We start from the raw sequence: 80749 nt of genomic DNA on the forward strand, positions 1-80749 counted from the left end.
CCCGGCCCCGGGGGGCGCGGAGGGGCTCAAGCACCGGCTGGTGGCCGCCGGCCGCTGGCGTACGTTCAGCGCCCTGCGCACCGCCTACCTGGCGCGGGACACCGCCCGGCGTACCGCCCGGACGACGAGGCGGCGGGTCGCGCCCCGGGCCCGGCGGGCCGCCCGGCTGGCCCGGGACACGCTGCTGCGCGAGTACTACCGGGCCGAGCTGCGCCGACCCGTCGACCCGACGCTGGCCGTGTACGCGGCATACTGGTACCGCGGCTACGCGGACAACCCGGCCGCGGTCCACGAGGCGGCGCGACGGCTGGCGCCGCAGGTCCGGGGGGTGTGGATCGTCCGGCGGGACCGGGTGCACACCATGCCCGAGGGCGTCGAGTACGTGGTGGCCGGCACCCCCGCGTACTACCGGGCGCTGGCGCGGGCGCGCTGGCTGGTCAACAACGTGAACTTCCCGGACTACGTCCGCAAGCGGCCCGGGTCGGTGCACGTGCAGACCCACCACGGCACGCCGGTGAAGGTGATGGGGCTCGACCAGCAGCGGTACCCGATCGGCGCGGTGGGGATGGACTTCGCCGGGCTGCTGCGCCGGGTGGACCGGTGGGACTTCAGCATCAGCGCGAACAGCTTCTCCACCCAGATGTGGGAGCGGGCCTATCCGGCGGAGTACACCACCCTGGAGGTGGGCTACCCGCGCAACGACCGGCTGGTCAACGCCACCGCCGAGGAGGTGCTCCGGCTGCGCGCGGCGTTCGGCCTCGGCCTCGGCGAGCGGGTCGTCCTGTACGCCCCGACGCACCGGGAACACCTGCCCGGCTACCGGCCGCCGTTCGACCCGGGGCGGCTGCTCGACGTGCTCGGCCCGGCCGGCCGGCTGCTGATGCGCAGCCACTACTTCCACGACCGGGAGCGCCGGGCCCGGCGCCCGGTGGACCGGGACCGGGTGCGCGACGTCAGCGGCCACCCGCGCGTCGAGGACCTCTACCTCGTGGCGGACGTGCTGGTCACGGACTACTCGTCGGCGATGTTCGACTACGCCGTGCTGGACCGGCCGATCGTGGTCTACGCCCCGGACTGGGAGGCGTACCGGCTGGCCCGCGGCGTCTACTTCGACCTGCTCGCGGAGCCGCCCGGCGCGGTGGCCACCAGCTTCGCCGACCTGCTCGACCTGTTCCGCGCCGGCGGGGTCGACTCGGCGGAGGCGACGAGGGTCCGGCAGCGGTTCCGGGCCCGGTTCTGCGCGCTCGAGGACGGCCACGCCGCCGAACGGGTGGTCCGCCGGGTCTTCCTCGGCGAGCAGCCGCAGCCCCGCTGCCGCTGACCACGCCCGTCCGCGCCCCCGGGGTCGCCCGCCGTCCCACCCGTGGGCGCAACAGGAACGTCACGAGTCGAACATGGGACGTTTACCCGATATCCGGATCGAATGATCCTCGTCACAGTCATTCGGGGTTCGGTCGACGAGCTGTGGGGAGGTGACGGTGACCACCGTCGCGCTCAAGGATGTCACGAAGGTGTTCAGGGACGGCACCCTCGCCGTCGACAGCGTCAACCTGGACGTCAACGACGGCGAGTTCATGGTGCTGCTCGGCCCGTCGGGCTGCGGGAAGTCCACGGTGCTGCGGATGGTCGCCGGGCTGGAGGACCCGACGTCGGGCGCGGTGCTGCTCGACGGCGAGCTGGTCAACGACCTGCCGCCGCGGGAGCGGAAGATCGCCATGGTCTTCCAGGACTTCGCGCTCTACCCACACATGACGGTCGGCGACAACATCGCCTTCCCGCTCCGGCTGGCCGGCATGGATCCGGAGCCGCGCGGCGAGCGGGTCACCGACGTGGCCAGCGCGCTCGGCATCGGCGACGTGCTCGGCCGCAGGCCCAACCAGCTCTCCGGCGGGCAGCGCCAGCGGGTCGCGATGGGGCGGGCGATCGTCCGCCGCCCCGGCCTGTTCCTGATGGACGAGCCGCTGTCCAACCTCGACAGCGGGCTCCGGGCCGAGCTGCGCGCCGAGATCTCCGGGCTCACCCGCGAGCTGGGCGTCACCACCATCTACGTCACCCACGACCAGGCCGAGGCGCTGACCATGGCCGACCGGGTCGCCATCATGCGCAGGGGCGTCCTCCAGGACGTGGGGACCCCGACCCAGGTCTACGGCCGTCCCGCCACGCTCTACGTGGCCGCGTTCCTCGGCAGCCCGCGGATGAACCTGCTGGAGGCGTCGGTCTACGTCCACCTGGACCGCTACGTCACCCTCACCCTCGGCGAGCAGGCGCTGCGCCTGCCCTGGGACGACATCCGCAGCCGGGCGGTCGCGCACTACCACGGCGAGCGGATCGTGGTCGGGATGCGGGCCGAGGCGCTCACCCCGGTCGCCCCGGACACGCCGGGCGACGTGCTCCGCGGCCGGATCCGCTACCTGGAGCACCACGGTCACGAGTCGCTCGCGTTCCTCGACATCGGGGCCACCGCGATCGTGGTGGACGAGATGGGCACCCCCGTCGACGCCCCGGTCGACCAGCGCGGTCTGCGCCGCTTCGGCCAGATGATGCAGCGGCTGACCGGGCGCGCGGCGGAGGACGAGCCCGCCCCGAGCCCCAGCGCCCGGACCAGCGTGCTGAGCGACCCGGGCCGGCACCACCGCCGCCCGGCCGAGCTGGCGGTCCGGCTCGCGCCGTACCCCGCGGTCTCCGCCGGTCACCCCCTGGCCGTCTCCGTACGCATGGACGCGCTGCACTTCTTCGATGAGCGGGGTGACCGCATCGACGTCGGCTGGCGCTGACCGGGTGGCCCTTGCCGGCGAAGTTACCGACTAGTAACGTCGGGGCATGACCATCGACTCGCGCCAGGTGGCGGCCGGCATGCTGGAGGCCGTGCCGTTCGCGCGTACGCTCGGCCTCGAATTCGTCGAGGTGGCCCCCGAGGCGGAGGGCGGGGTGCGGGCGGTCGTCCGCCTGCCCGACTCGCCGGCCACCCACAACCACGTCGGCGGGCCGCACGCCGGGGCCATGTTCACCCTCGGCGAGACCGCCTCCGGCGCGGTCGTGCTGGCCGCGTTCGCGCCGCTGCTCGACCGGGCCACGCCGCTGGCGGTGCGGGCCGAGATCGCGTACCGGAAGCTCGCCATGGGCCCGGTGCTGGCGACGGCGCGGCTCGGCCGGCCCCCCGCCGAGGTGGTCGCCGAGCTGGAGGCCGGCCGGCGGCCGGAGTTCCCGGTGCAGGTGGAGATCGCCACCGAGGAGGGGAAGGCCACCGGCGCGATGACGGTCGTCTGGACGCTGCGCCCGCACTGAGCCGTCCCGGGCAACCGGGCCGAAACCGGTTTGCCGGCGCGGAGGTCTGGATAGATTCGTAACCGTGCTGGGCCTGCCTGCTCACGTGACCGCCTGTCTCTTCGATCTGGACGGGGTGCTGACGCAGACCGCCCGGGTGCACAACGCCGCGTGGACCGAGACGTTCGACGGCTTCCTGCGGCAGCGTGCCGCCGCCACCGGCGAGGCGTTCCGCCCGTTCGACCCGGGGCCGGACTACAACCGGTACGTCGACGGCCGGCCCCGCGCCGACGGGGTGCGCACCTTCCTCGCCTCGCGCGGGATCGTGCTGCCCGAGGGAGCGCCCGACGACCCCCCGGACGCCGACACGGTCAACGGGGTCGGCAACCGGAAGAACGTGCTGCTGCTGGAACGGCTGCGCACCCGCGGCGTGGACGTCTATCCCGGCTCGGTCGCCTACCTGAAGGCCGCGGCCGCCGCCGGCCTGCGCCGCGCGGTCGTCACGGCCAGCGCGAACGGCCGGGAGGTGGTCGCCGCCGCCGGCCTGGAACCGCTGCTGGAGGCGCGGGTCGACGGGCTGCTCGCCCGCGCCGAGGGGCTGCGCGGCAAGCCGCACCCGGACACCTTCCTGGCCGGGGCCGGGCTGCTCGGGGTCGACCCGGCCCATGCCGCCGTCTTCGAGGACGCGCTGGCCGGGGTGGCCGCCGGCCGGGCCGGCGGGTTCGGCTACGTGGTCGGGGTCGACCGGGTCGGCCAGGCGGCCGAGCTGCGCGCCCACGGCGCCGACGTCGTGGTCACCGACCTCGCCGACCTGCTCGACACCGGGCGGCCCGCGTGATCAGGGAACGGGCATATCCCGTCGAGCCGTGGCACATCCGGGAGATCCGGCTGGACATGGACGTCCTGGCCCAGTCCGAGTCGGTGTTCGCGCTCTCCAACGGGCACGTCGGGCTGCGCGGCAACCTGGACGAGGGCGAGCCGCACGGCCTGCCCGGCACGTACCTCAACTCCTTCTACGAGCTGCGCCCGCTGCCGTACGCGGAGGCCGGGTTCGGGTTCCCGGAATCCGGCCAGACCATCGTCAACGTCACCAACGGCAAGCTGATCCGGCTGCTGGTCGACGACGAGCCGCTCGACGTCCGGTACGGCGAACTCCTCTCCCACGAGCGGGTCCTCGACCTGCGCGCCGGCACCCTGCACCGCGAGCTGCACTGGCGGTCGCCGGCCGGCCGCGAGGTCAAGGTCCGCAGCACCCGGCTGGTCTCCTTCACCCAGCGCTCCGTCGCGGCGATCAACTACGAGGTGGAGGCGGTCGACGGCCCGCTGCGGCTGATCATCCAGTCGGAACTCGTCGCGAACGAGACGCTGCCCGCGCAGAGCCGAGACCCCCGGGTCGCGGCCGTGCTGGAGTCGCCGTTGCAGGCCGAGGAGGAACTCACCACCGACGACGGCGGGCTGCTGATCCACCGGACCAAGCTCTCCGGACTGCGGGTCGCCGCCGCGATGGAGCACGAGGTGTACGCCCCGGCGCGCAAGACCATCGAGTCCGAGGGGTACGAGGACTGGGTGCGTACCACGATCGGGTGCGTGCTCAAGCCGGGCGAGACGCTGCGGGTGGTCAAGTACCTCACCTACGGCTGGTCGAGCCGCCGTTCGCTGCCGGCCCTGCGGGACCAGGTCGGCGCGGCACTGGCCGGGGCGCGGCTGGACGGCTGGGACGGGCTCCACCGGGAACAGCGGGAATACCTCGACGAGTTCTGGGAGGCCGCCGACGTGGTGGTGGAGGGCGACCCGGAGGTCCAGCAGGCCGTCCGGTTCGGCCTGTTCCACGTCCTCCAGGCGGGTACCCGGGCGGAGCAGCGGCCGATCGCCGCGAAGGGCCTGACCGGCCCCGGGTACGACGGGCACGCGTTCTGGGACACCGAGATGTTCGTCCTGCCGGTGCTCACCTACACCCACCCGGCCGCCGTGCGGGACGCGCTGCACTGGCGGCACCGCACGCTGGCCGCCGCGCACGAGCGGGCCCGGATGCTCAACCTGGAGGGCGCGGCGTTCCCCTGGCGCACCATCGAGGGACCGGAGTCGTCGGCGTACTGGCCGGCGGGCACCGCTGCCTTTCACATCGCGGCCGACGTCGCCGACGCGCTGCGGCGCTACGTGCAGGTCACCGAGGACACCGAGCTGGAGCGCGAGATCGGGCTGGAGCTGCTGGTGGAGACCGCCCGGCTGTGGCGGTCGCTGGGCCACCACGACCGGCACGGCCAGTTCCACATCGACGGCGTGACCGGCCCCGACGAGTACACGGCGGTGAAGAACGACAACATCTACACCAACCTGATGGCGCAGCGGAACCTGATCACCGCCGCCGACGCGGTGATGCGCTACCGGGACGAGGCATTCCACCTCGGCGTGACCGACGAGGAGGCAGCCGCCTGGCGGGACGCGGCGGCCTCCATGCACATCCCGTACGACGAGGAGGTCGACGTCCACGAGCAGGTGGAGGGCTTCACCCGGCTCCAGGAGTGGGACTTCGGGCACACGCCGCCGGAGAAGTACCCGCTGCTGCTGCACTACCCGTACTTCGACCTCTACCGGAAGCAGGTGGTCAAGCAGGCGGACCTGGTCCTCGCCATGCACTGGCGGGGCGACGCGTTCACCCCGGAGGAAAAACTGCGCAACTTCCTCTACTACGAGCGCCGGACGGTGCGGGACTCGTCGCTGTCGGCGTGCACCCAGGCGGTACTGGCGGCCGAGGTGGGCCACCCGGAGCTGGCGCACACCTACCTGCGCGAGGCCGCGCTGATGGACCTGCACGACCTCAACGAGAACACCCGCGACGGCGTGCACATGGCGTCGCTCGCGGGGGCGTGGATCGCGTTGGTGGCCGGGTTCGGCGGGCTGCGCGACCACGACGGCACGCTGTCGTTCGCGCCACGCCTGTCCAGCCGGCTCGGGCGGCTGGAGTTCTCGCTCCAGTGGCGCGGGATGCGGCTGCGGGTGGACGTCCGGCCGCACGAGACCACGTACGCGCTGCGCCACGGTGACCCGGAGGACGTGCTGGAGTTGCGGCACCACGGCGAGACGGTCCGGGTCACCTGCGACGAGCCCGTCACCGTGCCGATCCCGCCGCTGGAGGTCTCCGGACCGGCCCCGGAGCAGGCACCGGGCCGCGCCCCCCTGCTCCGCCTGCCCGAGAACGAGCCGTGACCCGCCGCCGGCCCGCGCTCGGCGGGCCGGCGGCGTCGGTCAGAGCGGCCTGCCCTGCGAGGGGCGGCCGGCCGCGTCGCGGGGCGTCATCGCCCGCGGGTCGTCGGCCGTGCGTGCCTGGGCCGCGTCGTCCGCCCAGTCCCGGCCGCGTTCGGCGTCCTGTTCGCGCCGTTCCCGGTCGGCGGTCTGCTGGCGGGACTCTCGCTGCTGCGCCATGGCGATCCTCGCGATCCGTCGGGGGCGCGGTCTTGCGCCGGTACGGTCTGCGGTCACCCGCCGCCTACCCGACGCCCCCGGTGGCAAACACCGGGGCGGCCGGCCCGCTTGCCGGCCGTGCGGGCGGGTATGCGAGCCGCCGGGGAGGAGGGGCCGTGGTCCGGTGAGTCGGACGACCGGTCCTGGCCGACGACGTACGGAACGGAGGCGGAGATGGACGTGCGCAGCAGCGAGGTGAAGATCCCGGCGGGGGACGCCGAACTCATGGCCGACCTGCTGGTCCCGGCCGAACCTGCCGGTGTCGTGCTCTTCGCCCACGGCAGCGGCAGCTCCCGGCACAGCCCGCGCAACACCGCCGTGGCGCACGTGCTCAACCGCGACGCCTTCGGCACCGTGCAGGTCGACCTGCTGACCCCCGCCGAGGACCGGGTGGACGTCCGGACCGCCGAGCTGCGCTTCGACATCCCACTGCTCGCCAACCGGCTCGCGGCGGTCGTGGACTGGCTGGCGGCGGAGCGGCCCTTCGGTCGGGTGCCGATCGGCCTCTTCGGGGCCAGCACCGGGGCCGCCGCCGCGTTGGTGGCGGCGGCCGAGAGACCGGAACTCGTCGGCGCGGTGGTCTCGCGGGGCGGCCGGCCCGACCTGGCCGGCCCGGCCCTCGGGCAGGTGCGCGCGCCCACGCTGCTGCTGGTCGGCGGCCTGGACGAGCAGGTGATCGCCCTCAACGAGCAGGCGCAGGAGGCGCTGCCGGAGACCGCCGAGCTGACGGTGATCCCCGGCGCCACGCACCTCTTCGAGGAGCCCGGCAAGCTGGAGCAGGTCGCCCACTGCGCCGCCGACTGGTTCGCCGCCCACCTCGCCGTGCCCCGCCCGGCCTGAGCGCCGGCCCGGTGGACGGCCGGTTCGTGCGGGTGCCGGGCTCGTGGACGGCTCGCCCGGCGGGCACCGCCCTCCTGCCAGGCCCCGCTCAGGCGGGGCCGGCGGCGTGGCAGGCCCGTTCAGGCGGGGCCGGCGGCTGGCAGGCCCCGTTCAGGCGGGGGCCGGCGGCGTGGCCCTGGCGGCCGGGGTGGGCCGCTCGCGGTGCTGCTGGACGGTGTCGATGACGCGCCAGACGACGGCGGTGATCGGCACCGAGACGAAGGCGCCGGCGATGCCGGCGATCAGGGTGCCGGCGGTGACCGCCACCAGGATCACCGCCGGGTGCAGCCGCACCTGGCGCTTCATGATGAGCGGCTCCAGCAGGTTGCCCTCGATCTGCTGCACGGCGATCACGGCGGCCAGGGCCAGCAGCGCGGTGACCGGCCCCTTCGCCGCGAGCGCGACGAGCACCGCGACCGCGCCGGCCACGGTCGCGCCGATGATCGGGACGAAGCCGCCGAAGAACGTGATCAGCGCCAGCGGAAAGGCCAGCGGCACCCGGAGCAGCACCAGGGCCAGGCCGATGCCGATCGCGTCGATCGCGGCGATCATCATCGTGCCCCGGCTGTACGCGCCCAGCGTCCGCCAGCCCACCCGGCCCGCCTCGACGGTCACCGACCGGTTCGGGCCGGTCATCCGGGCCAGCACCCAGTGCCACATCGACCGGCCGTCCTTGAGCAGGAAGAACAGCAGCACGAGCGCGAGCAGCGCCGAGCCGAGCACCTCGGCGGCCGTCCGAGCCCCCGACACCGGGTCGACCGAGCCCTGCCCGAGACCCTGCCGGGCCTGGTCGAGCAGCCGGTCGAGCTGCTGGTCGCTGACCGGCAGCGTGGAGGTCACGAACTCCCGGGTCCGTTGCAGGCCCTGGCTCAGCTCCTGGCTCAGCTCGCTGAACTGGCTGGCGGTCAGGTTCCACACCAGCGCGCCGACCCCGAACAGCACGCCGAGCAGCAGCAGCACGGTGAGCAGGGCGGCCAGCGACGCGGGCAGCCGGAGGCGGCGTAGCGCGAGCTGCACCGGGTCGAGCAGCGCCGTGAGGAAGACGGTGGCGGCCAGCGCGATGGCCAGCGGCGCGAGCAGCACCGCGATCTTCCCCAGCAGGTACAGCCCGGCGACGACCACCACCAGGCAGGCGCTCCACACCACGGCCGAGCGGACCGGCCAGGGCAGCGCCGCCCACGCCTGCCGGGGCACCGCGGCCCGGTCCGTCGTCCCCTCGGGCGTCCGCCCGGCACCGTCTGCGACCACGTCGGCCCTCCTCGATCTCCCGCGAGTCGGTACCCGGCCGGCGTCCTCCCGACACCCGTGGCCCCTTTCAACCTGGATGCCGCACCCGGCGCGGGAGGGCGAGTCGGCTGCCCGAGCGCCGTCCCGTGGCGTTCCCGCCGGCCTGTCCGCTCCACGGCCCTCTGTGGCGCTCCGGGGCGGCCCGTCCGGTCGGTGCGGGCCTGCCCGGTCGCGTTTGTGCCCGGGGCCCCTGGGAAGGCAGAGATCGAATCCCGACCCGAGGAGGACCCGATGAGCGACTTCATGGACAAGGCCAAGGACTTCGCCGACAAGCACGACAAGCAGGTCGACCAGGGCATGGAGAAGGGCGGCGACATGGCCGACCAGCGCACCGGCGGGAAGTACGACGACCAGATCGACAAGGGCGTCGACCAGGCCCAGGCCCGTACGGGCGAGGGCGACCAGGTCCGCTGAGCTCCTCGGTCCGCTCCCGGGTCGCCGCGCGGTCGGTGGCCCGGAGCGTCGTTTCCGGCGGATCGACGGTCACCGCTAGCCAAGCATCGACCACCCTCGCTACTATCCGCAGTCGGAGCATGACTCACCGTCGAGTCGCCCCCGGCCGGACCGGCGTCCCCTGCGGACGCCGCGACGAGAGGAGGTCAGCCGGTGACCGAGGCGCCCGAGACGACCATCCCCCAGCGCTATCCGTTCAGCGACCCCGACCGGCTCAACCTCGACCCGCGCTATGCCCGGCTGCGCCGGGACGAACCGCTCACCCGGATCCGGATGCCCTTCGGGGAGCCGGCCTGGCTGGCCACCCGGCACGCCGACGTGCGTACGGTGCTGGGCGACCCCCGGTTCAGCCGGGCCGCCTCGGTGGGCCGGGACGAGCCCCGCAACTCGCCACGGCAGCAGGACACCGGGATCCTGGCCATGGACCCGCCGGAGCACACCCGGCTGCGTCGGTTGGTGGCGAAGGCGTTCACCGCCCGCCGGGTCGAGGAGCTGCGCCCCCGCACCAGGAGGGTCGCCGACGAACTGGTCGACGGCATGCTCGCCGCCGGCCCCCCGGCCGACCTGGTGGAGCACCTGGCCACCCCGCTGCCGATCCGGGTCATCTGCGACCTGCTCGGCGTGCCCGTGGCCGACCAGGACCGCTTCCACACCTGGTCCGAGGCGATCGTGTCGACCACCTCGCTGAGCCCGGAACAGGCCCAGCAGTACATCGACAACCTGTTCGCGTACATGGGTGAGCTGATCGCGCGCCGGCACCGCGAACCCACCGACGACCTGCTCGGCGCGATGGTCCGGGCCCGGGACGCCGACGACCGGCTCGCGGCGGACGAGGTCGTGCGGCTGGCCGCCGGGCTGCTCGCCGCCGGGCACGAGACGACCGTGACCCAGATTCCCAACTTCGTGTACGTGCTGCTCACCCACCCGGCCGAGTGGGCGCGGCTGCGGGCCGAGCCGGCGCTGGTGCCGGGCGCCGTGGAGGAGCTGATGCGCTTCGTCCCGCTCGGCGCGTCGTCGGCCTTCGCCCGCTACGCCCTGGAGGACGTCGAGCTCGGCGGCGTGCTGGTGCGTGCCGGCGAGCCGGTCGTCGTGTCGATCCCGTCGGCCAACCGGGACGAGACGGTCTTCGCCGAGCCCGACCGGCTCGACCTGGCCCGGCAGACCAACCCCCACCTCGGCTTCGGGCACGGGGTGCACCACTGCGTCGGCGCGCAGCTCGCCCGGATGGAGCTCCAGGTCGTCCTGGAGACCCTGATCGCCCGCACCCCCGGCCTGCGCCTGGCGGTGCCCGAGTCGGAGCTGACCTGGAAGAGCGGCCTGCTGGTGCGGGGCCTGGTGGCCATGCCGGTGAGCTGGTGACGCGGTGAGCGGGCCGGACGAGCAGTGGCGCGTGCACGTGGACCGGACCCGGTGCATCGGGTCGGGGATCTGCGCGGGCACCGCGCCGGGGCACTTCGTGCTGGTGGACGGGCTGTCGCGCCCGCTGGCCGAGCGGGTGGCGCCCGACGACGCGCTGGTGGACGCCGCGGACTCGTGCCCCATGGAGGCGGTCATCGTGTCCGAGGTGGACAGCCTGCGCCGGATCGCACCGGAGCCGTGAGCCACATGCGCGTGCCGGAGCCGTGAACCCGGCGGGCGTGCCGGCGGGACGAGCCGCCGGCACGCCCGCGGTCAGTAGCCGGGGTGGCGGACCCCGTTGATGTTGACGCGCAGCGCGTAGAGCGAACTGGACGCGCAGACGAAGAGGTGGTTGCGCTTCGGCCCGCCGAACGTGAAGTTGGCGACCACCTCGGGCAGGCGCAGCTTGCCCAGCAGCGTGCCGTCCGGGTCGAAGCAGTGCAGCCCGTCGTACGCGGCAGCCCAGATCCGGCCGGCCGCGTCGATGCGTACCCCGTCGAAGGTGCCCGCGTCGCACTCGGCGAAGACCTCACCCCCGTGCAGGCTGCCGTCCGCGCCGACGCCGAAGCGTCGCAGGTGCCGGTGCCGGGTGTCCGCCACGTAGAGCGTCGACTCGTCGGCGTCGAACGCGAGCCCGTTCGGCTGGCCGAAGTCGTCGGCGACCAGGCGCACCTCGCCGTCGTGCGGGTCGACCCGGTAGACGTGGTTGCCGCCGATCTCGCTCTCGGCCCGGTGGCCCTCGTAGTCGCTGTCGATGCCGAAGCTCGGGTCCGTGAACCAGATCGAGCCGTCGGAGTGCTCGACCACGTCGTTGGGGCTGTTCAGCCGCTGCCCCCGATAGCGTTCCGCGAGGACGGTGTCGGTGCCGTCCGCCTCCGTCCGGGTGACGCGCCGGTTGCCCTGCTCGCAGCTCACCAGCCGCCCGCGCCGGTCGACGGTGTGCCCGTTGGCGTAGCCCGCCGGCTGCCGGAACACGCCGACCGCCCCGGTGGTCTCGTCCCAGCGCAGCAGCCGGTCGTTGGGGATGTCGCTGAACACCAGGTAGCGCCCGGCAGGGAAGTACGCCGGCCCCTCCAGCCAACGGCCCCCGGTGTGGAGCCGCTCGACCCACTCGTCGCCGTTGACCCGGCGGAACCGTTCGTCGAGGACCTCGAAGTGAGCTTTCACCCGGTCGACCATGAGACACCCTCCTGATTCCTGTTCGGCTGTACGCTAACACCACCGAACGACAGTCGGGGAATGGCGTTAATCGCCGAACGAGCATCGGAGGAGCGTGTGGACGACATCGACCGGAGGCTGCTGGCGGAGCTGCAACGGGACGCGGCCCAGCCGTATTCGGCCCTCGCCGCCGCCGTCGGACTGTCGACCGGGGCCGTCCACGAGCGGGTGCGGAAGTTGCGCGAGCAGGGGGTGATCCGACGCACCACAGTGGACGTCGATCCCGTCTCCGTGGGTCGCGGCGTGCTCGCCTTCGTGATGATCGAGGCGAACGCCTGGATGGGGGACCGACCCACCCATGAGGCGCTCGCCGCGCTGCCGGAGGTCGAGGAGGCCCACGTGGTGGCCGGCCCGGCCTCGCTGCTGGTGAAGATCAGGGCGGGGTCACCGGAACAGCTCCAGGCCAGCCTGCGGCGACTGTTCCAGATCGAGGGCGTCACCGGCACGCAGACCATCGTGGTGCTGGAGACGTTCTTCGACCGCCCGCCGGATCCGGTCGGCCGCTGAGCGCGCCCCGCAGCCGGTCCACCAACCCCGCGTCCCGGGCCGCTCCCACGCCTCAGTCGAGGACCGCGTCCAGGGTGCGGCGGGCGGTGTCGGCCATCACCGGGTTGGTGTCGACGTAGTAGGGGAGGGCGCCGACGGCCTGGACGATCGCCCAGCCCCGCCCGCGCGCCCAGGTGGCGTCGTCGGTCCCCAGCGCCCGGCGGTAGGTCTCCCGGGCGCCGGGCGGCAACAGGTTCCACGCCGGCATGAGGTCGACCGCCGGGTCGCCGACGCAGACCGCCCCGAGGTCGATGACCGCGGCGAGCCGGCCGTCGCGGACCAGCAGGTTGCCCGGCATCAGGTCGGCGTGGATCCACACGTCCGGCCCGTCGTGTGCGGGCGCGTCGCGGCACTCCGCCCAGACCCGGGCGACCCGGGCGGTGTCGGTCAGGTGGGCGCTCTCGGCCAGGCAGCTACGGACGTACTCGTCCCGGGCGGGCAGCGGGCCGCCCCGGGTGCGTCCGTTCCACGCCCGGCCGCCGGTGTCCACCTCGTGCAGCGCACGGACGAACCCGGCGAGGTCGCGGGCGAACTCGACCGGATCGCCGATGCTCCGGTCACCGGCGGTCTCCCCGGGGATCCAGCGGTACGCCGTCCACGGTCCCGGGTAGCCCTCGCCCGGCTCGCCGAGGGCCACCGGCTCGGGAACCGGCAGCGGTACGTGCGGGGCGAGGCGGCGCGCGTCCTCCTGCTCGCGCCGCAGGTCCTCGCGGAGCTCCGGGCCGACGCCGGGTTGCAGCGGGAAGCGCAGCACGATGTCCTCACCGAGGCGGAACAGCGCGTTCACGGTGCCGTACGAGGTGACCGGGCGCACCGGAAGCCCGCGCCAGCGGGGGAACTGATCGGCGACGAGGGCGGTGACGACGTCCGCGGTGACGTCGACCTGGTCGGCATGCATCCTCACCGGGCCGATCCTGCCGCCGGCCCCGGGGACAGGGCGACCGGTTTTCACCGGGCGGGCCAGGGGCCGGCACCCGGGTGCCCACCGGACCGGGCGTGGGCCCGGCGCGAGGCACCGCAGGAACGCGCGCAAACGCCGGTGGGGACGGGCAAGGGTCGGGTGGTACGCGCGAGGGCCGGTCCCCCCGTGCGGGGAGACCGGCCCTCGCCGGTGCGTCGGATCAGGACGAGTAACCGCGCTCGGCGATCCAGTTGGCGACCTTCTCCAGGGTCATCCAGTACTCGCCCTCCGGAGAGGCCGGGTCGGCGATCCGGATCAGGTCACCGCCGTCCTGGTAGCCCACCAGGGTCAGGTAGTGCCCGCCCTCGTACGACTGCGGGTGGCCGTCGGTGTCGACCGCGGTGCCCTTGACGTTGGCCACCACCGGCCGGCCCTCGTCCAGGGCGGCGACCACGTCGGACCGCAGCTTGTCGACCTGCTCCGGCTTGGCCACCGGGCCCGAGATCTCCGTGGTCCGGTACCGGCCGCCGGTCAGCTCGTTGAGCACCCGCGTGGTGTCCAGGGCCGAGTCGGTCCCGGCCTCCGTGGTGCCCAGCAGCTTCGCGACCTCGTCCTGCGAGAGGATCTTGCCCTGCGCGGACAGGGCCATCCGCGTCGCGGCCGGGCCGCAGTAGTAGAAGTTGGGCTGGGCCTGGTACTCGATGCCCACGGTGCGCTCGGCCCGCTTGTCGGGGCGGCCGTTCTTGTCGGCCTTGTCGGCCCGCCCGCCCTTGTCGGTGTGCACCGAGGCGACCGGGGTGGTGGCCACCGGCGTGGCCTGGGCGGCCATCGCGGGTCCGGCGATGCAACCGCCCGCCACCAGCAGGCCGGCGACGGAGAGACCGCTCTTGTGGATGATCGGCTTCATGGTCGGGCTCCAATCGGGGGTTGACGCCTCCGGGAGCCGGAGGCGCAAGCACCGGGACAGGCGCTCGCCTGGAGGGATTCGACGGCCCGGAGCGCGTCCGTGGCCGGGCGTACCAGGGATCCAACGGCCCTGCTCCACAGGGCATTCCGGGGCAGGGCCGGGGGTCCGGCGGCACGATGGGATGCAACGGCACCAGGGGCAGCAGGATTCCGGCGTACGGATGCGGCTCGTCACACCCGCGACGTGCGACGGGCTCCTCGGGCTCGTGCCGGCGGTGCCCCGGACAGCGGTGGTCGGCTGTCTACCGCAGCCGACACCGGCAGGCCGGGCGAACCGGCGACGAACCGGTCAGACCGTCACAGACTTCCCAGCAGGCGCGTCACGGTGATCTCGATGACGACCCGGTCGGGATTGGGGCGCGGTGTCCGGTACCGCTCGGCGTACCGGCGCTCGGCCTCGGCCACGGCGGCCTGGTCGGAGCGGACGACCGCCCGCCCCTCGATGGTGAGCCACCGTCGCCCGTCGACGTGGCAGACGGCCACCGGGGCGCCCACGGGGCCGGCGGCGGCGACGTGTCGGGCCTTGCGGGACGTGCCGCTGGTGATCACCCGGGCCAGGCCCGCCGCGGCGTCGACAGTGACGCCCACCGGCACGACGTGCGGGGTGCCGTCGGCCCGCAGGGTGGTCAACGTCGCCAGGTGCCGTTCCCGGCAGAACGCGGCGACCCGCTCGTCCTGCGGCGTCAACCGGTGGTCGGGCATGTCCGTCCCCTGTCTCGCGGTGGGCGTGCCGGGTCAGGGGACGCGGCGGCGGTGCCGGTCCGGTTCCGGCCCGGTGACCGGTCGGCCGGGCAGCGGAGGACTGCCGGCGCGTCGGTGCCGGACCAGCCGACCGAGGTAGATCAGCGCGCCGGTCAGCACGGCCATGTCGTCGAGGTAGATCGGGTCGGGCAGCACGTCGATCGGGAGCACGGTGTAGAGCAGCGCCCCGTAGAAGGCGACCTTGCCCTTCACCCCGAGCGTGCCGAGCAGCCGGCGGGTGCGGATCACGCGAACGGCCAGCAGCACCGCGCCGACCAGCGTGACGACCGCCACGACACCGACGAGGACCCACGCCTCCCTGGACATACGGCCACGCTAGCCCAGCCGGGCCAACTCCGCCCGGATCCGTCGGCCGGCCGGTCGGTACGCGGCCACGGCCACTGGTCGTACGGTCAGGAGGCGACGACGGCCACCCCGATCGCGCCGATCAGTACGCGGCGACGGCCGCCCGACCCCGGGCCACCGGCGGAACCTCCCGGCCGGAGACCGCCGGAAGTTCCCGGGTCTGCTCCATTGGCCCCTCGATCAGCGGCAGCAGCGACGGCGACTCCTCGGGCTGGCGGTTGACCGCGACGAACGCCTCGTCCCGCAGGCTGCGTGCCGACTCGACGGCGAGTTCGGCGGCGCGCCAGGCGGCCTGCTCCCGCTCCCGGGCGGCCTGCTGCCGGGCGAACAGGTTGTCCCGTACCGCCCGGCGCAGCACCAGCTCCTGCTCGACCGGGTGCAGCCGCGGGTCCCACCCGTTGCGGTGCGCGAAGACGTCGCTGAGCTGCTCCACCGACAGCTCCTTGCGCCAGTACGCGTCCAGCGCGGCCCGGTGCAGGAAGCGCTCGCGCTCGGCGTACTCGGCGGGGGTCCGGCCGGTACGCGGCAGGGGCATCGCCTCGGCGCTCGCCAGCCGTCGGACGTCCGCCTCGGCGGCCTCGTACGCCTGCCAGGCCGTCTCGACCGCCTCCTGCGCGGTCAGCCACTCGGCCCGTAGGCGGGCGGCGGTGGCGGCGGCCCGCTCCGCGGCCACCGCGACCTCCTCCGCGTACCGGGACCGTTCGCGCTGCTCCTCGGCCCGTTCCAGCTCGCTCGGCATCGCCGCGCGGCGGATCAGGCCCCCCGCGTCGAAGCGGAGCCGGCCCGGCCGCAGCAACAGGCCGGCGACGGTGACGGCGACGACGCCGAGCAGGCTCAGCCAGATCACGGCGGCCCGCGGCACATCGAGCAGGACGGAGGAGAGCACGGTCTGCATGGTCAGCACCTCGCGGTCGATCGAGCGAAATCGACGTGTGGTCGTGCCCGTCGGACGGGCAATCGGGCATCGTGGACGCTTGGGCGTACGTCGGCGGCGGTCGTTCCGGCAGGAGTGCGGGAACGGTCGGACGGGCCGGTACCGAGGCGGGGCGGCCGGAAGCGGCGTGCCGGTCCACGCGGTGGCGGTCCGGGCGCCGAGGCGGCCGGGATGTCGGGAGGCGGCCCGGCCGGACGGGCCTCGCGCGGCGCGCGGGCGGTCCGTGGTGGGCCGATGCCTCGGAGAGGCCCGGTGGCCGACGGGTCAGGCGGTGGGTGGACCGCGCCGGGCGGGCACCCCCCGGCCGGGGTCGCGGGCCGGAACGTCCCGGCGGACGATCGCCTCGACGCTGGTCTCGGCCGGGACGACGGCCCGGCGGACGGCCGGCGGGGTGGCCGCGTCGACCACGCGCTCGGCGGCCGGGGCGCGGCCCGGAAGCGGCTGCTCGACCGGGACACCGACGGCGGCGGGGGCGCCCGCGGCGGCCGGGCCGAGAGCGGGGGCGGGGGGTGCCGGTGCGGCGGTCACGCCGCCGAGGCCGACGGCGAGCACCAGCGCGGCGACCGCCAGCCGGGTCAGCTCGCGCAGGGAGCGCAGCGTGACCGACCAGAACGGGTCGGCGGGCGCTACGAACGGCACCGTTCCAACCTATCCCCCGCGAGCGGCCGGCGCAGCGCGGCGGCCACGCCGGTTCGGTGACCGACGCCACGCCGTCCCCTGTGGAGGTGCTGGTCGAACCCGGGGCGCAGTCCGGGCCGGGGTGGGCAGGCGCCGGCCGCCGGACGTGCGACGGCCCACCCGGGGAAGCCTCCCGCCGGATGGGCCGTCGTCGTGCTGTCAGCCGTCGGTGCCGAGCACCGGCGGGGCGGCGTCCGCGCCGTCCCGCCAAACCATGTCGTCCTCGGTCAGCCAGGTCAGCCGGCCGTCGGCGGCGTCGTCGTCGTGCTGGCCCTGGCGGGCACCCAGGATGCCGGGCCGGTTCGCGGCCCGGCCCGCGCCCGGCCGTCCCGCCCCGGTGGCCGCCTGGTTGCCGGCACCGGCCGTGCCCTGACGCGCGGCGTCGAAGCGCCGCCCCATCCCGGTGGCCGCTCGGTTTTCCGCCACGGGGGTGCCGCCCGCGGGCCGGGCCGCCGTGCTCGGCGCGGTGCCCGACCCGGCGAGGGCGCCGGTGCCGACCAGACCGCCGGCCGGCGTGCCGCCCTGGGGGCCGAAGTTCAGGCCAGGGTTGGCCGAGGCCGTCGCGGTGCCGCCCGGCCCGGTCAGGCCGGTCGTGCCGGCCGTCGCGCCGGTCAGCAGCGCGGCCCCGGCGAGGGAGGTGCCGGCACCGACGCCGCCCGGCACGCCGCCGGTCGTGCCGGTGCCCGGCTGCCCGCTGCCGCCCGGCGCCGGGGAGCCCTGGCCGGAGCCGGTCTCCGGCCCGGAGGACGGCCGGTCGGGGGCCGCGATGGTGGCGCCGCCCGGTTGCCCCGCGAGACCACTGCTGGTCGGCGCGGCCGTCGGCGTGGTGGATCCCGGGCCGAGGCGCGGCACCGTGACGGAGTTGTTCTGGGTGGTGCCGGGGATGTCCGGGTCCGGCGGCGGCGGCGGGACCAGGCGACCGTACGCCGACAGGTCGTAGCCGGCGGCCAGCTCGGCCACCACCTTGACCATGCGCTGGTGCGCCTTCTCCTGCTCGGCCTTGTCCTGCTGGTGGCCGAGCAGCCCGCCGACCAGGACGCCCGGCACGCCGAAGACGGCGCCCTTGGCCGCGCCGGAGAGCGCCTTGTCGTGGTCGTCGGTCTCGGCCGGGCTCTCCGCCTGCTCGCGGGCGGTGCGCAGGTCGGCGGCCATCAGCGTCAGCCCCCGGCTGACGTCGGCCATGCCCTCGCCGAGCTTGCCGGCGTAGTCGCTGACCAGGGCGAGCCGGCGCTGGAACTCCTGCGAGGCCGAACCCGTCCACGTGTTGGCCAGCTTGTCGAGGTCGCCGTCGAGCTCCTTGACGAGCCCGTCGAGGATGCCCTTGAGGGACGTCCACTGGGCGGCGATGCCGTCGATCTGGCCCGGCTGGCCGGCCATCACGCCGTCGTAGAGCTGCTGGTGGCTGACGTGCTGGTAGCGCTGGGTGTACTCAGACACGCGGCTCCCCCTCCCGCTTCAGCGCGTCGTCGACCCCGGCCAGCGCGGCCTCGATGTCGGCGGCGTTGGCCGCGTTGCGCTCCTCGGTGGTGCGGTAGTTGGACAGGATCGTCGCGGTCGCGCTCTGGGACGCCTTCACCGCCTCGCGCAGCCGATCGACCTGGTCCACATAGGACTGGTAGATCTCGGAATAGCGACGGGCGTTCTCGGTCGCGTCGGCGAACGAGCCCAGCGCCGGCGGCCGGCACTGCATCTCGGTGCGCAGCTTCCGCAACGCCTTCTCCGCTTCGGTCAGCCGGTCGGCCAACTTCTGCTGGAAGTCCTCCAGGGACATCAGGTCGACTGTCGTGCGCCCCGTCATGGCAGCATCCCCGTACGTCATCGTCGATAAACCGTTGGCACGCACAGGTTAGTCGACCGGCGCGAGTCGGGCGACCCGCCGGGTGTACCGATCCGTCGCGTCCGGGCTCAGTCGCCCGCGCCCGGCGAGGAGGCGGCCGGGTCGGGCGAGGCCGACGCCCCCGACGACGGCCCGCCGGACGGCTCGGTGGACCCGCCCGACGACGGCCTCCCGGACGACTCCGCCGACCCGCCAGACGGGCTCGACGTCGGACTGCCCGACGACTTCGCCGCCCCGCCCGAGGAGGCCGCCGGCCTGGCCGACGGCGGGGTGCCGGGCGAGAAGTGGGCGAGCGCCTCGTCCCGCGACAGGGTCGGCCCGGTGGGCACGAGGGCCAACAGCGACGCGGGTACGGCCAGCGGCTTGGACCCCTCGTAGCCGAGCGCGCTCATGGCGCCGATGCCGAGCGGGTAGCGGACCCCCTGGGCGCTGATCAGGTAGACGGTGGCCCCGGCGGCGGCCGTGCCGCTCTCGCCGGACCCCGGAGTGGCCTGCACGAGCACGCCCTTGCCGCCGGGCAGCAGCACGGCCTCGGCGGTACGCACGCCGTCGCGCCCGGTCTGCCGCACCGGAACGGCCGCGACCAGTTCCTGCGGTGCGCGGTCGAAGACCTCCAGCGTGGTGGTGGGCGGACCGCCGTTGACCCCGTCCCGGTAGGTCGCGCAGATCGCCGTCCGGCCCAGACTGACCTGGTGCAGCGCGGGCAGGGCCTGCGGCATCCCCGACTCCTCCACCCGCTGGTCGGTCAGCAGCTTGCCGGCCTGCGCGGGGGTGATGTCGGTGACCTGGCCGCCGTCGCGCAGCAGCAGCAGCGCGCTGAGCTCGCCGATCGCGCTGAGGCCCTCCCGGGTGAGCACGTAGTGCTGCCCCGCCGCCCGGAACACCTGGCCCACCTTGGCCGGGCGCTCGGTCCGGGTGCTGGCCTCGTCCTCGCCCGCGATGGCGGGCTTGCGCAGGATCGGCCCGGCCGGCACGGCGTTGAGCAGTTGCTGGCCCACGGGGAGGCGGGGCGCGTTGGCCATCCGCAGCGCGGCGAGCGCGGAGTCGCCGCCCGTCACCTGCAACCGGGCGTTCCCGGTGAGCAGGTGCCGCTGGCCGTCGACCTCCACCAGCACCGCGCGGTCGCCGAGCGGCACCCCGCCCGGGAGCGGACGGTTGATCACGACCTGGGTGCTGCCGGAGCGGCGGGGGTCGGCCGGGTCGGGCACGTCGCACACGGACCAGGGCAGGCCGGTCAGCGACTTCCGGTCCGGCAGCGCGTCCGGGGCGCCGACGATGCCGACCGTACGGCCGCGGGGCCGCTCGCGGATCGAGGCCTGGGACATCGTGCGCACCTGCGGTGCCGGCTCGTTGATGATCAGACGGGCCGAGGTGTAGTTGAGCGTGGGGTGCAGTTGCCCGTCCACGAACACGTACGTCGCCCCGGTCTCCCGCTCGATCACCAGGGTGTTCGGCTCCAGCGGCGCCGTGTTGCCGGTGAACTGCCCGTACGCGCCGACGCCGCCGAGCACCACCGCGGCGGCGATCACGCTGCCGAAGACCGCCATGCCGAGCCGCCGCATCGGCAGGTTGCTGGTCTCCGGGTCGCCCGACAAAAGCGCCGAGACGATCCGGCGGGTGACGAAGCGGTACGCCTGCACCTGATCGCGGCGGGTCCGCATGACTTACCTCCGGCGGGGGTGGGTCCGCGACGAGCAGGTCCGAGTCGGTGTCGCGGGCTTCCCTACGATAAGGGGCCGTCGACGGGTCACCGGGACCAGCGCCCGACCCGATCCGGCGGACGCTCCGCCGTCCAGAGAGGACTGTCAGCGATGACGCAGGTTCAGGCGCCACCCGGTCGTCCGGCACCACAGCCGTCCGGCGTCGCCCAGCGGCCGGTGATCCCGGCCGACCGGCGCGGCCGCGGTCGCATCGGGCCGGTGGCCGTGGGCCAGCTCGTGCTGCTGGAACTCTGCGCCCTGGCCGTCTGGGCGGCGCTGGGCGGGCCGCCCTGGCTCGCCGGCGCCGTGGCGTTGCTGTCGGTGGTGGTCGTGATCGCGGCCTTCGCCCGCCGGGGTGGCCGCTGGTGGTACGAGGACCTGCTGCTGCGCCGGCGGCTGGGCCGGCGCCGGGAGGCCGCCAGGAGCACGGTCACGGCCGGCCGCGCGGCGGATCCACGGCTGGCGGCGCTGGCCCCCGAGCTGAATGTGATTGAACTCACTGACCGGGGCACCCGGCTCGGCATCGGACAGGACGCGCACGGCTGGTTCGCCGCGGTGGCGGTGCAGGGCCGCGCGGGGGCCCCCGCCGGCTCGGTCGAGGCGGGTGTCGTGGACCGGGCGCTGCGCGTGCTCACCGACTTCACCGGCCCGGTCACCCGGGCCCAGGTGGTCTCGCACACCCTGGTCTGGTACCCGGCGCCGGGGGCGCCGCCGGCGGCCCACCGGACGGTCTGGGTGGCGCTGCGGCTCTCCGTGCGGGACGCCCGCGTCGAGACGGTCACCCGGGGCGGCGGGATGCCCGGGGTGCACCGCACGCTGGCCGCCGGGATCGGGCGGCTGGGCAAGGCGCTGACCGCGGCCGGGCTCGTCCACCGGCCGCTCGGCCGCGACGAGCTGCGCGCGGCGGTCGTCTCGGGAGCCGGGCTGGACCTGGCACCGACCCCGCAGGCGGAGACCTGGACCGGGCTGCGCGGCGGCGGCTGGACGCAACGCTGCCTGGCGCTGCGGCCCCGGGGCGACGCACCGTTCGGCCCGCTGGTGGACGCGGTGACGGCGACGTCCGCCCCGTCGCACACGCTGGCCGCCGTGGTGCTGCCGGGCGGGCGGGTCGCCCCGCCCCTGCTCCGCGTGGCGGCGCTGGACAACCACGTGGAGGCGCTGGTCAAGGCGGTGCGGGAGGTGGCGCGCCGGGCCGGCGCGCCGACCCGCCCGGTGGACGGCCAGCACGGCCCCGGCGTGTACGCCACCGCCCCGGTCGCCACCGTCGTCACCACCCTCGACCCGGCCGCCTGACCCGCCCGGGTGAAGGGTCGGGGCCGACGAGAAGGTTGGTTCCGCGGGTGTCGCAGGTGGGTCAGGGGCGGAGGTTGACGATCCAGCCGTAGAGGCCGACGACCCAGACCGCCAGCGGCACCAGCGCGATGATCAGCAGGATCTCCACGATGTCGAGCAGCCGGCCCCAGACCGGGGAGATCCGCTTGCCGGCCACGGTGAGCCCGTAGATGAGGCTCACCACGGCCGCGAGCACCAGGCCGCCGAGGACCAGGCCGAGGCGTACACCCGTCGAGCCGTTGCCGAACGTGGCCGCTGCGGTCAGGCCGAGGCCCGCGGTGCCGGCGAACAGCACCGGGGTGCGCTGGGCCCGGCCGAGGAACGGCCGCGCGCGCAGCAGCGACAGCAGGGCCAGCACGAGGCAGAGCAGCACCGCGGCGAGCCGGCCGTCGAACGCGAGGATCACCTGGGCGCCGAGCACCAGCAGCGACACCGTCCAGAGCAGGCCGGTGAGGAACTCGTCGGCCCGCTCGCTGAGCTGGAGCACCCGCCGGCCGTCCACCGACTCGGTGTCGGACTTCAGGTCGTCGGGGCCGGTCGGGATGGACGGGACGGGCAGCCGGGCCAGCCGGTAGGCCGCCATCGGCAGGGCCGGCACCGCGCCGAACGCGATCGCCGCGACGACCGCGGCGGCTTCCGGCGCGTCGACCTTCTCGAACACGAGGCTGAGCAGCGCGCCGATGCCCGTGGCGGCGCCGACCCCGACGGCGCCGAAGAACAGCGGGAGCCGGTCGCCGACGGCCAGCGCGGCCACCGCGGCGCAGAGCACCACCGCCGTGGCGGCGAGGAGCACGTGCGGGGCGGCCAGTTCCGTCAACGGGCGGTCGCCGGCGAGCAGCAGCAGGCCGCCGACGCCCGCGTACGCCAGGCCGACGACCCCGAGCACCGACCCGGTGGCGCTGTCGGCGGCGGCCCGGGACAGCACGGCGGCGGTGACCACCAGGGCGACCGCGACGACCAGCGCGGCCAGCGCGCCCGGGAGGTGCGGCGGCCCGGTGAAGAGCGCCGCCACCGCGCCGGCGCCGAGCGCCGCCGCGGCGAACAGCACCGCGAAGGACCGGGTGGTGCCGACCTGCCACGCGCCCGGGCGCTGGTTGGTGGCGGTGGCCACCGCGTCGACGACGTCGTCGAAGACGATCTCCGGTGCGGAGGCGGACCGCGGGTTGAAGTAGAGCACCTCGCCGTCGCGGATGCCGAGCTGGGCCGGGGTGCGACCGCCGTCCAGCGGCTGCCCGCCGAGCCGGGCCAGACTCCAGCCGCCGTGCCGGACGCCCTCGTCGGCCAGGTCCTCACCCGCGTAGCGCAGCAGGGTGGGCAGCAGGTCGGCGAGCGGTACGTCCGACGGTAGCGCGAGGTCCATCCGGGTACGGGGCGCCACGATGGTGATCCGGCTCAGGCCGCCGGTCGCCGTCTTCGTCGCCACATGGCCTCCTCGCGCTCTTCTACGATCGCCCCTGGCCGGCGGTACCGACGCATGGGTTCCTGACGCCCACGGGAGATTACCTACGATGGCGGGCACGTACGATGCCCACCCGACGACTCCGGTCCCGCACAAAACTTCATCAGGGCCGCTTCTGGGGAGGAGACAGCCGTGAGCACGGTGGTGTTCCGCCGGCTCCCGCGTCAGCCGGGGCCTGCGCTGCCGCGAGGCGAGGTGGTGCTGGAATCGCCTCCGGAGCTGCCCGAACCGACCCCACGCGGGATGGGGCAGCTGCTGATGATCCTGCCCATGGTCTGCGGCGTGGGCGCGATGGCGTTCCTCTACGCGGGCCGGGGCGGCGGCACGATGACGTACATCGCCGGCGGCCTCTTCGGCGTCTCGATGCTGGGCATGGCGATCGGGTCGCTCAGCCACGGCAACGACGACAAGGCCGAGCTGAACGCCGAGCGGCGCGACTACATGCGCTACCTGGCGCAGATGCGCAAACGCACCCGGCGCGCGGCCGAGCAGCAGCGGGCGGCGATGGCCTGGCGGCACCCGGAGCCGGACGCGCTCTGGTCGATCGCCGCCTCCCGCCGCCTGTGGGAGCGCCGGATCACCGAGGACGACTTCGGCGAGACCCGGATCGCCACCGGCCCGCAGCGCCTCGCCGTGGAGATCGTCCCGCCGGAGACCAAGCCGGTCGAGGACCTGGAGCCGATGAGCGCCATCGCGCTGCGCCGCTTCGTCCGCGCCCACTCGACCGTGCCGGACCTGCCGACCGCGCTCTCGGTGCGGGCGTTCAGCCGGGTGGTGCTGCGCGGCGACCGGGCGCCGGTGCTCGACCTGACCCGGGCCGCCCTGGGCCAGCTGGCCACCTTCCACGCCCCGGACGACCTGGTCATCGCGATCGTGGCCGCCCCGGACCGGCAGCCGTCCTGGGACTGGGTCAAGTGGCTGCCGCACAACCACCACAGCGCCCGGACGGACGCGGCGGGCGCCCGCCGGATGGTCTTCGCCAGCCTCGCCGAGGCCGAGGAGGCGCTCGCCGGCGACCTGGCCGGCCGGCCCCGGTTCGCCCCCGAGGCGAAGCCGCTGACCACCGCGGCGCACCTCGTCGTGGTGATCGACGGCGGTGAGGTCTCGGCGACCTGCCAGCTCATGGGGCCGGGCCTGCTCGGCGCGACCGTGATCGACCTCTCCGGCACCGTGCCCCGGGACGCGGGCCGCTGGCTGCTCTGCCTCGACGTGGGCGACGGCACCTCCCTCGACCTGGTGCGCGGCACGTCCTCGTCCCGCCTCGGCACGCCGGACCGGCTCGACGAGGCCGCCGCCGAGGGGCTGGCCCGGCAGATCGCCCCGTACCGGCTCTCGCAGCAGCAGACCACGTCGGACGAGCCACTGGCGCGCAGCATGGAGCTGCCCGACCTGCTCGGTGTCGGCGACGCCGCCGCGGTCGACGTGCAGCAGACCTGGCGCCCGCGCAGCCAACGGGACCGGCTGCGGATCCCGCTGGGCGTCGGGCCCGACGGCAACGTGGTCGAGCTGGACTTCAAGGAGTCCGCGCACGAGGGCATGGGCCCGCACGGCCTGGTGATCGGCGCGACCGGTTCCGGCAAGAGCGAGCTGCTGCGGACGATCGTCGGCGCGCTGGCCGTGACGCACTCCTCCGAGGAACTGAACTTCGTCCTGGTGGACTTCAAGGGTGGTGCCACCTTCGCCTCGCTGGAGGCGCTGCCGCACACCAGCGCGGTGATCACCAACCTGGCGGACGAACTGCCGCTGGTCGACCGGATGCGGGACGCGCTGGCCGGCGAGATGAACCGCCGCCAGGAGGTGCTGCGGGCCGCCGGCAACTACGTCTCCCGCTACGACTACGAGAAGGCCCGGGCGGCCGGCGAACCGCTGGATCCGATGCCCAGCCTGCTGATCATCTGCGACGAGTTCAGCGAGATGCTCGCCGCCAAGCCCGACTTCATCGATCTCTTCGTGATGATCGGCCGGCTCGGCCGGTCGCTCGGCGTGCACCTGCTGCTGGCCAGCCAGCGGCTGGAGGAGGGCAAGCTGCGCGGCCTGGACACCCACCTGTCGTACCGGATCGGTCTGCGGACCTTCTCGGCGGTGGAAAGCCGGATCGTGCTCGGCGTGCCCGACGCGTACGAGCTGCCCAGCGCGCCCGGCCACGGCTACCTGAAGACCGACACCAGCACCATGCTGCGGTTCCGGGCCGCGTACGTGTCCGGGCCGTACCGGGCGCCGGGGCAGGCCGTCGCGTCGTCGCGGGCGATGGTGCAGCGCCGGATCGTCCGGTACGGGGTGGACTTCGTGCCGGTGCAGAACCCGACCCTGCCGGCGCCGACCGAGCCCGAGCCGGAGCAGAGCGGCGAGGGCAAGGCCGTGGCGATGCTCGACGTGCTGATCGACCGGCTCAAGGGGCGGGGCCGCCCCGCGCACCAGGTCTGGCTGCCGCCACTGGCCGAGCCGCCCGGGCTGGGCGAGCTGCTCCCGCCGCTCACCGCCGACCCGAAGTACGGCCTCTGCACCGCCTCGTGGCGCGGCCGCGGGCAGCTCGCCGCTCCGATCGGCATCGTGGACCGGCCGTACGAGCAGCGCCGTGACCCGATGTTGGTGAACCTCGCCGGCGCCGGCGGCAACGTGGTGATCGTCGGCGCATCGCTGAGCGGCAAGAGCACCATGCTGCGCTCCATGCTCGCGTCGCTCGCGCTCACCCACACTCCGCGCGAGGTGCAGTTCTTCTGCCTCGACTTCGGTGGTGGCGCGCTGCGCAGCCTGGACGCGCTGCCCCACATGGCCGGCGTGGCCGGCCGGCGGGACACCGAGGCGGTGCGCCGCACCGTGGCCGAGGTGGTGGCCGTCCTCGACGACCGTGAGGCCCGGTTCGCCCAGCACGGCATCGACTCGGTGGCCAGCTACCGCCGCCGCCGGGCGGCCGGCGAGTTCGCCGACGACCCGTTCGGCGACGTCTTCCTCGTCGTCGACGGCTGGAACACGCTGCGCCAGGAGTACGAGGAGCTGGAGCAGACCATCACGACCCTCGCCAACCGGGGCCTGGGCTTCGGCGTGCACGTGGTGCTGACGGCCGTGCGGTGGGCGGAGATCCGGATCAACATGCGGGACCTGCTCGGCACGAAGCTGGAGCTGCGCCTCGGTGACCCGAACGAGTCGGAGATCGACCGGCGGGCGGCGGCGAACGTCCCGACCGGGTCGCCCGGTCGCGGTCTGACCCGCGACAAGCTGCACTTCCTCACCGCCATCTCCCGGATCGACGGGCGCCGCGACATCGACGACCTGACCGAGGCGTCCGTCGCCCTGTCCAAGCAGGTCGCGTCGGCCTGGCCCGGCCGGCCGGCCCCGAGGGTGCGGCTGCTGCCGCGCAAGCTGCCCGTCAGCGAGCTGGCCCGGGTCGTCGACCGGTCGGCGCCGGGCCTGCCCATCGGCGTCAACGAGTCGGCGCTGGCCCCGGTCTACCTCGACCTCGTCAACGAGCCGCACCTGACGGTCTTCGGCGACGCCGAGTGCGGCAAGACCAACGTGCTGCGGCTCATCGCGCGGGGCATCACCGAGCGGTACACGCCGGCGCAGGCCCGGCTGGTCATCGCCGACTACCGGCGTGGCCTGCTCGGCGCCGTCGAGGGGGACCACCTGCTCGACTACGCGCCCTCGAACCAGGTGTTCGCGCAGGGGCTCGGCTCGATCCGCAGCGCGCTGTCCAACCGGCTGCCCGGCCCGGACGTCACCACCGCGCAGCTGCGCGACCGGAGCTGGTGGAAGGGGCCGGACCTCTACGTCCTGGTCGACGACTACGACCTGGTCGCCTCGGGCGGCAACAACCCGCTCAGCGCCCTGCACGAGCTGCTGCCCCAGGCCCGCGACATCGGCCTGCACCTGATCATCACCCGACGCGTGGGCGGCATCGCCCGGGCCCTCTACGAGCCGGTCCTGCAGCGCCTGCGCGAGCTGGACCAGCCCGGCCTGCTGATGTCCGGCAACCGGGAGGAGGGCGCGGTCTTCGGCACGTTGCGGCCGAGCCCCCAGCCGCCGGGCCGGGGCACCCTGGTGCGCCGTCGGGACGGCCAGCAGCTCATCCAGACCGCCTGGTCCGAGCCCATCTGACGAGCCGGCCGGCTGCGGGGTCGGCCGGGGGTGATCGCATCCGGTAGCCTGCGGCACGAGCGTCGCAGCCGACGAGAGGACCGTGTTGAGTACATCGTGGATGCCCGGCGGCGCGGGAGCGGCCGGTCTCGAGGGGCTCCTGCGGCAGGCGCAGGAGCAGCAGCGTCGGCTGGCGGACTTCCAGCAGCAGCGCGCCGAGCTGCGGGTCACCGGGGAGAGCCCGGACGGCCTGGTCCAGGTCACCGTCGACGGCGACATGAAGGTCGGCGACATCCAGCTCAACCCCCGCGCCATGCGGCTGGACAGCTTCGGCCTGGCCGAGTCGCTCCAGGCCGCGATCGACGCCGCCTACGCCGCGCACGCCGAGCGGCAGCGCGAGCTGGTGGAGGAGATGGTCGGCGGCGCGGACCTGGTCCGGCGGGCCGAGGCGGGGAAGGTCACTCCGGAGGAGTGGTTCCGCCACTTCGGGGTGGACATCAACGACCCGCTGCGCCGGCTGCGCGGCTGACGACGAAGGGGAGGACAGTGGCGAACAAGGTCGATGTCGGCGCGATCCGGGGCGCCGCGAAGAAGCTCGCCGCCGAGGATGGCCCGAAGGCGTTCCTGCGGAACGCGAAGGAGAAGCTGGACGAGGTCAAGCTCTCCGGTCTGTCCATGACCATCCTGGGCATCGGTGCCGTGAACAGGCACAACGCGGTGATCGACGAGCACGTCGACAACCTGAGCAAGGGTGTCGAGCACCTCCAGAAGGCCGCCGACAACCTCGAGAAGACCGCAAGCAACTGGGAGAAGTCGGACCAGCCCTGGGTGGTCAAGTGACCCGGCAGGCGCAGAACGCAGGGAGGCTCTGATGCCGGAGATCCTGATCGCCAATTCCTCGGGTTCGGTGGTGGGGACGCACAGTGTCGCGGCGCAGACCGCGCCGGTGCGTACCCTGGCCGGCGCAGCCCGCGCCAACTGGGTCTGGCTGGTCGGCGCCGGCGTCCTCATCGTCGCCATCGTTCACCTCGAGTCCTTCGACAACGAAGAGATCTCCAAGGCCATCAAGAACTGGGGCGACGCGGCCACCTATCTCGGCGGTGACCAGTTCGGCAAGGCGATGGAAAGTGTGCCGCCGTCCGCCGAGGAGTGGAACTTCGAGGACCGCGAGGCGTTCGACAAGTTCGTGCAGCAGCTCAACATGGAGGTCGCGGCTCTCGCCGAGGCGCTCAACGCGAACAAGGACGCCTTGCAGGGCCTCCAGGACCACTACAACGCCGTGATCGACGCGCTGGTCACCGTGTTGACGACGATCCTGATCGCGGTGATCGCGGCCGTGGCGCTCCAGGCGTTCCCGCCGACCATCCCGCTGGCGAACGCGATCGGCGTGGCCGGCCTCACCGCCAGCATGGCGATCATCGCGCTGGTCTTCCAGGACATCGGGTCGGTGCTCTCCACCATCGCGAGTTCCTACCGGGGGGCCGACGTGCACCAGTTCACCGCCGAGTCCAAGCCGGGCTTCGCCTCGGGGCCCGATCCCGACATCAAGGACGTCAAGATCGACTGGGTGCAGGATTCGGGGTTCTACGCGGCCTGAGCGGCCGAACGGAAGGTGGACGGCACCGTGTGGCAGGGAGTCTTGTTCGGGTACGCCTTGGTCGCCATCCCGGTCTTCGTCGTGCTCGGGCTGGTCGCGCAGTTGACCCGCTCGCGTCCGGTCCGGCGGGCGGCGGAGATCGTTCTGCTCAGTAGCGTGGCCGCGTTCGCGGCGGCTCTCGGCACCCTCGCGGACGACGGACTGCAGTGGACCCTGGTAGTGATGCTGGTCGTCATGTTCGTGGTGGGTCTGGTGATGCACGTCCGCTCGTACTTCCGTTCCTCGTAAGGGGAACGGGTTTCCGGGCGGCCGTCGGTGCCGCCCGGGGGAGGGCTGCGCGGACTGGACGACGTCCGCTACGGTCTTCCGCAGGAGTGTCCGTCGGTGGGGTGATTTGCCTTGCCGCGGGGGAGGGGCGCGGCACTTGCGCCGCCACAAGATGACGGAAGGGTGTGAAGCATGGCGTTCGAGGTCGAAGCAGCGACTCTACATACCGCCGCGAGTGACGTGCGGTCCACGCGCAGCGAGGTCGACGGCGAGCTGAAGAAGCTGTGGAACGTGGTCGACGACCTGGCCATCGCCTGGAAGGGACAGGCGTCCACTGGCTTCCAGTCGCTGATGGTGCGCTGGAACGAGGACACGGCCAAGCTGCTGACGGCGATGGACAACATCGCCGACCTGCTCGACAAGTCGGGTACGACGCACCAGGTCAACGACGAAGAGCAGCAGCAGATGCTGGACAAGTTCCACTCTGCACTCAACCCGTGATCCGCCGAGACGAGCAGGGGAGGAACTCATGAGCATCAAGGTCGACTACGCGGTCCTCGAGAGCAGCAACCAGCAGATGCAGGCCATCTCGCGGACCATCGACGAGAAGCTGGACACGCTGCGTTCGATGCTGTCGAAGCTCCAGTGGGACGGTGAGGACCGCGCCGCGTACGAGCAGCACCAGGCGCAGTGGGACGCCGCCGTTCGGGACATCAACAAGATCCTGAACGAGATCGGTGGCGCGGTGGGCATCGCCCGCGAGAACTACGTCAGCACCGAGATGAGCAACGCCAAGGCGTGGAACTGACACAAACGCCGACGCGGCTCCGGTCCGGTTCGACCGGGCCGGAGCCGCGACGCGTTGTGCGCCGATAGGTCCTGGGGGAGTCATGCGTACGGGGAAGCCTTCGCGGCCGTTGCTCAGGGTGGCCGTCGCAGCGGTGGCGTTGGCCGTCGGCGCCGGGACCGGACCGCTGGTCGCGCCGGCTCCGGCACACGCCAACACCGTGCGCAGCCTCCAGTGGTACCTGGACACGCTGAAGATCCCGCAGGCCCACAAGATCACCAAGGGCAAGGGCGTCACCGTCGCGGTCGTCGACAGCGGCGTCGACGCGAGCCTCCCCGACCTGCGCGGCCAGGTCCTCCCGGGCAAGGGTGTGGGCTCCGCGACCGCTTCCGACGGCCGGCGGGACGACGACAAGGAGAAGGCCCACGGCACGTCGATGTCGGGCATCATCGCCTCGCGCGCAGGTGGCGGCGCGATGCGGCACCTCGGCATCGCGCCGGAGGCCCGGATCCTGCCCGTTGCCCTCGGCAGGCCCTTCGACTCCGGGGACATCGCGGATGGCATCCGGTGGGCGGCCGATGCCGGGGCTGATGTGATCAACCTGTCCGTCGGGACTGGTGTGGCGGCGCCGTCCGATCTGAGTGCGGCCGTCCGGTACGCCCTGGACAAGGACGTGGTCCTGGTCGCCTCCGCCGGCAACACCAAGCAGAACGACCGCACCGTCACCAGCCCGGCGAACATCCCCGGCGTCATCGCCGTGACCGGTCTGGCGAAGAGTGGTGGGTTCTTCGCGGAGAGCGTCACCGGCCAGGCGGCCGTGCTCGCCGCGCCGATGGAGGACATCATCTCCCCCCGGCCGAAGTCGGTCTCGCCCAACGGCTACGGCCTCGGCAGCGGCACCAGCGACGCCGCCGCCATCACGTCCGGTGTGGCGGCGCTGGTCCGCGCGAAGTTCCCGGACCTCGACGCGGCCAACGTGGTGAACCGGCTGATCCGCACCGCCCGCGACAAGGGCCCGGCCGGCCGCGACAGCCAGTACGGCTTCGGCGCGGTCGACCCGCTCGCCGCGTTGACCCGTTCCGTGCCGGCGGTGGACGCGAACCCACTGCTCGCCGGTGCCGCGACCGGTGCCGGCCCGTCAGCCGGCCCCTCCGCGGGCGCGGCCGACCCGGCGGAGGACGACGGGCCGGCCGTGTCGATCAGCATGAAGAAGGGCACCGGTGCGCTCATCCAGGCGGGGCTCTGCCTGGCTGTTCCCCTCGCCCTGCTGATCCTCGTGATCGTGCTGGTGCGCCGGTCCCGGCGGAAGCCGACGCCCGCCGGCCCGCCCGGGTTCGCGCCGCCCGGCGGTCCACAGTCGGGCCCGCCCGGTTACCCGCCACCCCCCGGCTACCCGCCGCCCGGCGGCGCACCGGGGATGCCACCCGCCAACCCGCAGGTCGGCCCGCCGGGGTATCCGCCGCCCGGCGGCGTATCGACGGGGATGCCGACCCAGGCGGGCCCCCCGTCCGGGTACGGCCCGACGCCGCCCGGCGGGCCCCACCCGTACGGCGTGCCTCCGGCACCCCAGGCGGGCGCCTGGTCGCCGCCGGGCGCCGCGCCGACGGCACCGCCACCTCCGCCGGCTCCCGGCGGGCACCAGCAGTAAGCCAGATTGTCAGTCGGCGACGGGGAGGAACCGATGACGGAAGACCGGACGAGCCCACGGGTGGACAGGACGGAGCAGCCGGACGAGATCCGGGTGGACACCCCCTACATGCCCATCACCCCGCTGGCACCCACCGTGCACATCAGCGGCATCACGATGGACAACGTCAACCGGGCGCAGACGCCCTCCGGCTTGGTGCCGGGGGCGGGCGAGAGCGGCGACAACACCGAGTGGGACGCGTCCAGCCTGGACAGCGCCATCGAGTGGCTCGAGTCGCACGCCTCCTTCCTGAACAAGCAGTCGTACACCATGGTCGAGATCCAGGACAAGATGGGCGGCACCACCGGCGGCGCCGGCGTGAATGCCGTGGGTGGCGGTGGATCGAGCCCGCTCGGCGGCTTCGACCGGGCCGGGGACCTTGCCCGCAAGCACTCCAGCCTGTTCACCAGCACGCAGCAGAACGTCCGCACGCTCGCCCAGGACCTCTACAAGGCGGCGAACGCGCTGCGTGAGGTCAAGGAGAACTACGAGACGGCGGAGAAGGCCAACGCCATGTCCGCGGCCGAGATGGAGCGCGCCTTCAGCGAAGCCTCCACCAGCGGATCCAACGGCTGAACGGGGAGGGTGACAGGATGCCGAGCTGGGAAGAGATGTGCCAGCAGGTCGTGATCGCGGGCCGGCCGGGCGACGTCGCCAGTGCCGCGCTGGGCTGGGACCAACTGCTGAAGAACCTGAACTCCGTCAAGGAGAGCCTGGAGAAGAACGTCAAGGATCTGGGTGAGGTGTGGAAGGGGCCGGCGTACGACTCCTTCAAGACCCACGTCGAGCAGATCGCGAAGAACGCGGGCCGGATCGTCGAGGACGCCGAGAGCCAGAACGGCATCGTACGGTCGCTCAATGACGCGGCCGACAAGCTGAGCGCCGCGCAGGCCGAGTTCCCCATTCCCGCGAGCTGCGTCAACGACGTGCTGGAGGCGCGCAACGGCCGCCTCGTGATCAGCACCGGCTTCTTCGAGATGAAGGTCAAGCCCGACTTCCTCGGCCTGCTCGACCCACTCACCTCGCTCGCGGACTGGATCAACGACAAGTCCGAGGAAGCGGCCAAGGTCTACAACCAGGTCAGCGGCGAGTACACGACGATCGACTCGGGCACGCCCGGCCAGACCACCCCGAGCATCAGCCAGTCGCCGGAGGTGGAGACCCCGAACCTCGGCGGTGGCCCCGGCGCCGGCAGCACCGGCAAGGTGCCGGGCATGGGCGGGATGCCCTCCACCGGCGGCATGCCGGGCATGGGCGGCACGCCGTCGCTCAACTCGGCCGACATGCCCGGCACGGGGAACACGGGGATCGGCTCCAGCACGCACCCCGACCTCACCGGTGGCGGCTACGACCCGAGCGGCGGTTACACGCCGAGCACCGACAGCCTCCCCGACGACTACGGCAGCGGTCTGGCCGGTGCCGCCCCGAGCACGCCCGGCCTCGGCGGCGGCGGGCTGCCGGGGACCTCGGGTCTCGGCTCCGGTGGCTTGGGCGGCGGCGGTGGTGGGTTGGGCGGCGGCGGCCCGATCCCGGGCGGCGGCTCGCTCGGCCGCCCGGTGACCCCCAACATGATGCCCATGATGGGCGGCGGCGCGGCCGGCGCCAACAGGGGCGGCGGCGGCCGGGGCGGCAAGCTCGGCGCCGGCAAGCTCGGCGCGGGCGGTATGGGGCCGATGATGGGCGGCGGCGCGGCCGGCAACGCCGGCCGTGGCGGCGGTCGCGCGGGTGCCAAGGGCGTCGGCGTACGCGGTGCCGGCATCGCCGGGATGGGTGGCGCCGGCGGCGCCGGCTACGGCGAGGAGGAGCTTCCCCGCAACACCTGGCTGGAGGAGGACGAGGACGTCTGGGGCGCGGACGGCGGCGGCACGCCCGGCATCCTGCGCTGACATCGTCCTGCCGAGCGCCGTCCACCTGACGTGGTGGGCGGCGCTCGGCGCTGTCCGGCATCCTCCGCGCCGTCGACCGGCGACGTGGGCCGTCTCCGCCGCGGCCGGGTCCGGTACTCCGCCCGCTCCCGTTCCGCCGTCGGGTGTCGGCGTCAGGCGGTGGGGGCGGTGTCGGGCCCGGCCGGGCGGCGGCCCGGGCGCCAGCCCCGGCGCCGGCCGCGGATCAGGATCGGCTTGACGGCCAGCAGCAGCGTGGCGAGGAGCGCGCCGACGGCGGCGACCCACACCGCGACGGTGCCCTGCCAGGCCAGCGGGTCCGTGGTGGGGGGCGGCGGCGGCATCGCGCCGGCCGGCGGGTCGCTACGGGTGCCGAGCAGGCTCGCCACCGCCCGGTACGGGTTCACCACGCCGTGGCCGACCTCGGCGTTCCGTCCCTCCGGCGGGCTGTCGGCCGTCCGGATCAGCCGATCCTTCACCTGAGCCGGAGTGAGGTTCGGGTGGGCGGCCCGGACCAGCGCGGCCACCCCGGAGACGTACGCGGCGGCGAAGCTGGTGCCGCCCTGCGGCAGGAACAGGTAGCCCGTGCCGCCGGGCGCGGGACCGAGGATGTTCAGCCCGGGCGCCGCGATGGAGACGTAGTCCCCGGCCACCGAACTGCCCACGTGCCCGCCCTGCTCGTCCACCCCGGCGACCGCGATCACGCCGTCGTACGCGGCCGGAAACTTGGCACGGTCCTGCTGGTTCTCCTGCCGGTTGCCGGCGGCGGCCACCACGACGACGCCCTGGTCGAGGGCGTAGTTGACGGCCGACTTGAGTCGCTCCGTGTCCAGGGTCGTCAGCGACAGGTTGATCACGTCGGCGCCGTTTCGCACCGCGTACTCGATCGCCTCGGCGATCTGCCCGGGCAGGCCCTCGTCGCGGGTGATCTTGGTGTCCAGCAGGACGCGTATCGGAAGGATCTTGGCCTGCGGCGCGATGCCGGTGAACGGCCCGCCGGTGTCATCCCGCCCGGCGATGATGCCGGCGATGATCGTGCCGTGCCCGGCCTCGTCGCAGCGGCCCTGCTGCTGCGACAGGCCGTTGAAGTCCCGGCCCACCTTGACCTGGCCCTGCAGGACGGGGTGGCTGGCCGAGACGCCGGAGTCGATGACCGCGACGGTGACGCCGGCGCCCCGGGAGAGCCGCCAGGCCGACTCCGGTTCGAGCCGGTGCATCGGCCACGGTTTCTCGGCGGGAGCGGCCTCGCCGGCAGGGCCGCAGCGGGGGACTGCCGCTGCGGCGGGCGACGGGGCGACGACGGCGGTGCCGAGCAGGACCGCGGCTGCTCCACAGAGGACGGCGCGGGCGCCGCGCCCAGGACGGCGGGCCGGCTCGGTCCCGCCCGGTCGGAAACTCTCGCGCACGCGGTGAGATTACCGTCGCGCGTCGGCGGCGGTGGCCGCCGCCTCCGGCGTCAGGGGCGGTCGGCGCTCTCGGGCGTCTTGTCGGTGAAGAGGGCGAGCAGGTCGCCCACCTGCCGGTCGGCCTCGGCGGGGTGCCGGAACCGCCCGGCAGGGTTGATCGTGTACTCGTTGCGCCGGCCCACCCGGGTGCGGTTCAGGTAGCCGCCGGCCTCCAGGTCGGCGACGATCGCCTGGGCGGCCCGTTCGGTGACGCCCACCTCGTCCGCGACGTCGCGCAGCCGGGCGGTGGGGTTGCGGGCGATGGCGAGCAGCACGTGCCCGTGGTTCGTGAGGAACGTCCAGTTCCGGGTGCTCCCGTTCTCCCCTGTCGTCGCCATGTCGTCATCGTATGGCGCGCCTTTCGGGTTTCCGCCGCGCCCTCGTGCGGGAGGCCCGCCCGACGTCCGCAGCCGGGCGCGAACATATGAAATGCATATCACGCATCCCTTGACGTACCTTCGAGTGCGTGTGACCGTGGGGACTGCCCGCGTCCAGCGTCGGCCGGGATGACCAGGTCGTTCACGTGAGGGGCGAGGTGAGGGAGATGAGTCGTCCCGGATCTCCCGGCGGGCAGCCGGGCCCGGAGTGGAATCCGTCGGAGCCGGCACCGGGGGGCTCGACCGCCGTGCGGGACGCGCTCCCCACTCCCGGCGACCCGGAGCAGGCGTTCGCCGAGTTGCAGGCCGGCAACCGCCGGTTCGTCACCGGCACCCCACGCCACCCCAACCAGGACGCCGGGCATCGTGCCGCGGTCGCGGACGGGCAGCACCCGTTCGCGGTGATCGTCGGCTGCTCCGACTCCCGGCTCGCTGCGGAGATCATCTTTGACCGCGGCCTCGGCGACCTCTTCGTGGTGCGCACCGCCGGGCACACGGTCGGCCCCGAGGTGCTGGGCAGCGTCGAGTACGCCGTGACGGTCCTGCGCACGCCGCTGGTGGTGGTCCTCGGGCACGACTCCTGCGGGGCCGTCCAGGCGGCCCGCGCGGCGGACACCACCGGCACGCCCCCGGCCGGGCACCTGTGCGCCGTGGTGGACGCCGTGGTGCCCAGCCTGCGCCGCGCCGCCGCCGAGGGCGTGGACGACATCGACCGGATCGTCGACATCCACATCGCGCAGACCGTCGAGGCGATGCTGGACAGGTCGGCCGTGCTCGCCGCCGAGGTGGCCGCCGGGCGCTGCGCCGTCGTGGGCATGTCGTACCGGCTGGCCGCCGGCGAGGCGCGGGCGGTCACCGCCGTACCCGGCGAGGCTCGGGGGGTCGCCGCCGCGCCCACCGGGCCGGGCGCGGTCGACGGGGCACAGCCGGCCGCCAGCGCCGCCCTCGCCTGACCGGTTCCCGCGCTCGCCCGGCCCGGCCCGGCCGCCCGACGCCCGCTCACGAGGGCCACAAGCGCCCGCCGACGAGGGCTACAGACGCCCGCCGACGAGGGCCACGGACGCCGGCAGGGCCACGGACGCCGGCAGGGCCACGGACGCCGGCAGGGCCACGGGCGACCACGGGCCGTGGACCCGACACGGCGACAGACGCCGACAGGGCCGCCCCGCGACTGCGGGGCGGCCCTGTCGTTGGCTGCGGTCAGAGCAGCGACACGTGCACGTGGTCCGTATGGTTCGACGGGCCGCTGTAGGACTTCCAGCCGGTCGCCGGGAACCAGATCTGCCGGTTCCAGATCACGTAGTAGATGCCGAGCCGGTCGGCGTTGCGAACCAGGAACGCGGTCAGGTTGTTGCCGTACATGTAGGTGTCGTCGTTGTGCCAGGGCGAGAAGCCGCTCCGCTGCAGCGACCAGTCGCAGGCCCGGCCCTTCGGATGCTCGTACGGCCCGCCGGAGCGGTAACAGCCGACGAAGCGGTTGAAGCCGGCCCGCTTGACCTCCTTGTACATGTGCAGCGTGCGTGCGGTGATGCAGCCGGAGGTGGTGGGGTCGTTCTCGGTGCAGGACAAGGGCTTCCAGTCGCCGTCGGCAGTACGACCCGGTGCCATCCGGGCCACCGGCGAGGTGGCGACCACCTTGCCGCTGGTCAGGCCCCTGCCGCCGACCAGTGCGAGCGCCTTCTCCGCCTCGCGCTTGCCGCGGGCCATCTCGTTGGTCAGCTTCGTCTGCTCGCGAACCTCGGCGTCGAGTGCCAGCTTGGCCTGCTCGGCGCGGTTCTTGACCGCGTTCACCTCGGCGAGCTTCTTGGAGTTGACCAGGTTCAGCTCGTCGAGGGCGGCGGCGCGCTTGACGAACGAGTCGGGGCTGGCGGTGTCCAGCAGCATCGACACCGCGCCGATCCGCCCGGTCCGGTAGGACTGGGCGGCGATCTGGCTCACCTGTGGGGCCAGCGCTGCCAGGTCGGCCTGCGCCCGGTCGACCTCCAGGGCCAGTTCCAGTTGGCGCTTCTTCGACTTCGCGAGCTTCGCCTTGGCCTGGACGTAGTTGCGGTTCCGCGCCTCGATCAAGTCGTTGAGCAGCTTGGGCTCGTCGTCCCCGTGGCCGGAGGGCTGGGGCGGTGGGGTGGGTGCGGCCGCCGCCGGGAGGGGCCCGGCGAAGACGGCCAGGGCGGCGATCACGGCCACCACAGGGGTCAACCAGCGGCGTAGGGGTGCCGTCACATTTTTCCCTTCCGTCGACCGCCGACCGGGTTAGCTGACGGGTTCGGGGCGGAAGTGGCCCCTACCGCTGTCGCGGATTCACCCCACGTACCTGGGTCCCCGGCTCGCCTGGCGGCGATTGGGCGGCGGCACCGCAGGCGCCGCTGCGCGCCTTCGGCGGTGACCGGCAGCGAGGTTACCCGAGAGCCCTGCCGGGGATCTACGTCCCTAAGCCGACTAAATGCGTTATTTCGTAGCGGCGGAGGGTGACCAGTGACGCGTTTATCAGGCGGGACGTCCTGATCGGTCACGCTGAGGAGTTTCACCATGCGGTGTCCGTGCTCCCGTCGCGGTCGGGCCACGCGGCGGGGGCGGCGGAGGGGGCGTTTCCGGCGCGCAGCCCGCTGAGGGCCTCCAGCGCCTCGGAGCGGTCGGCCGCCGGCCGGGGAGCCGGCGGCGTCGGGGGTGCGCCGCGGTCGGCTGACTCGCCGCCGCGCCGGCCGGCCGTGGTCACCACGGCCGCGAGCCCGGTGGTCAGCGGCACGGCGGCGATCAGGCCCAGGGTGGCGACCGCGCTGCGGACGATCTCCTGGGCCAGGAACTCGCTGGTCAGGATCTGGCTCACCGCCCGGGAGTCGGCGGTCAGCAGGAGCAGCACCGGCAGCGAGGCCCCGGCGTACGCCAGCACGATGGTGTTCACCGTCGAGGCGATGTGCGCGCGGCCGACCCGGGTCGCCGCCCGGTACAGCTGCATCCGGGACAGCCCCGGGTTGGCGTGCGCCAGCTCGGTGACCGTCGCGGCCTGCGTCACGGTGACGTCGTCGAGCACGCCGAGCGAGCCGATGATGATCCCGGCGAGCAGCAGGCCGTGCAGGTCGACGTCGGCCTGGAACATCGACAGCGTGGTGGCGTCCTCGCTGCCGAACCCGGTCAGGTGGGTCGCCGCGGTGGCGATCGTGCCGAGTACGCCCGTCAGGACCAGGCTGCCCAGCGTGCCGAGCACGGCGACCGAGGTCTGCGCGGTCACCCCGTGCGTCAGGTAGAGCACCACGAACATGATCAGTGCCGCGCCGACGACCGCGACCAGCAGCGGTGGGCTGCCGGCGCTGATGCCGGGCAGCACGAAGGTCAGCAGGATGGCGAAGCTTGCCGCCAGGCCGGCCAGCGCCGCGAGCCCCCGCCACCGCCCGAACGCGACGATCGCGGCGGCGAACAGCACCACCAGCCAGAGCAGCGGCTTGCCGCGCTGGTGTTCGGCGATGTTGTAGGCGCTCGCCGAGGGGTCGGCGGGATCGGTGAGCTGGACCAGGACGATCTCGTCGCCGACCGCGACCGTCGGCGCCCCCGGCCCTGCCGGTACGGGCGTCTCCACCTGCTGACCGGCGTCGGGGCCGTCGTCGACGCGCACGGTCACGGTGCCGCAGGGGCCCTCCGCGGCGCCCGGGGCGCCCTCCGGCGCCTCCGGGGTGGGCGGGCACGGCTCCGTCACCACCCGGGTCACCGTGCCGTGGTGGCGGGGCGGATCGGTGCCGGGCGCGGCGTCCGGGGCGTCCCACGGCCAGAGCAGCAGGGCCGCGATCAGGGTGGCGACGAACAGGGGCACCACCGTCGCGACGAGGATCCGCCGCACCCCCGGCGGGGCGGACGGTGCGGGACGGGTGTGGTCGGCGCCCATCGAGTGTCTCCCAACGAATCCAGGGCGGGGTACGTGCCGGCGAGCCGGTCGGTTCGGCGTGCCCGGGTGACCGCCGCGGCGGATCGCCCTGGCGTGGCGGGCCGGTCACGCGCCGCGACGGCCCGGACCGGCCGGTCGCGGTCGCTCGACACCGTCGCCCGGTCGGGGCGGCGGTGCGGACGGCGCGGAGTGCGGAGGGCCACCGGCCGAATGGTAGCCATCCCGACATCCGGCCGCAGGTCGTGAGGGCTGGTGTCGGCCGCGGGCCGTCCCGTCCGGCAACCCGGTCACCGTCCGGGTGCCGCCGGTCGACCGTCCCGTGGTGGCCGACCTGGCGGTCTCGTCCGGGGCGGATTCGTCGTCGGGTGCGCCGGTCGCCCCCGGACGCACCGGCCCCGGGGGCTACCGTGGTCGGTGTGCGGGCGGCGGCGACGGTGACGGCGGGGCGATGGGCCCGGCTGCTGCTGCTCGTCGGCACGCTGTTCGGCCTGGCCGCGATGCACACCCTCGGCCACGGCTCGCACGCCGTGGGCCATCCCGCCGAGGTCTCCGCGCACGCCGTTGCCGCGGCCGGTGCGCACGACGGCGCGTCGCCGGCGCCGCCCCGGCACGACACCGTTGCGCCGCTCCGTCAGGTCACCGCCGCGCCGCCCCGCCACGACACCGCCGCGCCGCTCGGTCAGGACCCCGCCACCGCGTACGTCGTCCCGGCGGCGCTGTCCGGCGTCGTGGGCTGCGCGGGCGACTGCCCGCACGAGCGGTTCCTCCCGTCCGGCGGGGCGGGCGGCGAGCTGCCCTGGTGGGGCGTGTGCCTGGCGGTGCTGGGCGCGCTCGCCGCCCCGCTGCTGCTCGCCGTGCTGCTGCAGGCCGGCGTACAGGCCGCCGGCCTGGCGGGCCAGGGGTCGGGCGGGCCGGCCCGGTCGCCCCGTGCCCCGCCGTCCCGGCCGGTCGGCCTGCGGCTCGCCACGGTCTCGGTGCTGCGCAGATAGGACGCCCCCCGGCGCGGCCCGGTCAGCCGGTCCGCGTCCCCCGTCCTGCTGCGTACGTTTTGACACCGAAAGGCCCAAACGTGACCACTCGTACCATTGCGCGCCGTGCCGCCCTGGCCGGCGCCACCGTCACCGCCGCCCTGGTCCTGACCGCCTGCGGCGGCGACGGGCACTCGTCCCCGGGCGCGGGGCACGGCACGCCCGCCACCAGCGGGCCGGCGGCCACCGCGTCCGGCGCGACCGCCTTCGGCGACGCCGACGCGATGTTCGCCCAGATGATGATTCCGCACCACCGGCAGGCGGTGGAGATGGCGGAGCTGGCCGCCACGCGGGCGGCGGACCCGGAGGTCAAGCGGCTCGCCGGGGAGATCAAGGCCGCCCAGGCGCCCGAGATCGCCACCATGAGCGGCTGGTTGTCGGCCTGGGGGCGGCCGGTGCCGTCGCCCGGCGCCGAGACGCCGCACATGGACCACGGCATGCCCGGCATGATGTCCGACGCCGACATGAAGAAGCTGGCGGCGGCCTCCGGGCGGGAGTTCGACCGGCAGTTCCTGACCATGATGATCGCTCACCACGAGGGCGCCGTCACCATGGCCCGGGACGAGCTGGCCCGGGGCGTGAACGCGGAGGCCAAGGCCCTGGCCCAGCAGATCGTCACCACCCAGCAGGCCGAGATCGACACGATGGAGAAGATCCTCGGCCGGCTCTGACCCGGGCCGCCCCGGCGCTCGCACCGTGCGAGCGCCGGGGCGCTGCCGGCCGGGTCAGCCGCGCTTCATGAGGCGGCCGACGGCGGCCATCATCTCGGTGGCCATCTCGTCGGCCCGGCCCTCGGTCGCCCCTTCGTGCATGCAGTGTCGGGCGTGCCCGTCGAGCAGGCCGAGGGCGACCTTGTCCAGGGCGGCCTGGATCGCGGAGATCTGCGTGAGCACGTCGATGCAGTAGCGGTCGTCGTCGACCATCTTCTCGATGCCGCGGACCTGCCCCTCGACGCGGCGCAGCCGCGCGAGCAACTGGTCCTTGCTGGCGGTGTAGCCCCTGGTCGGGGCGGGCGTCGGTGTGGTCATGCGATCCAGGATAGCGTACCCCTCGGGGGTATGGTACTGTCGTCGGTGTCCGATACCCCCACCGGGTATTGGTACGCCGAGCAGGCATCCGTTCGCCTCCTCATTACCCCTGGGGGGTATATGCTGGAGGTGTCGAGAGGAGAGTTCGATGGTCACCACGACGTACCAGGTGCAGGGCATGACCTGCGGGCACTGCGTCAGCTCGGTCAGCGCCGAGGTCGGCGCCATCCCGGGCGTCAGCGACGTCCAGGTCGACCTCGCCACCGGGCGGGTCACCGTCACCAGCGAAAGCCCACTGGACACCGACACCGTGCGCGCCGCCGTCGACGAGGCCGGCTACGACCTCGTCGGCGCCTGACGGCTGGCACGGGGAAACCGAGGTACACCATGAACACGGCGACGAAACTGAGCGGTTTCGTCCTCGGTCTCGCGGCGGTCTTCGGCGCGGCGTACGGGGTCGGCCAGGTGGCCGGCCCCGTGGCCCCGGCCGCCGAGACCGGCCACGACGCCGCGGACGGCCACGGGGACACCGGCGGGGCCGGCCACGGGGGCGACGAGGGCGGCGCGGCGGCCCACCTGCCCGGTGGACTGCTCGTCTCCGACCGCGGCTACACCCTCCGACCGGTCGACGCCCCGGCCGGGCAGTTCGCCTTCCAGGTCACCGGCCCGGACGGCCGGCCGGTCACCGCGTACGACGTGGCGCACGACAAGCGCATGCACCTGATCGTGGCCCGCCGCGACCTGTCCGGCTTCCGGCACGTGCACCCGGAGATGACGGCGGACGGCACCTGGCGGGTCGACTCGCCGCTGGGCGGGCCCGGCGTCTGGCGGGCGTTCGCGGACTTCACCCCCACCGGGGGCGAGGCGCTGACCCTCGGTGTCGACGTGACCGTTCCCGGGGCCCTGACCGAGCAGCCGCTGCCCGCCCCGGCGACCAGCACGACGGTCGACGGCTACACCGTCACCCTCACCGGTGCCCCGCAGCCCGGCCGCACCGCCGAGCTGACCCTGACCGTCAACCGCGACGGCGCGCCGGTCACCGACCTGGAGCCCTACCTGGGCGCGTACGGCCACCTGGTGGCGCTGCGCCAGGGCGACCTGGCGTACCTGCACGTGCACCCCGACGGCGAGCCGGGCGACGGGCGGACGAAGCCCGGCCCCGAGGTGAGGTTCTTCGCCGAGGTGCCGTCGGCCGGCGCCTACCGGCTCTACCTGGACTTCAAGCACGGCGGCGTGGTGCGCACCGCCGAGTTCACCGTCGTCGCCGGCACCCCGACGGGGTCGGCCTCGCCGGCCGCGACGGGCACCCCGGCGGCGCGCACGCCCGCCGCCACGAGCTCCCCGACCGCCGACGCCGGCCACGGCGCCCCCGGTCACGGGCACAACTGACGGGACCGTGATGACCACCACCAAGCCGCTGCAGATGGCACCCAACCAGATCGAGCTGGCGATCGGCGGGATGACCTGCGCCTCCTGCGCCTCCCGGATCGAGAAGAAGCTGAACCGGATGGACGGCGTGACCGCCACGGTCAACTACGCCACCGAGAAGGCCAGCGTCCAGTACGCCGACGACGTCAGCCCGGACGACCTGATCGCCACGGTGGAGAAGACCGGCTACACCGCCGCCCTGCCGCCCCCGCCCGCATCCGCCGGCGCGGAGCCGGCCGCCGAGCCCGTGGACGAGCTGCGCGGCCTGCGTACCCGGCTGTGGGTCTCGCTCGTGCTCACCGTGCCGGTGATCGTGCTGGCGATGGTGCCCGCCTGGCAGTTCACCTACTGGCAGTGGCTGTCGCTGACCCTGGCCGCCCCGGTCGTCGTCTACGGCGGCCTGCCGTTCCACCGGGCGGCCTGGGTCAACCTGCGGCACGGCGCGGCGACCATGGACACCCTGGTCTCGCTCGGCACCCTGGCCGCGTTCGGCTGGTCGGTCTGGGCGCTCTTCCTGGGCACCGCCGGGGAGCCGGGGATGACCCACCCGTTCACTCTCGACATCAGCCGCACCGACGGCGCCGGCAACATCTACCTGGAGGCGGCGGCCGGGGTGACGGCGTTCATCCTCGCCGGCCGCTACTTCGAGGCCCGCGCGAAGCGGACCGCCGGGGCGGCCCTGCGCGCCCTGCTCGAGCTGGGCGCCAAGGACGTCGCGGTGCTGCGCGACGGCGTGGAGACCCGGATCCCGGTGGACCAGCTCGCGGTGGGGGACCGGTTCGTGGTCCGGCCCGGCGAGAAGGTCGCCACCGACGGGGTGGTCGACGAGGGCACCTCCGCGGTCGACGCGAGCATGCTCACCGGCGAGTCCGTCCCGGTCGAGGTCGGCCCCGGCGATACCGTCGTCGGCGCCACCGTCAACGCCGGCGGACGCCTCGTCGTCACCGCCACCCGGATCGGTGGCGACACCCAGCTGGCGCAGATGGCCCGGCTGGTCGAGCAGGCGCAGACCGGCAAGGCGGCGGTGCAGCGCCTCGCCGACCGGATCTCGGGCGTCTTCGTGCCGATCGTGATCGCCCTCGCTGCGGGCACCCTCGGCTGGTGGCTCGGCACCGGGGCGGGCGCGACGGCCGCCTTCACGGCCGCCGTGGCGGTGCTGATCATCGCCTGCCCGTGCGCCCTCGGGCTGGCCACGCCGACCGCCCTGCTCGTCGGCACCGGCCGCGGTGCCCAGCTCGGCATCCTGATCAAGGGTCCGGAGGTGCTGGAGTCCACGAAGCAGGTGGACACCGTCGTGCTGGACAAGACCGGCACCGTCACCACCGGTCGGATGACCCTGGTGGACGTGCTCCCGGCGGCCGGCGAGGACCGGGCGGAGCTGCTCCGGCTGGCCGGGGCGCTGGAGGCCGCGTCCGAGCACCCGATCGCCCAGGCGGTCGCCGCCGGCGCGGCCGAGGAGGGCGCGCTGTTGCCGGTGACCGGCTTCGCCAACGTCGAGGGGCTCGGCGTGACCGGCACGGTGGACGGCCGCGAGGTGCTGGTCGGTCGGCTCCGGCTGCTGCGCGAGCGCGGCCTCGACGTACCGGAGGAGGTGGCGCGGGCGGCGACCACGGCGGAGGCCGAGGGACGGACGGCCGTGCTGGCCGGCTGGGACGGGCGGGCCCGGGGCGTGCTCGCGGTGGCCGACGTCGTCAAGCCGACGAGCCGGGCGGCGGTCGCGCGGCTCCGGGAGCTGGGTCTGACCCCGGTGCTGCTGACCGGCGACAACACCACGGTCGCCCGCGCGGTGGCCGCCGAGGTGGGCATCGACGAGGTGATCGCCGAGGTGCTGCCCGCCGACAAGGTCGACGTGGTGCGACGGCTCCAGGGCGAGGGGCGGACCGTGGCGATGGTCGGCGACGGCGTCAACGACGCCGCCGCGCTGGCCCAGGCCGACCTGGGCCTGGCCATGGGCACCGGCACCGACGTGGCGATCGAGGCGTCCGACCTGACCCTGGTGCGGGGCGACCTGATGGCCGCCGTGGACGCGATCCGGCTCTCCCGGCGCACCCTCGGCATCATCAAGGGCAACCTGTTCTGGGCCTTCGCCTACAACGTGGCGGCCCTGCCGCTGGCGGCCGCGGGCCTGTTGAACCCGATGATCGCCGGCGCCGCGATGGCCTTCTCCTCGGTCTTCGTCGTCGCCAACAGCCTGCGGCTGCGCGGCTTCCGCCCGGTCGCCTGACCCTGCCCACCGCGCCGCCGGTCCTCCCTGAAGGGGGCCGGCGGCGCGGTCGTTCGGGGCGGTCCTCGCAGGACCCTCGTCCGCCGACCGGCCGCGGTCGACACGGACCGGACGCGGGTCGCCGCGTTGACGGTGGGAGGTCGGGGCGGTTGGGCGTCGGCCGGGCGGGGTACCCCGAGGACGTACCGGCACTGCCGATCGGAGGTTGACATGGGCTTCGACGACAAGATCAACAACGCGACCGAGGACGCCGCCGGCAAGCTGAAGGAGGGCGCCGGCCGGGCCACCGACAACGAGCGGCTCGAGGCCGAGGGGCGCAACGACCAGACCAGCGCCAAGCTGAAGCAGGCCGGCGAGAAGGTCAAGGACGCCTTCAAGAGCTGACCCGCGTACGCGGAAACCGCCGGGCCGGCCCTCGCCGGCCCGGCGGACCGCGTGTCGCGCCACGACGGCCGACGTGTCCCGGAGGCGACCCCGCTCGTTGGCAGGACGACGTCTCGCCGCCCGGCGTCGGTCGACCCCGTGCCGTCCGCCGGACGGCCGAGACCCGCGAACGGGAGGTCCCATGTCCCGATCCGTCGTGTACGCGCGGCGCGCCGCCGCCACGGTGGCGCTCGCGGTGCTGGCCGTGGGCTGCCAGGACGCCCCCCAGGAGAAGGCCGGCGCACCGACCGGCGCGTCGCCGGCGAGCCCGACCGCTGCGGCGAGTGCCGCCGCGAGCCCGTCCCCGGTCGCCACGACGGCCGCCAACACCGCCGACGTCTGCCGGCAGGTGGACCGGGTCATCCTCACCGGCAGCCAGAAGATCGCCACCGACTCGACGGCCTCGCTCCGCCGTGACCTCACCGGCGAGCAGGTCACCGACCAGCTCCGGCGCAACCTGGCCGACCTGGCCGACGACGTACGCGCCCAGGCCCGCCGGGCCGCCGACCCGCAGATCCGCGCCCTGATCGAGGACACCGCAGACCGGATCGACGCCGGCTCCCGGGCGTCCCGCCCGGCCGCCTGGATGAGCTCCACCTTCACCGGCATCCCGGCGCGGCTGACCCGCGAGTGCCACGCCTGAGCCGACCCCTGTGCCGATCTCCGGCGGCTCCGGGGAGGAGCAGGGGAATCCCCCACCCGTCCCTGAGATCGACCGTCCACTGGTGACGCCCCGGACGCTGACCCGCTAGCGTCCGTTTGGACCGATCTTCGCCCTGCTCGTCAGCGTGCTCACGGTGGCGATCGTGCAGGTCGCCCGGACCCGGCGGGCCCGCGAGGAGGAGTGTCGACGGACCGCCCACACCGCCGTCGAGGCCCAGGCGGCCCTCCGCCCGGGTGCTGGCGGCCCTCGACGACCGGCTCGGCGGGATGGAGTCCAGGCTGGTCCCGCTGATCGCAACACTCCTTCGACGGAGAGGACAGCGTCTCGTGCTGCGCGTACGCAACTCCGCCCCTCGCGGCGGCGACCGACCCCCGGTGCCTGACGTCGGCGACGACCCGGGCCGACAGGACGCGGAGGGCACACCCCGGCGTCCGCTCCGGCTCCGGGCGCTGGCGCTCGGCGCGACCGCCGCGCTGCTGGCGGTGGGCCTGCCGGCGCCCGCGCCCGCCCTGGCCGCCCCACCGGCGCCGGCCGCCGCGCCGGGCATCGCCTGGCAGCCCTGCGCGGAGGACCGCACCGCCGAGTGCGGCACCCTGTCGCTCCCCGTCGACTGGGACCGGCCGGACGGGGACCGCTTCACGCTCCACCTGGCCCGCCGCGCCGCCACCGACCCGGCCGCCAGGATCGGTTCGCTGGTGTTCGGCCCGGGCGGGCCGGGGGACTCCGGCGTCCGGCGGATCATCCGGAACGACCGGTTCAGCGACGACCTGCGCCGCCGGTTCGACATCGTCAGCTTCGACCCGCGCGGCATCGGCCGGAGCAACCCCGTGCTCTGCTCGGCGGCGCTGCTCGACCGGCAGCCCCAGGTCATCACCGACCAGGCCCGGTTCGACGCCACCCTGGCCGACAACGCGCTGCTCCGGGAGGACTGCCGGCAGCGGACCGGGCCGCTGTTCGACCACGTCGACACCCGCAGCGCCGTCCGGGACCTGGACGCCGTACGGGCGGCGCTCGGCGAGTCCCGGCTCACCTTCCACGGCAGCTCGTACGGCACCCTGCTCGGCGCGCAGTACGCCGAGGAGTTCCCGCACCGGGTCCGGGCCGTGGTGCTGGAGAGCGTGGTCGACCACAGCCTCGGCACCCGGGCGTTCCTCGACACCCAGGGCGCCGCCGCCCAGGACTCCTTCGACGAGTTCGTCGCCTGGTGCGCCCGTACGCCGAGCTGCCCGTTGCACGGCGAGGACGTCCGGGCCGCCTGGGCGGGCCTGTTCCCCCGCGCGGAGCGGGGCGAACTGGCGGACCCGGACCGGCCCGGGGCGACGCTGACCCCGTACGACCTCAGCCGGCTCGCCCAGCGCGCGCTGTACGGCCCGGACTGGGCCGGACTGGCCCGGGACATCGTGGCCCTGCGGGCGACCCCGCCCGCTCCCACCGGGCTCCCGGCCACCGCCGCTGCCGCAAGTGAGGACGCGGTGCGGCCGCACCCCTTCGCGGTCTTCTGCGCCGACTGGCACCTGCCGGTCCGCGACCACCGGGAGTACGCCGCCCACCTGCGCCGGATGGCCCGGATCGCGCCCGACCTGCGCTACCCGCAGGCGCTGCTGGCGATCGCGACGTGCCTCGGCACGCCGGCCCCGGTCGCCAACCCGCAGCACCGGCTGCGGGTCCGCACCGACGTGCCGCTGCTGCTCGCCAACACCCGGCACGACCCGGCGAGCGGCCACAACTGGGCGACGAACGTGGCGCGGCAGCTCGGCCGCTCGGGGGTGCTGCTGACCTACGAGGGTTGGGGGCACGGCAACTACACCCGCAGCGCCTGCGTGCAGGACGCGGTCGACCGCTATCTGATCTCGGTCGACGTGCCCGCCCGCGACACCCGCTGCCCGGCCGTCCCGGTCGCCTGACGGAACGCCGGCCGGCGTGCGCCCCCGTGCCGCACGCCGGCCGGCGCGCCCGTCAGCGCGGCTCTCGGCCGGGCACGCCGGGACTCGTCGGTGTCGCCAGCCGGGCGGCGCGCAGCTCCAGGTAGCGCTGCTCCGGCAGGCTCGTCGTGCCCCGGGCCGCCGCCAGGTACGCCGCCCGCGCCGCCTGCGGCTCGCCGGCCAGCTCCAGCAGGTGGCCGCGGACGGCGGCCAGCCGGTGGTGCCCGGCGGTGCAGTCGTCGGCGTCGAGCGGGGCGAGCAGGGCCAGACCGGCGCGGGGACCGTCCACCATGGCCACCGCGACCGCCTGGTTGAGGGTGATCATCGGGTTCGGGGTGATCCGGGCGAGCAGCCGGTAGAGCGCCAGGATCTGCGGCCAGTCCGTCAGCTCCGCCGACGGCGCCTCGGCGTGCACCGCGGCGATCGCCGCCTGGAGCTGGTACGGGCCGGGCGGCGACCACGTCAGCGCCTCGGTGACCAGGGCGATCCCCTCCGCGATGGCGGCGGCGTCCCAGCGGTCGCGGTCCTGCTCGGCGAGCGGGACCAGCTCGCCGGCCGGCCCGGTCCGGGCCGCCCGGTGCGAGTCGGTGAGCAGCATCAGCGCCAGCAGCCCGCTCACCTCGCCGTCGTCGGGGAGCAGCCGGTGCAGCGTGCGGGCCAACCGGATCGCCTCGGCGGTCAGGTCGGCCCGGTGCAGGTCCGGCCCGCCGGAGGCGGTGTAGCCCTCGTTGAAGATCAGGTAGAGCACCTGGAGCACGCTCCGCAGCCGCTCGTCCCGATCCCCGGCCGAGGGCATGTGGAACCGGGCCCCGGCAGCCTCGATCCGCTGCTTGGCCCGGCGGATGCGCTGGCTCATGGTCGCCTCGGGCACCAGGTGTGCCCTGGCGATCTGCGCGGTGGTCAGGCCGCCGACCGCGCGCAGCGTCAGCGCGACCTGTGCGGACCGGGCCAGCGCCGGGTGGCAGCAGAGGAACAGCAGGGTCAGGGTGTCGTCCCCGGCCGGCGGCTCCTCGTCGGCCGCGGGCGCGACCGTCGCGTACGCCGGCTCGCGGACGGCCACCGCGACCTCCCGGTCCCGGCGGGCGCGCTCGCTGCGCCACTCGTCGGTCAACCGGCGGCCGGCGACGGTGAGCAGCCAGGCCCGGGGGTTGTCCGGCACGCCCTGTTCCGGCCACTGCATGGCGGCGGCGAGCAGCGCCTCCTGCACGGCGTCCTCGGCCGCGTCGAACTGGCCGTGCCGGCGGACGAGCAGGCCGAGGACCTGCGGCGCCAGGTCGCGCAGCAGGTCCTCGACGTGCCGTCCGCTCACATGTCCGTCCCGGCCTCGTTCATGACCGCCCGCACCTCCAGCGCGCCGAAGCCCAGCCGCACGTCCGGCCAGCGGCTGGCGATCTCGGCGGCCCGCTCGGGGCCGTCGCAGTCGACCATCAGGTAGCCGGCGAACTGCTCCTTGCTCTCCATGAACGGCCCGTCGGTCACCTCCGGCCGGTCACCGGCCAGCCGGACCGTACGCGCCTGCGACGGGTCGGCCAGCGCCTGGCCGCCGACCAACTCGCCGGACTCCGTCAGCTCGCGCATGATCTCGTCGACCTCGCCGAAGAGCGCGGTGCGTTCCTGCTCCGACAGCTCCTCGACGAACCCGGGACGGTTCCAGATCAGCAGCATGTACTTCATCGGGTGCTCCTCGTCGGCTCGGCCGCGCCCATGGTGACGCGTCTCCGGTGAAGGGTCGGAGCCGACCCGCCGGATCCGACAGCGGTGCGGGAAGATTCTCAGCGCCGGCCGCGTACCTGGCGCTTCGGGCTGGGGCCGCCGCCGAGCGAGGCGCGGTCGGCGGCGGAGGTGCCGGACGACCAGCCGTCGGCGTCGCGGACGGTGAGCCGGGCCCGGGTGACGCCGGGGAAGAGCGTGTCGAGGCGTTCGCGCACCGCCTCGGCGCGGGTGGCGAGCACCGGCAGCAGCCGCTCCGGCCCGGCCTCGGTGGCCGCCTGCCGGTCCGCGTCCTCGGTGGCCGCCCGTAGCCGCTCGCCGATCCGCAGCGCGAAGGCGTTGAGGAACGACTCGTCGTAGTCCCGGGTGCGGCGGCCGGCGCCCCTGGCCCGTCGCTCGCCCCGGCCGCGCAGCATCGCGGCGGTGGCCTGCACCAGCAGCGAGGTGTAGAGCAGCTCGACCGCCTCCAGGTCGGCCGGCCAGCCCAGCACGGTGGTGAAGCCCAGATCGTCGGACCAGACCGCCTCGCAGCGGTTCGCCGCCGCCACCTCCTGCACCAGCAGCGCCTTGGCGCCCGCGTACGGGGGGTCGGTGCCGAGACGCACCCCGCCGGGCTGGTCGGCGCGCTCGGCGACGCCCGCCAGCAGCGCCTGGTCGATGCTGTGCCGGGCGATCAGCTCCTGGGCCTTGCCGGTCAGCGCCTCCGCCTCGGCCGGGTAGGTCGTCGACTCCGCCTTGGCCAGCAGCGCCCGCACCCGGTCGAGCATCCGCGACCCGCCGCCGGACCCGCCGCGCGCGGCGACCGCCCCGCCGGCGCCGGGCGGCGGGCGCAGCACGGCGACCGGCGGGAGCCCGTCGACCAGGGCCAACGCGTCGACCGCCGCGCGCAGCGCGGTGAACCGGTCCCAGCCGGCGCGGGCCGACCACGCGGCCAGGTGGCCCTCGTCGGCGTCCCACCACACCCGCGCGCCGAGGTCGCGGAGCTGGTCGTCCCACCACGGAGGCACCGGCCCGGTCAGGTCGCGGCGGTGCGCCGCGAGCGCGTCGGTCACCAGCCCGGCCGACCGGGCACCGAGCCGGCGGGTGGCGAGCCGGGCCAGGTCCACCGGCTGCCAGCCGCGCGGCACCAACCGGCCGACCCCGCGGACCAGGCGGCGCAGGAGCGCGGCGTCGACGGCCGCCGCGCCGTCCGCCGCGCCGGTGCCGATCATCAGCCGGTCCAACTGCCGCTCCGCGAGGCGTACGTCGGTGCCGCGTACCGCCGCGAGGGCGTCGCTGATCAGTTCCTCGGCGTCCGGCACGGCCGCGTCCTCCTGGGGTCTGCTCCGGCGCGCCCGAAACGATCGGCGCCTGCCCGCCGAACGTACCCCCGGGCCTGCCCGCCGTCCGCCGGTCGTGACGGGTGCCACCGCCCGCCGGGCCCCGGGTCCGGGTGCCGGCGGGCGGCTCGGGTGGCGGCTGCCGCAACAACACCGGGCGACCCGGCCATAGTGGGGTGTGAAGACCGAGACACGGGCCTGCGACGAGGAACTCTGGCCGGCCGTCGCCGCAGGCGACGAGGCGCGTTCGGGCGGCTCTTCGACCGCCACTCGCGTGCGGTCTACAACCACGCCTTCCGACTGACCGGCTCCTGGTGCACGGCGGAGGACATCACCCAGGCCACCTTCCTGGTCGCCTGGCGCAGGAGGGACGCGGCACGCCTGGTGGACGGGTCGGTGCTGCCCTGGCTGCTGGTGGTGGCGAGCAACGCCGTACGCACCGAGTGGCGGTCGGCGCGACGGTGGGCGGCGCTGCTGCGCCGCCTGCCGGCCGACCGGCAGGCGGCGGACGACCCGGCCGAGGAGATCGCGCAGCGGCTGGACGACGAGCGGCGGATGAGGGCTGTCCTGGCCGCCGCCCGGCGGCTGCCCAGGGCGGAGCGGGAGGCCGTCGCGCTCTGCCTCTGGTCGGGGGTGTCGTACGCGAACGCGGCGGCGGCCCTCGGCGTCAGCGAGGTCGCCGTCCGGTCCCGTGTCAGCCGCGCCCGGAAACGCCTGGCGCGGCTGGTCACCGACGAGAACGAGGAGGAGCAGCGATGACGAAGAATTTCGAGCCGCCCGGCGAGCGGGACCTGCCGCCCCGGGTGGCGAACCGGATGCGGGCGGATGTCCTCCGTGCGGTCCGCCGGCCGGCGACGAGACGGATCCGCCCGCGGTTCGCCGTGGGCCTGACCGCGCTGGCGGTGGTCGCGGCCGGGTTCGCCGTACGGGCGCCCTCCGACGTCGAGACGGTGGAGGTGCTGGCGATGGGGTACGGCGAGTTGTCGCCCACCCTGCGGGCCGCCGCGCGGCAGTGCCTGGAGTGGGGCCCGCAGGACGGCCAGGTGCAGCCGACCATGGCCGATCTGGCGATGGCGGCCGAGCGGGGCGACGGCGCGGTCGTGTTCTTCCTGACCGACACGGGCTACGTGACCTGCGAGGTCAACCGGGCGGCGGGCGCGGAGGTGTCGGGCGCGCGCTCCGTCGACCGCTGGCCGTCGCACGACCTGCTGCCCGGCCCGGTGCAACGGCTCCTGCTCACCTCCGCGCAGCGGTCCGGTGGCGACGTGACGGTCAGCGGCCGGGTCAGCTCCCGGGTCGCCCGTCTGGTGCTGGAACACGGCGACGGGAAGACCACCGCTGCCCGGATCTCCGGGGGCATCTTCGCCGTCATGACGGTCGGGGCCGACCTCGACCAGGACGGGCCGCACCTGGTGAGCTACGACGCCGCCGGCACCGAGATCGACCGCCGCCGGTTGTTCCAACCCTCGAACGAGTTCGAGCACTGCTACGTCGACCCCGCCGGCACGGTGGTGTACGGCCGGCCCGGCGGTGACTGCCGACCGGCCGAGCCCTGGGGGCGGTGACGCCGCCCCCCCCGGCAGAGCGCCGGTCGGTCAGCGGGCGACGTGCGGGTTCCCGGCCGTCAACCGGAGCGTGAAGCCCTCGCCGTCGCGGTGCCAGGTCACGTGGCTGCACGACTGGTAGGTGATCCACAGGCCCAGCCCGCCCGGCGCGCCGCCGGACGCGGGGAGCAGCCCGCAGAACGGATCCCCCGGCCCGTCGCCGCCGTCGCGGACCGTCGCCACGATGCGGTCGTCGCCGGACCAGACGCGCAGCAGGACCGGCGGCCGGCCGTGGCGCAGCGCGTTGGTGACGATCTCGCTGACCGCGACGACGAGATCATCCACGTCATCCGCCGACACCTGGCCCCGGTCGGCCTTGTGCACGGCGGCGCGCGCCTCGGCCGCCGTCGGGTCGGTCAGCTCGACGACCGGCGGCTCCGCCTGGAGGGGGTCGGGCACGACCGGCCGGGTCTCCCGCAGGTAATCCGTCGGCGACGTCCAGGTCGTGCTCGGCACGTGCCGACCGTCGGCGGTCGCGAACCGGGGATGCGTGCGGGCCACGTCCGCCAGCACCGCCGGCGGCGTGCACCGGGTGTCGTACGCGCACAGGCTCCACAGCGGGAAGTCGTCGTAGGCGTGGTTGATCGCCGACTCGTACCGGGCCCACCAGTCCCACGTCGCGTCGAACGCGGCCGGGGGCACCTCGCCGAGGATCCGGATCTGCCGGGCGCCGGCGGCCACCTGTGCCGCGAGGAGTTCACGGTAGGACCGGATGGCGGAGGCGGGCCGGGCGTAGACGTCGCCGCCGGGCAGGAACTCCACCCCGCGGCCGGCGGGCAGCGCCGAGCGGACCAGCGCGCCGGTGCGCTCGCCCAGGGCCACGTAGGTGGGCTCGCCCGCGTCGACGCCGCCGAGCAGGAACGGCACCACCACGGCGAGCAGTTCGTCGTCGGAGTCGTACCGGACGGCCTCGTGGTAGTAGCCGTGGTGCTGGGCGGCCGCGCCGGTCCTCATCGCGCGACCTCCACCCGGATGCCCGGCAGGTCCAGCAGGTCGACCAGCCGGGCCGCCGCCGAGTGGGAGGTGCGCAGCACGGCGGTCGCGCCGCGGCGGCGCGCGTACTCGGCGAGGTGGGTCAGGGCGCGGTGGTCGAGGAAGCGCAGCCCGGCCGCGGACAGCACCAGCTCACCGTCGGTGGGGCGCAGGTCGGCGCGGTCCAGGGCGGCGCGGAACAGCTCGTGGTTGGACAGGTCCAGCTCGCCGGCCAGCGCGGCGTGCCCGTCGGCGGGCGCGACGGCGTACAACCGGAACAGCACGTCGTCGACGTTGCTGGCCGGGTGCATGCAGGCCAGCTCGGCGACCGCCCGGTCGCCCAGCCCGGGCCGGTGGTAGGCGCACATGGCCGAGAACGGTCGGGTGCGCATGTAGCGGTCGACGAGGTGCTCGTAGCGGGTGAAGCTCTCCAGCTGGGCGGGGGTGCGGACCAGCTCGGTGGCCTCCGCGGCCACGCGCAGCCCGGTGTGCCCGGCGGCGAGCGCCTCGTCGGTGGCGGCCGTGTAGGCGGCGACCTGCGTCGGCGGGTCGACGACGTGGCCGTGCGAGTAGGTCGAGAACAGGGAGACCACGGCGGCGGCGCCCCGGCGCACGGCGGCGGCGAAGCCCGGCAGGCGGTGCAGCCGGTCGGCCACCGCGTCCGCGGGGTGCGGCGTGACATACCAGACGCGTTCGCCGGCGGCGAGGCCCGCGAGCAGGTAGCGCTCCGCCTGGGCGGCGAGCGACCCCAGGTCCTCGTACGCCCAGCAGAGGTGCCCCTGCGGCGCGGGCCGCCGCTCTTCGGTGATCACACTGATTGCCCCACGGCAACCAGTGTAGGTCGTCAGGAGACGGGGGCCAGGGGACCGGATGTGCCCGGCCGGTGCGGGCGGCCTGCCGGTCAGGCGTGCCGCGCGCCGCCCAGCCGGGCGGTGCGGGGGAAGGACGCCCAGATGTTCTTGGTGGTCCCGGTGGCGTACCAGCCGACGTCGAGGGACAGGGCGCGGGCGAGTTGCAGACCGCGCCCGCCGGCATCCTCGGGCTGCGTGTCGGCGAGTTCCGGCAGGGAACCGAGGTCGTGGTCGGCGACGTCGAGGACGAGGTGGTCGTCGGTGGCGAGCAGCCGGACGATGGTCGGCGGTCTCCCGTGGCGCAGGGCGTTCGTGGCGAGTTCCGTGGCGATCAGCACGACCAGCTCGGGGACCTCCTCCAGGGCCTCGCCCTCGCCGAGCACGTCGCCGGTCAGCTGCTCGTGCAGGGACGCCCGCAGGCCGCGCAGGTCCGTCCCCTCGGACAACGTCCACCGCCGCAGCTCGACGGCCTGCGGCGGGGGTGGCGAGCTGCTGAGCTGACCCATGGAGGGGTGGTACCCCGTCCCCGCCAGGCTCAAGCCGGGAGCGGGTCGATCAGCGCACCGGGTCGTGTGTGCCGCGCGGCACACCGGGACATCGCCTGGACCGTCGTCGGCCAGGCCGCCTACGGCGCCCGGGACGAGGAACTGCTGGCTGTCGTCGAGCGCTGCGAGGCGGAGACCGCTATCCAGCTCAAGTGGCTGCGTACCCGGATGAAGGCCGCCGCCCCGCAGGCGCTGGTCGTCGCCGACTAGCCGTCTCCCGGCGGTGACAAGCCGGCTGGTCAGTAGCCCGGCCCGGCCGCTGCGGATCAGCCGGTCGAGGAACCGCTGCCGCCAGTGCCGGGTCCGCGCCGGGTTCATCGCGACCGTCCGCAGCCAGGTCTCCGGGTCGTTCACGGAGAGGAAGCGCGCGGGCCGAGCCAACGCCCGCGCGAACGCCTCGTGCACCACGTCCTGCGCCTCGGGCAGGCTGCCCGTCAACGCGTACACCTGACCCACCAGCCGGCGGTAGTGCGCCCGGTATGCCTCGTGCACCGCCGTCACGCCGTCCATCCGCTCTCTCCTTCTGCCGCCTCTACTACACGGACCAGCGGCAGAGCGGACGGGTTGCATCCGCTGCGTGCGGAAGATCGGCCCATGGTCAGCGGGCCGACCTCGGCAGGCGGCAGATCCCGGCGTTTCACACACCGCCACCTATCGGAACAATGGGAAGTATCGATCAGTGCACGTGTCCTGGACGGAAGTCGGGCGGTTGTACCCGGCGTGACGGTGGAACCACGCACCAACATCGCGATCCCGGCGGCAACCTGCCCGGCCTGGCGGGTCAGGTGGGCGGAACGCGAGAGCGGGCGGCGGTCCCGCGCGTACGACGCCGAGGTCGAGGGCTGGCGCCGGCGGCACGACCACCTGATCCGGCTGCGGATCGAGGCCGCCGGTTTCCTCGGGTACGCGCAGCCGCGTACCGGCCTGCCGGTGGACCTCGACGACGACGAGGTCGTGTTCCGGGTGCTGCCGGCCGCGGAGCTGGTCGAGGCGGAGGCCCGGCACGTACACGGGCTGCCCGCGCCGGGGCTGACGGTCGCCACGGCCGAGGTCGCGGCGACGGGCCGCGCGCTGCCGAAGGGGCTCCGGGTCGTCGACGCGGGCCCGGCTGTCGTGACCAACCGCCGGGTGGCCTTCGCCGGCCGCGCGGGGCGGCGCGAGTGGGCGTACGCGGACATGCTCGGGGCCGCGCACCACCCCGACGTCCCGCTCACCCTGCTGCACACCACCGACGGCGGTCGGCTCGCCGGGCTGCGGGTGCCGACCACCGCCACGGTGAACTTCCGCTTCTATCTCACGCTCGCCCTCGCCGTCGCCACCGGGGAACGCGCCGCCGTCGCCGCGCAGCTCGACGCCCTGCTGGCCGCCCACCAGCACGCGCGGCCGGTCCCGCCGCCGCCGGCCGCGCCGGATCGGGCCCCGCTGACCGCGCTGCGCCCCGATCGCCGGATGGCGCTCGCCGCCGCCGTCGCCACGCTGGCGTACGCGATGCTGACCGCCGGCCCGTTCAGGTCGGAGCAGCCCGGCCCGTCGTACCGGGCGGACGGCGCCGGGAGCCTTCCCGCCGTGACGGTGGTGCCGACCGCCACCACGACCACTGCAGAGGAACCGGTGGTGCCGGAGGAGGTCGGGCCGGGCGCCGGCGGGACGGCGGTTCCCCGGACCCGCGTCGCCGCCGGAGCGCGGGTGCCGGTCGTGCGGCAGGACGTGGTGAGCACCGGCGGCTCCGTTCCGCCGGCCGCCCCGGCGAGGGGCCCGGCGCCCGCCCCGCCGCCGGCCCCCGTCCCGGCCCCGCCGGCCGCCCCGCCCCCGGCCGCCCCGGCGCCGACGGCCACGGCGCCGGTCGCCCCGGCGCCGGCCCCGACCACCGCGCCGCCGGCGTCGGAGCCCGCCGCGGTCGACCTCTGTCTGGACGTCCTCCGGCTGCCCCTGCTGGACCGGCTCCTCTGCCCGCCGAGCGGTCCCTGACGCCCGGCCGCCCGCCCTGGCCGACTGCCGCGTCGGCCCCTGATGATCGCCTGCCGCGGCTTCCCGGCGCCGAGGCGGCGCCCCGGTCCTCGGCCGCCACGTCTTCGCGGCCGACCGGGATCCGGCCCGCGCCGAGCACGCCCGGCAGCGCCGGGTGACGGCCCCGCCGATCGGCTGAACCACCGGCGACGCCCACCCGGCGACCCGGCGGATGCCCGCGAGTGCCCCGCCACGGACGGAGGGCCGTTCCCGGGCCGCTTCTTGCACATGTCTGGCAATTGCGGAATGCTTGCGGCAGTGGCGCCGGAGATCATCTGACCGCGCGGCGGGAGGTCCCCGCCGCGCGGCACTGATCCGGCCCGCCGCCGGCCACGCCGCACGCCATCGGCCGCGGGGACGGTCGGCCCACCTCAGGGCCTCGGCGCGGCGAACGCCGGGGTCGTGCGACGAACAGACCAGGGAGCATGTGATGGGTACGCCGGTGTCCGTGCGGGTGGCGGCGATGGCCGCCGGCACTGTCCTGGCCGTGGCGGCCTGCTCGTCCCCGACGAGCACGTCGACGGGCCCGGGCGCGGCCGACACCCTCGTCGTGGCGACGGCGGGAGAGCCGGAGGCGTTGAACCCCGTGCTCAACTACGGGGTCGACGGCGGCTCGCTGATCTTCGACGGGCTGGTCGAACGCGACGCGCGCAACCAGTTGGTGCCGGCCTTGGCGCGGGAGCTGCCGGTCGTGTCGGCGGACGGCAGGACCGTCACCGTGAAGCTGCGCGACGGGGTGCTGTTCCACGACGGCAGCCCCCTGACCGCCCAGGACGTGGTCTTCACCTACCAGGCGGTGCTGGACCCGAAGGTCGACTCCACGCTCCGCTCCGACCTCGACATGCTCGCCTCGGTCACCGCGCCGGACCCGTCGACCGTGGTGTTCTCCCTGAAGTACGCCTACGCGCCGTTCCCGCAGCGGCTGGCGCTGGGCATCGTGCCGGCCAAGGCGCTGGCCGGGCAGGATGTCAACAAGGCCGAGTTCAACCGCAGGCCGGTGGGCACCGGCCCGTACCGGGTGACGTCGTGGACCCCGGGCGACCGGCTCGTGCTCGCGGCCAACGAGAAGTACTGGGGCGGCAGGCCCGCCAACTCCGGCGTCGTGGTCGCGTTCGTCCCCGACGACAACGTCCGCGCGCAGCGGATGCGGGCGGGCGAGTTCGACGCGGCGGAGCTGGCGCCGAAGCTCGCCGCCGGTTTCGACGGGCTGGCCGGCCACCGGGTGGAGCGGGTGCCGACCGCCGACTACCGGGGCGTGGTGCTGCCGATGGGCAACCCGGTCACCGGCGACCCGGCGGTGCGGCGGGCGCTGAACGCGGCGGTCGACCGCGCGGCGATGGTCACCGGCCTGCTCGGCGGGGCGGGTGAGCCGGCGTTCGGGCCGGTCCCGTCGTCGTCGGATTTCGCCGAGCCGTCGATCGTCGGCAAGCCCGCCGCCGACCCGGCCGCCGCGACCGCCGCCCTCGACGCCGCCGGCTGGAAGCCGGGCCCGGACGGCATCCGCGCGAAGGACGGCCGGCGGGCGGCCTTCGCGCTGATGTACCCGGCCACCGACAGCCTGCGCAAGGAACTCGCCCTCGCGGTGACCGCCGACGCGAAGAAGGTCGGCATCGAGATCACCCCGGAGGGCCTGACCTGGGACGCGATCACCCCCCGGATGAAGCACGACGCGGTGGTGATGGGCTTCGGCACCCCGTACGACCCGGACTTCCTCTCCTACAAGCTGTTCCGCTCCGACTTCGCCGGCCAGGGCTTCTTCAACCCCGGCTCCTACCGGTCCGCCGTCGTGGACAAGGCGTTGCAGGACGCCCGCGACAACGCCGACCCGGCCACCCGCAAGGCCGCGTACGCCACGTTCCAGAAGCAGCTCGCCACCGACCTGCCGTGGGTGTTCCTCACCTACCTCAAGCACACCTACGTGGTGAAGGACGGCCTCGCCGGGGTGACGCCGCGGGTGGAGCCGCACGAGCACGACGTGGCCAACAGCCTCTGGTGGAACATCCACACCTGGACGAGGAAGTGACCGCACCGGCCACTCCCGCCCGCCGCCGACGGCTGGCGGGAGCCGGTGCCGTGGTCCGTCGGCGTCTGCTGGTGGCCGTGCCGATCCTCGCCGCCACCAGCGTCGGCATGTTCGCCCTCGGCGCGGCCTCGCCGATCGACCCCGCCCACCAGTACGCGGGCGCGGCGGCGTTCACCACCAGCGAGGAGAACCTGGCGCAGATCCGCGCCAACTGGGGGGTCGACGACCCGCTGCCGGTGCAGTACCTCCGCTGGGTGGGCAACCTGCTCCAGGGTGACCTGGGCTGGTCGACCAGCCGGCACGAACCCGTCACCTCCGTGCTGGCCGCCCGCGCCGGCTGGACCCTGCTGCTCGTCGGCGCCGCCCTTGCCCTCGTCCTCGTGGCGAGCCTGCTGCTGGGCACCGTGGCCGCGTACCGGCGCGGCGGCTGGTTCGACCGGGCGCTGCGCGCCGGCGCGTACGCGGTGCAGTCCATGCCGGTGTTCTGGATCGGGTTGGCCGCGATCGCCCTGTTCGCCCTGACCCTCGGCTGGCTGCCGGCGGGCGGGCTCACCGACGTCACCGCCACCTCCACCGATCCCGCCGACGTGGCCCGGCACCTGGTCCTGCCGGTGACGGTGCTGGCGGTCGCCCAGGCGCCGTGGTTCGTCCTGTTCATCCGCGACGCCGTCGCCGAGAGCCTCCGCGACGACCACGTCCTCGCCGCCCGGGCCCGGGGCCTGCCCGGCCGCACCGTCCTGTTCGGCCACGCCCTGCGCACCGCGCTGCTGCCGTTCCTCACCCTCGTCGGCACCCACCTGCCGGAGCTGATCGGGGGCGCCGTCCTGGTCGAGACCGTGTTCTCCCTGCCCGGTCTCGGCGCGGTGACGGTGCAGGCCGCGCTGGGCAGCGACTTCCCGCTGCTGGCCGCGACCACCCTCGCCACCACCGTCGTGGTGCTGGCCGCGAACCTGGCCACCGACCTCGCCTACACCGCCGCCGATCCCCGGGTACGCCTCGATGACTGACCTCGCCCGCCCCACCCGCGTCCGGCGGCCCAAGCCGCGTGCCGGCCGTGCCGGTGCCGCCGTCGCCTGGGCCGTGCTCGTCGGCGCGGTCGCCGCCTGCCTGCTCGCCCCCGTCCTGTGGCCGCTCGACGAGAGCGCCGTCGACCTGGCGCGCACCCGGCTCGCGCCCTCGGCCGCGCACCCGGCCGGCACCGACGACCTGGGCCGCGACGTGGCCCACCGCAGCCTCTACGGCCTGCGCGTCTCCCTGCTCGTCGGCGCGGTCGCCGCGCTCGTGGCCACCGTCATCGGCGGCCTCGTCGGGGCGGTCGCCGGCACCCTCGGCGGCTGGGTCGACCGGGTGCTGATGCGGGTCGTCGACACCATCGCGGCGCTGCCGCACCTGCTGCTGGGCATCTTCATCGTCGCGATGCTGCGCCCCAGCCTCGGCGCGGTGATCGTGTCGATCGGGCTGACGCACTGGCTGTCCACCGCCCGCATCGTCCGCTCCGAGCTGCTCAGCCTGCGCACCCGGCCGTTCGTCGACGCCGCGATCGCCGGCGGCGCCAGCCGCGCGCGGGTGATCACCCGGCACCTCCTCCCGCACGTGCTGCCCCGGCTGGCCCTGGCCACCACGCTGATGGTGCCGCACGCCGTCTGGCACGAGACCGCGCTGTCCTTCCTCGGTCTCGGCCTGCCCCCGCACCTGGCCTCCATCGGCAACATGATCAGCGACGGGCAGCGGTCCCTGCTCACCGGCGCCTGGTGGGCCAGCCTCGTCCCCGGCCTCCTCCTCGTCGTCGTCACGCTGGCCCTGGCCACCCTCACCGGCCGGTGGCGCGACCGCCTCGACCCGCGCGTACGAGCGGAGCTGAACCTGTGACCACCACCCGCGAGCCCCGCGCCGCCACGGCCGGCACCGTCGCCACCGGCGACGCCACGGCCGGCACCGCCGCCGGTCCTCGTCCCGCCCTGCTGGAGGTCGACGGGCTGACCGTCCGCTTCCAGCTCCGCGACGCCGTGGTGCGGGCCGTCACCGACCTGCGCCTGACCGTCCACCCGGGCGAACTGGTGGCCGTGGTGGGGGAGTCCGGCTGCGGCAAGTCGGTGCTCGCCCACGCCCTGCTCGGCCTGCTCCCCGGCAACGCCACCGTCACGGGCCACGCCCGGCTGCGCCCGCCCGGCGGGGACCAGGTCGACCTGATCGGCTGCACCGAGCGCCACCTCGCCCGCGCCGTACGCGGCCGCGCGGTCGGGCTGGTGCCGCAGAGCCCCGCCACCGCGTTGACCCCCGTACGCACCGGCCGGCGGCTGCTGGCGGAGACCCTGCGCGCCCACGGGCACGCCCGCCGCGACGCGCCCTCGGCGGCCGAGCGGGTCGCCGCCGACGTCGGGCTCGACCCCGCCGACCTCGACCGCTACCCCCACGAGTTGTCCGGCGGCATGGCGCAACGCCTGGCCACCGCCCTCGCGCTCGCCCCCGACCCACCGCTGCTGCTCGCCGACGAACCCACCACCGGCCTCGACCGGCCCCTGGTCGACCACACCCTCGACCTGCTGCGCCGCCGCTGCGACGCCGGCAACGCCGTCCTGCTCATCACCCACGACCTGGCCGCCGCCCGTCGCGTCGCCGACACCGTCGCCGTCATGTACGCCAGCCGGGTCGTCGAGCGCCGGCCCACCGAGGCGCTGTTCGCCGCGCCCGCCCACCCCTACACCGCCGGCCTGCTCGACGCCCTGCCCGAGCGGGCGTTCCGCCCCGTGCCCGGCCACCCGCCGATGCTCACCGACCTGCCCGCCGGCTGCGCCTTCGCCCCGCGCTGCGACCGCGCCACCGACATCTGCCGCACGCCGCCCACCCCGGTCGTGGACGGCCCCGGCCAGGTCGCCTGCCACCACCCGCTGCCCGTCGGAGCGCCGGCATGACCACGACCACGGCCACCCGTCAACACGTCGGACCGGAGGCGACCGCCACCGCGCTCGCCGCCCACCAGGTCACCGTCGCCTACGGTCGGCAGCGCGTCCTCGACCGCGTCGACCTGCACGTCGCCCCCGGCGAGACGGTCGGGCTGCACGGGCCCTCGGGCAGCGGCAAGTCCACCCTGGCCCGGGTACTCGCCCTGCTGCACGCCCCCGACGCCGGGCACGTCACCCTCGACGGCCACCGGGTCGCCGGAGTCCGCCACCGGCTGCCGGCGGCCGTCCGCACCCGCGTCGCGATCCTGTTCCAGAGCCCACGCGCCGCCACCGACCCGCGGCTCAGCCTCGCGGACATCGTCGCCGAACCGCTCCGCGCCACCGGCGTACCGGCCGAGCAGGCCAGGGCCCGCGCGGCCGAGCTGGCCGACCTCGTCGGCCTCACCGCGGACCTGCTCGCCCGCCGCCCGCACGCGGTCAGCGACGGGCAGCTGCAACGGGCCTGCCTCGCCCGGGCGCTCGTGCACCGGCCGGCCTACCTGCTCTGCGACGAGGCCACCGCCATGCTCGACGCCTCCACCCAGGCCCACCTCGCCGCCGTCATCACCGACTACCAGCGAGAGCGCGGCGCCGGGGTCCTGCTGATCACCCACGACCCGGCCCTGATGGCCCGCTGGGCGACCCGGGTCGTCGACCTCCCGCCCCCGCCGGGGGCGTGAACGCCGCCGTCGCACGGTCCACAGTGGTGAAGAAGGCCGCTCCATGGCATTCGTCACCGTGGCATTCGGGGTCGGGCGCAGGCTAGGGTGACGCTGCCGTGGTGTTCGGGAAGCCGGTGGAAGACCGGTGCGGCCCTCGCCACTGTGATCGGGAAGTCCGCGGCCCTCGTCGTCAGAGGTCACTGGGCGTGTCGCACGCCTGGGAAGGCCGGCCACGGACGCACCTCCCGTCAGCCAGGAGACCGGCCACGGCACTGCGATGACCCGTCCACGAGGTGCTGGAAGGCGGTCCCGATGCGCGTACGCGCTGTGCGGTCCACCCTGTCCCGGCGCGTAGCCGCGCCCCTGTCCGTCCTCCTCGTCCTGCTCGGCGCCTGCGCCACGGACGACGACCCCGCCCCGGCGTCCGGCGCGCCGGCCACCCTGACCAACTGCGGCACGCCGGTCACCGTCGCCGCCCCGCCCCAGCGGGCGGTCACCCTGAACCAGCCCGCCACCGAGATCATGCTGGCGCTCGGCCTGGCCGACCGCATGGCCGGCACGGCGTACCTGGACGACGCGATCCTGCCGGAGCACGCCGCCGCGTACGCATCGGTGCCGGTGCTGTCCGGAAAGTACCCGGCCAAGGAGAAACTCCTGGAGACGGCGCCGGACTTCGTCTACGCCTCGTTCCACAGCGCCTTCGGCGACGAGGGCGTCGGCGACCGGGCCGCCCTGGCGGAGCTCGGTATCGGCACCTACCTCTCACCCGCCGGGTGCCCGAAGCAGCACCGGCCGGGGAAGCTCACCGTCGAGGACGTGTTCGCCGAGATCCGGGACGTCGCGGCCGTCTTCGGGGTGCCGGAGCGGGCCGAGAGGCTCATCGCCGACCACCGCGCCCGGATCGCCGCCGCTGCCGCCAGGCTCGACGGCACGCGGGACGTCTCCGTGCTCTGGTGGGACGCCGGCACCGACGCCCCGAGCGTGGGCGCCTGCTGCGGCAGCCCCAACATGATCATGTCGGCGGTCGGGGTCGACAACGCCTTCGGCGACCTCGCCGGCGGCTGGGCCGACACCAGTTGGGAGAGCGCCGTCGCGCGCGACCCCGACGCGATCGTGCTGGTCGACGCGACCTGGGACCCGGCCGCCGCGAAGCAGGCGTTCCTGGCCCGGCACCCCACCCTCAAGGACCTGCCCGCGGTGGCCGGGCAGCGGTTCGTCGTCGTCCCGTTCTCGTCCACCTCCGCCGGGGTGCGGGCGGTGCTCGGCGTCGAGGCGCTCGCGGCGGGGGTGGCGCAGCTTCCCGCCGGAGCGGGCCGCTGACCGCCGTGGCGCGCCGTACCGCCGTGGCCCACCGTCTCGCCGTGCCCCGTCGCCTCGCCGTGCGCGGTCGGGCCGGCGCGGGCTCCGGCACCACCGCCTCCGGGGTCCGGCGCGGCCGTCCCGTGGGCACGGTCGCGCTGCTGGTCACGTTGCTGGCGGGTCTGGTCGTGTCGATCGGGGCGGCCGTCACCGTCGGGCCGGCCGACATCCCCGTGTCGACGGTCTGGGCCGTCGTGGCCGACCGCCTGGGCCTGGCCCACGCCGACGTGCCGCTGCTGCGCGAGCACATCGTCTGGCGGCTGCGCCTGCCCCGGGTGCTCGGCGCCGCGGTGGTGGGCGCCGGGCTGGCGGCCGTCGGGGCGGTGACGCAGACCGTCACCCGCAACCCGCTGGCCGACCCGTACCTGCTCGGGGTCTCCTCCGGGGCGTCGCTCGGCGCGGTCGCGGTGCTCGTCCTCGGCGTCGGCGGCGGGGTCGCGACGCTCACCGGGGGCGCCTTCACCGGCGCGCTGGCCGCGTTCGCCGTCGTGGCGGTGGTGGCCGGCCGGCGGGCCGCGCTGGCGCCCACCCGGGTGGTGCTGGCCGGGGTCGCCGTCGCGCAACTGTGCGGGGCGGCGACGTCGTTCGTCATCGTCTGGGTCGCCGACCCGCACGCCACGCAGAGCATCACCTTCTGGCTCTCCGGCTCGCTGGCCCGCGTCGACTGGGCCGCCCTGGCCTGGGCGGTACCGGTGCTGGCCGCCGTGCTCGCCCTCGTGGCGGCGTACGCCCGCACGCTCAACGCCTTCGCCTTCGGCGAGGACGCCGCCGAGACCCTCGGCGTGCCCGTCACCCGGGTCCGGTGGCTGCTGCTGGTCGCCACCGCGCTGCTCACCGCGGCGCTGGTCGCCATCAGCGGCGCGGTGGGTTTCGTCGGGCTGATCCTGCCGCACGCCGCCCGGTTCCTCACCGGCGCGGACCACCGGCGCCTGCTGCCGGTCGTCGTCCTCGCCGGCGCGATCTTCATGGTCTGGGTGGACACCGCCGCGCGGACCCTGTTCGCGCCCCGCGAACTGCCGGTCGGCGTGCTGACGGCGCTGCTCGGGGTGCCCGCCTTCGTGGTCCTGCTGCACCGGGCGCGGCCGGCAGACTCGCGGCGGCCCCGGGGACGGTGGGCCGGGCGCCGGAAGGCGCGCGACTGATGCTCACCGTCAACGACGTGTCCTGGGCCGTCGCGGCCCGGCGGATCCTCGACGGCGTCACCTGCGCCGTGCCGGCGGGCAGCCTCGTCGGGCTGCTCGGCCCCAACGGCTGCGGCAAGACCACCCTGCTGCGGATCGTCGCCCGGCTCGCCACGCCCGACAGCGGATGCGTCACCGTCGGTGGCGACGACGTCGCCGCCCTGCCCCGTGCCGCGCTGGCCCGCCGTGCCGCGCTGCTCGCCCAGCACGCCGACACCGACCTGGACCTCACCGTCGGGGAGGTGGTGCTGCTCGGCCGTACCCCGCACCGACGCTCACGATGGTCGGACAGCGACGCCGACCGCGCCGCCGCGGCCGACGCGCTGACCCGGGTCGACCTCGACGGGTACGCCGATCGTCGCTGGCACACCCTCTCGGGCGGCGAACGGCAGCGGGTCCAGCTGGCCCGCGCGCTCGCCCAGCAACCGCTCCTGCTGCTGCTCGACGAGCCCACCAACCACCTCGACATCGGCCACCAGTTGCAGCTGCTGCACCTGGTCCGCCGCACCGGGGTCACCACCCTCGCCGCGCTGCACGACCTCAACCTCGCCGCCATGTTCTGCGACACGGTGGTCGTCCTGGCCGCCGGCCGGGTCGTCGCCGCCGGCCCGCCCGCCGAGGTCCTCACTCCCGGGCTGCTCGCCGACGTCTACGGCGTCCAGGCCGACGTGGCGACGCACCCGGGCACCGGGCGGCCCACCATCACCTACCATCCGCCCGCGTCATGACCCGGCACGTGCCGCCGGGCTCGACCGGGACCAAGGAGTCGGACATGACCGTCGCACCGGGCTGTCTGGTCACCGTGTGCCGGGACTGCTGCTGTGGCAGCACCCGCAAACACCCCGCCGTCGACCACGACGCGCAGCTGCGGCGACTGCGGGCCGCGTTGCCGGCGCCGCACCGGGTACGCGTCAGCGCCTGCCTCGACCTCTGCGCGCAGTCCAACCTGGTCGTCGTCCACCCCGCGCCGCCGGCGCGACGGGCCGGCGCGCGGCCGGTCTGGTTCGGCCTCGTCCTGCACGACTCCGTGGTCGACGACATCACCGACTGGGTGCGCGCCGGCGGGCCGGGCGTCGCGCCGCTGCCCGCCGCCCTGGAGCTGTCGGTGGTCACTCCGATGCTCCCCACCGGCGGGTGAGGCGGTTAAGGCTGCCCGGGCCGTCGTGCCGACGACCTGACTTTCGTGGGTGACGACGCGGGTGGTGGGCTTTGTAGCCTGGGCCGCGTGGCAGGTTGGTGGCGCGGCGGGCGGCGGCTGCCTTTTCTCCGCTCCGGCGGGTCGCCCTCCGGCGGGTGGGCCGGGTACGCGCGACGACGCCGGCCAGGGGGATCGTGGGTGGAGGCCCTGTCCGACGTGTCGCTCTGGGCGGTCCTGTCGGCGCCGATCGCCTGGGACCTGGTCGTCGCCCCGACCGGCCCGTACGCCGGCTGGCGGCTGGCGGGCTCGCTCCTGCTGATGGCCCTCGCGGTCGTGGTCAGCCGGCACCACCCGACGGTCTCCCTGCTCATCGTCGTGGTGCCGACCGCGTTCGAGGGCAACTTCGTGTTCGCCATTCCGGTGATGAGCTACCTGGTGGGTCTGCGGATGCCCCGGGCCCGGCCGGCCGCGTACACGTTCGCCGCGATCGCGGCGGGCGGGACCGCGCTGACGGCCGGCGTCCTCGGCTCGGGCGTGACCACCTGGTTCTTCCTCACCACCACCCTGCTCTTCGTCGGGGTGTTCCCCTGGCTGGTCGGCCGCTACCGCCGCCAGCAACGGGCGCTCGTCCACGCCGGCTGGGAACACGCCGACCTGCTCGAACGGCAGCAGCGCGCCGCCGCCGAGCGGGTCCGGATGCGGGAGCGGACCCGCATCGCGCAGGACATGCACGACTCCCTGGGCCACGACCTGGCCCTGATCGCGTTGCAGGCCGGCGGGCTGGAGCTGGCCACCGATCTCGACGAGCGGCACCGGCGGGCGGCGGGGGAGCTGCGTGCCAGCGTCACCGCCGCGACCGAGCAGCTCGCCCAGATCATCGGCGTGCTCCGCGAGGACGGCGCGCCGGCTCCGACCCGGCCGGCCGCCGAAGGTGTCGCCGACCTTGTGGGGCGGGCCCGCGACGCCGGGATGCCGGTCCGGCTCAGCTGGGACGGGCCCGACACGCCGGCACCGCCGATGGTCGAGCGGGCGGTGTACCGGGTGGTCCAGGAGGCGCTGACCAACGCCACCCGGCACGCGCCGGGCGCCGCCGTGACCGTCGTGCTGACCCGCTCGGCCGAGCAGACGGTGGTGAGCGTGGTCAACGAGCCGCCGCCGGGCGATCTGCTGCCCGGCGTGTCCTCGACGGGTTCCGGCCTGCTGGGCCTGCGGGAGCGGGTACGGCTGGCCGGTGGTGCGCTGAGCGCCGGGCCACGAGGCGGCGGTTTCGAGGTCACCGCCCGCCTGCCCCACGCCGCCGGTGCCGCGTCGGTCGACGCCGACGAGGGCGTACGTCCGGCCCGGCCGGCGTCGGCGACCAGGTTGCGTGAGGCGCGGCGGCGGGTGCGGCGCAGCCTCGTGGTCGCGGTGACCGCCCCGGTGGTGGTCGCCGGCGTGCTGTCACTGGCCTACTACCCGTTCGCCACCTTCGACGCGGTCCTCGCTCCGGCGGACTTCGACCGGATGCGGATCGGTCAGTACCGCACCGAACTGCGGGGCCTGCTGCCGGACCGTCAGGTCGTCGAACGGCCGGACCCGGCGGACTGGCCGCTTCCCCCGGGCGCCTCCTGCGAGTTCTACACCGACGGCAACTTCCCCCTCGGCCAGGCCGCCTACCGGCTCTGCTTCGTCGAGGGTCGGCTGCTGACCAAGGACCGGATGTCCGACTGACGGCGGCCGGCGACGACCCGGAGCACGATCTTCGCCCGGCTCGGCGGGCGGAACCGGGTGCAGTCCGCGATCGTCGCGTACGACGCCGGCCTGGTGGACGACGCCGGTGGCGGCGGTCCGCGTCGGACCGCCGCCACCGGGCCCCGGATCAGGCGTCCCGGGACCGCAGCACCGCGTAACCGGCGAGCATCGCGGCGAGGGCCCACGCGGCGAGCAGGGCGAGGCCGGCCGCCGGCGGGTACGGATCGGCGTCGCCGCTCATGAAGTGGTGTCCGGCCACCCCCGGCAGCCCGTCGACGAGCCGGTTGACGAACTCGATGTCGAGGGCGCCGAGCGCGATCGGTACCACCATGAGAATCATGAACACGGTGGTCAGCGTGCCGACCGCGCTGCGCAGCGCCGTCCCGAGCCCGAGGGTGAAGACGCTGATCAACGACAGGTACGCGGCCACCGCCAGCACGTCGCCGACGGTTTCCGCCGCCCGGAACCGGCCCCACTCACCGAGCACCGGGTCGGCGACGGCAGAGCCCAGCGCGGCGAGCAGCGCGCCCACGACGAACGTGACCACGGCGACCACGGCGGTCTTGGCCAGCAGCAGTCGGCCCCGTGACGGGGTCCACTGCAGTGTGCTCCGGATCGTGCCGGTCGCGTACTCGGCGGTGATCACCAGCATCGCCAGCGCGAGCACCGTGAACTGCGCCAGGAGGACGGAGCTGATCGCGACGGTGCCGACACCGACCACCCCCGGGTCGTCGGCGGGGTCGGAGTTGGTGTTCTCGTTGACCACGTAGATGGCCTCCTGCCCGGCCGCCGCCGCCATCAGCAGGGCACTGGCGAGCAGGTTCCACCAGACCGAGCGCACCGACCAGAGCTTGGTCCACTCGCTGGCGACAGCACCGGTCAGGCCGCCGCCGGTCGGGTCGCCGCGCCGGGCCGACCGGTCGGCGGCGGGCAGGGTTGTCGTGGCCGTCGTCATCTCCGCGCCCCCGATCGGGTGGTCGCCAGCGCGCCGTACTCGACGTCGTCGGCGGTCAGTTCCATGTACGCCTCCTCCAGTGACGCCTCGCGCACGCTCAACTCGTGCAGGCGTACGCCGATCTCGTGCGCCAGGTCGCCGACCTGCTCGACGCCGGCGCCGGTGACGACGAGCGCGCCGGCCGTCTCCTGCTCGACCGCGACGCCCGCCGCGACGAGCCGGCGCCGCAGTTCGGCCAGGCCGGCCGGTTGTGGGCTGCGCACCAGCACCGCCGTCGACGAACTGCCCCCGATGACCTCGGCCACCGGGGCGTCGGCGATGAGCCGGCCCTTGCCGACCACCACGAGTTGGTCGGCGGTGAGCTGCATCTCGCTCATCAGGTGGCTGGAGACGAAGACGGTCCGTCCCTCGGCGGCCAGGGACCGCATGAGCTGGCGGACCCAGCGCACCCCGTCCGGGTCGAGTCCGTTGACCGGCTCGTCGAACATCAGCACCCCGGGGTCGCCGAGCAGGGCGCCGGCGATGCCGAGGCGCTGGCCCATGCCGAGGGAGTACGCACCGGCCCGCTTGCCGGCGACGGTGGTCAGGCCCACCGTGGCGAGCACCTCGTCCACGCGTCGGGTGGGGATGCCGTTGCTGCGGGCCATCGCCAGCAGGTGGTTGCGTGCGCTCCGCCCCGGGTGCACCGCCTTGGCGTCGAGCAGCGCACCGACCTCGCGCAGCGGATGCCGCAGGGTCGCGTACCGCCGGCCGCCGATGAGCGCCTCGCCGGCGGTGGGCCGGTCCAGACCGACGATCATGCGCATCGTGGTGGACTTCCCCGCCCCGTTCGGGCCGAGGAAGCCGGTGACCCGGCCCGGGGCGAGGTCCAGGGTCAGGTTGTCGACGGCTGTCGTCGCGCCGAAGCGTTTCGTCAACCCGCGTAATGTGATCATCGTTCTCCCGGTGAAGGTGCCATCTCGGCGTCGACGCTAGGAATCGGCCGCGCGCGACACAGCCGCCGATCGGCATCAGCCGGCCCTGACGAAAGTCAGGACCCGGGTGCGCCCGCCGTGGAGAAAGCGCGGGGCCGAACCGGTGGCCCGTGACCGGCCGACCTGCCGTCCACTGTGGTTCTCCCCGGCCCGAGGCCCGCCGTCCCTGAGATTTCTCAGGGGCGACATGGTTACTTCCGGCAGATGCCGTCGACGGGCGCCCCGGGCGAGCCTTGCCGCATGCGAACGATTTCTCGACGATGGCTGTTGGGCGGCGTCGCGGTCGCGGTGTCGGTGGCGATGGTGCCGACCGCGCCGGCGGCTCTCGCCCTGGCCGCACCGGACCCGAAAGCAGGCGCGGCCCCGCCGCCCGCGACGAGCGCGCCGCTGCGGTTGCGTCTTCCCGCACCGACCGGCCCGCACCCCGTCGCCGCCACCGAACTGCATCTGGTCGACCACGGCCGGCCCGATCCGTGGGTGGCCGCCAAGCCGCGAGAACTCATGGTCACCGTCTGGTACCCGGCTCGCCCGGCGGGCGGCGAACCACTCGCGCCGTACCTGCCGCCGCTGGCCGCGCAGCGGTACGGCGAGAATCTCGCCGGCACCCTCGGCATCCCCGCCGGGCAGGTCGACTGGGCCGGCATCACCACCCATGCCCGTGCCGGCGCGCCCGCCCGCGCCAGGCGCGGAGGATTCCCGGTGGTCGTGTACTCGCCCGGCGGCGAGCGGCCCCGCGCGGAGGGCACGGTCCTCGTCGGGGAACTGGCCAGCCGGGGCTACGTCGTGGTGACGGTCGACCACACGTACGAGGCGCCGGTCGTCGAGTTCCCCGGCGGACGCGTGGAGACGCAGCGTCTACCCGACCTGGAACCCGGCGACCTCATGCGCGCACAGATCCGCACCCGGATCCAGGACACCCGGTTCGTCCTCGACCAGCTCGCCGTCCTCGCCGGCGGCGGCAACCCCGACGCCGGCAGGCGCCCGCTTCCGCGCGGCCTCGGCGCCGCGCTGGACCTGTCCCGCGCGGGCATGTTCGGCCACTCGGCCGGTGGCTTCACCACTGCCGAGGCGATGCTCGCCGACCGTCGGTTGGACGCGGGAGCGGACCTGGACGGCAGCATGGCGTACGGCAGGGACGACCTCGGCGACGTGGCCGAGCACGGGCTGGATCGCCCGTTCCTGCTGATGGGCGCCGGTCTCGTCGGCGGCAGGCCGTACACCCATCTGGACGCCCCGGACTGGCGGTCGTTCTGGGCGAACTCGACCGGCTGGAAGCTCGACCTGTACGTCCCCGAGGGCCAGCACTTCACCTTCACCGACCATCAGGTGCTGCTGCCGCAGCTCGACGCGGCGTTCCCGCTGCCGGAGGGACTCGTCGCCGGCCTGATCGGCACCGTCGACCCGGGCCGGATCGTCACCTCCCAACGCGCCTACCTCACCGCCTTCTTCGACCAGCATCTCCGCCAGCGACCCCGGGCGCTGCTCGACCGTCCGTCGCCGAGGCACCCCGACGTCACCTTCGTCCGCTGACCAACCGTCGAGGACGCCGCCGGCCCGTCAGGGCGGGCCGGCGGGCGTCGTCGGGCCCTACGCCCCAGCGCCTGCCGGGCGGGAACGGCGCTGTCCGTCGTCGCGCGGGACGTTGCGGCACCACCACGAGCCCGTAGTTGTAGTTGGCCATCTGAATCGTGGGCTGTCGTCACGGGTGACGGTCGGCTGGGAACTGGGCGGCGCTGCCTGCCGCCGCTGACCCTGCCGGTAAGGCCGCTCGCAGGCTGTGCCAGCCTGCGGACCCTCAGTTCTCGATGCTGCCGGCGCATGGTCGATTCCTCCCCGGTTCGCTGGCCGGGCGGCCAGGCGTGCGCCGGGGATAGGGCTGGCCGTACCTCGAAAGACTCCGGGCAGCCTCACTGCGGCGGGCTGAAACGCGGGCTTTGCTGGAGCCATGCAGAAAGATCGCGGGGTCGCCCGGAATCCGGGCGGCGGTGACATGATCCGGTTGGATGGCGTCAGCAAGCGGTACGGGTCGGGCACCGCCAAGGTGACGGCGCTGGACGAGGTGACGGTAAGTTTCGCCAGCGGCACCCTCACCGCCGTCATGGGCCCGTCCGGCTCCGGCAAGAGCACGTTGCTGCAGTGCGCGGCCGGGCTGGACCGGCCGACGGCCGGCAAGGTCCGGCTGGGGGACAACGACCTCGGCCTGATGTCCGAGACCGAACTGACTCTGCTGCGTCGCGATCGGATCGGCTTCGTCTTCCAGTCTTTCAACCTGCTCCCGTCGTTGACCGTCGAGCAGAACGTGGCACTGCCGCTGCGGCTGGCCGGCCGTCGACCGAGCCGGTCGGAAATCCGGGCGGTGCTGGCCGGCGTCGGGCTGGCCGATCGGCACCGGCACCGACCCGCCGAGTTGTCCGGCGGGCAGCAGCAGCGGGTGGCGATCGCGCGGGCGATCGTCACCCGGCCGCAGGTGCTGTTCGCCGACGAGCCGACCGGCGCGCTGGACTCGGCAACCGGCCGGGACGTCCTGCGGCTGCTGCGGGAGCTGGTCGATCGGGACGGGCAGACGATGGTGATGGTGACCCACGACCCGATCGCCGCCGCGTACGCCGACCGGGTGGTCTTTCTGGCGGACGGCCGCCTCGCCGACGAGTTGGCGCAGCCCGACGCCCGGTCGGTCGTCGAGCGGATGGCCGGGCTGGAAACGGCCGTCGCATGCTGACCCTCTCCCTTCAGACGCTCAAGGCGAGGTGGACCACGTTCGTCGGGTCGTTCCTGGCCCTCGCTCTCGGGGTGTGCCTGCTGACCATCACCGGTCTCAGCCTGGCGGCGACCCTCGGACGCGATCAGGCAACCGACTGGTACGCCAACGCCGACCTGGTCGTCACCGGCAGCGACACGGTGACGGTCACCTACGGCGCCGGCGACGCGGCGGTCCAGGAGACGACAACGACAGCCGACGCGGCCCCGGTACCGGCCGACATCCCGGCTCGCATCGCCGCCATGGGCGGGGTCGACGAGGTGGTGGTCGACCGTCGGGTCCCGGTGCACGTGGACGGCTGGGACGGCTACGCCCGACCCTGGTCCAGCGCCGCGATGCACCCGTACTCCCTCCTTGCCGGCGGTCCACCGACAAGCGGCGAACACGTCGTGCTGGGCAGCGCGGCCTCCGCGTCGCCCGGGGAGCGCATCGTCGTGCAGACCCCCGCCGGTCCCCGCGCGATGACCGTCGCGGGCGTGGTGGACGACGACGCAGGCGCGATCTATCTCAGCGACGACACGGTCAACGAGTTGGCCGGCGGTCGCATCGAGGCCGTGGCGATCCGGATGGCCGACGGCGCCAGGGCGGCTGACCTGGCGCAGCGGATCTCCCGGCCCGGCCTGCGGGTGCTGACGGGAGACGCCCGATCCCTCGCGGAACCCGACCGCCACGGCGACAAGCTCGCTTTCGCCTCCTCGCTCCTCGGCTCCACCACCGGCGTGGCCGCGTTCGTCTCGGTCTTCGTCGTGGCCGGGACGTTCTCGTTCGCAGTCGTGCAGCGCCGGCGGGAGTTCGCCCTGCTGCGGACCGCCGGGGCCACGCCTCGGCAACTGCGGCGCCTGGTGCTCGGCGAGGCGCTGGCGGTGGGCGTGCTGGCGTCGGCCACCGGCGGCGCGCTGGGGACCGTCGTGGCGGCACCGTTCGCCTCCTGGCTCGCCCGGGTCGGCCTCGCGCCACCCGGCTTCACCGCGCGGCCCGTGTGGTGGCCATTGGTTGCGGCGATGGGCGTGGGACTGCTCGTCGCCCTGACCGGGGCCATGGTTGCCGCGCGGCGGGCGGCGCGGGTTCGGCCCCTCGACGCGATGCGGGAGGCAGCAGTCGATCGGCGGGTGATGACCGTCGGACGGTGGATCTTCGGGCTGCTGAGCCTTGCCGGTGCCGGAGCCCTGCTGGCGGCCGTGCCCGCCAGCGGACCCGACGGGCTGGGCCTGCTCCTGGTCGATGCGCAGCTCGCGCTGATCGCCGCGGCGTTGCTGGCCCCGGTGCTCGTTCCACTGTTCGTCCGGGTGGTCGGCTGGCCGCTGGCGGGCAGCACCGGGCAGCTTGCCCGCTGCAACGCCCTCGCCGCCAAGCGTCGCACGGCGTCGACGGCCACGCCGATACTGGTCACCATCGGTCTCGCCGCCACCACCCTGGCGGCTACCGCGACCCTGTGGGAGACACAGCAGCGGTCGGCCCAGGACCGCATCACCGCCGCCACGGTGGTCACCCCCGCCAGCTCCGCCGGAATCGGGGAGGCCACGGTGACGGCCCTCGGGCAGCAGCCCGGGGTACGCGCCGCCGTTCCCGTCCGGAGTGCGGAGGCGTACGTCCGACGCGGTGACCAGATCGAGGGTCTTCCGGCGATGTACGTCGGCGCCGGCGTGACCGAAGTGCTGAACCTGCCCACCCTCGCCGGTTCGGTCGATGCCGTCCACCAGTACGGTGGCGCCGACGGCAAGCCCGTGCCGGTGGCGGTGAGCCGGTCCGCGAAGTGGTCGCTCGACGACGTCGTCTCGATCTGGCTGGCTGACGGCACACCCGTCCGGCTGCGGGTGGCGGCGGTGCTCGACGATTCGCTCGACCTGGACCGGACGCTGCTACTGCCCTGGGACCTCGGCCGGCAGCACGGCCCTCGCCGTGGCGCAGACGCGGTGTATCTCGCGCGCGACTCCACAGTGACCCACGGCGACGCCGCGCTCGACCGGGTCGCCACCGCAGGCGGCTCCACGATCGTCCCCGTGGCCGACCACGTGTCGGCGGCCCACGCCGAACAGGACCGCATGAACCGCCACGCCCTCCTGGCGCTGCTCGGCATGGCACTGCTCTGCGCCACGATCTCCATCGCGAACACACTGATCATGGCGGCCGCCGATCGGAGGCGAGAATTCGCCCTGCTCCGGCTGGCCGGCGCCACGCCGCGGCAACTGCTGCGGACTGTCGCCACCGAGGCGACGCTGATCGCGGTTGCGGCAACCGCTCTGGCCGGGACACTGGCGGCCGGCACGCTCGTCGGTCTGCGGGCCACGCTGGTCCCGCTGACCCCGCACCCGCAGATCGTCGTGCCATGGGCAACCATCGGCGCGATCACCGCCGTCTGCCTCGGCGTCGCCGTCCTCGCCAGCTTGGCACCCGCCGCGCTGGCGCTGCGGACACCGGCCGCCCGGCTCGCCGCAGCGCGAGAATGAACCGGGTGTTCGAGCTGTTCCGGCCTGGGCCGACGGGGGTCCGGACGAAACCCTGCCAGAAGACGGGCAAAACAAGGTCAACAGGTCAAACCCCACCCTTGACCGGCTCCCCTCCTTCATGGATGACACAGAGGAGAGCCATGATCGGACGGCACGGCACCGCGGCACGCGGCAGATCGCGCACACTCGTGGTAGGCGGGCTCGTGCGCCTCACATCCGGGATTTCAACACGTCGACCTCGCAGCCTGGCGCGGCCGGGTCGAAGCCGTGGTCCACCAGCCAGCGGATCGCCAGCAGGCTTCGCATAGACCACCACGCACGGATGACGTCGAGGTCGACGTCGGTGCCGTAGCCGGCGACGACGTCACCGAGGTGCTCCTCGTGCCCGAGCGTCAGGATGGCGAGGTCGTACAGGGCGTCGCCCTGGCCCGCCTCGGACCAGTCGAGAACGCCGGTGATCTCGTCTTGGTCGACGAACACGTGGGCGCTCTGCAGGTCGCCGTGCATGAACACCGGAGTCCACGGCCGAAGCGCGGCCTCGGCAACCCGGCGGTTGCGGGTGACCAGGTCGGCGGGAAGGAGGCCGTTCGTGACGAGCCACCGGCATTCACCGTCGAGGCGCGACGCCAGGTCGTCGAGGCGGCGACCGCGCCATGGCGGCAACGGCGCGTCGTGCAGCATCCGTGCGGCGGCACCGGCCGCGGCCCACGCCGCCGGCGACGCGGTCGACGGTTCGCCGAGGCGGCCGAGTGCCCTCCCGGGGAGCGCGGCGAGCGCGAGTACGGGCGGCTTGCGCCACAGGATCTCCGGAGTGGGGGTCGGCGCCATGGTCATCGCCTCGACCTCGACGTCGGTGCGGGTCTGATCGGCGTCGATCTTCAGGAACACGTCGCCGACGCGCAGGGTCGCGCGCTCGTGATGGGCGACGACCACCTCGACCTCTTCCACGTCGGCAAGTGTCGCGGAGATGACCATCGACGTCACCGGCTTTCCGCATGGCGAGGCCGGTACGGGCGCCGGGGTGACCACTCACGTGCCGCCGTCAGCTGACGGCGCTGGACAAGGAGTCGCTCAACGCGATCGGGCGGGCGCTCGGGCGGCCGGCCTCGACGATCAAGCGCGAAATCGACGACCACGCCAGGGACATTCTTCTCGTGGCGTGGCGCAGGCTGGCTACGGTACCGACGGCGCCACTGCCGTGGTTGCTCGGCGTGCCAGGCAACCGTGACGGCGGTGCAGATGATTTTCTTCATGCGAGTTCGGGCCGGAGGTAAGTGGGCCGAGGGGCTCAGGCGTGTACGGGACGTGGGACACGAGCAAGCACAGTTCGCAGAGTTCTATCGGGTCCACCGGGCCGCCTGCGCGCGGGCGGTAGTGGCCAGCACGGGCGACCGTGAGGGCGCTGAGGACCTGGTGGCAGAGGCGTTCACCAGGGCCTGGATGTCCTGGCGGAAGGTCAGCCGGCACCCGGCTCCCCAGGCGTGGGTGGTGCGTACCGCCCTGAACGTGCGGGTGTCGGCCTGGCGGTGCCGCCGCCGCGAGGTCGCCCTGGCTGACGGGCACGACGTGGCGGTCGGCCAGGACGCCGGGGGCGTGGACGCGGCGCTGATGGCGGCGCTGCGACGGCTGCCTGCCCGCCAGCGAGAGGTGGTCGCGCTGCGGGCGTTCCTGGACCTGGACACCGAGACCACCGCTCAGGTGCTCGGCATCGCTGCGGGAACTGTCACCGCTCACCTGTCCCGGGCCGTCGCGACGCTGCGCGGCCAGCTGGTACCCGCCGAGACTCAGGAGATCAAGCAGTGAGAGACCAAGACGTACTGCGTGCGGTGGCGGACGGCCTGTCCGGCCTGGACATGGATCGGCCGGCGGAGGACATCATCGCCGCGGGCAATACGCGGCGCCGACGGCGGCTGGCCGCAGTGACCGCGGCCGGGGTGATGCTCGCCGGGCTGGCCTTGGCCGTGCCGGCGCTCACCGGCTCGGGCCCCGCCTCGCCGCCGTCCGCGGAGCGGCCGGCCAGCATGGCTCCGACGCAGCTGGTCGCCTTCTCCGTGGCCAGCAAGCCCGACGGGACGGTGCTACTCACCCTGTCGAAGAAGCAGGTCGCCGACCCGGACGCGGTTCGAAAGGCGCTGTCCGAAGCCGGCGTGCCGGCGGAAGTCAGGGTCGGCTCAACCTGCTACTCCGTGCCCCCGCCCCGACCTAATGATCGGATCTTCCCCTCGCATAGCGAGGCGGATGCGGACACTCTTCTGGTGATCAACCCGTCGGCCATTCCGAAGGGCGCGGTGGTGAGCATCGGGTACAAGGACTCCCATGGCCCGGTCTCGTTCGGCCTGGCCTGGAAGAACCGGATGACCTGCAGCAACATGTGATCATCCTGGCCGCCGTACCCCCTCGTCGAGCAGCTCCGGCGGCAGCGAGCCGCACGACAGAGATCGCACACCCACCACCGCTGAAGACGCTCATCGGCGTGCGGTGCGGACCGCTCAGGTCCGCACCGCACGCGCCAGGTCTGCGCGCCCGAAATCCGGCGTGTTCCGTCGGGAACGAGGAATCAACACGCGTCGCCGAACCGAAACAGTGGGGCCCCCTGCGGCAGGGCCATTGCTCTCCAGCGGATGCCGAGCCGGGTCAACCCGTGCCAACGCGGGTCACCGCAGCCGACCGCCGGTCGCAAACCCGGGTCGTGTGCTCGGGGTGTGGTCCTGGGCTGGGAGAACGGGGGTGGGTGAACGTGGGCCACTCCCTGCCACCCCAGGTGAACGCCCCGGTCGCTAGACTAGGCCCTCGCGCCCTCGTAGCTCAGGGGATAGAGCAACGGTTTCCTAAACCGTGTGTCGCAGGTTCGAATCCTGCCGGGGGCACCTCGAAGATCAGCAATAACGCCATCTGAGCAGCGGATACGTCACCGCGTTGATCACTCGACCTGTGCGGTGGTGTGCGGCCCGGAGCCGCTGTTTGTCGCTGTCCACGGACTATTCACGGATTGATCTTGGCCCGTGATGTGAGGCGTTCTTGCAGCTCGCAGCCTGCACCCGGGCACTGCTACATCAGTCTTCCGGGGGAAAGCGCGGACGGAGCCTCGCTGCTGCCAGGTGGCCTCCCGTGCGATTCACCTGCGATAAGGGGCGGCCATTAGTGGGGATCCGGGGTCAACCAGGGGCGGACCGGACAGGCGGGATTTCGGTGCGCGACGCAGAAGCGCCGACCGGCGTTTCCGCTGGTCGGCGCTTCAGGAGTCCGGCGAAATGCTATGTGGCCAGGGGCGGGGCCAAACCCTCTACCTTCCGATTTCAGCGGAAGGTCCGATGGGCTGCCCGTAGGTTAGGCCAGTTGTCGGGCGCGGGTGGCGGTGACCGTCGCGGTGCCGCTGTTGGACAGGCCGGAGATCAGGTACGCCCGGTAGGTGCCGTCCGGCAGCACGGTCCACAGGTCCGGGGTGCCGTCGGCGTTGATGTCGGCGGCCTGCAGCGTGCTGATCGCGACGCCGGTGTTCCAGTTCGCCGCCACCTGGTACTGGGTGTGGGTCAGCGTGCCGGTGCCGTCGCCGTTGTCGACCATGGTTACTCCGGTCCACAGGTACAGGTCACCGGTGCCTGCGTTGCGCAGGAAGAGCGCGATCCCCGAGGCGGTCTCGGTGCTGGCGAGGCTCCAGTTCTGCCAGTCGGTCCCGCCGGTCGGCGTGGGGTTGGTCAGGCCGGTGACGCCGTAGTAGAGGCCCGGCGCGAAGTAGTTGGGGTGGTAGCCGAGTCGGTAGCCGTTGCTGGCGTCACCGGCGATGCCGAGCAGGTCCGGGATGCCGGTGTCGACGCCGTCAGCCTGGAACGCATTCACCAGTTGCAGCGGGATGTTGCCGTTGGCATCGATCAGATTGTCGGACAAGATCGAGAACTGGTTGCCGCTGATCGCCGGGTTGGTCATCGTGCCGTCCCCAGTGCCGCGGATGACGCCACCGTTACCGGCGGAATTTCCGGTCGGGTAGTAGCACAGGAAGTCCTGGCGGTCGACGCCGGTGAAGCGCCCAGTGATGACCTGGGCGCCATCGAAGTCGGCTGGGGAGTTGTTGCCGGTGACACCGTTGCCGCGCAGGCCGATGTTGCTGGCCGGGGTCTGCACCTCGCCGGTGCCGACGCCGGTCTTGTGGGACTTGACGCCGAGCGCGGACCAGACGCCGGAGCCGAGACCGGTGCCCGGACCGCCGGCAGCGACCAGGTCGGGCACCCCGTCGCCGTTGAGGTCCTTGTCGACCGGTCCGGTGGTGACGGTGGGCGTGGGTTTCGGCGCGGCCTGGGCTGGCAGGGCCGGGGCGAGCGCGGTCAGCGCGAGCGCCACGGGCGCGGTCCAGGCGAGCATGCGACGGGTACTGAAGGATTTCGTCAAGGTTGCCCCCGTCCTGTACGTGGTTGCCGCTCGGACGGTACTGGACGACGGCAACTGCCACGACCCCGTTTCGTCGGGCTTCGGGTCCATGTAGGAGTTGGCTGTACAGCCATTGGTGCGGCCGAGCCGGCCGACAGCAGTCTTGATCTTTGCAGGGCAGGGGTCGACTACTTGTACCTGCGCGCTTGCGGGGCCCCGCCCTGCGGGCGGCCTCGGGCGGTCCGCAGCGCCTCATGTCAGGTCACGGACCATTCACGGACTGGTCTTGACCAGGTGGCCCGAAGGATGAATCGTCGGTGCAGGCCAGCGGCCCGCCCCCGGCCGGCCGTACTCCGTTCCTAATACTCCAACGTCACTTTGCCCGTCTGCGCTGGTAGTGGGATCGTCGGGCTCGGGCTTGGGATGTTCGTCGCCAGGTTGACCAGTGCAGGGTGTGCGCTGGTGATAGCGGTGCGGTGAGGACGAAGGCGTTGAGGAGCCGGCGGATCTCAGCGACGGTCAGCGCGATGATCTCCGGGTCGGCGTCGGGTTGCTCGACGGTGATGGCGGCGAGGATGGTCAGGACGGCCAGGGCGAGCATGGCCAGCGTGATGAAGCGGTGCCAGCCGGTCCAGCTACGGACCTGGTAGTGGTCCAGGCCGGCCTGGCCTTTCCCGGTCTGGAACAACTCCTCGATGCCCCAGCGGGATCCGGCGACGGTCACGAGGGTGTGCAGCGGCACCGGGCGAGGTGACCAGCACAGGTAGAAGGCCAGCTTGCCGGTGCTGCGGTTACGGCGGATGATCAACCACCGATGCTCATCAGGGTGTGTGGCAATGGTGATCCAGGCCCACAGGTAGTCGCGGGGACCTTTTGCTCCCGGCCCGCAACTGTGCAACTGCCATTCCCGGGTGGGGATCCGGTCGGCGAGGTCGTCGACGCGCACGAGGGTGCGGCCGTCGTTGACGTGCACGCGTCGATCGCAGCCGACGGCCAGGACGTAGCCGATCCCGCGCAGCTCGAGGTCATCGCGTAGGCCGGGGTCGGCGCCGTAGACCTCGTCGCCGGTCACCCATCCTG

At 74.3% G+C, this 80749-nt stretch carries 77 protein-coding genes, 1 tRNA gene and 2 riboswitches (1 of these 80 only partly in view); of the genes, 49 read left to right on the forward strand and 29 right to left on the reverse strand.

The window, feature by feature from the left end; all coding sequences use genetic code 11:
• The 5 genes from ABZ793_RS06685 to ABZ793_RS06705 all read left to right on the forward strand — a co-directional run.
• Positions 1-1321, forward strand: the 3' portion of a protein-coding gene (locus ABZ793_RS06685; RefSeq protein WP_357452940.1) for a bifunctional glycosyltransferase family 2 protein/CDP-glycerol:glycerophosphate glycerophosphotransferase. It extends 887 nt beyond the left edge of the window; only the last 1321 of its 2208 coding nucleotides appear in the window; the start codon falls outside the window, past its left edge; it ends in the stop codon at positions 1319-1321.
• Positions 1322-1478: 157 nt separating this feature from the next.
• Positions 1479-2774: an ABC transporter ATP-binding protein gene (locus tag ABZ793_RS06690; protein WP_357452943.1), complete on the forward strand. Its 1296-nt coding sequence runs from the start codon at positions 1479-1481 to the stop codon at positions 2772-2774.
• A 46-nt stretch (positions 2775-2820) separates the two neighbouring features.
• Positions 2821-3285 carry a DUF4442 domain-containing protein gene (locus ABZ793_RS06695; RefSeq protein ID WP_350701684.1) on the forward strand — a complete coding sequence of 155 codons (465 nt, stop codon included), beginning with the start codon at positions 2821-2823 and terminating at the stop codon, positions 3283-3285.
• A gap of 64 nt (positions 3286-3349) precedes the next feature.
• Positions 3350-4102 (forward strand): HAD-IA family hydrolase, encoded by a 753-nt coding sequence (locus ABZ793_RS06700; protein WP_357452947.1) that lies wholly within the window; start codon positions 3350-3352, stop codon positions 4100-4102.
• On the forward strand, positions 4099-6471 hold the full coding sequence (locus ABZ793_RS06705; RefSeq protein WP_357452950.1) for a glycoside hydrolase family 65 protein: 2373 nt from the start codon (positions 4099-4101) through the stop codon (positions 6469-6471). The genes ABZ793_RS06700 and ABZ793_RS06705 overlap by 4 nt, the downstream gene beginning before the upstream one ends.
• Positions 6472-6510: 39 nt before the next feature.
• On the opposite strand, the gene ABZ793_RS06710 is transcribed toward ABZ793_RS06705, so the two are convergent.
• A complete protein-coding gene (locus ABZ793_RS06710) occupies positions 6511-6687 on the reverse strand; it encodes a hypothetical protein (RefSeq protein ID WP_357452953.1) in 177 nt (58 codons plus the stop codon).
• Between the two features lie 213 nt (positions 6688-6900).
• On the opposite strand from ABZ793_RS06710, the gene ABZ793_RS06715 reads away from it, so the two are divergent.
• Complete coding sequence (locus tag ABZ793_RS06715; RefSeq protein WP_357452957.1) at positions 6901-7566, forward strand: dienelactone hydrolase family protein; 666 nt, start codon at positions 6901-6903, stop codon at positions 7564-7566.
• Between the two features lie 150 nt (positions 7567-7716).
• On the opposite strand, the gene ABZ793_RS06720 is transcribed toward ABZ793_RS06715, so the two are convergent.
• Positions 7717-8853, reverse strand: coding sequence for an AI-2E family transporter (locus tag ABZ793_RS06720; RefSeq protein ID WP_357452960.1), 1137 nt, complete (start codon positions 8851-8853; stop codon positions 7717-7719).
• 270 nt (positions 8854-9123) lie between these two features.
• Between ABZ793_RS06720 and ABZ793_RS06725 the strand changes: the two genes are divergently transcribed.
• The 3 genes from ABZ793_RS06725 (at position 9124) to ABZ793_RS06735 (ending at position 10945) form a co-directional block, all read left to right on the forward strand.
• Complete coding sequence (locus tag ABZ793_RS06725) at positions 9124-9306, forward strand: antitoxin (RefSeq protein ID WP_357452962.1); 183 nt, start codon at positions 9124-9126, stop codon at positions 9304-9306.
• A 192-nt stretch (positions 9307-9498) separates the two neighbouring features.
• Complete coding sequence (locus ABZ793_RS06730; RefSeq protein ID WP_357452964.1) at positions 9499-10704, forward strand: cytochrome P450; 1206 nt, start codon at positions 9499-9501, stop codon at positions 10702-10704.
• A 4-nt stretch (positions 10705-10708) separates the two neighbouring features.
• Positions 10709-10945, forward strand: coding sequence for a ferredoxin (locus tag ABZ793_RS06735; protein ID WP_350701672.1), 237 nt, complete (start codon positions 10709-10711; stop codon positions 10943-10945).
• A gap of 71 nt (positions 10946-11016) precedes the next feature.
• On the opposite strand, the gene ABZ793_RS06740 is transcribed toward ABZ793_RS06735, so the two are convergent.
• Positions 11017-11922, reverse strand: a complete 906-nt coding sequence (locus tag ABZ793_RS06740; protein WP_357452968.1) for an SMP-30/gluconolactonase/LRE family protein — start codon at positions 11920-11922, stop codon at positions 11017-11019.
• 96 nt (positions 11923-12018) lie between these two features.
• Here ABZ793_RS06740 and ABZ793_RS06745 point away from each other — a divergent pair, with 96 nt between their 5' ends.
• The gene (locus ABZ793_RS06745) at positions 12019-12468 is read left to right on the forward strand and encodes an Lrp/AsnC family transcriptional regulator (protein WP_357452971.1); all 450 of its coding nucleotides are present in this window, start codon (positions 12019-12021) and stop codon (positions 12466-12468) included.
• Positions 12469-12520: 52 nt separating this feature from the next.
• Here the strand turns inward: ABZ793_RS06745 and ABZ793_RS06750 are convergent, their stop codons facing one another.
• The 9 genes from ABZ793_RS06750 to eccB all read right to left on the reverse strand — a co-directional run bounded on the left by ABZ793_RS06750 (position 12521) and on the right by eccB (position 20591).
• Positions 12521-13405 (reverse strand): aminoglycoside phosphotransferase family protein, encoded by an 885-nt coding sequence (locus ABZ793_RS06750; protein ID WP_357453193.1) that lies wholly within the window; start codon positions 13403-13405, stop codon positions 12521-12523.
• A 223-nt stretch (positions 13406-13628) separates the two neighbouring features.
• Positions 13629-14315 (reverse strand): C39 family peptidase, encoded by a 687-nt coding sequence (locus ABZ793_RS06755; protein ID WP_357452974.1) that lies wholly within the window; start codon positions 14313-14315, stop codon positions 13629-13631.
• Positions 14316-14671: 356 nt separating this feature from the next.
• A complete protein-coding gene (locus tag ABZ793_RS06760) occupies positions 14672-15076 on the reverse strand; it encodes a TIGR03618 family F420-dependent PPOX class oxidoreductase (RefSeq protein ID WP_357452977.1) in 405 nt (134 codons plus the stop codon).
• Positions 15077-15109: 33 nt separating this feature from the next.
• Positions 15110-15442 (reverse strand): YkvA family protein, encoded by a 333-nt coding sequence (locus ABZ793_RS06765; protein ID WP_357452980.1) that lies wholly within the window; start codon positions 15440-15442, stop codon positions 15110-15112.
• A 121-nt stretch (positions 15443-15563) separates the two neighbouring features.
• Positions 15564-16376, reverse strand: coding sequence for a hypothetical protein (locus ABZ793_RS06770; protein WP_357452983.1), 813 nt, complete (start codon positions 16374-16376; stop codon positions 15564-15566).
• Positions 16377-16679: 303 nt separating this feature from the next.
• Positions 16680-17054 carry a hypothetical protein gene (locus tag ABZ793_RS06775; RefSeq protein WP_357452986.1) on the reverse strand — a complete coding sequence of 125 codons (375 nt, stop codon included), beginning with the start codon at positions 17052-17054 and terminating at the stop codon, positions 16680-16682.
• Between the two features lie 198 nt (positions 17055-17252).
• A complete protein-coding gene (locus ABZ793_RS06780; protein ID WP_357452989.1) occupies positions 17253-18530 on the reverse strand; it encodes a WXG100 family type VII secretion target in 1278 nt (425 codons plus the stop codon).
• The gene (locus ABZ793_RS06785) at positions 18523-18891 is read right to left on the reverse strand and encodes a hypothetical protein (protein WP_357452992.1); all 369 of its coding nucleotides are present in this window, start codon (positions 18889-18891) and stop codon (positions 18523-18525) included. Before ABZ793_RS06785 ends, ABZ793_RS06780 begins: the two co-directional genes overlap by 8 nt.
• A gap of 107 nt (positions 18892-18998) precedes the next feature.
• Positions 18999-20591, reverse strand: a complete 1593-nt coding sequence (gene eccB / locus ABZ793_RS06790) for a type VII secretion protein EccB (RefSeq protein ID WP_357452995.1) — start codon at positions 20589-20591, stop codon at positions 18999-19001.
• 150 nt (positions 20592-20741) lie between these two features.
• Between eccB and ABZ793_RS06795 the strand changes: the two genes are divergently transcribed.
• Positions 20742-21923 carry a type VII secretion protein EccE gene (locus tag ABZ793_RS06795; protein WP_357452998.1) on the forward strand — a complete coding sequence of 394 codons (1182 nt, stop codon included), beginning with the start codon at positions 20742-20744 and terminating at the stop codon, positions 21921-21923.
• Between the two features lie 61 nt (positions 21924-21984).
• Here ABZ793_RS06795 and eccD read toward each other — a convergent pair whose 3' ends face one another.
• Complete coding sequence (gene eccD, locus ABZ793_RS06800) at positions 21985-23385, reverse strand: type VII secretion integral membrane protein EccD (protein ID WP_357453001.1); 1401 nt, start codon at positions 23383-23385, stop codon at positions 21985-21987.
• A gap of 168 nt (positions 23386-23553) precedes the next feature.
• Here eccD and eccCa point away from each other — a divergent pair, with 168 nt between their 5' ends.
• The 10 genes from eccCa (at position 23554) to ABZ793_RS06850 (ending at position 33719) form a co-directional block, all read left to right on the forward strand.
• Positions 23554-27516 carry a type VII secretion protein EccCa gene (gene eccCa / locus ABZ793_RS06805; RefSeq protein ID WP_357453004.1) on the forward strand — a complete coding sequence of 1321 codons (3963 nt, stop codon included), beginning with the start codon at positions 23554-23556 and terminating at the stop codon, positions 27514-27516.
• 82 nt (positions 27517-27598) lie between these two features.
• Positions 27599-28024 (forward strand): YbaB/EbfC family nucleoid-associated protein, encoded by a 426-nt coding sequence (locus tag ABZ793_RS06810; protein WP_357453007.1) that lies wholly within the window; start codon positions 27599-27601, stop codon positions 28022-28024.
• Between the two features lie 17 nt (positions 28025-28041).
• A complete protein-coding gene (locus ABZ793_RS06815; RefSeq protein WP_357453010.1) occupies positions 28042-28335 on the forward strand; it encodes a hypothetical protein in 294 nt (97 codons plus the stop codon).
• A 31-nt stretch (positions 28336-28366) separates the two neighbouring features.
• Positions 28367-29092 (forward strand): hypothetical protein, encoded by a 726-nt coding sequence (locus ABZ793_RS06820; RefSeq protein ID WP_357453013.1) that lies wholly within the window; start codon positions 28367-28369, stop codon positions 29090-29092.
• Between the two features lie 27 nt (positions 29093-29119).
• Complete coding sequence (locus tag ABZ793_RS06825; RefSeq protein WP_357453015.1) at positions 29120-29380, forward strand: hypothetical protein; 261 nt, start codon at positions 29120-29122, stop codon at positions 29378-29380.
• Positions 29381-29551: 171 nt separating this feature from the next.
• Positions 29552-29860, forward strand: a complete 309-nt coding sequence (locus tag ABZ793_RS06830) for a WXG100 family type VII secretion target (RefSeq protein ID WP_357453018.1) — start codon at positions 29552-29554, stop codon at positions 29858-29860.
• Positions 29861-29888: 28 nt separating this feature from the next.
• Positions 29889-30167 carry a WXG100 family type VII secretion target gene (locus tag ABZ793_RS06835; protein ID WP_350701645.1) on the forward strand — a complete coding sequence of 93 codons (279 nt, stop codon included), beginning with the start codon at positions 29889-29891 and terminating at the stop codon, positions 30165-30167.
• 118 nt (positions 30168-30285) lie between these two features.
• Positions 30286-31794 (forward strand): S8 family serine peptidase, encoded by a 1509-nt coding sequence (locus tag ABZ793_RS06840; RefSeq protein WP_357453022.1) that lies wholly within the window; start codon positions 30286-30288, stop codon positions 31792-31794.
• A 33-nt stretch (positions 31795-31827) separates the two neighbouring features.
• On the forward strand, positions 31828-32409 hold the full coding sequence (locus ABZ793_RS06845) for a hypothetical protein (protein WP_357453025.1): 582 nt from the start codon (positions 31828-31830) through the stop codon (positions 32407-32409).
• A 17-nt stretch (positions 32410-32426) separates the two neighbouring features.
• Positions 32427-33719 carry a hypothetical protein gene (locus tag ABZ793_RS06850; protein WP_357453028.1) on the forward strand — a complete coding sequence of 431 codons (1293 nt, stop codon included), beginning with the start codon at positions 32427-32429 and terminating at the stop codon, positions 33717-33719.
• 152 nt (positions 33720-33871) lie between these two features.
• Here the strand turns inward: ABZ793_RS06850 and mycP are convergent, their stop codons facing one another.
• Together mycP and ABZ793_RS06860 are read right to left on the reverse strand one after the other, a co-directional pair.
• Complete coding sequence (gene mycP, locus ABZ793_RS06855; protein ID WP_357453031.1) at positions 33872-35122, reverse strand: type VII secretion-associated serine protease mycosin; 1251 nt, start codon at positions 35120-35122, stop codon at positions 33872-33874.
• A 50-nt stretch (positions 35123-35172) separates the two neighbouring features.
• Positions 35173-35499 carry a MarR family winged helix-turn-helix transcriptional regulator gene (locus tag ABZ793_RS06860; protein ID WP_357453034.1) on the reverse strand — a complete coding sequence of 109 codons (327 nt, stop codon included), beginning with the start codon at positions 35497-35499 and terminating at the stop codon, positions 35173-35175.
• A 206-nt stretch (positions 35500-35705) separates the two neighbouring features.
• Between ABZ793_RS06860 and ABZ793_RS06865 the strand changes: the two genes are divergently transcribed.
• The gene (locus ABZ793_RS06865) at positions 35706-36491 is read left to right on the forward strand and encodes a carbonic anhydrase (protein ID WP_357453037.1); all 786 of its coding nucleotides are present in this window, start codon (positions 35706-35708) and stop codon (positions 36489-36491) included.
• A 247-nt stretch (positions 36492-36738) separates the two neighbouring features.
• Here the strand turns inward: ABZ793_RS06865 and ABZ793_RS06870 are convergent, their stop codons facing one another.
• The gene (locus tag ABZ793_RS06870; protein WP_357453040.1) at positions 36739-37758 is read right to left on the reverse strand and encodes a hypothetical protein; all 1020 of its coding nucleotides are present in this window, start codon (positions 37756-37758) and stop codon (positions 36739-36741) included.
• A 3-nt stretch (positions 37759-37761) separates the two neighbouring features.
• A riboswitch (cyclic di-AMP (ydaO/yuaA leader) is annotated at positions 37762-37893 on the reverse strand.
• Positions 37894-38059: 166 nt separating this feature from the next.
• The gene (locus ABZ793_RS06875) at positions 38060-39412 is read right to left on the reverse strand and encodes a YibE/F family protein (protein WP_357453043.1); all 1353 of its coding nucleotides are present in this window, start codon (positions 39410-39412) and stop codon (positions 38060-38062) included.
• Positions 39413-39828: 416 nt separating this feature from the next.
• On the opposite strand from ABZ793_RS06875, the gene ABZ793_RS06880 reads away from it, so the two are divergent.
• Both ABZ793_RS06880 and ABZ793_RS06885 read left to right on the forward strand, forming a co-directional pair.
• Positions 39829-40401, forward strand: a complete 573-nt coding sequence (locus ABZ793_RS06880; RefSeq protein ID WP_357453046.1) for a hypothetical protein — start codon at positions 39829-39831, stop codon at positions 40399-40401.
• Between the two features lie 80 nt (positions 40402-40481).
• Complete coding sequence (locus ABZ793_RS06885; RefSeq protein WP_357453049.1) at positions 40482-41111, forward strand: DUF305 domain-containing protein; 630 nt, start codon at positions 40482-40484, stop codon at positions 41109-41111.
• A gap of 54 nt (positions 41112-41165) precedes the next feature.
• Here ABZ793_RS06885 and ABZ793_RS06890 read toward each other — a convergent pair whose 3' ends face one another.
• The gene (locus ABZ793_RS06890; RefSeq protein WP_357453051.1) at positions 41166-41468 is read right to left on the reverse strand and encodes a metal-sensitive transcriptional regulator; all 303 of its coding nucleotides are present in this window, start codon (positions 41466-41468) and stop codon (positions 41166-41168) included.
• Positions 41469-41616: 148 nt separating this feature from the next.
• Here ABZ793_RS06890 and ABZ793_RS06895 point away from each other — a divergent pair, with 148 nt between their 5' ends.
• From ABZ793_RS06895 to ABZ793_RS06920, 6 genes are all read left to right on the forward strand, one after another.
• Positions 41617-41826, forward strand: a complete 210-nt coding sequence (locus ABZ793_RS06895; protein WP_350701626.1) for a cation transporter — start codon at positions 41617-41619, stop codon at positions 41824-41826.
• A gap of 29 nt (positions 41827-41855) precedes the next feature.
• On the forward strand, positions 41856-42857 hold the full coding sequence (locus ABZ793_RS06900; protein WP_357453054.1) for a hypothetical protein: 1002 nt from the start codon (positions 41856-41858) through the stop codon (positions 42855-42857).
• A 10-nt stretch (positions 42858-42867) separates the two neighbouring features.
• On the forward strand, positions 42868-45120 hold the full coding sequence (locus ABZ793_RS06905) for a heavy metal translocating P-type ATPase (RefSeq protein WP_357453057.1): 2253 nt from the start codon (positions 42868-42870) through the stop codon (positions 45118-45120).
• Between the two features lie 210 nt (positions 45121-45330).
• Entirely contained in the window at positions 45331-45504 is a 174-nt protein-coding gene (locus tag ABZ793_RS06910; RefSeq protein ID WP_357453060.1) for a CsbD family protein, read from the forward strand.
• A 181-nt stretch (positions 45505-45685) separates the two neighbouring features.
• Entirely contained in the window at positions 45686-46186 is a 501-nt protein-coding gene (locus ABZ793_RS06915) for a hypothetical protein (RefSeq protein WP_357453063.1), read from the forward strand.
• 395 nt (positions 46187-46581) lie between these two features.
• Positions 46582-48111, forward strand: a complete 1530-nt coding sequence (locus ABZ793_RS06920; protein WP_357453065.1) for an alpha/beta hydrolase — start codon at positions 46582-46584, stop codon at positions 48109-48111.
• Between the two features lie 52 nt (positions 48112-48163).
• Here the strand turns inward: ABZ793_RS06920 and ABZ793_RS06925 are convergent, their stop codons facing one another.
• The 3 genes from ABZ793_RS06925 to ABZ793_RS06935 form a co-directional block, all read right to left on the reverse strand.
• Complete coding sequence (locus ABZ793_RS06925) at positions 48164-49438, reverse strand: DUF6596 domain-containing protein (RefSeq protein WP_357453068.1); 1275 nt, start codon at positions 49436-49438, stop codon at positions 48164-48166.
• Positions 49435-49803, reverse strand: a complete 369-nt coding sequence (locus ABZ793_RS06930; RefSeq protein WP_357453070.1) for a YciI family protein — start codon at positions 49801-49803, stop codon at positions 49435-49437. Before ABZ793_RS06930 ends, ABZ793_RS06925 begins: the two co-directional genes overlap by 4 nt.
• Positions 49804-49901: 98 nt before the next feature.
• Positions 49902-51140 carry a DUF2786 domain-containing protein gene (locus ABZ793_RS06935; RefSeq protein WP_357453074.1) on the reverse strand — a complete coding sequence of 413 codons (1239 nt, stop codon included), beginning with the start codon at positions 51138-51140 and terminating at the stop codon, positions 49902-49904.
• A 189-nt stretch (positions 51141-51329) separates the two neighbouring features.
• On the opposite strand from ABZ793_RS06935, the gene ABZ793_RS06940 reads away from it, so the two are divergent.
• Positions 51330-51917 carry a sigma-70 family RNA polymerase sigma factor gene (locus tag ABZ793_RS06940; RefSeq protein WP_357453077.1) on the forward strand — a complete coding sequence of 196 codons (588 nt, stop codon included), beginning with the start codon at positions 51330-51332 and terminating at the stop codon, positions 51915-51917.
• Positions 51914-52723 (forward strand): hypothetical protein, encoded by an 810-nt coding sequence (locus ABZ793_RS06945; RefSeq protein ID WP_357453080.1) that lies wholly within the window; start codon positions 51914-51916, stop codon positions 52721-52723. Before ABZ793_RS06940 ends, ABZ793_RS06945 begins: the two co-directional genes overlap by 4 nt.
• A 30-nt stretch (positions 52724-52753) precedes the next feature.
• Here ABZ793_RS06945 and ABZ793_RS06950 read toward each other — a convergent pair whose 3' ends face one another.
• From ABZ793_RS06950 to ABZ793_RS06960, 3 genes are all read right to left on the reverse strand, one after another.
• On the reverse strand, positions 52754-53716 hold the full coding sequence (locus ABZ793_RS06950) for an anti-sigma factor RsbA family regulatory protein (RefSeq protein WP_357453083.1): 963 nt from the start codon (positions 53714-53716) through the stop codon (positions 52754-52756).
• Entirely contained in the window at positions 53713-54546 is an 834-nt protein-coding gene (locus ABZ793_RS06955) for an MEDS domain-containing protein (protein WP_357453086.1), read from the reverse strand. The genes ABZ793_RS06950 and ABZ793_RS06955 overlap by 4 nt, the downstream gene beginning before the upstream one ends.
• 89 nt (positions 54547-54635) lie before the next feature.
• Positions 54636-55640, reverse strand: a complete 1005-nt coding sequence (locus ABZ793_RS06960; RefSeq protein ID WP_357453089.1) for a sigma factor — start codon at positions 55638-55640, stop codon at positions 54636-54638.
• A 216-nt stretch (positions 55641-55856) separates the two neighbouring features.
• On the opposite strand from ABZ793_RS06960, the gene ABZ793_RS06965 reads away from it, so the two are divergent.
• From ABZ793_RS06965 to ABZ793_RS07015, 11 genes are all read left to right on the forward strand, one after another.
• Entirely contained in the window at positions 55857-57098 is a 1242-nt protein-coding gene (locus ABZ793_RS06965; protein ID WP_357453092.1) for a hypothetical protein, read from the forward strand.
• A 469-nt stretch (positions 57099-57567) separates the two neighbouring features.
• Positions 57568-59160, forward strand: a complete 1593-nt coding sequence (locus ABZ793_RS06970; protein ID WP_357453095.1) for an ABC transporter substrate-binding protein — start codon at positions 57568-57570, stop codon at positions 59158-59160.
• Positions 59161-59210: 50 nt separating this feature from the next.
• Positions 59211-60167: an ABC transporter permease gene (locus ABZ793_RS06975; RefSeq protein WP_357453098.1), complete on the forward strand. Its 957-nt coding sequence runs from the start codon at positions 59211-59213 to the stop codon at positions 60165-60167.
• Positions 60160-61029, forward strand: a complete 870-nt coding sequence (locus tag ABZ793_RS06980; RefSeq protein WP_357453101.1) for an ABC transporter permease — start codon at positions 60160-60162, stop codon at positions 61027-61029. The genes ABZ793_RS06975 and ABZ793_RS06980 overlap by 8 nt, the downstream gene beginning before the upstream one ends.
• A complete protein-coding gene (locus ABZ793_RS06985; protein ID WP_357453104.1) occupies positions 61026-62072 on the forward strand; it encodes an ABC transporter ATP-binding protein in 1047 nt (348 codons plus the stop codon). Before ABZ793_RS06980 ends, ABZ793_RS06985 begins: the two co-directional genes overlap by 4 nt.
• The gene (locus ABZ793_RS06990) at positions 62069-62782 is read left to right on the forward strand and encodes an ATP-binding cassette domain-containing protein (RefSeq protein ID WP_357453107.1); all 714 of its coding nucleotides are present in this window, start codon (positions 62069-62071) and stop codon (positions 62780-62782) included. Before ABZ793_RS06985 ends, ABZ793_RS06990 begins: the two co-directional genes overlap by 4 nt.
• A gap of 82 nt (positions 62783-62864) precedes the next feature.
• Positions 62865-63048, forward strand: a riboswitch (cobalamin riboswitch).
• Positions 63049-63076: 28 nt separating this feature from the next.
• On the forward strand, positions 63077-64084 hold the full coding sequence (locus tag ABZ793_RS06995) for an ABC transporter substrate-binding protein (RefSeq protein ID WP_357453110.1): 1008 nt from the start codon (positions 63077-63079) through the stop codon (positions 64082-64084).
• Between the two features lie 41 nt (positions 64085-64125).
• A complete protein-coding gene (locus tag ABZ793_RS07000) occupies positions 64126-65265 on the forward strand; it encodes an iron chelate uptake ABC transporter family permease subunit (RefSeq protein ID WP_357453113.1) in 1140 nt (379 codons plus the stop codon).
• The gene (locus ABZ793_RS07005) at positions 65265-66032 is read left to right on the forward strand and encodes an ATP-binding cassette domain-containing protein (protein WP_357453116.1); all 768 of its coding nucleotides are present in this window, start codon (positions 65265-65267) and stop codon (positions 66030-66032) included. The genes ABZ793_RS07000 and ABZ793_RS07005 overlap by 1 nt, the downstream gene beginning before the upstream one ends.
• A gap of 44 nt (positions 66033-66076) precedes the next feature.
• The gene (locus ABZ793_RS07010) at positions 66077-66442 is read left to right on the forward strand and encodes a hypothetical protein (protein WP_357453119.1); all 366 of its coding nucleotides are present in this window, start codon (positions 66077-66079) and stop codon (positions 66440-66442) included.
• 198 nt (positions 66443-66640) lie between these two features.
• Complete coding sequence (locus ABZ793_RS07015; RefSeq protein WP_357453122.1) at positions 66641-68152, forward strand: histidine kinase; 1512 nt, start codon at positions 66641-66643, stop codon at positions 68150-68152.
• Between the two features lie 148 nt (positions 68153-68300).
• Here ABZ793_RS07015 and ABZ793_RS07020 read toward each other — a convergent pair whose 3' ends face one another.
• A complete protein-coding gene (locus ABZ793_RS07020; protein ID WP_357453125.1) occupies positions 68301-69128 on the reverse strand; it encodes an ABC transporter permease in 828 nt (275 codons plus the stop codon).
• A complete protein-coding gene (locus tag ABZ793_RS07025; RefSeq protein WP_357453129.1) occupies positions 69125-70063 on the reverse strand; it encodes an ATP-binding cassette domain-containing protein in 939 nt (312 codons plus the stop codon). Before ABZ793_RS07025 ends, ABZ793_RS07020 begins: the two co-directional genes overlap by 4 nt.
• 279 nt (positions 70064-70342) lie before the next feature.
• Here ABZ793_RS07025 and ABZ793_RS07030 point away from each other — a divergent pair, with 279 nt between their 5' ends.
• From ABZ793_RS07030 to ABZ793_RS07040, 3 genes are all read left to right on the forward strand, one after another.
• Complete coding sequence (locus tag ABZ793_RS07030; RefSeq protein WP_357453131.1) at positions 70343-71632, forward strand: lipase; 1290 nt, start codon at positions 70343-70345, stop codon at positions 71630-71632.
• 460 nt (positions 71633-72092) lie between these two features.
• Complete coding sequence (locus tag ABZ793_RS07035) at positions 72093-72821, forward strand: ABC transporter ATP-binding protein (RefSeq protein ID WP_357453196.1); 729 nt, start codon at positions 72093-72095, stop codon at positions 72819-72821.
• Positions 72815-75307, forward strand: coding sequence for an FtsX-like permease family protein (locus tag ABZ793_RS07040; RefSeq protein WP_357453133.1), 2493 nt, complete (start codon positions 72815-72817; stop codon positions 75305-75307). Before ABZ793_RS07035 ends, ABZ793_RS07040 begins: the two co-directional genes overlap by 7 nt.
• Before the next feature lie 210 nt (positions 75308-75517).
• Here ABZ793_RS07040 and ABZ793_RS07045 read toward each other — a convergent pair whose 3' ends face one another.
• Positions 75518-76282, reverse strand: coding sequence for an aminoglycoside phosphotransferase family protein (locus ABZ793_RS07045; protein ID WP_357453199.1), 765 nt, complete (start codon positions 76280-76282; stop codon positions 75518-75520).
• Positions 76283-76558: 276 nt separating this feature from the next.
• On the opposite strand from ABZ793_RS07045, the gene ABZ793_RS07050 reads away from it, so the two are divergent.
• The 3 genes from ABZ793_RS07050 (at position 76559) to ABZ793_RS07060 (ending at position 78174) form a co-directional block, all read left to right on the forward strand.
• Entirely contained in the window at positions 76559-77110 is a 552-nt protein-coding gene (locus tag ABZ793_RS07050) for a sigma-70 family RNA polymerase sigma factor (protein WP_357453136.1), read from the forward strand.
• A 23-nt stretch (positions 77111-77133) separates the two neighbouring features.
• Positions 77134-77682, forward strand: a complete 549-nt coding sequence (locus ABZ793_RS07055) for a hypothetical protein (RefSeq protein WP_357453139.1) — start codon at positions 77134-77136, stop codon at positions 77680-77682.
• 419 nt (positions 77683-78101) lie between these two features.
• Positions 78102-78174, forward strand: a tRNA-Arg gene (locus ABZ793_RS07060).
• A 460-nt stretch (positions 78175-78634) separates the two neighbouring features.
• Here the strand turns inward: ABZ793_RS07060 and ABZ793_RS07065 are convergent.
• Both ABZ793_RS07065 and ABZ793_RS07070 read right to left on the reverse strand, forming a co-directional pair.
• A complete protein-coding gene (locus tag ABZ793_RS07065) occupies positions 78635-79663 on the reverse strand; it encodes a hypothetical protein (RefSeq protein WP_357453142.1) in 1029 nt (342 codons plus the stop codon).
• Positions 79664-80042: 379 nt separating this feature from the next.
• The coding region (locus ABZ793_RS07070; RefSeq protein ID WP_357453145.1) for a transposase at positions 80043-80749 on the reverse strand (707 nt) is incomplete at its 5' end.

The sequence above is a fragment of the Micromonospora sp. NPDC047465 genome (assembly GCF_040643125.1).
In the GTDB taxonomy this organism is placed as follows: Bacteria; Actinomycetota; Actinomycetes; order Mycobacteriales; family Micromonosporaceae; genus Micromonospora.

Coding starts and splice junctions, on each gene's coding strand:
- ABZ793_RS06695 (WP_350701684.1), top strand. CDS start 2,821: ATGACCATCGACTCGCGCCAGGTGGCGGCCGGCATGCTGGAGGCCGTG.
- ABZ793_RS06710 (WP_357452953.1), bottom strand. CDS start 6,687: ATGGCGCAGCAGCGAGAGTCCCGCCAGCAGACCGCCGACCGGGAACGG.
- ABZ793_RS06715 (WP_357452957.1), top strand. CDS start 6,901: ATGGACGTGCGCAGCAGCGAGGTGAAGATCCCGGCGGGGGACGCCGAA.
- ABZ793_RS06725 (WP_357452962.1), top strand. CDS start 9,124: ATGAGCGACTTCATGGACAAGGCCAAGGACTTCGCCGACAAGCACGAC.
- ABZ793_RS06740 (WP_357452968.1), bottom strand. CDS start 11,922: ATGGTCGACCGGGTGAAAGCTCACTTCGAGGTCCTCGACGAACGGTTC.
- ABZ793_RS06750 (WP_357453193.1), bottom strand. CDS start 13,405: ATGCATGCCGACCAGGTCGACGTCACCGCGGACGTCGTCACCGCCCTC.
- ABZ793_RS06755 (WP_357452974.1), bottom strand. CDS start 14,315: ATGAAGCCGATCATCCACAAGAGCGGTCTCTCCGTCGCCGGCCTGCTG.
- ABZ793_RS06760 (WP_357452977.1), bottom strand. CDS start 15,076: ATGCCCGACCACCGGTTGACGCCGCAGGACGAGCGGGTCGCCGCGTTC.
- ABZ793_RS06765 (WP_357452980.1), bottom strand. CDS start 15,442: ATGTCCAGGGAGGCGTGGGTCCTCGTCGGTGTCGTGGCGGTCGTCACG.
- ABZ793_RS06770 (WP_357452983.1), bottom strand. CDS start 16,376: ATGCAGACCGTGCTCTCCTCCGTCCTGCTCGATGTGCCGCGGGCCGCC.
- ABZ793_RS06785 (WP_357452992.1), bottom strand. CDS start 18,891: ATGACGGGGCGCACGACAGTCGACCTGATGTCCCTGGAGGACTTCCAG.
- eccB (WP_357452995.1), bottom strand. CDS start 20,591: ATGCGGACCCGCCGCGATCAGGTGCAGGCGTACCGCTTCGTCACCCGC.
- ABZ793_RS06795 (WP_357452998.1), top strand. CDS start 20,742: ATGACGCAGGTTCAGGCGCCACCCGGTCGTCCGGCACCACAGCCGTCC.
- ABZ793_RS06820 (WP_357453013.1), top strand. CDS start 28,367: ATGCCGGAGATCCTGATCGCCAATTCCTCGGGTTCGGTGGTGGGGACG.
- ABZ793_RS06830 (WP_357453018.1), top strand. CDS start 29,552: ATGGCGTTCGAGGTCGAAGCAGCGACTCTACATACCGCCGCGAGTGAC.
- ABZ793_RS06835 (WP_350701645.1), top strand. CDS start 29,889: ATGAGCATCAAGGTCGACTACGCGGTCCTCGAGAGCAGCAACCAGCAG.
- ABZ793_RS06845 (WP_357453025.1), top strand. CDS start 31,828: ATGACGGAAGACCGGACGAGCCCACGGGTGGACAGGACGGAGCAGCCG.
- ABZ793_RS06850 (WP_357453028.1), top strand. CDS start 32,427: ATGCCGAGCTGGGAAGAGATGTGCCAGCAGGTCGTGATCGCGGGCCGG.
- ABZ793_RS06860 (WP_357453034.1), bottom strand. CDS start 35,499: ATGGCGACGACAGGGGAGAACGGGAGCACCCGGAACTGGACGTTCCTC.
- ABZ793_RS06865 (WP_357453037.1), top strand. CDS start 35,706: ATGAGTCGTCCCGGATCTCCCGGCGGGCAGCCGGGCCCGGAGTGGAAT.
- ABZ793_RS06875 (WP_357453043.1), bottom strand. CDS start 39,412: ATGGGCGCCGACCACACCCGTCCCGCACCGTCCGCCCCGCCGGGGGTG.
- ABZ793_RS06890 (WP_357453051.1), bottom strand. CDS start 41,468: ATGACCACACCGACGCCCGCCCCGACCAGGGGCTACACCGCCAGCAAG.
- ABZ793_RS06895 (WP_350701626.1), top strand. CDS start 41,617: ATGGTCACCACGACGTACCAGGTGCAGGGCATGACCTGCGGGCACTGC.
- ABZ793_RS06900 (WP_357453054.1), top strand. CDS start 41,856: ATGAACACGGCGACGAAACTGAGCGGTTTCGTCCTCGGTCTCGCGGCG.
- ABZ793_RS06905 (WP_357453057.1), top strand. CDS start 42,868: ATGACCACCACCAAGCCGCTGCAGATGGCACCCAACCAGATCGAGCTG.
- ABZ793_RS06910 (WP_357453060.1), top strand. CDS start 45,331: ATGGGCTTCGACGACAAGATCAACAACGCGACCGAGGACGCCGCCGGC.
- ABZ793_RS06915 (WP_357453063.1), top strand. CDS start 45,686: ATGTCCCGATCCGTCGTGTACGCGCGGCGCGCCGCCGCCACGGTGGCG.
- ABZ793_RS06930 (WP_357453070.1), bottom strand. CDS start 49,803: ATGAAGTACATGCTGCTGATCTGGAACCGTCCCGGGTTCGTCGAGGAG.
- ABZ793_RS06945 (WP_357453080.1), top strand. CDS start 51,914: ATGACGAAGAATTTCGAGCCGCCCGGCGAGCGGGACCTGCCGCCCCGG.
- ABZ793_RS06950 (WP_357453083.1), bottom strand. CDS start 53,716: ATGAGGACCGGCGCGGCCGCCCAGCACCACGGCTACTACCACGAGGCC.
- ABZ793_RS06960 (WP_357453089.1), bottom strand. CDS start 55,640: ATGGACGGCGTGACGGCGGTGCACGAGGCATACCGGGCGCACTACCGC.
- ABZ793_RS06970 (WP_357453095.1), top strand. CDS start 57,568: ATGGGTACGCCGGTGTCCGTGCGGGTGGCGGCGATGGCCGCCGGCACT.
- ABZ793_RS06980 (WP_357453101.1), top strand. CDS start 60,160: ATGACTGACCTCGCCCGCCCCACCCGCGTCCGGCGGCCCAAGCCGCGT.
- ABZ793_RS06990 (WP_357453107.1), top strand. CDS start 62,069: ATGACCACGACCACGGCCACCCGTCAACACGTCGGACCGGAGGCGACC.
- ABZ793_RS06995 (WP_357453110.1), top strand. CDS start 63,077: ATGCGCGTACGCGCTGTGCGGTCCACCCTGTCCCGGCGCGTAGCCGCG.
- ABZ793_RS07005 (WP_357453116.1), top strand. CDS start 65,265: ATGCTCACCGTCAACGACGTGTCCTGGGCCGTCGCGGCCCGGCGGATC.
- ABZ793_RS07010 (WP_357453119.1), top strand. CDS start 66,077: ATGACCGTCGCACCGGGCTGTCTGGTCACCGTGTGCCGGGACTGCTGC.
- ABZ793_RS07020 (WP_357453125.1), bottom strand. CDS start 69,128: ATGACGACGGCCACGACAACCCTGCCCGCCGCCGACCGGTCGGCCCGG.
- ABZ793_RS07025 (WP_357453129.1), bottom strand. CDS start 70,063: ATGATCACATTACGCGGGTTGACGAAACGCTTCGGCGCGACGACAGCC.
- ABZ793_RS07030 (WP_357453131.1), top strand. CDS start 70,343: ATGCGAACGATTTCTCGACGATGGCTGTTGGGCGGCGTCGCGGTCGCG.
- ABZ793_RS07035 (WP_357453196.1), top strand. CDS start 72,093: ATGATCCGGTTGGATGGCGTCAGCAAGCGGTACGGGTCGGGCACCGCC.
- ABZ793_RS07040 (WP_357453133.1), top strand. CDS start 72,815: ATGCTGACCCTCTCCCTTCAGACGCTCAAGGCGAGGTGGACCACGTTC.
- ABZ793_RS07045 (WP_357453199.1), bottom strand. CDS start 76,282: ATGGTCATCTCCGCGACACTTGCCGACGTGGAAGAGGTCGAGGTGGTC.
- ABZ793_RS07050 (WP_357453136.1), top strand. CDS start 76,559: ATGCGAGTTCGGGCCGGAGGTAAGTGGGCCGAGGGGCTCAGGCGTGTA.
- ABZ793_RS07065 (WP_357453142.1), bottom strand. CDS start 79,663: ATGCTCGCCTGGACCGCGCCCGTGGCGCTCGCGCTGACCGCGCTCGCC.